We start from the raw sequence: 113,832 nt of genomic DNA, 5'->3' as shown, positions 1-113,832 counted from the left end.
GGTGCGAACCCGCCGGGACGACGTCTACCGGGCGTCGCCCGATGGACGACGCCCGAGGGAAAGGTTCACTGCGCGATGTCCACGCGCAGCGCCGCGGCGCCGCGCAGGTACACGTGCTGGATCTCCTGCCGGGGCCGGTCGGTCTGCACGTGGGCCATCAGCCGCACGACGCGAGGGAGCGCGCCGGGCACGTCGATCTCGGTCGCGCACAGCAGGGGCACGTCGTGGAAGCCGAGCTTGCGCGCGGCCAGCGCGGGGAACTCCGCGGTGAGGTCGGGGGTGCACGTGAAGATCACGCTGATGACGTCGTCGGTCGTGAGGTTGTTGCGCCCCATCACCTCGGTCACCAGCTCGGTCGTCCCGGCGAGGATCGCGTCACGATCGTTGCCGTCGACCTGAATGGCTCCCCGAATCGCTCGCACCATGTCGTTCCCCTCTCGCTGGGCCGGGCCGGTCTCCCGCGGAGACGAACCCGACCCATATACGCGCTTCATCCAATTCCGCCCGGCTTGCGGCTTTCGCCCGCCGCGCGGAAAGGCTACAGGCCGACCGCCGCGTACAGCTCACCGATCTCCTGCACGGTGAGCTGGCGTACGGTCCCCGGCTTGAGCCTGCCGAGCTTCACCGGGCCGAACTCGATGCGAGCCAGGTCGATCACCCGATGACCGACGACCTCCATCATGCGCCGGACGATGTGCTTGCGGCCCTCGTGCAGCACGATCTCGACCAGCGCCTGCTGGCCGTGCTCCTGCACCACCCGGAACTCGTCGGCCTTGGCCAGGCCGTCCTCCAGGTCCACGCCCTTGCGCAGCACCTTGTGCAGGTCGCGCGGGATGGGGCCGGGGACCTTGGCCCAGTATTTCTTCTGCACGCCGTAGCTCGGGTGGGTCAGCCGGTGGGCGAGCTCGCCGTCGTTGGTCAGCAGCAGCAGTCCCTCGGTCTCGGTGTCGAGACGCCCCACGTGGAACAGCCGGGGCGCGAGGTCCTGCACGTAGTCGTTCAGGCAGGGCCGGCCCTCGGGGTCGTCCATCGTGCTCACCACGCCGATCGGCTTGTTGATCGCGTAGTAGACGGTCTCCGAGGACGTCGGGATGCGCTTGCCGTCGACCCGGATGACCTGCTTGGCGGGATCGACCCGGGCGCCGAAGCGGCGCACGGTCTGGCCGTCCACCGTCACCCGGCCGTCGCCGATCATCTCCTCGCAGGCCCGCCTGCTGGCCACCCCGGCCTGGGCGAGGACCTTCTGCAGCCGCTCGCCGCCCGGCACCTCCGTGGTGTCGCGCTCGTCGGTGTAGTCCTCGTCGTAGAAGTCCGGGTCGCGCAGCGGCTGCCGGGACGTCTTGAACGGGTTGGCCACCGGGCCTGTCACGCCGGGCCGGCCGGCGCCCGAGGGACGGCCGGCACGGGAAGGCGCGCCGGTGCGGGAGGGTGCCCCGCGCTCCGCGCCGCGCGAGCCGGACCGGCCGCGCGGGCCGCCAAGGCGGCCGATCGTCTGTACCTCGCCGCTTCGGGCCCTGCCGCCGCCGCGCGCCGCGCGCAGCCCGCCGCCGCTGCGCCCGCCGCGATCGTCACGGCGGTCGTCGCGCCGGTCACGGTCGTCGCGGCGGTCGTCCCTGTCGTTCCGGCTCCATCCGCGATCACCGCGGGCCTCGAACCGGTCACCGCGGCCTTCATAGCGGTCGCCACGGGCCTCGCCCCTGTCACCGCGCTCGGCGAAGGACGGGCGGCCTGCGCCCCTGACGGCCTCGCGGTCCCGGCCGCCCTCGGACCTGCCGTACCGGCCACGCGAACCCGTGCCCTCGCCGCGGAACGCGGGCCGCTCGGCGGGCGAACCGCCCCGGGAGCCGCGCTCACGGTCGTCACGGCCGAAGCTGCGGCCGTCGCGGTCACCGCGGCCGAAACCGCGCTCACGGTCGAAGCCACGCTCACGCTCGAACCCACGGCCGCGGCCGGAGGCGTCGTCGCGGGCGAAGCCGCGGTCACGCCCGCCGTCACGGTCGCGGTCGCCGAAACGGCCGCCCTCGGGCTTGCCGTACCGGCCACGCGAGCCGCCCCGCTCCGCCCGGAACGCGGCCCGGTCGTCGTCGCGGCGGCCCGTGCCGCGGGGCCGGTCGTCGTATCGGTCGCCGCGGGCGTCCGGCCGGCGCTCGCCGTACCGGTCGCCGCGCGCGTCGTCGTCGCGGGAACGCCTGGAGTCGAACCCGTACCCGGACCGGGAACCAGGAACGCGGGAGCCTCCGCGCCGGTCGCCCTGGGGGCGGAAGCCGCCGCCGGACCCGCTGCGGGATCCACGCGGGCTCGCGCCCTGCCGACCGGTGTTCCGGCTCCGACCGCGTCCCTCACCGGACGGGGTTCCACGCCTGTTGTCCACTACTTCTGCTCCTCAAGAATTTCCACGTCGTCCGGGAGGAACGGGGCGAGCTCGGGAAGCTCGTCGAGGCTTCGCAGCCCCAGTCTCTCCAGGAAGTAACTCGTCGTCCGGTAGAGCACTGCCTGGCTCTCCGGGTCGGTTCCGGCCTCTTCCACGAGGCCTCGTGCGACCAGCGTCCGCATGACGCCGTCGCTGCTCACGCCGCGCACCGCCGCCACCTTGGCCCGGCTCACGGGCTGCCGGTAGGCGACCACGGCGAGGGTCTCCAGTGCGGCCTGCGTCAGCCGCGCCTGCTGGCCGTCCCTGACGAACTTCTCCACCAGGGCGGCACACTCCGCCCGCGTGTAGAAGCGCCAGCCTCCGGCCACCTCTCGAAGGTCGAAACCCCGTCCTGCGGCCGTGTATTCCTCCGACAGGGCGCGCAGGGCGGCCGTGATCTCGGCGGTGGGCCGTTCCAGCACCTGCGCGAGGGTGACCTCGGCGACCGGTTCGTCCACGACCATCAGGATCGCTTCCAGCGCCGCGGTGAGCGCGGGCCCGTCCGCCGGCACCTCCGCCTCGGGATCGCGGGCGCCGGAGACCGGATCCGGCGTTCCGGGGCCGGAGGACGCGAGGCCGGAGGACGCGAGGTCGTCCTCGTCCCGTCCGGTCACGTCGCCGGCGGGGCCGGAGAGATCGTCGCCGGAGCCGGGGGTGTCGCTCGCTTCCATCGCTCCTCGCTCGTCGTGCGGGTCACCATCTCCGCCGTGCCGTACGCCGGCGCCCGCAGGCCGGGCATGCTCGGCCGGTGTCCGCCGGTCCGGCGTTTCCGGTCCGGTGCGGCCCTTGGTCCCGGCCTCACTCGTCCCGCGTGTCCGCCGCCTCGGCGGGCCGTTCCTCACGCCTGCCCTCGTCGTAGTCGTCGCCGACCGTGACATCGCCCTCGGCGCTTCCCGTCCAGGTGACGTACAGGTCGCCGAGCGGTTCGACCTGCTCGAAGGAGACCGCGGCCTCCCTGAACAGCTCAAGGACGGCCAGGAAACGGGCGACGACCTCGAACGTCCCCGAGCAGTCGGCGGTCAGTGCCCGGAAGGTCGCCCGGTTGAGCCGCCTCAGCCGCTCGACAAGGATAGCGGCTTGTTCCCGTACGCTGGCGAGCGGTTGGTAGATGTGCGCGACCGACACCGACGGCGGCGCCTTCGGTGTGAAGGCCCTCGCCGCGATCTTCGCGAGCTGATCGGGCCCGATGCCGAGCACGAGCTCCGGCAGCAGGTCGGCGAACCGCTTCTCCATCGGCACCGCGCGCGGGAAGCGCAGCGCCTCCTCGGCCATGCGCCCGGCGAAGATCTTCGCGACCTCCTTGTACGCCCGATACTGCAGCAGCCGGGCGAACAACAGGTCGCGTGCCTCCAGCAGGGCGAGGTCCTCCTCGTCCTCCACCTCGCCGGTGGGCAGCAGCCGGGCCGCCTTGAGGTCGAGGAGGGTCGCCGCGACGAGCAGGAAGTGGCTCGTCTGGTCGAGGTCCCACTCCGGGCCCCGCGACCGGATGTACGCGATGAACTCGTCGGTGACCTTGTGCAGGGAGACCTCGGTGATGTCCAGCTTGTGCTTGGAGATCAGCCCGAGCAGCAGGTCGAACGGCCCCTCGAAGACGTCCAGGTGCACCTGGAAGCCGCTCGGGGCGCTCTCCTCGCCGCCCTGGTCGGTCTCCGGGCCGGTCGTCACACTTGCCATTGTCCCCTACCGGCCCGTTGTCCCCTTCCGGCGCGGCCCGGGGGGCTCACACGCGGGCGGGCCACCTGGCCAGCAGTTCGCGGGCCAGCTCACGGTAGGCGGTGGCACCCATCGAGCCGGGATCGAACTGGGTGATCGGCTCCCCCGCCAGCGTGGCGTCGGGGAAGCGCACCGTGCGGTTTATGACCGTGTGGAACACCTTGTCGCCGAAGCCCTGCATGATCGTCTGCAGCACCTCGCGGGCGTGCAGCGTCCGGGGGTCGTACATCGTGGCGAGCAGGCCGTCGATCTCCAGGCTCTTGTTGAGCCGCTCCTGGACCTTGCCGATCGACTCCATCAGCAGCGCCACGCCGCGCAGCGCGAAGAACTCGCACTCCAGCGGGATGATCACGCTGTGCGCGCAGGTCAGCGCGTTGACCGTCAGCAGACCGAGGGACGGCTGGCAGTCGATCAGGCAGATGTCGTAGTGCGGCAGCAGGGGCTCGAGCGCCCGCTGGAGGGCGTACTCCCTGGCCACCTCGTTGACCAGCCGGATCTCCGCGCCGGACAGGAAGATGTTGCTCGGCAGGAGCTGCATGCCGTCGACGGTGGTGTCGAGCAGCACGTCCTCGACCGTGACGTCGGGCTCCTCCATGATGAGGTCGTAGACCGTGGCCTCAAGCGGCCGGGGGTCTATTCCCAGGCCGACCGACAGCGCGCCCTGCGGGTCGAAGTCGACGAGCAGCACCCGCTGACCGACCTCGGCGAGCGCGGCGCCCAGGTTGATCGTGGTCGTCGTCTTGCCGACGCCGCCCTTCTGGTTCACCATCGCGACGATGCGCGCGGGCCCGTGCGACTCCGGCGGGGTCGGCTCGGGGAACACCGGACGGGGACGGCCGGTAGGCCCGATCGCACCGGGAGCCCCCACCCACGTCCCCTCTGTGGTCGCAGTCACCTGTTGGTCCTCCCTGACGGCCCTCGAACCTGATCGAATCTAAAGGGTAGGCACGTGGTCGGCAAGGCGGCGCGCCAGAGGCTGCCGAGATGGGTTTTCTAATGCAACGCACGGGGATGCGCCGCCGCGTAGACCTCCCGGAGCTTGTCGACCGTCACCAGGGTGTACACCTGCGTGGTGGTCACCGAGGCGTGGCCGAGCAGCTCCTGGACAACCCTAACGTCGGCGCCGCCGTCCAGGAGATGAGTTGCGAACGAATGGCGCAACATGTGCGGTGATACACCGGAAAGTCCGGCTCGTTCCGCCGCCGCCTGAAGCACCTCCCACGCGCCCTGGCGGGTGAGCCGCCCGCCCCGCGCGTTGAGGAACAGCGCGGGCGTCCCCCGGCCGTGCGCCGCCAGCCGGGGCCTGGCCCTCACGAGGTACGCGTCGAGCGCCTGGCGGGCGAAACGGCCGAGCGGCACGATCCTGGTGCGCCCGCCCTTGCCGCGCAGCCGCACCTGGTCCTGGTCGGACTCCTCGTCGTGGACCGGCCCCGTCGGCACGTCGTCCACCGCCAGCCCCACGGCCTCGGAGATCCGGGCGCCCGTGCCGTACAGGACCTCCAGCAGCGCGCGGTTGCGCAGGGCCAGCGGCGAGTCCTCCGGGCCGCAGGCGGCGATGAGCCGCTCGACCTCCGCGACGGTGATCGCCTTCGGGAGCCGCCGGAGCTGGCGCGGCGGGCGCACCTCGTGGGCGGGATCGTGGCCTGCCACGCCCTCGCGCAGGGCGAAGCGATGCAGCCCGCGTACGGCCGACACGGCGCGGGCCGCCGAGCTGGCGACCAGCGCCGGGTGATCCTCGTCGCCCTCCCGCAGCGCGGCGAGGAAGGCGACCACGTCCGACTCGGCGACCTGCGCGAACGTCTCGAGCCCGCGCGCCCGGAGATGCTCGACATATCGGCGCAGGTCACGCCGGTAGGAGGCGAGCGTGTTGGCAGACAGCCCCCGCTCCACCGCCAGGTGGGCGAGGTAGCTGGACAGCACCGCCTCGGGCTCGCTCAGAACGTCTCCCTACGGAATCATGCCTCCGGCGCGTCGGCGGGACGAAGGCCCTTGAATCCGTCGGCGGAAGCAGCGTACGCGGCGAGGATACCGGCGACCGCAGGAGAATTGTGGATCATTCCGCTCAGGGCCTTGTCGACCGCCACGCCCAGCGGAATCCAGACCGACGGCATGTCGGCCTCCTCGTGGTGGCGTACGTACGTGTTCTCCTCGTCGGGGATCGGCTCCAGGTCGCGGGCCAGGAAGACGCGGATCCGCTCATCCGTCATGCCCGGGGAGGTGCGCAGATCGACCAGCGTGTGCCACGTACGCGCCCGGTAGGCGGCCTCCTCGGCGAGCTCGCGCGCCGCGCACTCGACCAGCGGCTCGCCCGGCACGTCGCGGATGCCGGCCGGCAGCTCCCACAGCAGCCGCCGCGCCGGATGCCGATACTGGCGGATCAGCAGCACGCGGTCCTCGGTGTCGAGGGCGAGCACCGCGACCGAGCCGGGGTGGACGACGTAGTCGCGGTCGGCGGTCACCCCGCCCGGCATCTCCACCGTGTCGGTGCGCACCCTGATGATCCGCCCGCTGAAGTGCTCGACGGAGGCGACGACGTTCCAGGACTCCTCGACGTCTTCGACGTTCACCGTGTTGTCCGCGGTCACTTGGCCCGGCCCGCCTTCGCGACGTTCTCACGCCGGCCCGCGTACTCCAGGGCGGCCCCGACGAGCCCCTTGAACAGGGGGTGCGACCGGGTCGGGCGGGAGCGGAACTCCGGGTGGGCCTGCGTGCCGATGAAGAACGGGTGCTGGTCGGTGGCGAGCTCGGCGTACTCGACGAGGCGGCCGTCGGGCGACAGGCCGGAGAACACCATGCCGACCTTCTCCAGCCTCTCCCGGTAGGAGTTGTTCACCTCATAGCGGTGCCGGTGGCGCTCCTCCACCTTGGCCTTGCCGTACAGGCGGCGGGCCAGCGAGCCGTCCACGAGCTTGGCCGGATAGAGGCCGAGCCGCATGGTGCCGCCCATGTCGCGCTCACCGGCGACGACGTCCTTCTGGTCGGCCATGGTCGAGATGACCGGGTTGATCGTCTCGGGGTCGAACTCGGTGCTGTCGGCGTCCTCGATCCCGGCCAGGTTGCGGGCCGCGTCGATGACCATGCACTGCATGCCGAGGCAGATGCCGAGCAGGGGGACGCGCTGCTCGCGGGCGTGCCGTACGGCGCCGACCTTGCCCTCGATGCCGCGCACGCCGAAGCCGCCGGGGATCAGCACGCCGTCGACGCCGTCCAGCTCGCGGGCCGCGCCCTCGGGTGTCTCGCAGTCGTCGCTCTTGACCCAGCGGATGTTGACGCGCGCGTCGTTGGCGAAGCCGCCCGCGCGCAGCGCCTCGGTGACCGACAGATACGCGTCGGGCAGGTCGATGTACTTGCCGACCAGCGCGATCGTGACCTCCTTGGCGGGCCGGTGGACCCGCCGCAGGAGCTGGTCCCACTCGGTCCACTCCACGTCGCGGAACGGCAGGCCGAGCCGGCGCACCACGTACGCGTCGAGCCCCTCGGCGTGCAGCACCTTCGGGATGTCGTAGATCGAGGCCGCGTCGACGGCGGAGACCACGGCGTCCTCGTCCACGTCGCACATCAGGCTGATCTTGCGCTTGAGCGAGGTGGTGATCGGCCGGTCCGAGCGGCAGACGATCGCGTCGGGCTGGATGCCGATGCTGCGCAGCGCGGCGACCGAGTGCTGCGTGGGCTTGGTCTTCAGCTCCCCGCTCGGGCCGATGTACGGCAGCAGGGAGACGTGCAGGAAGAAGACGTTGTCACGGCCGACCTCGTGACGGACCTGCCGGACTGCCTCCAGGAACGGCAGCGACTCGATGTCGCCGACCGTGCCGCCGACCTCGGTGATGACCACGTCGACGTCCGGGCCCGCCATGCCGCGGATGCGGTCCTTGATCTCGTTGGTGATGTGCGGGATGACCTGGACGGTGTCGCCCAGATACTCGCCGCGCCGCTCCTTGGCGATCACGTTCGAGTAGACCTGGCCGGTGGTGACGTTGGCCGAGCCGTGCAGCTCGGTGTCGAGGAAGCGCTCGTAGTGGCCGATGTCGAGGTCCGTCTCGGCCCCGTCGTCGGTGACGAACACCTCACCGTGCTGGAAGGGGTTCATCGTGCCGGGGTCGACGTTCAGGTAGGGGTCGAGCTTCTGCATGGTGACGCGGAGGCCGCGAAGCTTGAGGAGACGACCGAGGCTGGAGGCCGTGAGTCCCTTGCCGAGACTGGAGGCGACGCCGCCGGTGACGAACAGATGCTTGGTTTGTGCGGCGCTGCGCAAGAAGAACTCCCGTGGTCGATGTCGATCCGGCCGTCCGGTTGGACGCCGCGATGCCCACGGGCTCTCAGAATATCAAACGTCGGGCAACATTGGGCTTACCACGTGCACTAACCCGCCATAGCGGACACGCCGACCTAGCGGTAACTTGTCGCGTTATGTCGTTCGTGAAGCGCGCCGTAGGCCGTCTGGTCCATCGGGGGTGGACCTACGTGCGGGAGGCCGCGGCGATCAGCCCGGCCGCCCCGGGCGGCTACCGGTTCCGCAGCATGGGCGAGGGAGTGTGCCTGTCCTTCCCCCAGGGCGCGATCTTCGGTGAGCAGTGGATCGAGATCGGCCCGCACACGCTCGTCGGAGAGCGGGTGTCGATCTCGGCGGGCATGGGCCCCGGCGTGGACCTCGGGCCCGACTCGATCGTGCGGATCGGCCGGGGCTGCTCGATCGGCAGGGGCAGCCACATCGTCGGCCACCAGTCCATCGACATCGGCGACGACGTCTTCACCGGCCCCTACGTCTACATCACCGACCAGAACCACGTGTACGACGATCCCGACATCCCCATCGGACGGCAGTGGCCGCGCAACAAGCCCGTCTCCATCGGCTCGGGATCGTGGATCGGGACCGGGGCGATCATCCTGCCGGGGACGCGCATCGGCCGTCAGTCGGTGGTCGCGGGCGGCGCCGTGGTGCGCGGGGAGTTCCCCGACCACTCGGTCATCGCCGGCGTCCCCGCCAAGATCGTGCGACGACACTCCCCCGACCTCGGCTGGCACAGCCCCTCGGCCGCCCGCCTCACCTCTCCCCTCCCCGCCGATCCCCGCACCCTTTCCGAGCACGAGTCCCGTACGGCCTAGCCGAACCGGCCCGGGCTTCGCACGCCTCCGCGAACGAGCCATGCACGACTACCGAACGTGACATGATCGCCATGGGTTCCTCATCATGAGGTCTCCCCAGACCAACTTCCACATGTTGATGGTCAACCTGCTGGTCGACCGTGACCGCGGCATCCGGCCTCCGAGCCATCTCGCCGTCGCCAGGGAGATGTCGATAACTCTGGGCCTACGGCAGCGGCCGGAACCGGATGTCCTTGTCGTCAAGAAGGAAGCGCTCTCCGATTTGCGGCGGACCTCTTACCGACCGGAGGAAGTCCAGCTCGTCGTCGAGGTCGTGTCACCCGACTCGGAGGAGCGGGACCGCACGACGAAGCCGATCAATTACTCGGACGCCGGGATCAGATATCTCTGGCGCATCGAATTGGAAGACCAGGAACCGGTCGCGTACACGTTCGAGCTGGAGCCGAGCGTCAGGGCGTACGTGCCGACCGGGATCCATCGCAAGCGCCTCACGACCTACGTCGGCTTCGACGTGGACATCGACCTCGACCTGAGCCCCTTCATCGGCTGAGCCGAACAGCGCCGGCCGCGAGCGAGGGTGGTGAGCCGCCGGTCAGCCGGGCGGCGCGGTGGCGCGGGCGCGGCGGGCGGCCCGCTGGCGCCGCACCCTGCGGATGAGCCGCCAGGCCACGAACGCCAGCACGGCCAGCGCCGCCACCACCAGGATGGGCAGGAAGATCGCGATCAGGCTCATGCCGAGCGAGCCCACGTCCTCGGCCACGCTGACGACCGGCGCGCCCACACCCGCCGTGGTGGCGTTCACCACCGGCCGCGCCGAAGCCTTGATCAGGTGCACGGCCAGTGCGGCGGCGATGCCCAGCAGCCAGCCGACCGCCGGGTGCTCGGCCATCCACGCCGAATTGTCGATCTCCGCCGCGGCCGCCGTGGCGCTGAAGACCACGCCGCCCGCCGCGGGCCGTACCGCCGTCTGGATCATGTCGTTGACGTGGTCGACCACGGGCACCTTGTCGAGGACGAACTCGGCGACCAGCAGCACGGCGATGATCGCGAGAACCCAGGTGTCGGACAGCCAGGCGTACTCGGCCGGCAGCCGCACGGCGTCGGTGACCCGCGCGAGCACGCCGACGAGCAGCAACGGGATGTACGCGTTGAGCCCGGCCGCGGTCGACAGTCCGAGCCCGGTGAGCGCCGCGAACATCAGCCACCTCCTCCGGCCGGCGGGGCGATCCCGCCTTCCCGTCAACGGACGGCGGTTGCGCCGTGTCCCCGGTTGCCCCCGCGAATCGACACGGGTGAGCGGGCACGGCCGCGGGCCGTGTGGCCGCGCTCGCCTTCTCGGGCGCCGCCCCGAGACGTCGTCAGCCTGGCGTGGCGGCGAGTTCGTCGATCGCCGTGGCGACGTCCTCCGCGTCGGCGCCGCGCTTCACCAGCGCGCCCAGGCGCTGGGCCTGCTTCGTCGTGGGAAGGCCCGGAGCGACCGCTGCGCTCATGGGCCGGTCCCGGCAGACGGCCGACGCTCGGCCCGGGTGTTCTTCCGAGACTTGGCGGCGGCCTGCCCGGGCACGGCGGTCGACTCCGCCGCGGCTCCCGCCGTCCCCGCCAGCGGCAGCGTCAGCACGAAACGGGCGCCTACCGGAGAGTCCTCGATTCGCAACGTGCCGTTGTGGGCGTGAGCGATGTCGCGGGAGATGGCGAGGCCGAGACCACTGCCGCCGGAATCCAGGCGATGCCCCTCGTCCAGGCGAACGAAAAGTTCGAAGACGCGCTCGCGATCCGCCGGGGGGACGCCCGCCCCGTCGTCGGTGACCGCCACGACAGCCTGGTCGCCGACGGAGTCGACCGTCACCGTGACAACGCTGACCGCATGCCGTTGCGCGTTGCTCAGGAGGTTGCCGATCACGCGGGCCAGCCGGATCCGGGAGCCGTAGACGCGCACGTCGCCGGCCGCCAGAACGTGCACCGGCACCCCGGGGGCCAGCGCCGACGCCTCCTCCGCCGCCAGCGCGCCGAGCTCTACCAACTCCGGCGCCGCCGCGGCGGTGCCGTGCAGCCGGGTCATCAGCAGCAGGTCGTCGACGATCGCCTCAAGCCGGCCGGTGGCCCGCAAGGCTCCCTGGATGGTGTCGCGCGGGTCGACGTCGTCGGGATAGAGGAGAGCCTCCTCCAAATGCGCCCGCAGACCGGCGATCGGCGTCCTGAGCTCATGGGATGTGGTGGAAGCGAACTGGCGTTCCCGCTCGACCGAGCGCAGGGTCCGCCCCATCGCCCACCACGTCATCCGGGCGACCGAGATCAGGATCAGGATGCCGCCCACAGCTATGGCGTACTCCAGATTGTGCGTGGCCAGGAGGGACGGCTGGGCCGTGCCGGCGTACACGACCGGCGAGTCCGCGGCCGGGGTGACCCGATTGGCCATGAGCATGATGCACCGGCCCTGCGCGGAACACTCCGTGCGCTTCTGGAGGCGATCGTCCGCCGGAGGGCGCAGCGTGCTGAGCGGCCGCATGCCCGCAGCTTGCATGCTCGAGTTGACGACTTCGCCGCGGGCGTTCACGAACTGGACGAGGGTGATGTCGGTGGTGGTGGGGATCGGGCGCGGCACGGCGCCGTTGCGCGCCGCCGCGCTCCATCGCGCGGCGACCTGCTCGGCCGAGAAGAAGACTTCGCTCTGGACTCTGTAGCGGATCGCCAGGTCGAGGCCGACGCCTCCCACGACCAGAGCGAGCAGCAGGAGCCCTGCCGCGGCGATCGTGGAGCGGGCTTTTATGGAATGCGGGTTCACATCCGGTTACCCCTCCCTGGTTCCGGCGATGGTCATCGTCGCGGGACGATCAGTTCTGCTCGTACCAGCGCCGGATCACCTCGCCCGCCTGGGGCGCACGCCGGTTCGCCGCGGCCTGCACGTCGGCCAGGGTCTGCGCGGCCAGCACCCGCCGCCACGCCATCTCGGCCTTGCGCATCGCGGTCGAGACCGCGCACGGAACGCGGAACTGCTCCTCCGGCCGCCCCGCGCCGGCCCCGCGCCGTCGGATCTCCGTGCACTGGAACGCCTCGGCAGGCCCTTCGATCGCCGTCACGACGTCCATGACCGAGATCTCCTCCAGGGGCCGCGCCAGCCGGAACCCGCCCCTCGCCCCCGGAGTGGACGTCATGATCCCGGCCTTGGCCAGTGCCTGAAGCTGCTTGTTGAGATACGCGGGCGGCAGCTCGAACCCTGCGGCGAGCTTCGCCGTCGAGACCGGCACCTCGTTGCCGAGCCATGCCAGCGTCAGGCAACAGTGCATCGCCCACTCGACGCCTTCGCTCATCCGCATACCTGGATACTACACATCCAGGTTTTTGATCGGCATACATTTTGCCTGGTCAGAAGTGGTGCAGCCATCATCTGTGGGTATTGGGCGCGCGCTGCGCGGGACCCATCAGACCGCGCGAGCGGGCCCGTGCGGGGGTGTCGCGGCCACCGGGCGTGGCCGGAAGTCCCGGCTCCGCAGAAGGCGCAGCGCTTGGGAGGCGGCGCGAGGAACCCGGCGATGAGAGCGGCTCGGAAGCGTGGTCACGAGCGACCGGGCCGCCCCCACCACCACGAAAATCACCGGTGAGCCAGATCGCCGTCGGCTCCGGACAGCCCCAAAGCTGTACGGAGATCACCAGTAGCCGAGCGACGAGACATCACACCGGCTCCGGCCCACCTCGGCGCCGCACGAAAATCACCGGTAGCCGGGCGACGAGACATCACACCGGCTCCGGCCGGCCCCTAGGAGCAGGGGTGCGAGTGCCTGTCGTCCTACCGGGTGACGGGCTTCAGCACCAGCACGGCGGTGTCACCGGCCACCTGGGCGAGGCGCAGCGCGACGTCGCCGATGCGGCCCGGCCTGCTCGTGGTGATCGTCACCGCTCCCCTGACCCTGCAGTCATCGTTGTTGCAGGTCCGGCTGATCGTGGTGTTCAGACCGTCGACGACCGTCGAGGTGCCGGTGAACGAGAGCCTGATGGCGTTTCCCCGCAGGCCCACGACGGTGATCTGGTCCACGCCCAGGCTCGGGTCGATCGTAATGCGGTCCTCCGCATGCACCCGCACCTCGCAGTCGCCGTCCCGGCACCCGGCGAGGTCGCCCGGCGTCGCCGACGGGCTGGGCTCCGACGACGGCGCGGGCGTAGCGGACGTGCTTGGAGAGAGCGGAGCGAACGCGACGGGCCGATGCATCGCCACCGCGGCGTACGACCGCGCCGGAGATTCGCCGCCACCGGCGAGGAGAGCGGTCACCGACCCGGCGGTGAGCACGAGGCCGGCGTAGGAAGTGAAAACGAAAGTCGTCGAACGCATTGTTTCCCCGATTTGCCACAGACGGATTCGCCCGGCGGGGGCCGCTCGAACGAGCCACCCCCATGACATATGGACGTTCATCCACACGCCGACGAATGCCTTCCCTGCATCAGACCAGGTCAATCGCATCCGGCGCCGCACCCGCCGATTTCACCTGCCGGCCATGATTTCGCCGGAATAAGAACGCCAGAAACGCGGTCAGTTTTTCACGCTTCGCCCATCAATGGCCACATCGCGCGATTCACCAGATTCGCCGACCTGGAATCTCGGCCGCATGGCCGGGCACCGGGTGACGCCACCTCGCCGCCGGGCTCGGCGGTGACACGCTGAACCTCGCGGCTCGCCCGGGCCTGCCGGCCCGGGCGGTCACGGCACGGCGGCGCTCGGTTGCCCGATCGCCAGCGCCGGGCCGGCGATCACAAGCTGGACCCCCGCCTCGCCCAGGCCCGCCTGGCCCAGGCGAGCACGGCGCGGTCGTGCCGCCCTGCCGGCGCTCGGTTGCCCAATCACCAGCGCGGCCCGGCGGGCCCGGGGCGGGGCACCGGGCAGGGGATCGCGTGGCCGCTGGGCCGTTACTTGACGCCGGCCTCGCGCATGTCGCGGACCTCCCGCTTGAGCTCCTTGATCTCGTCGCGCAGCCGGGCCGCCACCTCGAACTGCAGGTCGGCGGCGGCGTTGTGCATCTGCTCGGTCAGCGACTCGATCAGCGACTCCAGCTGGGCGCGTGGCATCTCCCCCGCGATCGCCTTCGCGTGCTGGCCCGCGCCGCGGGAGGCGAGACCCGGCACCGGCGCCTTGCCGCGCGACTGCTGCCGCCCCGCGCCGCCGAGAAGCTGCGCGGTGTCGGCGTCCTCGCGGACGAGGCTGTCCAGGATGTCGGCGATCTTCTTGCGCAGCGGCTGCGGGTCGATGCCGTGCGCCTCGTTGTAGGCGATCTGCTTGGCCCGGCGCCGGTTGGTCTCCTCGATCGCCCGCTCCATGCTGGGCGTGATCTTGTCGGCGTACATGTGGACCTGGCCGGACACGTTGCGGGCCGCGCGGCCGATCGTCTGGATGAGCGAGGTCTCCGAGCGGAGGAAGCCCTCCTTGTCGGCGTCGAGGATCGACACCAGCGACACCTCGGGCAGGTCGAGGCCCTCACGCAGCAGGTTGATGCCGACCAGCACGTCGAACTCGCCCATGCGCAGCTCGCGCAGCAGCTCGATGCGGCGCAGCGTGTCGACCTCGCTGTGCAGGTAGCGGACGCGGATGCCGTTGTCGAGCAGGTAGTCGGTGAGGTCTTCGGCCATCTTCTTGGTCAGCGTGGTGACCAGGACCCGCTCGTCCCGCTCCGCCCGGGCCCGGATCTCCTCCATGAGGTCGTCGATCTGGCCCTTGGTGGGCTTGATGATCACCTCGGGGTCGACCAGGCCGGTGGGGCGGATCACCTGCTCCACCACCTCGCCTTTGCTCCGGCCCAGCTCGTACGGCCCCGGCGTGGCGGACAGGTAGACGGTCTGGCCGATACGCTCCAGGAACTCCTCCCACTTGAGCGGGCGGTTGTCCATGGCGGACGGCAGCCGGAACCCGTGGTCGACCAGCGTCCGCTTGCGCGAGGCGTCGCCCTCGTACATCGCGCCGATCTGGGGGACGGTCTGGTGCGACTCGTCCAGGACGAGCAGGAAGTCGTCGGGGAAGAAGTCGAGCAGCGTGTGCGGCGGGCTGCCGGCCTCACGGCCGTCGATGTGCCGCGAGTAGTTCTCGATCCCGGCGCAGGTGCCGACCTGGCGCATCATCTCGATGTCGTAGGTGGTGCGCATGCGCAGCCGCTGGGCCTCCAGCAGCTTGCCCTGCCGCTCCAGGTCGGCGAGCCGCTCGGCCAGCTCCGCCTCGATGCCGGCGATGGCCCGCTCCATCCGCTCGGGACCGGCCACGTAGTGGGAGGCGGGGAAGATGTGCAGCTCGTCGTCCTCACCGACGACCTCGCCGGTGAGCGGGTGCAGCGTCGCCAGCTTCTCGATCTCGTCGCCGAACATCTCGATGCGGACGGCCAGCTCCTGGTAGACCGGGATGACCTCGACCGTGTCGCCGCGCACCCGGAAGGTGCCCCGGGTGAAGGCCAGGTCGTTGCGCGTGTACTGCATGTCGACCAGCCGCCGCAGCAGCTGGTCGCGCTCGATCTGCTGGCCGACCTTGAGCCCGACCATCCGGTCGACGTACTCCTGCGGCGTGCCCAGGCCGTAGATGCAGGAGACGGAGGCGACCACCACCACGTCGCGGCGCGACACCAGCGACCAGGTCGCCGAGTGGCGCAGCCGCTCGACCTCCTCGTTGATCGAGGAGTCCTTCTCGATGTAGGTGTCGCTCTGCGGGACGTACGCCTCGGGCTGGTAGTAGTCGTAGTAGGACACGAAGTATTCGACCGCGTTGTTCGGCAGCATCTCGCGCAGCTCGTTGGCGAACTGGGCGGCGAGCGTCTTGTTGGGCTGCATGACCAGCGTCGGGCGTTGCACCCGCTCGATCAGCCACGCCACCGTGGCGGTCTTGCCGGTGCCGGTCGCACCGAGCAGGACCGTGTCCTTCTCCCCAGCCCTGACCCGGCGCTCCAGCTCCGCGATCGCCGTGGGCTGGTCGCCGGACGGCGTCATGTCGGTGACGACCTGGAAGGGCGCGACCTTCCGATTCAGGTCCATCATGGATGTCATCGCCGTTCAGCTCCTCACTCGCCCCGTCCACCGGCGCGGGCGGCCGCACAGGGGCATTCACGCTCGCTCCGGTTCACCTCCATAACCTACGCGCGCCGACCGACAATTCCGGTCCTGATGCCGGCTCCGCCCCTCGCCTCCGCGCCGCCGCGCCCGGGCAGGCCGACCCTTTGCCGGACCATGACCCTGTCGTTACGATTCGAGTCGGGGGCCGACACTGACGGGATGGCGGGGCTGACCTATGGCGGGGTTACGGAGTGCCGTCGGCCGGTCACTCGCATGGGCGGCCAAGAACGTCGACGGGGCCATCGCACTCGTGCTGGCCGTCGTGGTGGGCGTGCTCGGCGTGCTGCCCGACGAGATGATCCCCCTCAACGTGAGGACTCAACTCGTCAGCGGCACCACCCTGGTCGTCCTGGCCCTCGTCGCGACCGCACTGCTGCGCGACCGGGTCCGGCAGGAGCCCGTCGAGGAGGCCATGCACGCGACCTCCGGCGTCCTCGCGCGGCTGCCCGAGCGCCTCGACCGCCTCGACGAGCTGGAGGACCTGGTCGCGGGCACCCGCAGGGCCCTGCAGGACATGTCGGTCATCCGCGTCCTGGTCAGTCAGCACGAGATCGCGCAGGCGCACGCGGACGCCCGCCGGGGCACCGACCGCTGGACGTTCAAGGGCGGCACCGGCACCTACATGCGCGCGGTCACGCTGCCCGAGTGCGTGGCCGCCGCGCGGCGCGAGAAGCGGCACCTCACGGTGCGTCTGGAGATCATCGACCCGACGGACGAGGCGGTGTGCGAGAGCTACGCGCACTACCGCAGGTCGCTGTCGGACCGTCCGGACGGCACCGGTGAGGTGTGGACGACCGACCGGGCCAGGAAGGAGTCGTACGCGAGCGTCCTGGCCGCGTTCTGGTATCGCCAGCGGTACGGCCTGCTCGACATCGCGGTGGGGCTCTCGCCGGTCATGACGACCTTCCGCTGGGACATGTCGGGCCGCGCCCTGATCCTGACGTCCGAGGACCCCAACCGGGCCATCATCGCCTTCAGCGGCTCGTTCTTCTACGAGAGCTGCGGCACCGAGCTGCGCACGAGCTTCGAGCAGGCCCGCCGCGTGGCGATCGACCGCTACCGGTCGGTGCCGCTGAGCGACGAGCCGACCGTCGAGGAGGTCCGCAGGCTGTTCGAACGCGTCGATCTCCCCCTGCCCAAGTCGTTCACCGACCGCGACGTGGTCGAGGTCACCCGCAAGGCCCTGCGCGCCAAGGATCCGTACGCGCCATGAGATATGGGGACGTGTTCGACGTGCTCGCCGGCGGGAGCGCCCGCGAGTGGGCCCTCGGCGTGCTCGGCGAGATCGCGGAGGGCGGCTCGGGGGTGCGGGGGGTGCGGCATCCGCTGGGATTCCTCTGCCTGCCGCTGGTCCGCGAGGGAGAGCTCGGGGCGTGCGTGCACGTGTGGACCGCGGCCGCCCGGCGCGCCCGCAGCACCACCTCACAGGTCCACTGCCACAGCTGGGACCTGACCAGCTATGTCCTGTACGGCCAGGTGCGCAACGTCCACGCCGTGGTGACCGACACCACCCGTTCCCCCACCCACCGCGTCTTCGAGGTCGTCAGCACCTCGTCGGGCGACGTCATCCGCCCCACCCCGAGGACCGTGGCGTACGCCCCGGGACGTGCCGAGCTGTTCGGCGCCGGGGACACCTACACGCTCGTCGCGGGCGCCTTCCACAGCAGTGTCATCCCCGAGGACGGCGAGGCCGCCACCGTGGCGCTCGGCCGTGGCCGTCCGGGGCTGAACGACCTGTCGCTCGGGCCGCTCGCCACGCCGCTCCACCACGTCAGTCGGGAACGCCTCGACGACGCGGAGACCGCACGTGCCGCCGAGCTGGCCAGGAGGAGCCTGTGGACCTCGAACACGCCAGGCGGGTAGCCGTCGAGGCCGCCCTGGCCGCCGGATCCGTGCTGCGCGAGAGCGCGCCGGGGGCGGTCGCCGTCCACGACAAGGGCGGGTCGGGCGACGTCGTGACCGACCTCGACGTCGCCGCCGAGAAGCTGATCCTCGACCGCATCCGGGCGGAGTTCCCCTCCCATCGGATCGTGGCCGAGGAGTCGGGCGTCCACGGCGGTGATCGCCCGCAGGGCGGATGGACCTGGCTGGTCGATCCGCTCGACGGCACGAACAACGTGGCGATCGGCCTTCCCGCGTACGTCGTGGGCCTGGCGTTGTGCGCGGACGGCCGCCCGGTGCTCGGGGTGGTCCACGAGCCGCTCTCCGGCCGCACCTGGTCGGCGGTCAGCGGCGCGGGGGCCCGTGGGCCGGCGGGGCCGCTGACCGGGCCGCCGCGGCGCGACCTCCGGCACGGGCCGGTGCTCGCCTGGACGCAGGGCCACGGGGTCTCCCGGCTGGATCCGGCGGCGCGGTCGCTGAAGATGACGATGGACGCCCGCGCCCGGCGGGTGCTCCAGCTCTGGGCGCCGCTGCTGTGCTGGGCCATGCTCGCGCGGGGCGACATCGACGGCATGATCGGCTACCGCGCGGAAGGACTCGACCTGCCCGCCGGGGCCCTGATCGCGCGGGAGGCCGGTCTGGAGATCGTGGGGCTCGACGGCGGACCTTTCGAGGCGTCCGCGGAGGGCCCGGCCGAGGACCGCAGCTTCGTGGCCGCGCCGCCCGGCCTCGTCGGAGACCTGCTCGACCTGGTCGCCGAGGCCCGCCGCCTGGCCCCCGCCCTGCCGCCGCTCTGACCACCCTGCTCTGACCGCCGTGCTCTGACCGCCGTGCTCTGACCGCCGTGCTCTGACCGCCGTGCTCTGACCGCCGTGCTCTGACCGCCGTGGTCCGACCTGCCACCGCCGTGCTCTGACCCGCCATCGCCCCGCGTGGACCCGCAGCAGGCCCGGGAAAGCCGTCGAGGCTCTTCAGTCGTCGAGACCGCGCGCGGCGAGCGCCTCCCCCAGCGCGTCGGCGTGCCGCAGGGCGCCCACCACCAGCGGTACGGCGAAGGCGCGTGGGCTGCGCTCGACCCCTCTGGCGCGCTGGGCCTCCCGCACCCGGGTGACCAGATCCGCGATCACGGGCACGCTCCGCAGCGTGAGCGACAGCAGCAGCGACAGGCGGAACGGATCGAGGCCGACGAGCCTGGCGGGGGCGAGGCAGCGCTCCAGGGCGGCCATGACTGCGCCGGTGCGCGTCGTGAGCGTGACCAGCCCGGCCAGGGCGATGGCGAGCACGACGCGGAGCGTCGAGGACGCCGCGGTGGGCAGGTCGGCGAACACGAGCTGCACGCCGAACAGGGCCACGGCGAACCAGCGGACGGGCCGCACCTGCGCCCAGGCCGCGGCGGGCCCGACCCCGGAGACGACGTACAGGAGCACGACGACGGCCGCGGCCCCCGCGAGCGCCGCGGGCCCGCGCAGCAGCAGGAGCGCCGTGCAGGACACGGCGAGCCCGGCGAGCTTGGCCCCGGCGGGCAGCCGGTGCAGGAGCGAATCGCCGTGGACGTAGGCGCCGGTGAGCCCCCTCACGCCATCATCTTCCGGTAGTGACCGATCGCGGCGGCGGGCTCGGCGTCGGCGACGATCCGCCCCTCGTCGATCACGAGCACGCGGTCGAAGTCCTCCAGCAGCGGAAGATCGTGGGTCACCACGACCACCTGCTGCGGAAGCGTCCGCAGCAGCGCGGCGACCTGCCTGGAGTGGCGCAGGTCGAGCAGCGTGGTCGGCTCGTCCATGACCAGGATCTCCGGTTCGAGCACCAGCACCGAGCAGAGGGCCAGCAGCTGCTTCTGGCCGCCGGACAGGTGATGCGCGGGGTGGTCGGCGTGCTCCCCCAGGCCGTACCTCTCCAGGATCTCCCGCACCCGGCGCTCGACCTCCTCGCGCGTCAGGCCCTTGCGGCGCAGCGAGAAGGCCACGTCCTCGGCCACCGTGGGCATCACGATCTGGGCGTCCGGGTCGGTGAACAGGAACCCCACGCCGCGCCTGATGCGGGCCGCGTGACGGCGGGTGTCGAGCCCGGACACCGTGACCGTGCCCGAGGTCGGCAGGACCAGACCGTTGACGAGGCGGGCGAGCGTGCTCTTGCCCGAGCCGTTCGCCCCGACCACGCCCACGCGGCGCTCGGTCAGCGAGGCCGTGACACCGCGCAGCACCTCGCGCTGCCCCAGGCGCACATGGACGTCCTCCAGCCGGATCACTCACACCACCTCGAACAGGGCGGCGATGCCGAGACCGCCGCCGACCGCGACCGCCGCGAGACCCAGGGTCCCCGGCGGCGCTCCCACAAGCCTGCTGAACAACCGGGTCACCACCACCGCTCCGCTCGCGCCCCAGGGGTGACCGAGGGCGAGCGCGCCGCCGTCGGCGCACACCCGCTCGGAGTCGGACCCCAGGGGATCGAGGCCGAGCGCGTCGGTGACCGCGAGCACCTGCGCCGCGAACGCCTCCACGACCTCCACCGCCGCCACCCTCTCCAGGTCCGTTCCGGTCCGCCGCAGCACTCGCCGTACGGCGGGCACGGGTCCCCACCCGGGCAGCTCGGGGTCGCAGCCGGCGACGGCGCCCGCCAGCAGCCGCAGGCCGGGCAGTCCGGCCGCGGCGCGCAGCCGCTCGGGCACGACCGCGACGGCCGCGGCGCCGTCGCTCACCGGGGAGGAGTTGCCGGCCGTCACCGTGCCCCCCGGCACGAACGCGGCGGGCAGCCGGGCCAGCGACTCCGGCCGCAGCACGCGCGGGCGCTGGTCGTCCACGCGCCCGCCGATCGGGACGATCTCGCGGGCGAAGCGCCCGGCCTCCCGCGCGGCCAGCGCCCGCGCGTGGCTCCGGCAGGCGTACGCGTCCTGGCGTTCCCTGGTGACGCCGCGCGCGGCGGCGAGCGCCTCGGCGGCCGGGCCCATGTCCGGGTCGGGGTGCCCCTCCGGGGCGAACGGCGCCCGCTCGTACGGCACGCCCGGCTCGCCCTCCCGCCGGTGAACCCGCAGCGGCGCGGTGGAGGCGCTCTCGACGCCCCCGGCGACGACCAGGTCCGCGTCGCCGCAGCGCACCGCCTGGGCGGCCAGCAGGATCGCGGCGAGGCCGCTGCCGCACTGCCGGTCGACGGTGACGCCGGGCACCTCGTGCCCCATCCCGGCGGCCAGCGCGCAGACGCGGGCGAGGTTGCCTCCGGGTCCGGTGCAGTTGCCCAGCACCACGTCGTCCACGGGGACGCCGAGGTGCGCCACGTCGCGGACGACCGTCTCGATGACGGGCGCGGCGAGCCGCTCTGCCGTCAGGCCCCGGAACGCGTGCCCGGCGGTGCCGATGGGGGTGCGGCGGGCCGCCACGACGGCCGCGTGCTCGTCCATGTCACTCGTCCACGTCAGGTGAGCCGCCTCAGGCCGGGGTCGCCGCCGGCCGCCAGACGGGTGGCGAGGAGGCCGCGGGCCGGCTTGCCCGCGGGGGTCCGGGGCAAGGACGCGGCGGCATACCAGCGCCGGGGCCGCTGCGCCGGGTCGAGCTCGGCCCGCGCCGCCGCCTCCAGTGCGTCCCTCGCCACGTCGTCGCCCTCGACGACCGCGGTGACCACGGCGCCCAAGTAAAGGTGCGGCGTGCCGACCACGACCACGTCGTCCACTCCCGGCACCTTCCTCAGCACCTCCTCGACGTCCTCCGGCACCACCGTGGCGCCGCCGGTCTGGATCGCGCCGTCGCCCCGCCCGCGCAGCCGCAGGATCTCACCGGGCCGGTGCGGCTCCGCGAGGTCGCCGACGGTCATCCAGCCGCCGTCGTCACTCCGCAGAGGGCCGGTCGCACCGGCCAGGTAACCCTCGCAGAGCCACGGGGAGCGCACCCACACCTCGCCCAGAGCCTGTCCGGGCGGCACCCTGACGTCGATCTCCACGCCGGGGAACGGCCGCAGCCCGGAGCCGTCGGCGTCCACGGCGACGAACGACAGCTCGGTCGCGCCGTAATAGGACACCACACGCACTCCGGCCTCCACCGCCCGGGTCCTGGCGGCGGCGTCGAGGGCGGCCCCTCCGACCACGGCGGTACGCAGCGGGCCTCCGGCCGCCTCCAGGGCGTCCAGTACGGCAGGCAGGCGATGGGGCACCACGTGGACCGCGGTGGCCCTCCGCATCTGCTCAGCCAGCCCGCCGGGCGCCCATCGGCCGGGCACCACGGCCGTCGCTCCCGCGGCCAGCGTGTGCACGGCGGCGAAGCCGTACAGGGAGGAGACCAGCGGGCCGGGGATCAGCACGACGTCGTCCGGGCCGATCCCGGTCAGCGCGTCCAGGTGGGCGAACGACACGGTCCACGAGGCCCGGCCGCGCACCACGGCACGGGGCCTGCCGGTGCTGCCGGAGCTGAAGCAGGCCCAGGTGAGGTCGTCCGGCGCGGGGCGGTGCTCCACGGGCGGGCCGTCCGCCTCCGGCAGGGGGTCGTCGAAGCGGGCGGCGACCGGCACCGCGGCCATGACCTGCGCCCGCCGTTCCTCGCTCCAGGCGGGGTCGCACAGCAGCGGCGTGGCTCCCACCAGGTCGGCGGCGAGCACGGCGACGAGCAGGGCCACCGGGTCGGCCTGGGCGACCGCGACGAGCGCGCCGCGCCCGACACCCTGGCCGGCCAGGGCGCGGGCGGCACGACCGGCCCGGGCGGCGAGCTCGGCGTAGCCGAGGTCGCCGCCCGGGCCGGACACCGCGATCCGGCCGGGGGTGGTGGAGGCGTGCCGCAGGACCTGGGCGGCTACCGGCACGGGCGCGTCACCGCCCGCCCGCCCGCAGCCGCTCGCGGTGCACCGCGGGAACCGCGTCGGGGTAGGCCCGCTGGGTGCCCCGCGCCACGATCGACGCGAGCACCGCCTTGGCCACGTCGCCGGGCAGGAAGACGGCGCTGAGCAGCGCCGTCTTGCCCAGGGACAGCCCGGTGACCAGGGCCTGCACGGGGATGCCGAACAGGTAGACCACGCCGACGCCGCCGGCCAGGCAGGCGGCCACCAGCCGCACCGTGGACGGCGTGCGCCCGCCGCGTTCGACGATCCAACCGGTCACGGCCGCGCCGGGAAGCCAGCCGATCAGGAAGCCGGCCGAAGGCCCGGTGAAGACGCCGAGCCCGCCGCGTCCGCCGGCCAGCAGGGGCAGCCCCGCGGCGACCAGCACGAGCAGGACCACGATGGCGAGGGCGGACCGCCACGTGCCGAGGATCGCCCCGGCGAGCATGACGCCGAGCGTCTGCAACGTGATCGGCACCGCGTCGCCGAAGATGTTCAGCGCGCCCGGCATGCCGAGCACGGCGATCAGCGCGGCGAAGACGCTGACCCTGGCGATGTCGGCCGCGGGGAAGCGCCGCCCACGCGGACTCTGTTCATCTGTCACGGATCGATCCCATACCAAGACCCTCCGTGCGGCGAATGAGGATTCCGACAACTTTTCGCCGTGTCGTTCTCAGCACCCTCCATAGCCGCCGGCCACCCGCGCCCGGAGCGCCGGGGCGGCCGTGTCACGGTTCACCGGAAGGCGTCGACGTTGCCGCGGGCCCACTCGGCGAACGAGCGGGGCGCCCGGCCCAGCACATGCTCGACGTCCGGGCTGAGCCGGAGTTCGGCCGCGTTGGGCTCGCCGAGCACGGCCAGCGAGGTCTCCACGGCCGGCTCCGGTATGAACGTGGACATCAGCGCGTGCGCCTCCGCCCGCGTCAGCTCCTCGAAACGCACGGGCTCCCCGAGGGCCGCGCCGATCGCCTCCGCCTGCTGCCGGGGTGTGACGGCCGCCGGCCCGTTCAACGTGTAGACATGGCCCACGTGTTCGTCCCCGCGCAGGGCCACGGCCGCGACCTCCGCGATGTCCGCCGGGTCGATCACGGGGATCCCGACGTCGCCGAACGGCGCGGCGACCGTCCGCTCGGCCCGTACCGACTCCGCCCAGGCGTAGGCGTTGGACGCGAAGACGCCGGGCCGCAGGATCGTCCAGGCCAGGCCCGACTCGCGCACCGCCTCCTCGGCCGCCCGCATGACACCGCCGTGCGACTGCGACTCCGGCCTGGTCACCACGCCTTGCGAGGAGAGCAGCACCACCCGCCGGACTCCGGCGGCCCCGGCCACGTCCAGGATGGCTCGCGGGTCGAGCCCGACGCCGCCCGTGCCGCCGTCGTGCAGGAACAGAGCCTCGGCACCGTCGAAGGCGGGCCGCAGGGTCTCCGGTGCGGCCAGGTCGGCCCGGACGTGCCTGGTCCCTCCCGGCAGGTTCACCGGGGCCGTCCCCCTCGACACCGCCGTCAGCCTCTCCCCTGCCTCCGCCAAGGCCCGCACCAGCGTACGACCGACGTTCCCGGTCGCACCCGTCACCACGATCATGTCGACTCCTGCGTCTTTCTCTGCGGTTTCTCGCGATGACGGCGACGCTAACACCGTCGGTATAGTAGGTACCTAGAGGAAAGTGACTACCTCAGAGGGTATGAGCCATGCCGATCGAGATGAACCGGCCCGCGGCCGATGCCACCGCCGACCCCGAACTGGCCTGCCCGATCTCCCCGGTCGTCGACATCGTGTTCAGCCGGTGGACCTCGCCCATCCTCTGGTCGCTCCAGGCCTTCGGCCGCCAGCGGTTCGTCGAGCTGGAGCGGCGGATAGAGAACATCACCCCCAAGGTGCTCACCCAGCGCCTGCGCCAGCTGGAACGCGACGGCCTGGTCGTCCGCACCTACCATCCCGAGGTGCCGCCGCGCGTGGAATACGAGATCAGCGAGCTCGGCCGCACCCTCTCGCCCCTGTTCTCCCAGATCGCCGAGTGGGGCGCGGCCAACCTCGAGCGCGTCGAACGGGCACGGCGACAGTACGACGACGCGAGGGCCTGATCCGCCGGGACCCGCCCCAGTGACGCCTCAGGCGGTGAGGATCAGGACGGTCACCGTGGCGGCGAGGCCGGTCAGGGCGAGGCCGGCACCGGTGGCGACGAACTTGGCCAGCGGCACCCGTACGTCTCCGCGACGGCACCACTCGAACCACAGCAGCGTCGCGAGCGAGCCCCAGGGCGTGATCACCGGGCCCAGGTTGGTGCCTGCGAGCAGCGACAGCAGCTGCGTGTGGTTGGCCGCGGGGATCACCTGCTCGCCCGCGACGTACGCCGGGAGGTTGTTGAGCACGTTGGACAGCGCCGCTCCGGCGGCGGCCGCGCGGTAGGCGCCGTCCCCGTCGCCGCCCAGGCCGACGAGCGCGCGCATCACGTCGGCCAGGCCGAGGCGGCTGAGCGTCGGGACCACGAGGAAGAGCCCGGTGACGAAGACCAGCAGCCGCCAGGGGATCAGGCCCCACACGAGCTTGGCCCGGTCGCGCCAGGCGAAGGCGGCGACCACCGCGACCGCCGCGACGAGGGCCGCCACGCCGATCTCCACGCCCGCGAGGATCGCGGTGATGAAGAGCAGGCATGCCACCCCCGCGACGCCGAACAGCACCCGGTCGGCCACCGGCACCGGGGGCGGCGCCACGTAACGGTCCTCGCCCCGCTCGCCGCGCCGCCAGTAGAACGCCCAAAGGAACGCCATCGTCACCACGATCGACGCCGCCTGGGGCGCCCACATGCGCGCGGCGAACTCCTGCGTGGTCAGCGCCACCCGGTTCATCGCGAGCAGGTTGGTGAGGTTGGAGACCGGCAGCAGCAGGCTCGCGGTGTTGGCCAGCCAGACCGTGGTCATCACGAGCGGCAGCGGCGCGATCTTCGCGCGCGGCGCCAGGGCCAGCATGACCGGCGTCAGCAGTACGGCCGTCGTGTCCAGGTTCAAGACGATCGTGACCAGCGAGGCGAAGGCCGTGCAGAGAAAGAAGAGAGCGGCGTAGCTCCCCCGGCCGACGATCGCGAGGCGGGTCGCGATGACGTCGAAGACCTGCGCCTCCTTGGTCAGCTCGGCCAGCACGATCACCGCGCCGAGGAACAGCAGAAGCGGGGCGATGCGTTCGACGCTGGCCCTCGCCTCCTCCGCGGGCAGCAGGCCGGTGGCCACGAAGACCAGGCCCGCGGCGAGCAGCCCGAACCTGATCCAGTCGAGAACACTCAATCGCCGCAGCCCGGTCGCCACGCGCACACCTTATATCGGCGGCCCGAGGATGATCGAACCCCCTCCAAACCGTCGGGGGCAGCGGGGATACTGGGCTCCATGACGCACACGGGGCGGGGGGACGCGCGGACCGAGATCTTCGTCAGTTACTCTCCCGCCGACGAGCGGTGGGCGACGTGGATCGCCTGGCAGCTCGAAGCCGCCGGTTACCGCACGATGCTGCAGGCGTGGGACTTCGTCCCGGGCACCAACTTCATCGACTTCATGGACCGCGGGGTCAGCGAGGCCGACCTGGTCGTCGCCGTGCTCACCCGCAACTACCTGGGTTCCCGGTACGGCAGGCTCGAATGGCAGGCGGCCCTGCGCGCCGATCCGGACAACCCGTCCAACAAGCTCGTGACGGTGCGGCTGGAGGACGTCTCGCTCGACGGCCTGCTGTCCACGATCACCTGGGTCGACCTGCTCGGCGTGACCGACCCCGGCGAGGCGCGGCGGCTGCTGCTGACCCGGATCAGGCAGGCGCTGGCCGGCCGGGCCAAGCCGGCCGAACCGCCCCGGTTCCCCGGGGGGCCGGGCGCGCGCGCCCTCCATCCGCCCGCCGAGCCCGAGCCCCCCGCCGTACGGGTGCCCCGGCCCCGGCGCGCCCCGGCGGCCGAGCCCGCGTTCCCCACGGCCGAGCGCGCGGGCGGCGCCTCCTCGGTGACCGTGCTGCACGTCGCCGGGCCCCGGTTCGGACGCGGCCTGGCCGAGGCCGACGAGCCGCTCGACGCGGGCGAGCTGCAGGCGAGCGTGTGGGCCGACCTGACCCGCCTCGCCGACGCCGGGATGCCCCGACCCGACCTGCTGATGGTCACCGGCGACCTCACCGAGTCGGGCAGCATCCGCGAGTGCGAGCAGGCCCTCGCGTTCCTCACCGGGCTGCGCGTGCTGCTGGGGCTCGAACCCGGGCGGCTGGTGGTCGTCCCCGGGCCGCGCGACGTCACCAAGGCGGCCTGCCGGGCCTACTTCGCGACCTGCGAGGCCGACGACGTGCGCCCGCAGCCGCCCTACTGGCCCAAGTGGCGGCACTTCTCCACGCTATTCGGCGAGCTCTACCAGGGCCTCGACGGCCCGGCCTTCGACAGCGCCCAGCCGTGGACGCTGTTCGAACTGCCCGAGCTGCGCACGGTCGTCGCCGGGATCAACTCCACGATCGCGATGAGCCACCGCGAAGAGGACGACTACGGTTTCGTCGGCGAGGCCCAGGCGGCGTGGTTCGCCGAGCGGCTGCGGCCGTTCGAGGGCTGGCTGCGGATCGGCGCCGTCGCCCATCCCCCGCGCCCCGGGCTGCGCGACGCGGCCACCCTGGAACGGCTGCTCGGCTCCCGGCTCGACCTGCTCGTGCACGGGCGCGACGCCCGGCGCGGCGGGCCGGATGAGGTCTGGGAGCTGGAGGGGCTGCCGTGCGTGCCCGCGCTCGCCCCCGGCCGTCACCAGATCCTCCAGATCACGCCGCAGGGGCTGCGCCGGTGGACCAGGGACCGGCCGGAGCTGGGCGACGCCGAGGCCCTGCCGTACGGCTGGCGCGGCTGGCGGCCGCAGACCCCCGCCGCGGCGGCCCCGGAGCCGCCGGCACAGGAGCCGGAGGAGCCCGCCGGACCGGCCGACCTGCTGCTCGACCGGATCGCCGAGGTCTGCGAGACCCGATTCGAACGCGCCAAGATCCGCCGCGTCGCGGGGGACCCGCCGCGCCTGCTCGTAACCCACCCCGAGGACGGGTTCGTCCGCCAGGTCCTGATCGGCGCGCACGCCGGGGAGCTGAGCCAGGACCGGGTCGAGGCGTTCCTCGGTCACGTCCACGCGGCGGGGCTGGAGCACTCAGCCGAGCTGGTCTACCAGGGGCCGCAGCCGTCGCGGGCCTTACGCGACGACGCGATGCGGCGCGGCCTGCGGCTGCGCAGCTTCACCGAGTTTCAGGGCCTGCTCGACCTGTCGTCCTACGTGGCCGGGCAGACGGCCAGGCTGCGCGGCGACCGCCGTTATCCGCCCGAGCTGTACGTGCCGCAGCGGTTCAGGGAGCTCGACCGCACCGGCGGCGAGGTGCGCGACGACCTGACCGACGAGCTGATGAACCTGCTCGCGGCCGACCACGGGCGGTTCGTGCTCGTGCTCGGCGACTTCGGCAGGGGCAAGACGTTCTCCTTGCACGAGGTGGCCAGACGCATCCCCGGTGAGCTGCCGCACCTCACGCCGATCCTCATCGAGCTGCGTGCCCTCGACAAGGCGCACTCGGTCGCCGGGCTGGTCGCGGCGCACCTCGCCAACCACGGCGAGGAGCTGATCGACCTCAAGGCGTTCCACTACATGCTGCGCCAGGGCCGCATCGTGCTGCTGTTCGACGGCTTCGACGAGCTGGTCACCCGGGTGACGTACGAACGGGCGGCCGACCACCTCGACACCCTGCTGCGCGCGGCGGAGGACAAGGCGAAGATCGTCGTGGCCGGGCGCACCCAGCACTTCAAATCCCGCAGCCAGGTGATGACCGCCCTCGGGGAGAAGGTCGGCCTGCTGCCCAACCGGCGGGTGCTCAGCATCGAGGAGTTCACCGAGGAACAGATCCGCGCCTACCTGGTCAACCGGTACGGCTCGCAGCAGGCGGCCGACGAGCGCATGGCCCTGCTCACCGGCATCGGCGACCTGCTCGGCCTCGCGCACAACCCCCGCATGCTCAGCTTCATCGCCGACCTGCCCGCGGAACGGCTGCGCGCCGTCGCCCAGGCCGGGGAGGCGATCAGCGCCGCCGGTCTCTACCAGGAGATCCTCGACACGTGGCTGGCCTTCGAGGAGGAGCGCGTGGGCGGCGTCGCCGGGGCCCCCGGCGGGCTGACCCGCGAGGAGCTGTGGCGGGCCGCGACCACGCTCGCGCTGCGGCTGTGGGAGACCGGCGAGACCTACCTGCGCCCGGCGGAGCTGGCCGAGGTCGCCGACACGCTCACCGATCTGGCCGCCGACCCGCAGGGCCGCGTGCCGTACGGACCGCAGGCGGCCCCGGCCGGCACGGACGGCGGCGCGGCCTCTGCGGGGCAGGGGATCTCGCGGCTGACGCCCGAGCAGGCCGCGCACGCCGTCGGAGCCGGCAGCCTGCTGGTCCGTACGGACGAGGGGTTGTTCGGCTTCATCCACGCCTCGGTCGTGGAGTGGCTGGTGGCCCGGCACCTGGCGGAGTCGCTCGACGGCGGCCACGCGCCGGGGCTCGGCCTGCGGCCGTTGTCGGCGCTCGCCGTCGACTTCCTGTGCGACCTGGCCGACGCCTCGCGGCTGCAGACCTGGGCCGCCCGCACGCTCGCCTCCCCCGGCGCCGGCGACGTCGCGCGGGCCAACGCCATCAAGGTGACCACCCGGCTGCGCACCTCGGCCGCCACCGACCTGCGCGGGGCCCGGCTCAGCGGCGAAGACCTGTCCTACCGCGAGCTGCAGGGCGTCGACCTCACCGGCGCCGACCTGACCGACACCCGGCTCGTCGGGGCCGACCTGTCCCACGCCGTGCTCAGGGACGCCCGGCTCGCGGGGGCGCGCCTGGACGAGGCCGTGCTGGTGGGCGCCGACCTGCGCGGCGCCGACCTCACCCGGGCCCGGTTCGCCCGCGCCGACCTGCGGGACGTCGCCGTCGAAGGCAGCCGCTGGGACCGTGCCGCGCTCATCGACGTCACCGGCGTCCCCAGGGGAGCGCCCGAGCTGCGCGGCGCGGCCGTGGCGCCCGCCGTCCCCGGCACGGACGGCGGCACGGGCGGCGGCCCGGACGGTGGCAGGGTCGGCGCCGAGCTGGCCCCCGCCGTCGTCGGCGTGCCGTACGGCTATCACTTCAACAGCAGCCGCCTGCCCGAACCGGTCGCCTATGACCCGGGCGGGGGCGTGGTCGCCCTGGGCGGAGAGGACGGCGGCGTCCTCGTCTGCGACAGCGTCACCGGGTCCGCCCTGCGCACGCTGCAGGGCCACCGGGGCCGCGTCTACAAGGTCGCCTACGGCGAGGCCGGGCTGGTGACCGGCGCGAGCGACGGCACCGTCCGGGTGTGGGACCCGGCCACGGGCGAGCCGGCGCACGTCCTGCGCGGCCATCCCGAGGGCGTGTGGCCCGTGGTCACCTCGGGCGACCTGATCGCGGCGGGCGGCGCGGACGGGATCATGCGGGTCTGGGCGTCCGGCGAGCTCGTGTGGGAGCTGCCGGGCCACACCGCCCCGATCTACACCGCCGTGTTCCTGCCGGGACTGCTGGTGACCGGCGACAGCGCGGGGGCGATCCGCGTGTGGGACCTCGCCACCGGGCGGGTGCGCCACCACCTGCACGGCCACAGCGGAGCCGTCTATCGCCTGGCCCTCAGCCCCGACGGCACCCGCCTGGCCGCCGGTGACGGCCAGGGCGTGCTGCGCGTCTGGGACCCCCGCACCGGCGCCGCGACGCACGAGCTGACCGGTCACCCCGGCCGGATCTACTCCCTCGCCTTCCACCCCCAAGGCCGGCTGCTCGCCTCCGGCGACACGGAGGGAGCCGTACGGCTGTGGGACCCGGCCACGGGCGAGGCCGCCGGCAGCCTGCCCGGGCACCGTGGCGCCGTCTACCAGGTCCTGTTCGACCCCACCGGCGAGCTGCTTGCGACCGGCGACAGCGACGGGGTCGTACGGATCTGGGACCACCGCACCGGCCAGGTGCGGGCCGAGCTGACCGGGCACCGGGGCTCGGTGTGGCCGTTCGCGTTCCGCCCCGACGGCCGGCAGCTCGCGACCTCCAGCAACGACGGCACCGCCCGCCTGTGGGACCCGCGCACCGGGCAGTGCGTCCAGACGCTGCGCGGCCACGGCCGCCGCATCACCTCGGTGCGCTTCTCCGCCGACGGCGGCATGCTCGCCGCGTGCGGCAACGACGGTTACGTACGGCTGTGGGACCCGGTCACGGGCCGCCGCCTGCGTTCGCTCACCGGGACGGCCGACCGGCTGGTGTCGGCCGTCTTCAGCCCGGCCGGTCCGCTGCTGGCGACCGCGAGCAACGACGGCGGCGTCTACCTGTGGAACCCGGTGGCGGGCACGTACGAGCGGGAGCTCAACGTGGAGACCGACCACGTGTGGGCCGAGGCGTTCAGCCCCGACGGGCAGCTGCTGGCCACCGCGAACGACGACGACAGCGTGCGGCTGTGGTATCGCCCCTCCGGGCGGCAGGTCGCCAACCTCGCCGGGCACCGGGGCAGGGTCAGGTCGATCGGCTTCAGCCCCGACGGCAGGCTCGTGGCCACGGGCTGCGACGACCGCAACGTGCGGCTGTGGGACGCGCCGACCGGCCAGTGGGCGGCGACGCTGAGCGGCCACGACGACCGGGTGTACGCGGTGGCCTTCTCTCCCTCGGGCGACCTGCTGGCGAGCGCGAGCAACGACGGCACCGCCCGGCTGTGGGACGTCGCCTCGGGCGAGTGCCTGCACGTGCTCGCCGGCGGCGGGCGGCTGTGGACGGCCGCCTTCAGCCCATCGGGCGATCTGCTGGCCACCGCCGGGGACGACCTCGGCGTCCACCTGTGGGACCCGGCCTCCGGCGCGCGCGTCGGCACCCTCTCCGGTCACGGCCGCCGGATCTGGTCGGTGGCGTTCCATCCCTCCGGGGACCTGCTCGCCAGCGCCGGCGATGACGGCGTGGTGATCCTGTGGGACGTCCCCCGGCGCGAACGCCGCGCCACCCTGCTCGGTCTGCCCGAGGGATGGGCCGCGTTCTCGCCCGGCGGGCTGTACAAGCTGGAGGGCGACGTGACGGGCCAGTTCTGGTACGTGATCGGCATGTGCCGGTTCGAGCCCGGTGAGCTTGACGAATACCTGCCCGAGGTCAGGCGGCTGGCCCTCGACGAGCCGTTCTGACGGCCTCAGGCGGGGGGCTCGGCGCTCGCGGGCGGTGCGCAGCCCGGACACGCGGCGGGCTCAGCGCTCGGCGGCGTTGGGCGGCCCGGGCACATCGCTTGCGGGCGCTGCACAGCCCGGGCAGGGCACGGGAGGGCTCAGCGCTCGTGGGCCGTCCGCAGGCCGGACACGACCATGTGGATCAGCAGGGCGTGGCTCTCGTCGAGATCCTCGGCGAGCTGGAAGGCGCCCGCCGCCTCCAGGACGGCGAAGCCGTGCATCGCGGCGCGCAGGCAGCGCACCGCGTGGATCGCGGCCGAGCCCTCGAGCCCGTACGCCCGCAGCGCGGCGACCATGATGCCGACCAGCCGGTTTCCCGTCTCGGCCGTCTCGGGCCGGGGCGCCTGGATCAGCGCGGAGTAGCGGTGCGGATGCCGGCCGGCATAGGCGCGCCACCCGTCCATCAGGGCGCGCAGCGCCTCGTCTCCCGACCGGCCGAGCACCGCCTCACTCGCGACCTCCGTCAGCTCGCCCATCACCCTCCCGGACACCAGGACGCGCAGCTCGGCGAGGTTGCGTACGTGCTTGTAGAGGGAGGGCGTGGCGACGCCCGCCCGCCCGGCGACCGCGGACAGGGTGAGCGCCTCGGGGCCCTCCTCGTCCACGACGCGCAGCGCGATGTCGACGACGGCGTCCGGGGACAGGGCGGCCCTAGCCACGGACGCGCTCCTTGAGGAACGCGAGCATCGCGGCGGCGACCTCGTCGGGGTGCTGCGCGTGCGGGTAGTGCCCGGCGCCCTCGATCATCACCACCTCGCCGAGACCCTGCGGCATCCCGGCGACGACGCCGTCCGCCTCCGCCCGGGGGTCTGCCCAGTCGGGGTCGCGGGTGCCCATGACGACCAGGGCGGGGCAGCGGATGTCGCCGAGGTGGGCGCCGGCGTCCGTGGGGGCGGACGCGCCCATCGCGCTCACGACGGCCATCCGGCCCGGCCTGCGCAGGTCGCTCTCCAGGGCGGCCAGGTAGTCCGCCCAGTCGGCGGGCTTGACGCCCGGGTAGGCGTGGTCGAGGTAGCTCTTCCACAGCCCGATGCTGCGGAAGAGCGCCACGCCCATGAGCCGCGTCATGCCCTTGCGGTAGTGACCGTTGCTCAGCAGCCCGCCCAGGTCGGGCTTCTGCGGCCGGGTGAAGGGGCCGACCTCCACGAGCGCGTCGACCAGCTCGGGCCGCTGCGCGGCCGCGATGGTGGCCGCTCCCCCGGCGAACGAGTGCCCGACGACGACGGCCGGCCCGCCCAGGTGCTCGATCAGGGCGACGATGTCGTTCGCGGTGTCGGTGCGGGTGTAGGAGTCCCAGCCGAGGCTCGACTCGCCGTGCCCGCGCAGGTCCATGGTCGCCACGCGATATCCGGCGGTGGTCAGCGCCGAGGCGAGGAAACGGTACGCGCGACGGCTGTCCCCCATGCCGGGGACCATCACGACCAGCGGGCCCCCGCCGGTCACGTCGTACGCGATCTCACCCTCGCCGATCTTCAGGAACTCGGTCATTTTCGCCCTCCAGGCTCATCATTATAGCCCAAAGGCTAATGGCATTAGCCGCTACCGTCAAGACGGGCCGTCCCCGCCGCGAGGAGCGGCCACTGACGCGCCGTTCCCACCGCCGCTAAGGTTGTGGAGGTGAGCCCGAGGCCCGTGCGCGCGATGGACGCCGACGAGAAGATCGACCGGCAGGCGCGGATCCTCGAGGCGGCACTCCGGCTGCTGTCCCTGCAGGGCATCTCGGGGGTCAGCATGCGCGCCGTCGCGCGCGAGGCCGGGGTCTCCCTGGGGCTGGTGAACTACCACTACGAGGACAAGACGAGCCTCATTCGGGCGGCCCTGCGCCGCATCGAGGAGCAGGACATCGCACTGGTCGAGCCGGACCCTGCCCTGGAACCGGAAGAGCGGCTGCGAGCCGCGCTGAAGCGGGTGGCCGATCCGGAGTTCCTGACGACCGAGTATCTGTCCCTGCGGCTGCAGCTCTGGGCGCTCGCCCAGGCCCACGAGGACTTCGAACGCATCAACACCGAGGCCCAGAAGCGCTACCGCGCCGGACTGGCCGCGCTGATCCACGCGGCCCGCCCCGAGTTGCCGGCCGACGAGTGCGGCAGGCGTGCCGCCGACATCGACGTCATCCAGAACGGCCTGTGGCTCACCGCCCTGCTGGGGCTCGATCACGCCTCGATCAGCAGGAACGTCGCCCGCTGCGAGGAGATCGCGCTCGCCGGCACACCGGCGGCACAGCGGCAGGACTGAACGAACGTCCAGGAATATATTGAACGATCGTTCAGACGCTCGTATGCTCCGGCCATGGCTTCAGTCACGATCGACGACGTACGCCGCGTCGGCACCGGATATCACGAGGACCCCGCACGATCGATGTCGCTGCGGGCCGAGACGTACACCGACCCGCGATGGCTCGACGTCGACCTCCGGGCGATCTTCGCCCGCACCTGGCAGTGGATCTGCCATGTGGAGAAGCTCGCGTCCCCCGGCAGCTACGTGTCGGCCACCGTGGCCGGCATGCCGATCGCGGTCGTGCGCGATCGCGACGGAGCGCTGCGCGCGTTCTACAACGTCTGCAAGCACCGCGCCCACGAGCTGCTCACGGGGTCCGGCACCACGCGCAACATCGTCTGCCCGTACCACGCGTGGACGTACGCCCTGGACGGCCGGCTGAAGGCGGCCCGCCGCGCCGACGCGATGGAGACCTTCGACAAGAACGAGATCTGCCTCGACCAGGTGCGGGTCGAGGAGTTCGGCGGATTCGTCTACGTGAACCTGGACGCGGACGCCGTCCCCCTGGCCGAGCAGGCCGGAGATCTGGCGGCCGACATCGCCAAATGGGCCCCCGACGTGGCCGAGCTGACCTTCGCGAAGCGGCTGACGTACGACATCGCGTCCAACTGGAAGAACGTCATCGACAACTTCCTGGAGTGCTACCACTGCCACATCGCCCACAAGGAGTTCGTCGACCTCGTCGACATGGACACCTACGAGGTGAAGACCCACGGCATCTGGTCGAGCCACTTCGCCGAGGCCGGCACGCACGACAACGCCGCGTACGACGTCGCGGGCGCGTCGGTCACGCAGCACGCGGTGTGGTGGCTGTGGCCCAACACCTGCCTGCTGCGCTACCCCGGCCGCGGCAACTTCATGGTCCTGCAGGTCATCCCGGCCGGTCCCGGCCGCACCCTGGAGACCTGGGACTTCTACCGGCCTTCGACCAGGGCCGCATCGTGTACGACCCGTCCGGCTCGGGGTTGTCCGAGCACGGCGTGCACCACTTCCACGGCCTCGTCCTCGACGCCTACCGGTCCTGGGTGGAAGGCGCCGCCGCCGGACGCCCGTGAGCGCTCCGAGCTCGACGGCTTTACGTTGTAGATTCGCTCCGCCCGGACGCCGGTGCGGCCTCCGGGCGGAGCGGCCCGGGCGATGGGAGTGCTCACTCGCCGGCGGCTCCCGGAGACCGGGTCCGCCTGATACCCGGCCAGTTCCCGGCCGGGACGGTCGTCTACAGGCCGGCCAGGCAGGGCTCGGCCAGGCGGCGCCGCCGCGCCGAGGTGATCCGGCCCTCGGGGTCGCGCCGACGGCAGACCGACCCGGTGGCTCCTGTCAGGCGTTGTGGGCGACCCGGCCGCTCAGGTCCTGCCAGACCTTGTCGACCTGAGCCTCCAGGTCGTCCAGCGACCCCTCGTTGCGGATGACGATGTCGGCGATCTTCAGCCGGTCCTCCCGGGATGCCTGGGCGGCGATCCGGGCGCGGGCGTCCTCCTCCCGCATGCCGCGGAACCGCTGCAGACGCTCCAGCCGCACGTCGTCCGGCGTGTCCACCACGATCACCACGTCGTACAGGGGGGCCAGGTTGTTCTCGGCCAGCAGCGGCACGTCATAGACGACGACCGCGTCGTCCGGGGCCTCCCGCTGGAGCCGCTCGCTGCGCTCGCCCACCTTGGGGTGGACGATGCCGTTGAGGATCTTCAGCTTCTCGGCGTCGGCGAAGACGATCGCGCCGAGCCGTTCCCGGTCGAGGCTGCCGTCGGGACGGAGCACGTCCTCGCCGAACGCCTCGACGATCTCCGCGAGCCCGGGGGTGCCCGGCTCGACGACCTCTCTGGCGATCTTGTCCGCGTCGACGACGACCGCGCCGCGGGCCGCGAGCAGCCGCGCCACCTCGCTCTTGCCCGAACCTATGCCGCCGGTGAGCCCAACTTTCAGCACGTGCCGCAGCCTATCGGGCCGGCTGATGCCGGGGCTCCCGGCGCAGGTGGACCAGGGTCAGGTGGTCCTGCACCCGCTCGCGCTGGGTCTCCCGATAGCCGAGGCGGCGGTAGAGCCGCAGGTTGCCGCCCGACAGATGGCCCGTGAACAGGTCGAAGGCCGTCGCCGTGGGCACGGCCTCGTGCATCGCGGCCAGCAGCGCGCTGCCGATCCCCTGCCCCTGCCGGTCGGGCGCGACCACGAGCCGGCCCACGAGGCAGGTCGAGCCGGACATCTGGCCCCGGACCGCGCCGACCAGCCGCCCGCCGTCCATCGCCTTGAGCACGACCGCCGTCTCGATCACCGTACGCACCTGGTCGAGCGACTCGACGAGCGGCGCGATGAACGGGTCGCCGTAGAGCTGCGCCTCGGTGACGTACGCCGCCCGCTGCAGGGTGAGGATCTCCCCCGCGTCCACGGGCAGGGCCCTCGTGATCTCCACCACGAGGGCCACCCTATCGGCACGCCCCGCTCCGCAGGGCCGGGCACCCGGACGTCACTCGCCGCGCACCGCGTATCGCAGGATCACGTTGTCCGAGCCGTCGCCGCGCCGGGTCTCCAGGAGCCGCAGCGGCGGCACCTGCCCGGCGCTCTCGATCACGGGACCCATCCTGCCGCCCATCGGGGCGAGGCGTTCCCCCCGCATGGGAAAACCGCCCGGACATGGCGAAAGGCCCCGCCGAAGCGGGGCCTTTCGTGATGCTGTGGAGGACTGGCCGTTGACCTCCGGTCAGAAGAGACCGGGTGTCAGCTCTGGCCGCCCGCCAGCTTCTCACGCAGGGCCGCGAGGGCCTCGTCGGAGGCGAGGGCGCCGCCGCCGGACTGCGTGCTGGTCTCGCCGCTGTAGGACGACGGAGCGGCCTCGCTGGCCGCCGCCTCCTCCTGGCGGGCCTTCTCGATCTGCGAGCGGTGCGCCTCGAAGCGGGCCTGGGCCTCGGCGTACTGCCGCTCCCACTCCTCACGCTGCTTGTCGAAGCCCTCGAGCCACTCGCCGGTCTCGGCGTCGAAGCCCTCGGGGTAGATGTAGTTGCCCTGCTCGTCGTAGGTCGCCGCCATGCCGTACAGCGTGGGGTCGAACTCGACCTCGGCGCCGACACCCTCGTTGGCCTGCTTGAGGGACAGCGAGATGCGGCGGCGGTCCAGGTCGATGTCGATGATCTTCACGAAGATCTCGTCGCCGACCTGCACGACCTGCTCCGGGATCTCCACGTGGCGCTCGGCCAGCTCGGAGATGTGGACCAGGCCCTCGATGCCCTCCTCGACCCGGACGAAGGCACCGAACGGCACCAGCTTGGTGACGCGGCCGGGCACGACCTGACCGATCTGGTGGGTCCGGGCGAACTGCTGCCACGGGTCCTCCTGCGTCGCCTTGAGCGACAGCGAGACCCGCTCGCGCTCCATGTCGACGTCGAGAACCTCGACCGTGACCTCCTGGCCGACCTCGACGACCTCGGACGGGTGGTCGATGTGCTTCCAGGACAGCTCGGACACGTGCACCAGGCCGTCGACGCCGCCGAGGTCCACGAACGCACCGAAGTTGACGATCGAGGAGACGACGCCCTTGCGGACCTGGCCCTTCTGCAGGGTGTTGAGGAACGTCTGGCGGACCTCGGACTGCGTCTGCTCCAGCCAGGCACGGCGGGACAGGACCACGTTGTTGCGGTTCTTGTCCAGCTCGATGATCTTGGCCTCGAGCTCGCGCCCGACGTACGGCTGAAGGTCGCGGACGCGGCGCATCTCCACCAGGGAGGCGGGGAGGAAGCCGCGCAGACCGATGTCGAGGATCAGGCCACCCTTGACGACCTCGATGACCGTGCCGGTGACGATGCCGTCCTCGTCCTTGATCTTCTCGATCGTGCCCCAGGCGCGCTCGTACTGGGCGCGCTTCTTGGACAGGATGAGGCGGCCTTCCTTGTCCTCCTTCTGGAGGACCAGGGCCTCGACGTGCTCTCCGACCTCGACGACCTCGGCCGGGTCGACATCGTGCTTGATCGAGAGCTCGCGCGACGGGATAACGCCCTCGGTCTTGTAGCCAATGTCGAGCAAGACCTCGTCTCGATCGACCTTGACAACGGTGCCTTCAACGATGTCCCCATCGTTGAAGTACTTGATGGTCTCGTCGATCGCGGCGAGGAAGGCCTCCTCGGAACCGATGTCGTTGACCGCTACCTGCGGGGTGCTCGAGGTGGCCTCAGTGCTGCTCGTCATGTGTGGAATTGCTCCGAACCGGACAGATGTCGTTGTGACAGAAGCGCGGCGGGCCGTTTTTCGTTCACCGGATGATGCTGCTTTCCTGGTAGCCACCAGATGACCGAGCGCGAGCCCGCTCCGTCCGTGACGCGCGCGAGCCCACAGCGCAGCGATCAGCATATGAGACGGAGCGAGCCGGGTCAATCCGAGGCAACCAGGCGAACGGCTAGTAGGTGATCACCGACTTCGCGCGGGACGGCGAGAGCGTTGCCCGGAGTTTACGCGGCACCGAGACTCGGGCCGGATCCCCATCCGACGTATAACGCTCTCCTGGGTGTTTGTCGAGCCAATCCAGCCAGTAGGTCGTGCACCAGCGCCGGCATTCGCCGTGTTTTCCGTTGGACTGGATCCTCGGGATCGCGTAGCGCGGGAAACTTTTCGCGTAGGGCGAAACCGTGGGCTCCGCCCCGGCGAGGAAGACGGCGTCGAAGCGGTAGCGGGTGCCGTCCCAGGTGCCGTCGTGCGCCTTGCTCCGTTTCCTCGGCATCGACCCGTACGGCAGCGCGAAGGTCGTCGAGGCCGGCACGCCGATCTTCTTCAGCAGCCGCTGCTGCCGCACGATCTGCTCGGCGACCTTCTTGTTCGAAAGCCTGCGGAGATCGGGATGGGAGTAGGTGTGGTTGGCCACCTCGAAGCCGTGGTCGAGCAGCCACTTCACCGCCTGTTTCTGCTGCTCGCGGTCCCGCAGGCCGAAGGGGTCGTGGTTGACGTAGAAGGTGGCGGCAGGCCGGAAGGTCGGAAACTTCGCCGCGACCTCGAAGATGATGCCGACGACCGTGTCGTTCTTCGGCATGCCGTTCTTGTCCAGGGCGAAGTGGCTGGGATGACCGTCGTCGAAGGTCAGGACGACGGGATGGGCCCCGGCCGGGATGTCGATCTTCCTTGCCACCAGCTCGGCCGCGGTGATCGGCACGTAGCCGTCCTTGGCCAGGCGCTCCAGCTCCTTGCGGAGCTGGGCGGGAGTCCGGTCGATGGACGCCAGCCGCTTGGGCAGGATGCGGTGATACATGATCACCGGCACCAGGCCGGCCTCGTTCGCCTTGACCTTCCTGGCCGACGCGGCGGTCGCCTTCGGCGGTGCCGCACTGGGCTTGGGCGACGGCGACCTCGGCTGCGCCGGCCGCGCCTGCGGCCGTTCCTCGCCCGTGGACCGGGGTAACAGCACGAGCACGGCAAGACCGATCACGACGACGACGACATTCACGATCGCCGTCATCCGGGCAAGGTTGCGCACAGTTATTTGACCTTACTGCCCGGCGTGTCCGCATTCGCGTGTGTTGCAATTTTCCTGTGGACTGGAGCCTGCGTGCCTGCGGACGGCACGGGCACGTCACCTACGCGCCGGACGAGGAGGCGCTGCGAAGCCGCCTGCGCGCCGACACCGCGCTGGGCGAGGCGTGGCGCTGCCTGCGCTGCGGCGACTTCACCCTGGGCCCGCCGCGCGGGGCCGGACCGGCCCGCGACGCGCCCGTCGTGCTGCGCGGCCGGGCGCTGCGGGACGCCGCCGTGCTACGGCTGATCGCCGTCTTCCGCTGGGCCAAGGCGCTGCTCGTGATCGCGGGAGCCTACGGCGTGTGGCGGTTCCGGGCCCACCACGACGCCGTACGGCGGGCGTTCGACCAGGACCTCCCGCTGGTCCAGCCGCTGGCCCGCAAACTCGGGTGGAACCTCGACCACTCGGGCGTGGTGCACACGCTGCGGACCGCGCTGGGCGCGCGGACCACGACCCTCACCTGGATCTGCCTCGCCCTGCTCGTCCTCGCGGCCCTGCTGCTGACCGAGGGCATCGGGCTGTGGCTGCTGAAGCGATGGGGCGAGTACTTCTCGGTGGTCGTCACCTCGGCGTTCATCCCGGTGGAGATCTACGAGATCGCCGAGAAGGCGAGCCCGTTCCGGATCGTGATCCTCCTGATCAACATCGCGGCCGTGCTGTACATCGCGCTGAGCAAGCGCCTGTTCGGGCTACGCGGCGGGCGGGCGGCGTACGAGACCGAGCGGCACGAGACCAGCCTGCTGGAGGTCGAGCAGGCGGGCCTGGCCCTGGCCGGGCGCGACCGCAGGCGCACCCGCCCCACCGGCCATCCCTGACCCGTCGCCCACCCTGAGCCGTCGCCCACCCTGAGCCGTCGGCCGCCCTGACCCGTCGGCCACAGGGCCGGCCCCGCTTCGACCAGCGCGCGGCGAACCCTGCCGCCCGGTAGACGGCGCAGTCCGCCCGGCCCTGCGCGCCGGGCGCGCGAGAGCGCCCGGAATGCCGTGGTCATCGCCCCTGCCCCCTGTAAGACGGCCCGGGAGGACAGCCCGGTTCGCGGGGTGCGGGAGCGCGCGGGCGCGTGCCCGGGCCGTGGGTCAGTGGCCGGCGTCCTCCCAGGTGGTGCCGACGCCCACGCTGACCTCCAGCGGCACGCTCAGGTCGTAGGCCCGGCCCATCTGCGTGCGCACGACCTCGGTCAGCTCCTCCAGCTCGCCCGGCGCGACCTCGAACACGAGCTCGTCGTGGACCTGGAGCAGCATGCGGGAGCGCATGCCCTCGATCGCCTTCTGCACGTTGAGCATGGCGACCTTGATGATGTCGGCGGCCGAGCCCTGGATGGGCGCGTTGAGCGCCATCCGCTCGGCCATCTCCCGGCGCTGCCGGTTGTCGCTGGTCAGGTCGGGCAGGTAGCGGCGGCGGCCGAGGATGGTCTCGGTGTAGCCGTCCTTGCGGGCCTGGGCGACGATCGACTCCAGGTAGTCGCGGACGCCGCCGAACTCCTCGAAGTATTCCTCCTTGAGCGCCCTGGCCTCCGCGACGGGGATGTTGAGCTGCCCCGACAGCCCGAAGTCGGACAGGCCGTAGGCCAGGCCGTAGTTCATGGCCTTGATCCGGGCGCGCAGCTCGGCGTCGACCTGCTCCGGGGGCAGGTCGAAGACGCGGGACGCGGTGGCCTGGTGGAAGTCGTGGCCCGACTCGAAGGCCGCGATCAGCGACTCGTCCCCGGACAGGTGGGCCATGATCCGCAGCTCGATCTGGCTGTAGTCGGCCGTCAGCAGCGTCTCGTAGCCCTCCCCGACCACGAAGCCCTTGCGGATGCGACGGCCCTCGACCGTGCGGATCGGGATGTTCTGCAGGTTGGGCTTCTCGCTCGACAGCCGCCCGGTGGCCGCCACGATCTGGTTGAAGGTGGTGTGGATCCGCCCGTCGTCGGCGATCTCCTTGATCAGGCCCTCGACCGTGGTGCGCAGCTTGGTCTGGTCGCGGTGGCGCAGCAGGATCACCGGCAGCTCGTTGTCGGTCTGCTGGGCCAGCCAGGCGAGCGCGTCGGCGTCGGTCGTGTAGCCCGTCTTGATCTTCTTGGTCTTGGGCAGGCCGAGCTTGCCGAACAAAATCTCCTGCAGCTGCTTGGGCGAGCCGAGGTTGAACTGCTCGCCCACCACCTGGTGGGCGGCCTCGACCGCCTGCTTGACGGCCGCGCCGAACTCGGCCTCCAGCGCCGCGAAGTATTGCCGGTCGGCGGCGATGCCTGCCCGCTCCATCTGGGCCAGCACCCGCACCAGCGGGAGCTCGACCTCGGTCACCAGCCGGGTGCCGCCGCGCTGGGACAGGTGGGCCTCCAGCGCGTCGGCCAGGTCGCGCACGGCCTGGGCGCGCAGCGCGAGGTCGCGGGCCGCGCCCTCGTCGGCGTCCTCGAACAGGGAGGTCTGCCCGCCGGGCGCGGACTCCGCCCGAAGCTCGCGGTGGAGATAGCGCAGGACCAGGTCGTCGAGCGGGAACGACCGCTGCCCCGGCATCGCCAGGTATGCGGCGAGCGCCGTGTCGCAGGTGAGCCCGCGCAGGTCGTGCCCGTGGGCCCACAGCCCGAGCAGCGGCCCCTTGGCGTCGTGCACGGCCTTCGGCCGCTTCTCGTCGGCCAGCCAGGCGTGCAGCGCCGCCTCGTCCTCCTCGGTGAGGCGCGTGGGGTCGAGGTAGGCGGCGCCGCCTGGCGAGGCGATCGCCAGGCCGTCGATCCGCCCGGTGCCGCTGCCGTACGTGCCCTGGAAGGCCAGCCCGGCGCGGTCCTCGGGGAGGGCGGCCAGCCAGCCGGCCACCTGGCCGGGTTCGAGTACGGTCACTTCGAGCTCGAAGCCCTCGCCCGCCTCCGGCTCGGTGGTGCCGAGGGTCTTGAACAGGCGCTCGCGCAGCTCTCCGCGGATCTGCACCGCGTCGAGGAGCTTGTTGACCTCCTCGCGGTCCCACAGGCCCATGGTGAGCGCGGACGGCTCCACGTCGACCGGGGCGTCGCGCCGCAGCTCGGTCAGCATCCGGTTGTGGATCACCTGGCCGAGGTGCTCGCGGAGCTTCTCGCCGACCTTGCCCTTCACCTCGTCGGCCCGCCGGACCAGCTCGTCGAGCGAGCCGTACTCCACGATCCACTTGGTGGCGGTCTTCTCCCCCACGCTCGGGATGCTCGGCAGGTTGTCGCTCGGGTCGCCGCGCAGGGCCGCGAAGTCCGGATACTGCGCCGGGGTGAGGCCGTACTTCTCCTTGACGGCCTCGGGGGTGAAGCGGGTCATGTCGCTGATGCCCCGCCGGGTCATGAGCACCGTGATGTTGTCGTTCACGAGCTGGAGCGCGTCGCGGTCGCCGGTCACGATGAGCACGTTCATGCTTTCGGCCGAGGCCCGGGTCGCCAGCGTCGCGATCAGGTCGTCCGCCTCGAAGCCGGCCACGGACAGGCGCGGGATGCGCAGCGCGTCGAGCAGCTCGAAGATGAGCTGCATCTGGCCGCGGAAGTCCTCGGGAGTCTCCGCCCTGTTGGCCTTGTAGCCGTCGTACGCCTCGTGCCTGAAGGTCGGCTCGCTCCGGTCGAAGCACACCGCGACGTGACTCGGCTGCTCGTCACGCAGGATGTTGGCCAGCATCGACGTGAAGCCGTACACCGCCTCGGTGTGCTGACCATCGGTGGTCATGAGGTTCGCGTCCTTCAACGCGTAGAACGCGCGATAAGCAAGGGAATGCCCGTCCAGGAGCAGCAGACACGGACGGGTGGGGGTCGCTTCACTCTTCGGCACATCCGCAGCCTAGTCTCCCTGTACGACAGAAAACCCGTGCTCTTCCCACAGGAGGCGTCCCCTTGACCTTGACGAATCCCGAGGAGTTCGTGGCGTTCATGAACGCGCCCGGGGACCACCTGCACCGGCGGATGGGGCTCGAGATCCTGGAGGCCAGCGCCGAGCGGGTGGTCGGCCGGATGCCCGTCAAGGGCAACACGCAGCCGTACGGGCTGCTGCACGGCGGCGCGTCCTGTGTGCTTGCCGAGACCCTCGGCTCGACCGGCGCCGCCCTGCACGCGGGCCCGGGCAGGATCGCCGTCGGCATCGAGATCAACGCCACCCACCACCGCTCCGCCACCTCGGGACACGTCACCGCCGTGGCCACCCGTGTGCACGGCGGGCGCACGCTCGCGACGTACGTCATCGAGATCACCGACGACGAGGGCCGGGCGGTGTGCACGGCCCGTCTGACCTGCATGCTCAAGGACGCCTCCTGAGGCCGCCGGGCTCGCGGGGCACGCCCGCCCGCGGGCCGGCCGGGCAAGAACCACGAAAAACCCTTACGACGCATTGGGCCTCATAACGGAACGGCTTGCGACTCTCTTTGCACGGGGGTCGCTCCGGTCGCTACCGTTGTGGCTCCAGAGCCCGTGAGAAGACCGAGTAGACAACGTGCGGAGCCGGGGAAGCTGTGTACGGTCCCAAAGGTCCTTCTCACGGGCTCATGCTTTTCTCCGGCGCCGATCCCCCGACTCCTACAGCAGTGATCCTCCAGTTGACTCCTTACATGCCCTGACCTGCGAAGCCTTTCTCACGTCAGTGACACACCATGGTCACCAATTGGTGACGAACAACCCGGAAACGGGCGTCTCAGGCTTATGCTCCGGCCACAACATCGCAGCAACCTGGACGATGTTGCGCGTCCGCAGTGGGGGCACGACCCCGCCAAGACCTGAACCAGAGGGAGCACCATTGCGCAGAGCCGTGATCGCGTTCACGGCCTTCCTGGGTGGACTCGTATTTCTCCTCTCCTCCCCCGCCTGGGCGGACGGGGAGGCGTTGAAGGGCACACTCCAAAACCAAGGCCAGCCGGTGAACGGCGTGAAGATCAGCGTGGCAGGCGAAGACGGCAAACCCGTCGGAGACGCCACCACAGGTGCGGACGGCAAGTGGGAGGTGCCGGTCCCCCAGGCGGGCACATATAAGGTCACACTCGACGAGTCGACCCTCCCGCAGGGGGTCGCGCTGAAGTTCAAGGACCGGGCCACCCTGAACGTCCAGGTCTATGAGGGAAGCGAGCGCAACGTCCTGTTCGCCCTCGCCCCCGCGGGCCAGCCGGGCGAGGCCGCCGCGGAGTCCTCGTCGGGCGCCTCCTCCTTCTGGGACCGGGTCGCGCAGCTCACCTTCGAGGGCTTCAACCTCGGGCTCATCATCGCCCTGGCGGCCATGGGCCTGTCCCTGGTGTTCGGCACCACCGGGCTCACCAACTTCGCCCACGGCGAGTTGCTCACGTTCGGCGCGATGTGCGCCTACTTCTTCAACGTCGTCCTGGGAATCCCGCTCGTCCTGGCCGCGGTGATCTCCGTGGTGATCGGCGGAGCCTTCGGATACACCCAGGACCGGTTCTTCTGGGGAGTGCTGCGCAAGCGCGGCAGCAGCCTGGTCGCGATGATGATCATCTCGATCGGCCTGGCACTGTTCCTCCGCTACGTCTTCCTGTTCTTCTTCGGCGGCGAGGGCGCTCCGTACGCGGACTACAACGCCCAGCCGGGCATCCAGGTGGGCCCGATCTCCGCCGCGCCGAAGAACTTCATCGCGATGGGCATCGAGCTCGCGGTGCTCGTGATCGTCGGGCTCGCGCTCCTCAAGACCCGCATCGGCAAGGCGGCCAGGGCCGTCGCCGACAACCCCGCGCTGGCGGCCTCCTCCGGCATCAACGTCGACGGCGTCATCCGGATCATCTGGACCGTCGGCGGCGCCATCGCGTCGCTCGCGGGCGTGATGCTCGGCCTGTCGCAGAACGTCAGCTACCAGATGGGCTTCCAGATCCTGCTGCTCGTCTTCGCGGGAGTCACCCTCGGCGGCCTCGGCACCGCCTTCGGCGCCCTCGTCGGCTCCATCGTCGTCGGTCTGTTCATCCAGCTGTCCACCGTCGTGGTGCCGACCGAGCTGAAGACCGTCGGCGCGCTGCTGGTGCTCATCCTCGTCATGCTCTTCCGGCCGCAGGGCATTCTCGGCCGGCGCGAGCGCATCGGCTGATCGGAGACCACACGTGGACTGGAACACCATTTTCGTCACCACGGTCAAGGCCTCGATCGGCCTGGAGACCGTCGTCTACGCGCTCGCCGCGATCGGCGTCAACATCCAGTTCGGCTACGCCGGGCTGCTCAACTTCGGCCAGGCGGCCTTCCTCGGCGTCGCCGCGTACGGCATGGCCGTCACCGTGGCCACCTTCCACCTGCCGTTCTGGCTCGGCATCCTGATCGGCCTGGCGGCCACCATCGTGCTGGCCTTCCTGCTGGGCATCCCCACCCTGCGGCTGCGCGCCGACTATCTCGCCATCGTCACCATCGCGGCGGCCGAGATCGTCCGGCTCGTCTTCAGATCGGTCCAGTTCAGCAGCGTCTTCGGCGGCTCGGACGGCCGGCAGAACTTCTCCGGCGACTTCTTCGCGATGAACCCCTACTCCCCCGGCACGTACGGCATCGGCCCGATCAGCTTCAACGAGCGGGTGACGTGGGTGCTGACCGTCGGCTGGGTGCTCATCGCGATCGCCTGCGGGCTGGTCTACCTGCTCATGAAGAGCCCGTGGGGCCGCGTGCTCAAGGCCATCCGCGAGGACGAGGACGCCGTGCGCAGCCTCGGCAAGAACGTCTTCTCCTACAAGATGCAGGCGCTCGTGCTCGGCGGCGTGATCGGCTGCTTCGGCGGCTTCCTGTTCGCGCTCGGCCAGGCGTCGGTGCAGCCCGACCTGTTCAGCACGGAGTTCACCTTCTACGCGTACACGATCGTGATCCTCGGCGGCGCGGCCCGCGTCTTCAGCCCCGTCGTCGGCGCCGCGATCTTCTGGGTGCTGCTGGTCTTCGTCGGCAACACCCTCAGCGAGGCCGTGAGCGCCGGGCTGCTGCCCTCGTTGTTCACCGTGAACAACATCGGCGCGGTCCGCTTCATGCTGGTCGGCCTCGGCCTGATGCTCCTGCTCATCTTCCGGCCACAGGGCATCTTCGGTGACAAGAGGGAGATCGCGCTCGATGCACGCTGACACCACCCAGAGCAGGAAAGCGGCGGCGGTGGCCGCCTTCGCGGGCCTCGACCGCGAGCCCGGCGTGCCCAAGCCCGACCCCATCCTCGTCGTCGACAAGGTCGTACGCCGGTTCGGCGGACTCACCGCCGTCGACGTCGACCACGTCGAGGTCCAGCGCGGGTCGATCACCGCGCTGATCGGGCCGAACGGCGCGGGCAAGACCACGTTCTTCAACCAGCTCACCGGCTTCGACAGCGCCGACGAGGGGTCCTGGACCTTCAACGGCAAGCAGCTCAAGGGCATGCCCGCCCACCGGGTGGCCCGTGCGGGCATGGTCCGCACGTTCCAGCTCACCAAGGCCCTGTCGAAGCTCACCGTGATGGAGAACATGCGGCTCGGCGCGCAGAACCAGCTCGGCGAGAACTTCTTCCGCGCGCTGATCCCGGGCAGCTGGCGCCGCCAGGAGGACGAGATCACCGAGCGCGCCGAGGAACTGCTCGAGCGCTTCAAGCTCGCCGCCAAGCGCGACGACTTCGCCGGCTCGCTGTCGGGCGGCCAGCGCAAGCTGCTGGAGATGGCCCGGGCCCTGATGGTCGGCCCCGAGCTGGTGATGCTCGACGAGCCCATGGCGGGCGTGAACCCGGCCCTGACCCAGTCGCTCCTCGGGCACGTGAAGGACCTCCGTGAGGAGGGCATGACCGTGCTCTTCGTGGAGCACGACATGGACATGGTGCGCGACATCAGCGACTGGGTGATCGTGATGGCCCAGGGCGCGGTGATCGCGGAGGGGCCGCCGGACACCATCATGTCGGACCCGCGCGTGGTCGACGCCTACCTGGGCGCCCACCACGACGCGCCGATGTCCGCCGAGGAGTTCGAGGAGCAGCTGCAGGAGGCCGAGGCCGAGCTGGAGTCCGAGATCGAGGAGAAGGCATGACCGCCCCCACTCCGGAAAACCCCGCGGAGCCGGACCGCGACGCCGCGGCGGGCGAGGCCGGCGAGCCCACGCCGGTCACGGCCGCGGAGGAGGACGACGCGGCCGTCTCGCGTGCGGCCGTCGTCGACCGCTCCGACCACCTCGCCGGAGCCGAGAACGCGCTGCTGCGGGCCGACGAGCTGTACGCCGGCTACATCCCCGGCGTCAACATCCTCAACGGCGCCGACCTGTACGTGAAGAAGGGCGAGCTGATCGGCATCATCGGCCCGAACGGCGCCGGCAAGTCGACCCTGCTGAAGACCCTCTTCGGGCTCGTGCCAGTGCGCAGCGGCACGGTCACCCTGAACGGCGAGGACATCACCAGCCTCAAGGCCCACTCGCTGGTGGCCCGCGGGGTCGGCTACGTCCCGCAGACGAACAACGTCTTCCCCAGCCTCACCATCGAGGAGAACCTGGAGATGGGCGCCTTCCAGGTGCCCGGCAAGTTCAAGGAGCGCTTCGAGTTCGTCTGCGAGATCTTCCCCGCCCTCCGGGAGCGCCGCAAGCAGCGGGCCGGCTCGCTGTCCGGCGGTGAGCGGCAGATGGTCGCCATGGGCCGGGCGCTCATGACCGAGCCGTCGGTGCTGCTGCTGGACGAGCCGTCCGCGGGTCTGTCGCCCAAGCTGCAGGACCTGGTCTTCATCCAGGCCCAGCAGATCAACAAGGCCGGTGTCACCGTGATCATGGTGGAGCAGAACGCGCGGCGCTGCCTGCAGATCTGCCACCGTGGCTACGTGCTCGACCAGGGCCGCAACGCCTACATGGCCAGCGGCCGCGACCTGATCAACGACCCGAAGGTCATCCAGCTCTACCTGGGCACGCTCGCCAAGGCCTGAGCCGGCTCGCCACGAGGGCCCCGGCGGATGCCGGGGCCCTCGTCGTACGCCTGTGACCTTTTTTCCACCACATCGGCAACATGCAGGGGAACAATGTTCGGTATGACCCGAATCCCCCTCCGCACCGCACTGGTCGTCTCGGCGCTCGCGGTGGGCCTCGCCGCCTGCCAGTCGGCGTCCTCCGAACCCGGAGCCTCTCCGGACTCCGTCTCGTCCCTGGGGACCGCGTCCGGGAAGACGACCGGCGCGGTCTACGTCACCGGCGCGAAGGCCGACGACGACCCCTGCGCCCGCGTGGTGTCCGCCATCGGCTACCTGGGGCTGTCGCTGCTGCCGGCCGGGCAGGAGGAGGCCCAGCACTGGGACGGGGACGTACGCGGCCGCTTCGGCTATCTGCGCGGCACGCTGGCGATGTACGGCCCCCACCTGCCGGCCTCCGCCTCGGCCTCCGTCTCGGCCATCGACGGCGTCGCCGCGACCCTGTCGCGGGCCGACACGGCCGGCTCGGAGCGTACGGACCTGCTGCGCCGGTATCGCAAGGCGTCCGCCGCCGTCCTCACCGCCTGCGGCCGTTCCTGAGCCGCCACGGCGAGACGCCCCGCGACCGGCCGGCCGTCCTTCACGGCCCGCGGGTCCCGGGCACGCGGAAAGGGCCCGCTCCAGACGGAGCGGGCCCTTCGTGTGTCCGCGATCAGCCGGCGATCTTGCCGGTGTTGAAGGCGATGTTCTTGTTGGTGTTGTCGGGGCCGTACTCGTAGATGCCGATCGTCGCCTCGGCCGGGTCACCGGCCTCGTTGAACTCGATCGGGCCGGACGCGCCGTCGTAGTCGATGTCCTTGCCCGCCGCCAGCAGGTCGTTGCAGGACTTGAAGTCCTTGCACTTCTCGCCGCCGGTGGAGACCTCCTGCAGGTGGGCCGCGATGTCCGCGGGCGCGTCGCTCTTGGCGGCGACCGCCGCGAGCGCGGTCAGGATGGTCGCGTCATACGACTCGGGACCGTAGTTGAAGTCCTTGAGGTTCGGGTCGACGCTCAGCAGCTTGGCCTTGAAGTCGTCCGAGACCTGAGCGCCCGGCTGGGTGCCCTTGGCGCCGTCGAGCGTGCCCTTGGGGAAGCCGTCCTTGCCCGTGCCGTAGTTGGACAGGTTGCCGTCGACGAAGTAGTACTTCACCTTCTTGGCGGTCAGGCCCTGCTTGACGAGCTCAGGAATGATCTTCTTGGTCTCGTCGAAGCCGATCAGCGCCACGGCCTTCGGGTTGGCTTCCTTGATCTTGGCGACGTCCGCCGAGTAGTCGGCCGCCTTCGGGTCGTAGATGACCTTCTCCACGACCTGGCCGCCGCCGCCCTCGACCGCCTTCTGCACGTTGTCGGCGAGGCCGGTGCCGTACGCGTCCTGGAGGGCCAGGATGCCGACCGTGTCGTTGCCGTCGGCGAGGATCAGGTCGCCGAGGACACGGCCCTGCAGCACGTCCGGCGGAGCCGTACGGAAGTACAGACCCTTGTCGTTGTAGGTCGTGAACTGGTCCGAGGTGTTCGCCGGCGAGATCTGGACGACGCCCGCACCGGTGATCTTGTCGATGACCGACAGCGACACCGAGGACGAGGCGGCGCCGATGACCACGTCGGCCTTCTGCTGCAGCAACTTGTCGACAGACTGGGACGCAATGTTGGTCGAGGTGTCGCCCGAGTCCGTGTCGATCTGCGTCACCGGCTTGCCGAGAACACCACCGGCGTCGTTGATCTCCTTGACCGCCAGCCCGACACCCGCGAACTCCGGCGGGCCGAGGAAGGCGAGCGAGCCGGTCTGCGGCAGCAACGTGCCGACGGTGAGAACGCCATCGCCCTGGGCGGTGGCGGCAGCGGGCGCCGAGGACTCGGCAGCCGGCGCCGAGGAAGCCGGCGCGGCGCTGTCCTCACCACCGCCACAGGCCGTCAGCGCGAGGCTGGCGGCCGCGGCGACGGCCAGCGCCCGCCCGAGGGGGGCAATGCGGATCATGAAGCATCTCCTTCATCCAGGCCCGGGAATCGTCAGCGCTGCCGACTGGTCCCGATCGAATGGCTGAAAGGTACATAGCCGCGGCAAGCCCCGACCAGGGATGCATCAGAACTGTCCGCACTTGGATGCGGAGTCGTAATAACTCCTCAACTTAGCGGGACGGCCCCTGACCAGGAGTCTTCCGAACCGCGCTCCGCAGGGCGTGATCAGGCGGGCGGCTGGGCCTCGCCGCCGTTCCCGCTGACCACGATCTGGGCCACCTGGCGCATGCTCATCCGCCGGTCCATGGACGCCTTCTGGATCCACCGGAAGGCCTGCGGCTCCGTCCACCCGTGCTGGGCCATGAGCAGGCCCTTGGCCCGCTCCACGAGCTTCCTGGTCTCCAGCCGCTCCGACAGCGTGGAGACCTCCTTCTCCAGCGCGGCGATCTCCTCGTGCCTGCTCACCGCCATCTCGATGGCCGGAACCAGGTCGCCCTTCGTGAACGGCTTGACCAGGTAGGCCATCGCGCCCGCGTCCCTGGCCCGCTCGACCAGGTCGCGCTGCGAGAACGCGGTGAGAATGAGGCACGGCGCGATGCGTTCCGAGACGATGCGCTCGGCCGCGGAGATCCCGTCCAGCACGGGCATCTTCACGTCGAGGATCACCAGGTCAGGGCGGAGCTCCACGGCGAGTTTCACCGCCGTCTCACCGTCGCCGGCCTCGCCGACCACGGCGTAACCGTCCTCTTCGAGCATCTCCTTCAGGTCGAGGCGGATCAGCGCCTCGTCTTCCGCGATCACCACTCGCCGCTGCGTACTCACGCACAAGAGGTTACCGACGTCCGCTACATTAGAACCACGTCAGGTGGAAGATGATCGACTGCCCGTCGATCACTCTAAACTTGGACATATCGGGACATAGTCCGATAAAAGCGCCGGAATGATGGAATGGCAGACATAGACGCCTCAAAAGCGTCCGCCTGAAAGGGCGTGCGGGTTCGAATCCCGCTTCCGGCACCAAGAGTCACGGCCGGAAACCGGTGGCCACGTCCGGCATCGTCGCGCGCCCGTGTAACCGGCACGTCCGATACGGGAAATCAGGTGCCGGGGAGGAGACGGACGGCGTCGAGGGCGAGGGACAGCTCGACGACGTCCAGGGGGCGGGCCAGCGACCGGCCGGTGAGCTGCTCGATGCGGCGCACGCGGTTGAAGACGGTGTTGCGGTGGCAGTAGAGTTCGGCCGCCGCCCGGACGGCCGACCCCTCGCAGCGCAGCCACGCCTCCAGCGTCGCGAGCAGCACGCCGCCGTCGGACGAGGCGATGATCGGGCCGAGGACGCCGCCCGCGAGGTGACCGGCCAGCTCCGGCTGGCAGACCACCAGGGCGGCGGGCAGCCGCTGATCCAGCCGCGCGATCTCCGGCCCGGTCCCCGAGCAGGTGCGCATGGCCACCTCCGCCAGGCGGCGGGCCGTGCCGAGGTCGGCGAGGCTCTCCACCACCGGGCTGACGCCGGCGCTCGCGAAGACGACCGGCGTGATCGCCGCCACCAGGTCGTCCAGCTCCCGGTCGCCGAGGTGCACCACCGCCATCTCCAGGTCAGGGCGCATGCGCCACAGGAACCGCAGCCCGCCGATCTCGTCGGGGCGGTGCACGCGGTCGGGCTGCGCGGGCAGCCGCGTTGTGACGACCGCATAGCGGCCGTGCTCCGGCAGGCCGAGGGCGCCCGCCGCCACGCCCGCCACGGCCGGGTCGGCGCGGCCCTCCAGGAGGGCGTCGAGCATGGCGTTGACACGCTGGTTGGTCCGGCCGAGCAGCTCGTTCTCCCGGCGGCGGTAGGCGTCGGCCGCAGCCACGGCCTGGCGGTCGATGGCGTGCCAGACGTGGGTGGCGCTGCGCAGCAGGGCGGGCAGCCGTTCCTGGCCCTGGTCGCCGATGATGTCGATGACGCCGTTCCAGGTGACCTGCGCGGCCAGGCGGTAGCTGCGCATGAGCGAGTCGAGCGGCAGCCCGAACTCGGCCCGCCTGCGCCCGACCGTCTGGGCGTACGCGACGTCGCGCCGTTCGTGCCGGGGCTGCAGGATCGCGGTGATGCCGACGCGCAGCCCCTCGTGGGTGCTCTTCCAGTGGTCCTCGAAGGGGACCGTCATGCGGTAGGCCTCGTCGCTTTCCCTGCCGCGCTTCACCAGCTCGTCGGCGAGCTCGGGCAGCCGTTCCAGCAGGCCTGCGGCGGAGGTCCGCAGCAGTTCCCGGACCTCGGCGTCCGTCCTGGACCTCATGCCCCGAATGTGCCAGCACACAGCGTCCGGAACAAGGTTCGGTTTTCGTTTCGTGATGCGGGATTGTGCTGGAGCACAGGGCGCGACGGGCGGGCATGGGCTGGGGTCCCGACTTGACGTCCGGCGCTGGACGGCCCTCGACCACGGTGGGTTGGGTGTGCCTTCATCGAAGTCACAGGAGGCGCGGATGTCTGGTGAGGCGGGCCCGGAGACCGACGGCCCGAGGATCGAGGGCCCGCGGATCGCGGACCCCGAGGAGACCGGTGGCCTCGATATCAGGGGCCTGGATGTGCGATACGGCCCCGTGCGCGCCCTGCGCGGCGTCCATCTGTCCGTGCCCGTGGGCACGGTGGCCGCGGTGCTCGGCGCGAACGGCGCGGGCAAGACGACGCTGCTGCGTGCCGTGTCGGGGACGCTGCGGTTCCACCGGGGCGCGATCACGTCGGGGACGGTCGCCTTCGGCGGATTCCGGCTCGACAGGGTGCCGGCCGCGGCGGTCGTACGGCGCGGCGTGGTCCAGGTGCCGGAGGGGCGACGGGTGTTCGCCCGCATGACGGTGGCCGAGAACCTCCGCGCCGGAGCGCTGGGCGTGCCGGGCAGGCGCGCGGCGGAGGGCCGCGAGCGGGTGTTCGAGCTCTTCCCGGTGCTGGCCGAGCGGGCCCACCAGCGGGCGGGCCTGCTGTCGGGCGGCGAGCAGCAGATGCTGGCGATCGGACGGGCGCTCATGGCCGGGCCGTCGCTGCTGCTGCTCGACGAGCCCACGCTCGGGCTGGCGCCGCTGATGGCGGCCCGGATCGCCGACACCGTGCGGCAGATCAACGCCCAGGGGACGTCGGTGCTGCTGGTGGAGCAGAACGCGGCCATGGCGCTCGCGCTGGCCGAGCGGGCGTACGTGCTGGAGGTCGGCGAGGTGGCGCTGTCGGGCCCGGCGGCGGACCTCGCGGCCAGCGACGAGGTGCGCCGCCGCTATCTCGGCGTCGGCACGCCCGAGACAGACCGACCGGTCGGTACCGGCCCCGGCCCTGCCCCAGACTCTGCGACCGGCTCCGCGACCGGCTCCGCCCGCGACTCTGCGACCGGCTCTGCCCGCGACTCTGCGACCGAGAAGCACGAGAGGACCAGGCTGGCGAGATGGACGGCATGACCCACCGCCGCGGCGAGCCGCGCGCGTACCCGGCGAGGCGGCGACGCATACCCCTGAGAAACCAACCGGTCGGTACGGTCGGCGGCGACGGCCCGGCGGAGCTCGTGGTCAGCGAGGTGACGGTGCGCTTCGCCGGGCTCACCGCCCTCGACGCGGTGAGCTTCACCGTGGCCCCCGGCAGCGTGCACGCGCTGATCGGCCCTAACGGCGCGGGCAAGTCCACCTGCTTCAACGTGCTGTCGGGCGTCTACCGCGCCACCTCGGGCAGCGTGCGCTTCGGCGGCGCCGAGCTGACGTCGCTGCGCCCGCACCAGGTGGCCGCGCTGGGCGTGGCGCGGACGTTCCAGAACATCGCCCTGTCGCCCCACCTGACGGTGCGCGACAACCTCATGCTCGGGCGGCACCGCCTGACCCGTGCCGGCTTCGTCTCGGCCGGCCTGCGGCTGCCCGCGGCCAGGCACGAGGCCGTACGGCACGGCGCGCGGGTGGCGGAGATCGCGGAGTTCGCGGGCGTCGGCGACGCGCTGTCCATCCCCGTGGGGCTGCTGCCGTACGGCGTGCAGAAGCGGGTGGAGCTGGCCCGCGCGCTGTGCATGGAGCCGCGGCTGCTCCTGCTGGACGAGCCGGTGGCGGGGATGAACGGCGGCGAGCGGCGCGAGATGGCCGGCCTCATCGAGTCGGTGCGCGAGAGCCTCGGCATCTCGATCCTGCTGGTCGAGCACGACATGGGCATGGTCATGCGGATCGCCGACGCGGTGACCGTGCTCGACTTCGGCAGGCGCATCGCCGACGGGCCACCCGAGGAGGTCCAGCGCGACCCCGAGGTGGTCCGCGCCTATCTCGGCGACTTCGGCCGCCCCTCCGATGAACGGGGGGAGGCGTGATGGCGGTCTTCCTGGAGCTGCTCGTCAACGGGATCTCGGTCGGGGCCGTGTACGCGCTGATCGCGCTCGGCTTCGTGGTGATCTTCAAGGCGACCGAGGTGGTCAACTTCACGCACGCGTCGCTGCTGCTGGCGGGCGGCTACGTGATCGCCCGGCTGCACCCGCTGATCGGGTTCTGGGCGGCGCTGGCGGCCGGGATCGCGGCGGCGGCGGTGGTCGGCGCGCTGGTGGAGTTCCTGATCCTGCGGCGGGCGCACGTCGGCTCGCGCGGTGTGCTGGCCATCGTCACGATCGGCGTGGACATCCTGCTCACGACCGAGCTCACCCGGCAGATCGGCACCGAGGTGCTCGCCCTCGGCGATCCATGGGGCGACCGGGTGCTGCACTTCGGGCCGGTCACGGTCGCCGAGACCCGTGTCGTGGCCCTCGTGGTCGCCGCCGCGCTGATCGTGGCGTTCCTGCTCGCCTTCAAGTTCACCGGCTGGGGCGTGGCGATGCGCGCCACGGCCGAGGACGCGGAGACCGCCGCGCTGATGGGCGTACGGCTCGGCCGCGTCTCGCTCAGCGCGTGGGCCGTCGCCGGGGCGCTGGCCGCGGTCGCGGCGATGTTCCTGTGCGTGTTCCCGACGCCGGGCCTCGACAGAGGGACGGCCGCGGCGGCGATGAAGGCGTTCCCCGCGGCCATCCTCGGCGGGCTCGACTCGACCACGGGCGCGCTGGCCGGCGGCCTGATCGTGGGCGTCACCGAAACGCTGATGAGCGGCTACCAGAGCGAGCTCGCCTTCCTGGGCCGCGGCATCGGCGACGCCGCGCCGTTCCTCGTGATGATCGTGATCCTGCTGCTGCGGCCCGCCGGGCTGTTCGGCACGAAGGAGCCGGCCCGTGTCTGAACCCACGCCCGACGCCGCCACGCCCGTACGCGACACGCCCCCGACGGCAGCGCCCCCGACAGCAGCGCCCCCGACAGCAGCGCCCGCACTAGAGACGCCCGCACCCGGCGCGTCCCGGTCCCGCCCGGCCGCGCCCAGGATCACCGCACGCGCCCTCCGGTCGGTGCTGCGTTCCCCGGCACGGACCCTCCGGTCCGTGCTGCGTTCCCCGGCACGGACCCTCCGGTCCGTGCTGTGGCTCGCGGTGGCCATGGTGGCCGTCGCGGTCCCCTTCTACCTGGAGGGGTTCTGGCTGCAGGCGGGGCTGTTCGCGATGTCCGCGGCGATCGGCGCGATCGGGATCAACCTGCTGACCGGGGCGACCGGGCAGCTCTCCCTGGGACACGCCTTCTTCCTCGCGGTCGGGGCGTACTCCTACGTCTCCCTGTCGACCGACCTGGGCCTCCCGACGCCGCTCGCGGCCGTGGCCGCGGTGATCGTCGCGGGCCTGTGCGGCGGCCTGTTCAGCCCGATCGCGGGCCGCCTCAAGGGCGCCTACCTGGGCATCGCCACGCTCGCCCTGATCTTCGTCGGCCAGCACATCCTGTTCAACGCCGAACCGGTGACCGGCGGCTTCAACGGACGGCCGGTGCCGCCGATGGAGCTGTTCGGCCTCGTCTTCGCCGACACTCCGGAGCTGGTGGTGCTGAACGTGCCGTTCGGTTCGCTCGAACGGCTGTGGTTCCTCGGGATCGCGCTGCTCGTGGGCGCGGCCGTGTTCGCCAGGGGCGTGCTGCGCGGCCGTCCCGGGCTGGCGATGAACACCATCAGAGACCACGAGATCGCCGCCGGGGTCATGGGCGTCCCCGTCGCCCGATACCGCGCGGGCGTGTTCGTCCTGTCGTCCATGTACGGCGGGCTCGCCGGGGTGCTGGTCGCCCTGGTCTTCCAGCAGGTCGTGCCGGACTACTTCGGCATGCTGCTGTCGCTCGACTACCTCGCGATGATCGTGATCGGCGGCCTGGGATCGGTCGCGGGAGCGGTCGCCGGGGCCGCGTTCGTCTCCCTGCTCCCCCAGCTGCTCACGCGCTACAGCGACGCCCTGCCGCTGGTGGCCGAGCCGGGTTCCGGCGGGGTCTCCCCCGCCGAGGCCGCGCGGATCCTCTACGGCGCCGCCGTCGTCGCGGTGGTGCTGTTCCTGCCCGGCGGTCTGGCCGGGCTCGCCACGCGGCTCGGCCGCGTTCGACTCAAGGAGCTCAGATGGGCAAAATCGGCACCCGCGCCGGCGTCGCGGCGTTAGCCCTGCTGTCCCTGGCCGTCTCATCGTGCGCGAGCGGCAAGGCCACGGGCGGAGGCGACGGCGCCGGGGCGGCGGCCGGCGGCGACGGGGTCAAGACCGGCCCCGGCGTCTCGGCCACCACGATCACCGTGAGCGCGCTCACCGACCTGACCGGTCCGTACGCGTCGTTCGGCAAGAGCCTGACGCAGGCACAGCAGCTGTACTTCGACCAGGTCAACGCCGCCGGCGGGGTCTGCGGCCGCAAGTACGAGCTGATCGTCCGCGACCACGGCTACGACACGCAGAAGGCCGTGGCGGCCTACACCGAGGTCGCGCCCAAGTCGGCGGCGATCCCCCAGTTCATCGGCTCCCCGATGATCACGGCGCTGAAGCAGCGCATCGACGGCGACAAGCTGCTCACGATCCCGATGGCATGGGCGACCACGCTGCTCGGCAGCCGGGCCATCCAGGTGACCGGCACGACGTACGACGTGGACATGATCAACGCCGTCGAGTTCCTCGTGAAGGAGAAGGGGATCACGTCCGGTGACAAGATCGGGCACCTCTACTTCGAGGGCGACTACGGCGAGAGCTCGCTCAACGGCTCGAAGTACGCCGCGGACAAGCTCGGCCTGCAGATCGTCGAGCAGAAGATCAAGGCGACCGACCAGGACATGAGCGCCCAGGTGGCGGCGTTCAAGGCGGCCGGGGTCAAGGCCGTGCTCGTCTCGGTGGGGCCCCGGCAGACGGCCTCGCTGGTCGGCGTGTCCCTGGCCAAGGGCATGGACGTGCCGTTCGTCGGCAGCAACTCGGCCTACTCTCCGCAGCTTCTCCCGACCCCGGCCGGGCCTGCCCTGCTGAAGGACTTCTACTACGTGTCGGCGGGGACGCCGGTCAGCGCCCAGAACCCGTCGATGCAGCGGCTGGTGGCCGACTACCAGGCGAAGTATCCCGGCGAAACCATCGACAGCGGCGTGCCCACCGGCTGGAGCGCGGCGATGATCGTGGACGAGGCGATGAAGAAGGCGTGCGAGGCCAAGGACCTCACCCGTGAGGGCGTCCTGACCGCGCACCGCACGCAGTCGGGCTTCGGCGGCGACTTCGGCACGCCGATGGACTTCACGTTCTTCGACAAGCCCGCCTCCCGGTCGTCGTACGTGCTCAAGCCCGACAAGGCGGCGCTCGGCGGCGCGGTGGTCCTCAGGGAGGCGGAGGTCTCCGAGCTGGCGAAGGACTATCCGGTGCCGGTGGGCTGACGGGCGACGGCCGCCGCGTCCGCGCCGGAGGTCAATCGCTAGCATCCCCCTACCGAACAATCGTCTGGAGAATCGATGCGACGCACCATCTACGGCGAGGACCACGAGGCATTCCGCGACTCCGTCCGGCAGTTCGTGATCCGCTCCGTCGCCCCGCGGGCCGAGGAGTTCATCGAGCGCCGGCTGATCGACCGCGAGGTGTGGCGGGAGGCCGGCCGGCAGGGGTTCCTCGGCCTGGAGGTCCCCGAGGAGTACGACGGCGCGGCGGCCGGCGACTACCGCTTCAACGCCGTGCTCATCGAGGAGCTCGCCGGGGTGGGCATGGCTCTGGCGTCCAGTTTCGGCATCCACTTCGACGTGGTCGCGCCCTACCTGGTGGAGCTGACGACGGACGAGCAGAAGAAGCGCTGGCTGCCGCCGTTCTGCTCGGGAGAGCTGATCACCGCGATCGGCATGACCGAGCCGAGCGGCGGGTCGGACCTGGCGGCGCTGCGCACGACCGCCGTAAGGGACGGCTCCGACTGGATCATCGATGGTTCCAAGACGTTCATCACGAACGGCTACCAGGCCGACCTCGTCGTGGTGGCGGCGCGCACCAGCCCGGAGAAGCGGGCCAAGGGCATCACGCTGTTCGCGGTCGAGGAGGGCATGCCCGGCTTCCACCGGGGGCGCAAGCTGGACAAGGTCGGCCAGCCTGAGGCCGACACGGCCGAGCTGTTCTTCGAAGGCGTGCGGGTGCCGGCCGCCAACGTGATCGGCGAGGTGGACCGGGGGTTCATCGCGATGATGGAGCGCCTCCCCCAGGAACGGCTCGGCAGCGCGGTCACCAACATCTCCCACGCCGCCGCCGTGCTCGCCGAGACCCTGTCGTACGTGAAGGAGCGCAAGGCGTTCGGCCAGGCGATCGGCAGCTTCCAGTACAACAAGTTCACCCTCGCCGACCTGGTGACGAAGGTGGAGGTGACCCGGGCGTACGTCGACCAGTGCGTGGCCGCCCACACCGCCCGGGAGCTGACGGCGGTCGACGCGGCCAAGGCCAAGATGTGGACCGCCGAGGTGCAGAACCAGGTGATCGACGCCTGCGTGCAGCTCTACGGCGGCTACGGCTACATGAAGGAGTATCGCGTGGCGCGGGCCTGGGCGGACGCCAGGGTGACCCGGATCTGGGCGGGGTCCAACGAGATCATGCGCGAGATCATCGGCCGGGACCTCGGACTGTGAACGAGCCCGTGATCGACCGGACGGCCTATCCCCACTGGCGTGACGTGCCCACCCGATGGAAGGACAACGACGTCTACGGGCACGTCAACAACGTCGTGCACTACTCGCTCATGGACACCGTGATCAACACCTGGCTGATCGAGGAGGCCGGGCTGGACATCCACGAGGGCCCGGCGATCGGGCTGTGCGTGGAGTCGCGCTGCTCCTACCACGCCTCCGTGTCCTTCCCGCAGGTGATCAGCGTGGGCCTGCGGATCGGGCGCCTCGGCCGCTCCAGCGTCCGCTACGAGCTCGCGCTGGTCGCCGGGGACACGCTGGTCGCCGAGGGCGACTTCACGCACGTCTTCGTGGGCCGGCGCACCCGCCGTCCCGTGGAGATCGGCCCGCCCCTGCGCCCCGCCATGGAACGCCTGCTCCTTCCCCACGCGTGACTTACGGGTGGCGGGCTCAGCGCCCGTTGACGTTGACCGCCACCCGGCTCAGGTGACCCTCCTGCGCGATGTCCAGCAGGGTGGCCGCCACGTCCGCCCTGGTCAGGGCGTGCGGCATGCCCAGCAGCTCGCGGCGGATCACGACCGCCCCGGTGGCGGGCCGGTCGGTGAGCCGGGTCAGCCTGACGATGGTCCAGTCCAGGTCGCCGGCGCTCACGGCCCGCTCCAGGTCGCGGGCGTCGGCGTACTGGGTGGCCAGCAGGCGGCGCAGCAGCCACAGGACCAGGAACGGCCTGCGGGCGACGATCGGATAGGGGGTGGTGACGATCAGCCGCCGGACCCCGGCCTCGGCCATCGCCCGCATGACGGTGCGGGTGGCCTCGGCCGCACGGTGCGGGTCGCGGCTGTCGCCGCCGTTGATGATGGAGATCACCGCGTCCGCGTCCGCCACGGCCGTGCGCATCTTCTCCAGGTCGCGGCCGTCGCCCTCGACGACAGCGTGCGGTCGCGCTTCCAGGGCGGCGGCGTTGCGGGTGAAGGCGGTGACCCGGTGGCCGCGGCGCAGCGCCTCGGCCAGGACGTATCGGCCGGTGTGGCCGGTGGAGCCGATGAGAGTGAGGTTCACGGACGTTCTCCTCAGCGGTTGGCGGGCCGGTTGACGACGGCCACGGCGACGATCAGGACGAAGGCGGCCAGCGTGGTCAGGGTGCGCAGGTCGTGGAACAGCTCCCAGCGCCGGAAGATCTCGGCGTAGCCGGCCGGCACCGGGCCCGCGGCCCATTGGAAGGTCAGGCGCACGTCCAGCGGAACGGCTCCGAACGTGGGGATCTCGTTGGCCGCGCCGTACGCGAACGCGCCCGCGAGCAGGCCGGTGGCCAGCAACGCCACCCCGTGGACATACCTCTGTGGGGTTTCCATGACCGCCAATACTCGTCCGGCCGGAGCGCGGCGGCGTCCTGCCCGTGGAGTCATCCGCCGCTACCCCACCGGGATCAGCCCGGCCGGACGGGCTAAGCCGCCGGGAGTAGCCCGCGGTGGCGGGCCTCAGGCGAGGCTGTCGAGCCAGGCGCGGTGGAGGCGGGCGAACCGGCCCGCTCCGGCGATCAGGCGGTCCGGCGGGCCGTCTTCCACGATCCGGCCGTGCTCCATGACGAGCACCCGGTCGGCGATCTCCACGGTCGACAGGCGGTGGGCGATGATCAGCGCGGTGCGGTCGGCGAGGATCGTCCGCAGCGCCCGCTGGACGAGACGCTCGCTGGGCACGTCGAGGCTGGAGGTGGCCTCATCGAGGATCAGCACGGCGGGGTCGGCGAGGAACGCCCGGGCGAACGCCACGAGCTGCCGCTGCCCGGCCGACATGCGCCCGCCGCGCTTGCCGACCTGCGTCTGGTAGCCGTCCGGCAGCATGGAGACGAACGTGTGGGCGCCGATGGCCTCGGCGGCCCGCTCGATCTCCGAATCCGGCGCGCCGGGCCGCCCGAACCGCACGTTGTCGGCGACCGTCCCGCTGAACAGGTAGTTCTCCTGGGTGACCATCACAACGTGGCGGCGCAGGGTGTCCTCGTCCAGGTCGCGCAGGTCCACGCCGTCGAGCAGCACCCGCCCGGCGACCGGGTCGTGGAACCGGGCGATGAGCTTGGCCAGCGTGGTCTTGCCCGCGCCCGTGGTGCCGACGACGGCCACGGTCTGCCCGGCGGGGATCTCCAGGTCGAGCAGTGGAAGCACCGGCGGGCCGCCGGGATAGGCGAACCGGACGGCCTCGAACCGCAACGCCCCCGCGGCGCGCGGCAGCGGCACCGGGCGGCGGGGCGGTGCCACCGAGGGCCGCTCCTCCAGCACGCCCGACAGCTTCTCCAGCGCCGCCCCGGCCGACTGCAGCGCGTTGTAGAACTGCGAGATCTCCTGCATCGGCTCGTAGAACTGGCGCAGATAGAGCAGGAACGCCGCGAGCACGCCCACCGTGACCGTGCCGTGCAGCGCCAGCAGGCCGCCGTACAGCAGGACTGCGGCGATGGTGATGTTGCCGATCAGCTTGATGCCGGGCATGAACACCGCGACCAGGCGCATGCCGCGCGTGTTGGCGGCGCGGTAGTCCGCGTTGAGCCGCGCGAAGATCTCCTGGTTGCGCGGCTCCCTCCGGAACGCCTGCACCGCCCTGATCCCGGTCATCGACTCCACGAAGTGCACGATCACCAGCGCCACCGCCTCCCGCGTACGGCGATAGGCGACGCTCGACTCGCGGCGGAACCACCGGGTGAACAGCAGCAGGACCGGCAGCGGCAGCAACGCCACCAGGCCGAGGCGCACGTCGAGCACGAGCAGCATGACCGCGGTGCCGCACAGCGTGAGCACGGCCGTGACCAGGCCGTCGAACCCGGAATCGAGCAGCTCCGCGATCGCGTCCACGTCGGAGGTGAGCCGGGAGATGACCCGCCCCGAGGTGTACTTCTCGTGGAACGACAGCGACAGGCGCTGGAAGTGGTCGAAGACCCGGCGGCGCAGCTCCAGCAGGATGTCCTGGCCGATCCGGCCCGACATCTGCAGGAACGCCTGCCGGGTGAGCGCCTGGGTGAACGTGGCGCCCAGCAGCGCGCCGACGATCGCGAGCAGCGTGCCCGCGCCCTGTCCGCGCAGCATGGGCGGGATCCCGTCGTCGATGCCCGCCTTCACGAGGTACGGCAGGGCCAGCCCGGCGGCGTTGGACACCACGATGACCGCCGTGAGCACGGCGATCGCCCTGCGGTGCGGGCGCAGCAGGTCGCCGAGCAGGCGGCGCGACCGGGTGCGCAGCAGCAGGGAGACCCGCTCGGAGATCTCGTCCCGCTCCTCCGCGGCGACCCCACGCCACGTGTCTGTCTCCGTCGCGTCGTCGGCGGGCCGCTGGGTCATCGCATCGATCCCTCGGGGTCGAGGTCGGCGTCCTGGGCGAGCAGTTCGCGATATTCCGGCACGACCGACAGCAGGTCGCCGTGGCGGCCGACGTGGGTGACGGTGCCGTCGCGCAGCAGCGCGACCCGGTCGGCGAGCAGCACGGTCGAGGCGCGGTGGGCCACGACGATGCCGGTCGCCTCGGCGAGCACCCGCCGCAGCGCCTCCTCGACCAGCGCCTCGGTCTCCACGTCGAGCGCCGACAGGGTGTCGTCGAGGACGAGCACCCGCGGCCTGCCGAGGACGGCCCTGGCCAGCGCGAGCCGCTGCCGCTGACCGCCCGACAGCGACATCCCCTGCTCGCCGATGCGGGTGTCGAGCCCCCACGGCAGGTCGTACGCGAACGTCGCCTGCGCGATCTCCAGGGCCTGCCGGATCTCGTCCTCGGTGGCGTGCCCGTGGCCTAGCGTCACGTTCTCGCGGACGCTCATGGAGAACAGCGTCGGCTCCTCGAACGCGGTGGCGACCACCGAGCGCAGTGAGGTCAGCGACAGGTCGCGCACGTCGTGCCCGTCCACGGTGACACGGCCCTCGGTGACGTCGAGCAGGCGGGGCACGAGCGCGGTGAGCGTCGTCTTGCCCGACCCGGTGGCCCCGACGAGGGCGACGGTCTCCCCCGGCCGCACCTCCAGCCACACGTCGCGCAGCACCGGCCGGTCGGCGCCGGGGAAGCGGAACCCTACGCCTTCGAAGCGCACGTGGCCGCGCGGACGCTCGATGACGGCCGGGCCGCCGCTGATCGCGGGCACCGTGTCGAGCACCTCGATCACCCGGTCGGCGGAGGTCATGGCCTCCTGGCCCATCGTGAGGATGTAGCCGAGCGAGGCGACCGGCCACACGAGCTGGAGCACCAGTGTGGTGAACGCGACCAGGGTGCCGAGCGTCAGCGCGCCGGCGCCGACCGCGATCGCGCCGAGCAGGAGGACGAGGGCGAGCGTGACGTTCGGCACGACTTCGAGGAAGGTGAAGAACCGGGAGGCCAGCCGCACCTTCGCCAGCGAGGTGCGGCGGATCTCGCGGGCGGCGGCGGCGAAGGTCCCGAACACGTGCTCGCGCCGCCCGAACGCCTTGACCGTGCGGATGCCCACGGCCGACTCCTCGACCAGCGTGGCGAGGTCGCCCTGCTGGTCCTGCACCTGCCGGGAGACGACCCTGTAGCGCCGCTCGAAACGCAGTGACAGGGCCACGATCGGGACGGCGGAGACGGCGACGAGCAGGCCGAGCGGCCAGTGCATCCGCAGCAGCACCACGGTGACCGCGGTGAGCTGCAGGATGTTCATGATCAGGAACAGCATGCCGAAGCCGAGGAACCTGCGGATCGTCGACAGGTCCGTCGTCGCCCTCGACAGCAGTTGCCCCGACTGCCATCCGTCGTGGAAGCTCATCGGCAGCCGCTGGAGATGCCGGTAGAGGTCGTCGCGGATCGCGGTCTCCAGGCCGAGGACCGGACCGGCCTGCGACCAGCGGCGTACGAACGTGAGAACGGCCTCGGCGACGCCGAGGCCGACGGCCAGCAACCCGAGCGGGACCAGCCCGCCGAGGTCCCCGTGGGCCACCGGGCCGTCGATGATCTCCTTGCTCACCAGCGGGATCACCGTGCCCGCGGCGATCCCGAGCAGCGCGGCTACCCAGCTCACCACCAGGCTGCGCACGTACGGGCGCAGGTAGGACCGCAGTCGCCACAGCGAGTGCCATGGTCTGTGACCAGTGCCGCCGCTCGCGCCGGGCCCGGGGTCCTGGGGGGAGTCCATCAACGGGCGCAGCGCTCCTCCGGCATCCGGCACGACGGCATCTGACAGGAAAGGTCGACTCGATCCTGCCATGCTCCGTCGAAGGACGCCGCGCCTTCAAGGGGTTTTCCCCCGCCGCCGGGTGCCCCAGGTCATGCGGCCCGGGCACCCGGGCGTGCGCCGGGAGGTCAGCTCGACGGGTGGGCGACCGCCGAACCGATGGTGTGGACGCGCAGGGCGTTGGTGGAGCCGTGGTTGCCGGGCGGCGACCCCGCCACGACGACGACCTTGTCGCCCTTCTCACAGACGCCGAGCGACAGCAGCGAGGCCTCGACCTGGCGGACCATGTCGTCGGTGTGGTGCACGAACGGCACCTCGAACGTCTCCACGCCCCACGTCAGCGCGAGCTGGCCGCGCACCTGCGGGTTGGAGGTGAACGCCAGCAGCGGGATCGGCGAGCGATAGCGGGCCAGCCGCCGGGCGGTCTCGCCGGACATCGTGAACGCCACCAGGGCCTTGGCCCCGACGATCGCGCCGACCTCGGCGGCGGCGCGGGCGATGGCCCCGCCTGTCGTCTCGGGCAGGCGGTCCAGCGTGTGGGTGGCCTGCAGCGTGGTGCTCTCGGCGGCTACCGCGATGCGGGCCATCGTGGAGACCGACTCGATCGGGTAGTTGCCCACCGAGGTCTCGCCGGACAGCATGACCGCGTCCGCGCCGTCCATCACGGCGTACGCGACGTCGGACGCCTCGGCGCGGGTCGGCCGGGGGGCGCTCATCATCGAGTCGAGCATCTGGGTGGCCACGATGACCGGGTGGGCCTTCTCGCGGCACAGCTCGATGATGCGGCGCTGGACGATCGGCACCTGCTCAAGCGGCAGCTCGACGCCGAGGTCGCCGCGGGCGACCATCACGCCGTCGAAGGCGTCCACGATCTCTTCGAGGCGGTCGACGGCCTGCGGCTTCTCGATCTTGGCGAGGAGCGGGAGCCTGACGCCCTCCTCCTCCATGATCCCGTGGACCAGCGCGGCGTCGTCCGGCGACCGGACGAACGACAGGGCGATCATGTCGAAGCCGGTGCGCAGGGCCCAGCGCAGGTCCTCCTCGTCCTTCTCCGTGAGCGCCGGGGCGCTGACGGCGACGCCGGGGAGGTTGAGGCCCTTGTTGTCGGAGATCATGCCGCCGATGACCACGCGGGTGACGACGCGCGGCCCCTCGACCGCGGTCACCTCGAGGTTCAGCCGTCCGTCGTCCACGAGGATCGTGTCGCCGGGCTTGACGTCGCCCGGCAGGCCCGCGTAGGTCGTGGAGACGATGTCCCGGTCTCCGGGGACGTCCTCGGTCGTGATCGTGAAGACGTCGCCGAAGCCGAGCCGTACGGGACCGGAGGCGAAACGTCCGACGCGGATCTTGGGACCCTGGAGGTCGGCGAGGACGCCCACGGCGCAGCCCAGCTCGTCGGCGGCGGCTCTGACCCGGTCGAACACCTCCTTGTGCAACTCGTGGCTGCCGTGCGAGAGGTTGAAGCGGGCGACGTTCATCCCCGCCTTGATGAGCTCGCGTAGGCGCTCCGGTGAGGAGGTGGCGGGCCCGAGGGTACAGACGATCTTTGCTCGACGACTCACAGCACTACCCTAATTGGTACAGACCACTTGCAGAGACGGGCGCACACAGCTGTCGCCAAATGTTCAGACACTTCACGCGATCACCCGCGTGCCCTAGCCTTGGCAGCCATGGGACGTACCCGGACTTGGGGGGCAATAACGGCGCTGTTCACCCTGGCCGCGTGCGCAGGACAGGCTACCGAATCGGCAGCGCCGCCGATGGGTGTTTCGGTGTCGCTCAACCAGTGGCGCAGCGACGAGACATCCCATGAGCTCGAGGTGTCCGTGCGCAACGACACCACCACGCGGGTGCGCTTCCAGGACGTCCAGCTCGTCACGGACTCGTTCGCGACGCTCCCGCCGGCCCCCGTGGACACCACCCTCGGCAAGACGCCGCGTACGGACCTGCGGATCCCGTACGGCGAGGCGCGCTGCGACCCGGAGAAGATCCCGCCGGTGCGCCCGGCCACGGTGGTGGCGCACATCCAGGTCGGCGACGGCGCCCTGCACAAGGTGGAGTTCCCGGTCCACCACCCCGATCCCACGCTGGACGGGCTGGTGAAGGCCGAGTGCGGGGCCTACATCCTGCGCCAGTCGGTGGACGTGACCTTCGGGGACACCTGGACCCGCGCGGGCCGGATCCTCCACGGGAACCTCGTCGTCACCAGGAAGGGCGGCTCCGAGCCGGTCACCATCGACGAGCTCGGCGCCACCACGCATTACACGATGCTGCCCCGCTCCGGCAAGAGCCGGCCGGTGGCGGTGCTCGCGGCGGACGCCACCCGGCTGGAGATCCCGGTGGAGATCACCCCCATGCGCTGCGACTGGCACGCCTTCGCCGAGGCCAAGAAGGCCTACCTGTTCCCGGTCTACGGCACCGTGGGCGGCGGCGAGAAGCGCTACCTCATCGCGACGCCTCCGGCTCCGGTGCAGCAGACGTTCCTGTCGTACGCGCAGGACGTGTGCGGCGTCGGCGGATCCTGATCGCGAGCCCCGCCCAGGAGGCGAGCACGACGGCGATCACCGCCAGCCGCACGTGCCACACGTACGCCTCCGGATAGACGACGCCCTCGATGTAGGTGTCGATGAAGCCGCCCGGCAGCAGCCCGCCCTCCCCCGCCCTGGCCCGCGCCCAGTTCTCCAGCGCGGTCAGCGGGCACTCCACGAGCCCGGTGAGCTGCACCAGGCCCCAGGCGGCCAGCGCGAGGTGCGGCCAGATCAGCCGGGGCCGCCACCAGGCGAGGAAGCCGCCCAGGGCGATGTAGGCGATGACGACGAAGTGCACCACCATCGTGGCCTGCCAGACCAGCCCGTAGATCATGCTCTGCCCTCCTCGCGGAGGAGGGTAGGCCCCCGTAGCCCGCCGGACATCCGGCGGGCTACTCAGACGCGTACTCAGGCGGCCCTGGAAACGGCCCAGGAGGCCGCTCAGGACGTGACGGTGGCGGCTCGGGCGGCATTGACCAGACCGTGCCCGAAGAAGCCGTTCTTCGCCGTGGGCCCCTCGCAGACCTGGCTCTCGCCCGTGCTGTAGCGGTAGGTGCGGGGCGTCGGGCAGCCCTTCGGGGTCGCCGTCGCGTACAGCAGGCGCTCCACCTGCGCGGGGTCCATCTGCAGCCCGCCCCTGCCCGGCTTGCCGAACCGGCCGATGATCAGCGCTGCCACCCCGGTGACGTGCGGCGCGGCCATGGAGGTGCCCTCCAGGTACTGGTAGTAGGCGCACTTGCCGCCCTGGCAGTCGCGGACCACCGACGACGTCTTCGGCTTGCCGTCGGCGAACAGCAGGCCCCTGGCGCGCAGCACGTGCTCGGGGGCGGCGGCCAGGATCTCCCGGCTCACGCCCTTGAGATCGGTGCCGCCGTCGAACAGGTCGCCGCCGGGCGCGGAGATGTCGGTCTGCTCGACGCCGTAGTCGGAGTACGGCGCCTTGCGCCCGCTGGGGCCGACGGAGGACACCGAGATGACGCCGTCGAGCTCGGCCGGGACGTTGAGGCAGGTGTTGTCGATGATCCGCTTCTTCTCCGAGCCCTTGGGGAAGTCGGGGCTGGAGGTGTCGGTCTTCACCTTGCCGAGGTCGAGGCTCTCGTTGCCGATCGCGCTGACGAGCGTGACGCCGCGCGTGTAGGCGTACCTGACCGCGCGGCGCATGCCCTCCAGGATCCCCCGCTGCTCAAGGCTCTCCCTGGTCGTGTCGCTCGGGTTGCTCGCGCAGTTGAACGTCCAGGGGTCGACGTAGAAGCTCATGTTTACCACGTCGACGCCGACGTCGGCGGCGTACTCCAGGGCGTCCATGGTGGGCTTGAGGAAGAAGAAGCCCGAGTCGGTGCCGGCGCGGAGGTTGACCAGCGACACGTCGGGGGCGACCCCGGCGACGCCGATGCCGTTGATCGGCGAACCGATCGTGCTCGCGACATGGGTGCCGTGGCCGTCGTCGTCGACGTCGGCCGGGTCCTTGCAGCCCGCGTGCTCGCAGGGCCCGTCGAGCGGCTTGCCGTTCTCGTCGAAGGGCTGGTCGATCACGAAGTTGCGGCTGAGCGCCCGGTTGAAGTTGGGCGCGATGTCGGGGTGATTGCCGTCGATGCCGGTGTCGATGACGCCCACCAGCACCTTGTGGCTGCCCCGGGCCTTGGCGTACGACCCGGTGGGGGTGGCGCCGATCATCTTCATGTCCCACTGGCGGTCCGAGAGCGGGTCGCCCCCCTGTGCCGCTTGCTTCGGGGCCGCTTGCTTCGGGGCCGCATGCTTCGGGGCCGCCCGGACGTGCTTCGGGGCCGGCCCGGCGTGCTTCGCGCGCGGCGCGACGGGCACGTCGGCGGTCCTGCCGATGGGACGGTCGAGCGTGACGCCGACCACGGAGGGATCGGCGCCGATCCGCTCGGGATCGGTCGTGCGCACGACGAAGTAACCGAGCTTGTCGTCCCGCGCCTGGATGGTCGCTCCGGCTGCCTCGACCGCCCGCTGCGCGGCGTCGCTGCCGCCGTCCTTGTAGAAGACCAGGTAGTTCTGCGCGGGTTCGGACGCGGTCGCCGCCCCCGGCAGTCCCGCGGCCCCCAGCCCGCCGAGCAGCGTGATGGACATGATGGCCCCGGCGAGCCGCCCCCGTGCGTGCAACGATCCTCCTCGATTGCGGGCACCCGGTGCCGGGGCCCCTCGATACGGGCTCAGCATCCTCCCGGCAGCCGTACGCGCTCGCAACCCGGCCACCGAATTGGGATATGCCCGTTTTATCCCCTAAATGCCCACACCGGCCGTGGTCCGGTCCCCTGGGACCACGGCCGGTGGATCACGTCTCAGACGAGGGGGCGCGCCGTCGGAGGGATGGGAACGGGCAGCACGGTCCGCCCGCTCAGATAGCTGTCCACCGCCGCCGCGGCCGAACGGCCCTCGGCGATCGCCCAGACGATCAGCGACTGGCCGCGGCCCATGTCGCCGGCCGCGAACACGCCCTCGACCGATGTCGCGTACGACGCGTTCCTGGCCACGTTGCCCCGGGCGTCGAAGAACGACTCCGGGTCGCCGGACAGCGCCGCGAGGTCGTTCAGCAGCGGGCCCTTCTCGGGGCCGAGGAAGCCCATGGCGAGCGTCACCAGCTCGGCCGGGATCTCCCGCTCGGTGCCGGGGATCGGCTTGAAGCCCGCCGCCGGGCCCTCGACCTCGACCAGGCGCAGCGCCCGCACGTTGCCCTCGTCGTCGCCGACGAACTCGGTGGTGGACACCGCGTAGACGCGGTCGCCCGCCCCGGCCTCCAGCTCCTCGTGCGCGCTCTCCATCTTGAACAGCATCGGGTAGGTCGGCCACGGCTGGCTGCCCGGACGCGTCGCCGGCGGCTTCGGCATGATCTCCAGCTGGGTGACCGACAAAGCCCCCTGGCGGATCGCCGTGCCGATGCAGTCGGCGCCGGTGTCGCCGCCGCCGATCACGACGACGTGCTTGCCCTTCGCGGAGATCGGCGACTCGGGGAAGTCGCCGTGCTGCGCCTTGTTGGCCGGCGGGAGATACTCCATCGCCTGGTAGACGCCCTTGAGCTCGCGGCCGGGCACCGGCAGGTCGCGCCACGCCGTGGCGCCGCCCGCCAGCACGACCGCGTCGAACTCCTCGCGGAGCTGCGCCGCCGTGACGTCCACGCCGACGTCGACGCCGGTGCGGAACTCGGTGCCCTCGGCCTCCATCTGGGCGATGCGGCGGTCGACGTGCCGCTTCTCCATCTTGAACTCGGGGATGCCGTAGCGGAGCAGCCCGCCGATCCGGTCGGCCCGCTCGAACACGACCACGTCGTGCCCGGCGCGGGTGAGCTGCTGCGCGGCGGCGAGACCGGCCGGGCCAGAGCCGACGACCGCGACCTTCCTGCCCGTCCTGGCCGCGGGCGGCTGCGGCGTGACCCAGCCCTCGGCGAAGGCGCGGTCGATGATCTCGACCTCGACCCGCTTGATCGCGACCGGGTCGGAGTTGATGCCGAGGACGCACGCCGACTCGCACGGCGCGGGGCACAGGCGGCCGGTGAACTCCGGGAAGTTGTTGGTCGCGTGCAGCCGCTCGATCGCCTCACGCCAGTCGTCGCGGTAGACGAGGTCGTTCCACTCGGGGATGAGGTTCCCCAGCGGGCAGCCGTTGTGGCAGAACGGGATGCCGCAGTCCATGCAGCGCGCGGCCTGCTTGGTGAGCGCGGGCCGGGGGAAGTCCTCGTAGACCTCGCGCCAGTCGCGGATGCGAACGTCGACCGGGCGGCGCGCCGGCAGCTCACGCCCGTGTGTCAGGAACCCCTTCGGGTCAGCCAACGGTGTAACCCCCCTCTATCCCTGTGCGGAAACGGTCGCGGAAACGGACGCGGTGATTCGCATCGGCGTCACCCGTGGGCGGCGGTCATGACCGCCTCGTCGATGTCGCGGCCCTCGGCCTCGGCGGCGGCCCGCGCCTGCAGGACCCGCTTGTAGTCCGACGGCATGACCTTGGAGAAGCGGCCGAGCGCGATGTCCCACTCGGCGAGCAGGGCCTTGGCCACCGTGGACCCGGTCTCCGCGAAGTGCTTCTCGACGATCTCGCGCAGGAATTCGGCGTCGTCGTCGTCCAGCGCCTCCAGCTCGACCATCTCGCGGTTGACCCGCTCGGACCGCAGGTCGAGCACGTAGGCGACGCCGCCCGACATGCCGGCGGCGAAGTTGCGGCCGGTCGGGCCGAGGACGACGGCCCGGCCGCCGGTCATGTACTCGCAGCCGTGGTCGCCCACACCCTCCACGACGGCGGTCGCGCCGGAGTTGCGCACGCAGAACCGCTCGCCCACGATGCCGCGGACGAAGACCTCGCCGGACGTCGCGCCGTAGAGGCCGACGTTGCCGGAGATGACCTGCGTCTCGGCCTCGAACGGCGCGTCGGGGTGCGGGCGGACGACGATGCGGCCGCCCGACAGGCCCTTGCCGAGGTAGTCGTTGGCGTCGCCGGTCAGCCGCAGCGTGATGCCGCGCGGCACGAACGCGCCGAACGAGTTGCCCGCCGAGCCGGTGAACGACACGTCGATCGTGTTGTCCGGCAGGCCGGCCCCGCCGTACCGCTTGGTCACCTCGTGGCCGAGCATCGTGCCGACCGTACGGTTGACGTTGCGGATGGGCAGCTCCAGCGTCACCGGCTCGCCGAGGTTCAGCGCGCCCTCGGCAAGCTGGATCAGCGTGTTGTCCAGCGCCTTGTCGAGCCCGTGGTCCTGCTCGACGACCTTGCGGCGCGGGGTGCCCTCGGGCAGCTCCGGCTGGTGCAGGATCGGCGACAGGTCGAGGCCGGAGGCCTTCCAGTGCTCGACCGCCTGGGTGGTGTCGAGCAGGTCGGCCCGCCCGATCACCTCGTCGAGCGAGCGGTAGCCGAGCTCGGCGAGGTACTCGCGCACCTCCTGGGCGATGAACTCGAAGAAGTTCACCACGAACTCGGGCTTGCCGGTGAACCGCTTGCGCAGCTCGGGATTCTGGGTGGCCACGCCCACCGGACAGGTGTCGAGGTGGCAGACCCGCATCATGACGCAGCCGGAGACGACCAGCGGAGCGGTGGCGAAGCCGTACTCCTCGGCGCCGAGCAGCGCCGCGATGATCACGTCGCGGCCGGTCTTGAGCTGGCCGTCGGCCTGGACGACGATGCGGTCGCGCAGCCCGTTGAGCAGCAGCGTCTGCTGGGTCTCGGCGAGGCCGAGCTCCCAGGGGGCGCCGGCGTGCTTGATCGAGGTCAGCGGTGAGGCGCCGGTGCCGCCGTCGTGGCCGGAGATCAGCACGACGTCGGCGTGTGCCTTGCTGACGCCCGCCGCCACGGTCCCGACCCCGACCTCGGCCACCAGCTTCACGTGGACGCGGGCGCGCGGGTTGGAGTTCTTCAGGTCGTGGATGAGCTGGGCCAGGTCCTCGATCGAGTAGATGTCGTGGTGCGGCGGCGGCGAGATGAGGCCGACGCCGGGCGTGGAGTGCCGGGTCCTGGCGATCCACGGATACACCTTGTGGCCTGGCAGCTGGCCGCCCTCGCCGGGCTTGGCGCCCTGCGCCATCTTGATCTGCAGGTCGTCGGCGTTGACCAGGTATTCGCTGGTCACACCGAAGCGGCCGGAGGCCACCTGCTTGATCGCGCTGCGCCGCTCGGGGTCGTACAGCCGCTCGGGGTCCTCGCCGCCCTCACCGGTGTTCGACTTGGCGCCGAGCCGGTTCATCGCGATGGCCAGCGTCTCGTGCGCCTCCATGGAGATGGAGCCGTACGACATGGCGCCGGTGGAGAACCGCTTGACGATCGACTCGACCGGCTCGACCTCCTCGATCGGCACGGGCGCGCCGGCGGGACGCAGCTTGAACAGGCCGCGCAGCGTCATGAGCTTCTCGGACTGCCCGTCCACGAGGGACGTGTACTCCTTGAAGATCTCGTAACGCCGGGTGCGGGTGGAGTGCTGCAGCTTGAAGACGGTGGTCGGGTTGAACAGGTGCGGCTCGCCCTCGCGGCGCCACTGGTATTCGCCGCCGACCTCCAGCCGCCGGTGCGGGTTCTCCGCGCGCGGGTAGGCCCGCGCGTGCCGCTCCAGCGCCTCCGTGGCGAGCACGTCGAAGCCGACGCCGCCGAGGCGGGAGGTGGTGCCGGTGAAGCACTGGTCGATGACCTCGGTGCCGAGGCCGAGGGCCTCGAAGATCTGCGCGCCGGTGTAGGAGGCGACCGTGGACACGCCCATCTTGGACATGACCTTCAGCACGCCCTTGCCGTACGCCTTGATCAGGTTGCGCACGGCCTTGCGCGGGTCGAGGTCGAGCTGACCGGTGGCGATCATGTCCTCGACCGTCTCGATCGCGAGGTAGGGGTTGATCGCGCTCGCGCCGTAGCCGATGAGCAGCGCCATGTGGTGGCACTCGCGGGCCTCGCCGGTCTCGATCACGAGCCCGACCCGGGTGCGGGACTTCTCCCGGATGAGGTGGTGGTGCACCGCGCCGGTGAGCAGCAGCGACGGGATCGGCGCCTTCTCGCGGGACGACCCGCGGTCGGACAGCACGATGATCCGCGCGCCGTCCTCGATGGCCCGGGAGACCTCCTGGCGGATCTCCTCCAGCCGCCGCACCAGCGCCTCGCCGCCGCCGGCCGCGTCGAACAGGCCGGACACGACGTACGGCTGGAAGCCGGGCAGCGCGCCCTCGTCGTTGATGTGGATGATCTTGGCGAGCTCGTCGTTGTCGATCACCGGGTAGGGCAGCACGAGCCGGCGGCACGAGGCCGGGCCGGGGTCGAGCAGGTTGCCCTCGGGGCCGATCGTCGACTGCAGCGAGGTGACGAGCTCCTCGCGGATGGCGTCCAGCGGCGGGTTGGTGACCTGCGCGAACAGTTGGCTGAAGTAGTCGAACAGCAGCCTCGGCTTCTCGCTCAGCACCGCCACCGGGGTGTCGGTGCCCATCGAGCCGATCGGCTCGGCGCCGTTCTTGGCCATCGGCCCGAGGATGACCCGCAGCTCCTCCTGCGTGTAGCCGAAGGTCTGCTGCCGCTTGACCAGCGCCTCGTGGGTCGGGTGCTCGTGCTCGCGCTCGGGCAGCTCCTCGAAGCGGACCAGGCCCGCGTGCAGCCACTCGCCGTACGGCTCGGCGGCGGCGAGCTCGGCCTTGATCTCGTCGTCCTCGATGATCCGGCCGCGCGCGGTGTCGACCAGGAACATGCGGCCCGGCTGCAGGCGGCCCTTGCGGACGACCTTCTCCTGCGGGATGTCGGACAGCACGCCCGCCTCGGAGGCGAGCACGACCAGGCCGTCGTCGGTGACCCAGAACCGGCCGGGACGCAGGCCGTTGCGGTCGAGGACCGCGCCGACCAGGGTGCCGTCGGAGAAGGTGATCGACGCGGGGCCGTCCCACGCCTCCATGAGGGTGGAGTGGAACTCGTAGAAGGCCCGGCGGGCCGGGTCCATCTCGGTGTGGTTCTCCCACGCCTCCGGGATCATCATCAGCACGGCGTGCGGCAGCGACCGGCCGCCGAGGTGCAGCAGCTCCAGCGTCTCGTCGAACGAGGCGGTGTCGGAGCCGTCGGGGTCGCAGATCGGGAACAGCCGCCGCAGGTCGCCCGGGATCAGGCCGGTGGCGAGCATGGCCTCGCGGGCCCGCATCCAGTTGCGGTTGCCGCGCACGGTGTTGATCTCGCCGTTGTGCGCGATGTAGCGGTAGGGGTGCGCCAGCGGCCAGGAGGGGAAGGTGTTGGTCGAGAAGCGCGAGTGCACCAGCGCGATGGCGCTGACGTAGCGCTCGTCGGACAGGTCGGCGAAGAACGGCTCGACCTGCAGCGAGGTCAGCATGCCCTTGTAGACGATGGTCCGCGAGGACAGCGAGGCGAAGTAGACGTCCGCCTCGTGCTCGGCCCGCTTGCGGAAGGCGAACACGATCCGGTCGAGGTCGACGCCGGTCTCGCCGCCGGGCGAGGTCACGAACAGCTGCGCGAAGTGCGGCATGACCGCACGGGCGGTGGCGCCGGGCAGGTCGCGGTCCACCGGCAGGTCGCGCCAGCCGAGGACGGTGACGCCCTCCTCGGCGGCGATCTGCTCGATGAGGCCGATCGCGGTCTGCCTGGCCTGCTCGTCCAGCGGCAGGAACGCGGTGCCCGCGGCGTACGCGCCCTCCGCGGGAAGCTCGAAGTCCACGACGCCGCGGAAGAACGCGTCGGGGATCTGGGTGAGGATGCCCGCGCCGTCGCCGGTGTCCGGCTCGCTGCCGCTCGCACCCCGGTGATCGAGGTTGCGGAGCGCGGTCAGTGCCTTGGCGACGATGTCGTAGCTGCGGCGGCCCGCGACATCGGCCACCATGGCTACGCCACAGGCGTCATGTTCGAAACCGGGGTCGTAGAGTCCCTGGGGCTCGGGGAGACCTCCGGAAAGGCCAAGGCGGGCAGCAGGCATGTAGTCACTCCCGTCGTCAACGTCTGCGTGGAACAGAGGGACGACGCTGGCCCTGCTGCGGTTGTGGTGCTTAGAGATTACAACACGCTGCCGGAATAGTGCCCCCCAGGTCCGCTTCGCGAACCTTCACAGGCCAGCGCCGTGGATATGGTTTGCGCATGGGTGGTCATGAGGCGATCGACGAACTGCTGGCGGAGGCCGGAGTGGACGGCCTGCGCCTGCGCGGAGCGCTGTCGCTCCTGTCCGACGGCCGCTGGTGGACCCTGGCAGACCTGGTCCGGGATACCGCGACGTCGCGGCGGACGATCGAGTCGCTGCTTCGAGTGCTCCCCCTTGAGCACAGCGGCGACCGTGTCCGTATTCCCAGGGATCAGGCCAACCGCTACAACGTCTGGACGGATACGGATATTTCCGGTCTCGGGAATCCGGTCGCCGGAATGGTCGCGGAGCACGCCGAGACGCTCGGCCGCCTGGAGACCCTGATCGCCAAGGCGCCCCGGGGACGGCACGCGCTCGACCACGTCTCCGCGACCGCCGAGACCGTGCTGCGCCGCGCCCTCCTGCTGGGACGGCGGTTCTGGCTCCCCGGCGCCCGCCTGCTGTGCGTCGGCGACCACGACCTGACCTCGCTGGCCGTACGGATGGTCCATCCGGAGGCCGAGGTCGCCGTGGCCGACATCGACGACCGCATCCTGGAGTACATCGACGCCCAGGACCTCGGGGTGCGCACCCGCTGGGCCGACCTGCGCCTCGGCCTGCCGCCGTCGCTGCGCGGCTGGGCCGACCTCGCGATCACCGACCCGCCGTACACGCCCGAGGGGATCGGGCTGTTCGCCGCCCGGGCCGCCGAGGGCCTGCGCGACCGCGACCAGGGGCGGATCCTCGTGGCGTACGGCGCCTCCGAGCGCACCCCGATGCTCGCGCTGAAGGTGCAGAAGGCCCTGTTCGACCTCAACCTGCTGCACGAGGCGATATTTCCGCACTTCAATCGGTATCACGGGGCGGAGGCCATCGGCAGCGCGGCGGACCTGTACGTGCTGCGGCCCACCACGAAGACGTGGCCGGCGATCGCCTCCCGGCTCGACCGCCTCGCCACCGCCATCTACACGCAGGGCCCGCAGGCCGTCGAGTCCGCCCCGGCGGCGCCGCCGGACGAGGCGGCCGTGGCGGCGTTCGGACCGGACCTGCTGGCCGGCGACTGGCCGCGCGGCCTGCTGCCGAAGGTGCCGCGCACCCGGCTCGCCACCCTGCTGGCCAAGCCGTACGCCGCCAGCCCCGAGCGGGTGGCGATCGCCGTGCCGGCCGGGCTCGAGGCGGCGCTGCCCCGCCTGATGCTCGCGACGCGCGCCCGGCACGTGCGCGTGCTCACCGCGGGTCCTGTGGCGGACGTGGTCGCCGACCTGCCCGCGCTCGCCCGCCTGCTCTCCCCCGTCTATCGCCTGGCCGCCGAGGGCCACGTCCTCGACGCCGTACGGCTCCCGCCCCCGGACGGCGGGCAGGACCGGGTGGTGCGCAGGATCATGGACAGCGCGCACGGGAAGACCGGCAACGCCTGGCGCGAGGCGTTGACCGAGACGGCCGGGCTCACCAAGCGGCAGGCCAGGGCCGCCGTCGAGGAGGCCGCGCCGTGGGCCCTCGACGCCGCCCCGCTCGAACTCCCCCTCCACCGCCTCAGCGGGCTGGCGGCACAGGTGACGGCACAGGTGACGACCGGCTGACGGTCCCATTAGGGCGCGGATCGCCGCGCCCGGCCCCAGCGGAGCACGGCCCCAGCTCAGCCGAACCGCCGTGATCCACAACCCACACGTCCTCGTCTGGCGGCCGGCCCGACATCGGCCGGCCGTCTGACGACTACATGACCGGCGCTCTAGGGTTCGAGGGACGACTGCGCCGAGGTCGCCGTCGCGGACGGGGACGCCGCGGGAGAGGAGCCGGGTTCGGAGGGCGGCTCCTCGGACGGCTGCGCGGTGTCTTCCGGGCCCGGCGGCTGCGCGGGGTCCGACGGCACTCCCGTCACCTTCACCACGCGCCGGAAGATCGCCTTCTCGGCCTCGCGCACGGCCAGCCCGAGCATGATGAAGTCGTCCTTCTCTCCCGGTTCCGCGCCGTCGGTCCGGCCGATCCAGGTCACCCCGAGGTAGTGCCCCAGGACGTAGGCGTTGCCCTCGCTGTAGGTGCCGAACTTCGCCCGCGCCGACTCCAGCGGCTGCACCCAGGCGCCCCGGTAGAGCGACGCCAGCGACTTCGCCAGCGTGTCCGCCGCCGTGACGTCCGCCAGGTTGAACAGGGTGTACTGCGCGACGTACACGCCGTCGGCCGTGCCGTACAGGCCGCGTACGGCCTGGCTGCATCCGGCCTCGGCCAGCGCGTCGGCGAGATCGACTCCCCACACGGCGCCCGCGCACGACTGGTCGAGGCGGCTGGCGAGCCTGCGCAGCGTGACCTTCCCGGAGGTGAGCGTCCGCGCGCCGAACACCTCCTGAGCGGTCAGCGGCGCGGTGTCGGCCTTCCTGTCGGCGATCGGGGCCAGTTCCTGCACCGTCGGCCAGGGCTGGAAGGTCGCGGGCAGGCCCTCCCCCGACACGTCGCCCGACGCCTCGGCCGGTTGCGACTGCCCGCCGCCGATCGCGTTGACCACCAGCGTCAGCACGAGGGCGATCGCCAGCACTCCCACGGCGCTGACCGACCACACGACCACACGCTGCTGCCGGTCGTCCAGCCCGAGGTCGGAGAGCGCGGCCCCGGTCCGCCCCTCGGCCGGCGCCGGCGACCGGCGCTTGCGCTTGGTCATAGACCGCCGGTTCCAATCAGCGAGCCCAGTCCCCAGGTCAGCGAGGCCGCCACGGCCCCCACCACGAGCTGGCGCAGGCCGCTGAACCACCAGCTGCGGGCCGTCACCCGGGATACCACGGCGCCCGCGGCGAACAGCGCCGCCATCGACACCGCGGCCGAGATCCACAAGCCCCGCACGCCCAGCAGGTAGGGCAGGAGCGGCACCAGCGCCCCGAGGCTGAACGACAGGAACGACGACACGGCGGCCACCACGGGCGAGGGCAGGTCGTCGGGGTCCACGCCCAGCTCGGCCCGCGTGTGGACCGCCAGGGCCTCCTCCGGGTTGCGGGAGATCTGCCGGGCGACCTCCCTGGCGGTCTCCGGGTCCACGCCCCGCGCCTCGTACATCCGGGCGAGCTCGACCTCCTCGGCCTCGGGGTGCCGCTCCAGCTCCCGCCGCTCGACGTCGATCTCCGCCTGGGCGAGCTCGCGCTGGCTGGCGACCGACACGTACTCTCCGCCCGCCATGGAGAACGCTCCGGCGGCCAGGCCCGCGATGCCGGCGAGGGCGATGATCCTGGTCTCCGCGGTGCCGCCGGCGACGCCCGCGATCAACGCGAAGTTGGAGACCAGCCCGTCCATCGCGCCGAAGACCGCCGGGCGTAACCAACCGCCGGTGACGTCCCGATGCTCGTGGTGGATCTCGGCCCGCGCCCCCGTCGTGGCCTTCGTCATCGTTGGCCGGCCTCCGGTTCCGCCGCCGGGCCGTCGCTCGCGGCGCCCGCTCCCGCGGTCGCCGTCTGCTTGCCGGAGCCGGTGTCGCCGTCCGGCGGCAGGTCGTCGCCGGCGCCGTCTCGCGCCTCCGCGTCCTCCCGCTCCTCGCCGGAGACGAGCTCCGGCTCGTCGGCCTGGTCGCGTCCGTGGGCGGGATCGGCGGAATCGGCGGGGTCGTCGCCGGCGTCGCCGCTCTGCACGCCCAGCGGCTCCTCGCCCGTACGGTTGCGGGCCAGCCACAGGTATGCCAGCGCGCACAGGAAGATGACGATCGAGGTCCACTGGTTCAGCCGCAGGCCGAGGATGTGGTGGGCGGGGTCCACCCGCAGCCCCTCGATCCAGAACCGGCCGAGCGTGTAGCCCGCGACGTACATCGCGAACACCCGGCCGTGCCGCAGGCTGAACCTGCGGGCGGCGAGGATCAGCACACCGGCGAGCGCGAGGTCCCACAGCGACTCGTACAGGAACGTCGGGTGATAGAGGGTCTCACCGGGGACGGTGCCCGGGCGGCCCGGCTCGATCTCCAGTGCCCACGGCAGGTCGGTCGGGCCGCCGAACAGCTCCTGGTTGAAGTAGTTGCCCCACCGGCCGATGGCCTGCGCCACGGCGACGCCGGGGGCGAGGGTGTCGGCGATGGCGGTGAAGGAGATGCCGCGCCGGCGGCAGCCGATCCATACGCCGAGCGCGCCGAGGGCGATCGCGCCCCAGATGCCGAGGCCGCCCTCCCAGATGAACAGCGCGTCGATCGGCCGTTTGGGCGCGTCCGAGCCGAAGTAGATCTGCCAGTCGGTGATGACGTGATAGAGGCGTCCGCCGACGAGGCCGAAGGGCACGGCCCAGACCGCGAGGTCGGTGATCGTTCCGGGGGCGCCGCCACGGGCGCGCCAGCGGCGTTCGCCGATCCAGACGGCGACGATGACGCCGAGCACGATGCACAGCGCGTACGCACGGATCGGGATCGGTCCGAGATTCCAGACCCCCTGTGACGGGCTGGGAATCGAGGCGAGGAGGGGCATGTAACGTGACGTTACCGCAAGAGAGGGCGGGTCCGGAGCGAGGTCGCGGGCAACCGTTCCGCGACCTGCGCCGACCGATCATCACACCTTGTTCAGCCCCCGGCGGCGGGCGTACGGCGGAGACCGGCCAGGCGCGCGACCGCCCGGCGGGCCTCCGCCACCGGCCAGGCGCCGGGCGGCCGGCACCATCTGCGTGGTCGAGCATCAGAGCTGGTCGCGGACGCCCGCCTCGCGTGCCAGGCCCTTGGTCTGGTCGCCCAGGTCGCCCCGGAGCGCCGTACGGGCCCGGCCGAGGCGGGCCACGGGAAGGAGCGCGCGCCCGTGCGTGTCCTCCAGCTCGAAGGCCAGCGCGGCGTAGTAGGCGGCGGCCGCGAGCACCAGACCTGCGACGCCCGCCGCGGTCCGCCATTCCGGGGACGCGGTGAGCTCGTAGACACCGGTGAGCGCGAACCTGGTGGCCGATATCGTCATCACGACGGCGGCCAGCAGCTTGGGCAGGCCCGCGAGGGCCGGGACGAGCATGGCCGCCGCGGCCGTGAGCAGAACGACGCCCAACGCCGGGTCGGCGGTGCCGGGCGCGGAGGTGCCGGGCGCGGAGGTGCCGGGCGCGGAGGTGCCGGGCGCGGAGGTGCCGGGCGCGGAGGTGAGCGTGACGGCGCCGACCACCGCCCACGTTCCGGAGAGGATGCCCATCGCGGCCCCGGCGACCGGATCGCGGGCGAGGAAGGCGAGCACCGAGACGAGGAACTGCAGCGGCGCGGTGAACAGCAGCACGGCCAGGGCGGCGATATGCGCCTGCGCGGCGGACACCAGTCGAAGCTCCACGACGGCGAAGGCGGTCGTGGCCATGGCGAGGCCGAGGAACCCCAGCGGCAGCGGGCTGCCCATGGGCCGCAGGACGACACGGACGGGACCGGCCTGTCCGTCGTCCCGTCCGCCGGACCGCTCTCCCGGGAGGTCGCGCCCGCTCATCGCCCCGGCCGGGGCGCCACCCCGCGGTCTCGGTGGAAGACACCGCTCTTGTGGGCCTTCTTCACCGGTGTGGGCGGGCACGGCGCCTCCTCGCTCGGCTCACCGCCGCGGATTCGCCGGGCGCGGGCGGGAAACCGGCCGGACCGGCCCCTCCCCCGCCTGTGGCGGAGCGTGTGACACCGCGCTCGATACCCCTGTCGCGGGAGCGCCACGCGGCCCTTGCCCGATTCTTGGGGAGGGCCGCGTTCTCGGCGGGGGCCGCGCTCTCAGCGGGGGGGCGCGTTCTCAGCGGGGGGCGCGTTCTCAGCGGGGGGCGCGTTCTCAGCGAGGACCTGCTCTCGGCCGGACCGCGTTCTCGGCGAGGACCGGCCCGGGACGGCCCGGGTGGGGGCCGTCCCGGCGGGAGGTCACTTGCCGGCGTTCTCCACCGCGTCACGCAGCGAGCTCGGCACGAAGGCGACCTTGCTGTCGAGTTCCTTGCCGTCGATCTTGAGGGTCGGCGTTCCCTGCAGCTTCTGCGCGGTCATGGTCTGCGACGAGAACTGCTGGTGCGCGGCCACGTTGCGCTGCTGCCGCACGCAGGTGTCGAAGTCGGGGGCGGTGACGCCGGCCTGCTTGCCCCACTTGATCAGCTCGTCGGCGGAGAAGCCGCTCACGGTCTCGCTCGGCTGGTTCTTGTAGAGCAGGTCGTGGAACGCCAGCCACTGCCGCCCGTCGGTGATGCAACGGGCCGCGGAGGCCGCGCGCAGCGAGTTGCTCTTGGTCGGGTCCTCCGTGAAGATCGTGATCGGGTGATACACGACCTTGGCCTTGCCCTCGGCGGCGAGGTTCTTCAGCGTCGAGCCGCTGGTCTCCTCGAACTGCTTGCAGGCCGGGCACTGGAAGTCCTCGAACACGTCGACCACGGGCTTGGTCACGCCGGCCTTGGCCATCACGACCGTGCCGTCCTTCTCCACGGTGACGGGTGCGACATTGCCGGTCGCCTCCTCCGAGGTTCCCTGCCGCACCGACCACACCGTGAAGGCTGCGGCGATCACGACGATCACCGCGATGGTGACGATCATCGTGATGCGCTTGCGCTGCTCCTGCTTGCGCAGGGCCTCGCGCTGGGCCGCGATCCGGGCCCTGGCCGCCTCACTCGTCCGCTTGCTCACGAAGCTTCCCCCCTGGCTGTTTTCACGGCCGCGTGCCGCCGTCGTACGCGGTCACGCGGCGTCGTCCTCGCCGTCCGAACCGTCCGCGTCCGCTGTTTCCCGCTCCCCCGTGAAGCCCAGCGCGGAGTCCAGCGACAGACGGCCGGACGGCCTGACCACGATCCACGCCGCGCAGAGCAGCAGCCCGAGGTCGCGCATCAGCTCCCAGAAGTAGTTCGGATCCTGTCCGGCGGCGAGCGTGCCGTCCCCGCCGAAGCAGCCGCAGTCGATGCGCAGCCCCCGGGCCCAGGCCGACGCGATGCCGATGACGAACGCCACCATCAGCACCCCGCCGACGACCGCCACCGCGCGCGTGAACAGGCCGACGAGCAGCAGCAGGCCCGTGATGATCTCCAGCACGGGCAGGCCGTATCCCACGACCTGCGCGACGGAGTCGGGCAGAAGTTGATAGGCCCGCACCGCCTGGACCGACAACGCGGGCGCTCCGATCTTGAGCGCCCCGGCGACGATCAGTACGCCGGCGAGCACGACCCGTGCGGCGGTCGTGACCCAGGAGAGCACGGGTTTCGCGGGCTGTAACCGTTCGGACACCGAGGCGCCGGATGCCAACTGAACCATGAGTCTCCTCGCCCGGTAGGCAACACCGACTGAACAGTACCGGGACCCAACCTCACCATGTGCTGGATAAGAGCATGGTAAGCCGCCTTATCTTGGCTGCTCACGGCGCATGTACGGGAAGGAAACCCCAGGGCGGCTCAGCGCCGGACACCCCTGGCGAGTTCGGACGCGAGCTCGCGTACCGCCGCAAGACCGGACTTCTCGTCCGGCGCGTCGAGCAGGCGCCGGATGAAGGCGGACCCGACGATGACGCCGTCGGCGTACGCCGCGACCTCGGCGGCCTGGGCGCCGTTGCCGACGCCGAGACCGACGCAGACGGGCAGCGACGTGTTCGCCCTGGTCCGCTTGACCAGGCCCTCCGCCGCCGAGCTCACGGACTCCCTGGCACCGGTCACGCCCATCAGCGAGGCCGCGTACACGAAGCCCGTGCAGCAGGCGGCGACCCGGGCGATGCGCTCGTCCGGCGAGCTGGGCGCGACGAGGAAGACCGTGTCGATGCCGGCGTCCTTGCTCGCGGCGAGCCAGGGCTCGGACTCCTCGGGCGTCAGGTCCGGCGTGATGGTCCCGACGCCGCCCGCCGAGGCGAGGTCGCGCGCGAAGCGCTCGGCGCCGTAGCGGTCGATCGGGTTCCAGTAGGTCATGACCAGCGTCGCGGCCCCCGACTTCGCCACGCCCTCGACGGTGCGCAGCACGTCGGCGATGCGGGTGCCGTTGGTCAGCGATCGGTGGACCGCGTCCTGGATGGTCGGGCCGTCCATGAGCGGATCGGAGTACGGCAGGCCGATCTCGATCACGTCGCAGCCGGCCTCGACCATCGCGGTCGCCGCGGCGACCGCGCCGTCCTTGGTCGGGAAGCCCGCCGGCAGGTAGCCGACGAGCGCGGCCCTGTCCTCGGCACGGGCCTTGTCGAACACCGCGTGGAGTGTCGTCATCGGGATGCCCTATCGATGCTGATCAGAGGTTGAAGTACTTCATCGCGGTGCCCATGTCCTTGTCACCGCGGCCCGACAGGTTCACCAGGATGAGAGCGTCGGGGCCGAGCTCGCGGCCCAGCCGCAGCGCGCCCGCGAGCGCGTGCGAGGACTCGATGGCCGGGATGATGCCCTCGGTGCGGGCGAGCAGGGCGAAGGCCTCCATGGCCTCCGCGTCGGTCACGCCCTCGTAGGTGGCCCGGCCGGTGTCCTTGAGCCACGCGTGCTCCGGGCCCACACCGGGGTAGTCGAGGCCGGCCGAGATCGAGTGGGACTCGATCGTCTGGCCCTCCTCGTCCTGCAGGACGTAGGTGCGGGCGCCGTGCAGCACGCCGACGCTGCCCTCGGTCAGGGTCAGCGCGTGCTCGCCGGTCTCCGCGCCCCGGCCGCCGGCCTCGTAGCCGTACAGCCGGACGTCCTGGTCCTCGACGAAGGCGTGGAAGACGCCGATGGCGTTCGAGCCGCCGCCGACGGCGGCGCAGACGGCGTCCGGCAGCCTGCCGGTGAGCTCCAGGACCTGACGGCGGGCCTCCACGCCGATGATCCTGGCGAAGTCGCGCACGATCTCAGGGAACGGGTGCGGACCCGCGACGGTGCCGAACAGGTAGTGGGTGTGGTCGACGTTGGTGACCCAGTCGCGGAACGCCTCGTTGATGGCGTCCTTGAGGGTCTGGCTGCCGTTGGTGACGGGCACGACCGTCGCGCCGAGGAGCTTCATCCTGGCGACGTTGAGCGCCTGGCGCTCGCAGTCGACGGCGCCCATGTAGATGACGCACTCCAGGCCCATGAGCGCCGCGGCGGTGGCGGTGGCCACGCCGTGCTGGCCCGCCCCGGTCTCCGCGATGACGCGCCGCTTGCCCAGCCGCTTGGTCAGCAGCGCCTGGCCGAGCACGTTGTTGATCTTGTGTGCGCCCGTGTGGGTGAGGTCCTCGCGCTTGAGCAGGATCCGCGCGCCGCCCGCGTGCTCGGCGAACCGCGGCACCTCGGTCAGCGTCGTGGGACGGCCGGCGTACGTGCGCAGCAGGTGGTCGAACTCGCGCAGGAAGCCCAGGTCGGTCTTGGCCTTCTCGTACTCCGCGGCGACCTCGTCGAGGGCCGGGATGAGCGCCTCCGGAACATACCTGCCGCCGAAGATGCCGAACTTGCCGTTGATGTCCGGGTCGTTGCCGTGGACGCCGTTGCCGGCCAGGTCCGCGGGGGTGAGGATCATCCCCTCCGTCGCGGTCACGTGGCCTCCTTCCGATGCGCTGTCGTTCACGAGTGCCTCTCGGAGCCGGTGTCCTGCCGGGAGGCCGGGTGGGCGCCCGCGGTCACGAGGTCGTTGACCGCCGCCTTGGGGTCCCTGCCGGTGACCAGGCTCTCGCCGACCAGGACGGCGTCCGCCCCCGCCCTCGCGTACGCGAGCAGGTCGTGCGGGCCGCGCACCCCGGACTCGGCGACCTTGATGACGCCGTCCGGCACCTTGGGCGCGAGCTTGGCGAACACCTCGCGGTCCACCTCAAGCGTCTTGAGGTTGCGGGCGTTCACCCCGATGATCTTGGCGCCGGCGTCGACCGCCCGGGCCAGCTCCTCCTCGGTGTGCACCTCGACGAGCGGGGCGAGCCCGATCGACTCGGCCCGCTCGATCAGCGAGACGAGCGCCTGCTGGTCGAGGGCCGCCACGATGAGCAGGGCGAGGTCGGCGCCGTGCGCCCTGGCCTCCCACAGCTGGTAGGAGGTGACGATGAAGTCCTTGCGCAGGACGGGGATGTCCACGGCCGCGCGCACGGCCGCGAGGTCGGCGAGCGTGCCGCCGAACCTGCGCCGCTCCGTGAGCACGCTGATGACGTGGGCGCCGCCCTCCTCGTAGTCCGCCGCGAGGGCGGCGGGGTCGGCGATCGCGGCGAGCGCGCCCTTCGAGGGGCTCGACCGCTTCACCTCCGCGATGACCGACACCCGGTCGCCGCCGAGCGCGGCGTAGGCGTCCCGGGGTTCGGGTGCGCGGGCGGCGAGCCGCTTGAGCTCTTCGATCGGCACGTCGCGCTGCCGCTCCTCGAGGTCCTCCCGGACGCCCGAGATGATGTCCTCAAGAACACTCACGCGTCCTCCTCGCCTTCGGCTCGGAGCTCACGCGATCTGCCTGTCCGCTCGCTCACGCGTAAGGGTCCCTCCGGTCGGCTGCTCTGCGTGTCCTGCCCTGCGATGGTATCGGCCCGTCTCGCGTCGAGCCGCCACCGGGTCGATTCACGGTGCGAGGAATTGCCCGAAAGGCGTATTACGCACCACCCCGAAGACGGCCGCGACGGCGAGGAGTCCCCACAGGTACGCGGGGCGCGCGCTGTCCGGGCGCATGGGCCGTCCCTGCCATGATCGTAACGCCCATCGGGCCCACAACGTGATTACGACAGGAACGCAGAAGACAAAGAGCAGGTTCATCCGCGCCGCCCCGGCGATGTCGGCGTGGGCGAGGTCGTGCACGGCGCGCAGCGCGCCGCACCCGGGGCAGTAGAGGCCGGTCAGGTAATAGAGCGGGCAGACGGGGTAGTGACCCGGTTCGTGCGGGTCGACCACCGCCAGGCATGTCACCGCCGCGGCCAGAACGACCGCGGCGCCGAACGGCGCGCACAGCGACCGCACCCGGTCGCGCACGCGCCGTCCGGTGACTTCCATGGAGGTCAGCCTAACGCGGGGCTCGCACGACCACGGTGCCGACGATCTTGTCGGCGAAGGTCTGGCGCTTGGCGTCCCAGAGCGGCCACAGGTAGCCGATGTAGCAGGGCAGGCCGTCCACGATGTGGCAGATGTACCGGACGACGGCCATGCCGAATCCGATGTACTCGCCGGTCTGCTCCTTGACCGTCTGGATGCCGACGACCTTCTTGCCGACCGTCTGGCCGGTGGTGCCCTCCTTGTGCTTCAGCCACAGGCCCAGGCCGAGGGCGACGACGATGGCCAGGAGGGAGAGCACCAGGCCGATGCCGAAGCCGGAGCCGACCTGGCCGGTCTCCTGGTCCACCGAGCCGGCGCTCAGGGCGCTGCCGATGATGCTCAGGATCCAGGTGGGGACGCCGACGATGAGGCCGTCGATCAGCGTGGCGCCGACGCGCAGGCCCCAGTGCGCGAGCTCGGGAGCCGGGTAGCCCCCGGGCTGGCCGTACGCGCCGCCGTACTGGGCGCCGTACTGACCGCCGTACTGGTCGCCGGCGGGCGCGGACGGGTAGCCCTGCGGCGGCGGGTAACCGCCACCCTGGGGGTAGCCGCCCTGGGGAGGCGGGTAGCCGCCCTGCGGCGGGGGGTAGCCGCCCTGCGGGCCGGGCTGGTTCTGCGGGTAACCACCCGGGTTGTAGCCCGGGTCGTTGCCGTACGTCATGGAATGCTCCTGCGTGAGTGGGGGAAAAGGGGTCTCGGATCTTCTCAGCGCGACAAGACCGGAGACGGCCCCGAGAATCCGCGGAGCGCCGCATGGAGACGGGCCGGGGATGCCGGAGAGAAGTGACGCGACGACCACGCCGTTGCCGCCCGCGCCGGAAGGTGGCCGGCGCTGATGCGGACCGGACGGAGGAGATGGCGACGACCGCCGGACACCGGCGGCAGGTCACCCCGGCCGGGCCGGCGGCCGTGGCCGCCTGTGCCGCCCAGCCGACTCCCGTGGCTCATTCGGTCTCCTACGCGACGATCAGAGGTCGGCGGGAAGCCTATCGGCAGCAGGGCGGCCGGCCGGGGCAAGACTTAGCTTTGTGGACAATTTGTAATCGAGGTGTAAACGGCCCAACACGCACCGGAGAGCTGCTCTCCAGCCGGTGGACGGGCTACGCGGTGGGGTCCTCACCCTCGTCGATGGCGTCCCACATCGCCCTGTCGGCGTCCTTGACCCTCGCGGTGCCGCCGCCCGTTCCGGTGTGCCCGGCCCCCCGCTCGTACCTGCTCGACATGCCGGGCCAGCGCGCGCTCAGGATCGCCGCCGCCACGCCCGCCCCGGCCAGGACGAGCCCGCCCACGACGGTGAGCAGCGGCCAGACCCAGGCGCGCGACTCCACGGAGATGTGACCGGAGGACGTCACCGCGGTCGTCATGTGCCGCGCGGCCACGGACAGGATCGTCGCCTCGCGCGTGCCGTCCCAGGCCCCGGCCGCGACCGCCACGCCGAGGAGGGCGACCACCACGCTCGTCACGCGCCGCGCGGCCCCCCGGGTCGCCGGCACGGCCAGCACGGCGGCGAGCGCGGCCAGCGCGGCGGGGGTGAGCCAGGCCACCAGGTCGTTGCCGGTGAGGGAGCCGCTGCCCGCTCCGGCGGGGCCTTCCGCCGTGCCTTTCACGGTGCCGAGCGCGACCCACACGCGGCCCGCGGCGAGCAGCGCGAGCCCGCCGCCTGCGGCGCAGGCGGCCAGCCACACCAGCAGCGAGCGCCGCGCCGTACGCGCCTGGTCGCGGGCGGGAGCGGGGGCGGTCACGGCGCGCCGCTCACGTCGAGGACGTCGGCGTCGAAGCAGGTGCGGTCGCCGGTGTGGCAGGCCGCCCCCACCTGGTCGACCTTGAGCAGGATCGTGTCGCCGTCGCAGTCGAGCGCCACGTGCTTGACCCACTGCACGTGGCCGGAGGTGTCGCCCTTCACCCAGTACTCCCCCCGGCTGCGGGACCAGTAGGTCGCCCGGCCGGTGGTGAGCGTGCGGTGCAGCGCCTCGTCGTCCATCCAGGCGAGCATGAGCACCTCTCCGGTGTCGTGCTGCTGGACGATCGCGGGCACCAGGCCGTCCGGCGTGCGCTTCAGCCGGTCGGCGATCTTGGGGTCGAGGGCCATGAGGCCAATTCTGCCGCAGCCCCCGGCCGCCCCCGCCGCCGCTATGCGGACGCGGCGGTCACCAGCGACAGCGGAAGATCGCCCACTCGGCGTACGGCGTGCTCCTCGCCGCCCCGGCCGCCCCGGTAGACCGATCCCGTGACCCAGGTCGCGGTGTTGGACGCGACGACCCGGCCCTCGTCGTTGACGAGGAACGCCGGGCCCGGGATCGCGCGCAGCGCCGGGAGCACCGCGGCCTCGAACCGCCGGACGAACACGTCGGCCGCGGCCACCCCGGCGAAGGTCCCGCCCGCCAGCACGGGCACCGACAGCGTGAGGCTGTACTCGTCGGTGCACAGATAGTCGACGTACGGCCCGCAGATCGTGCGCTCCGCGCCGGACGACGGGCCGGCGTACCAGTCCCAGTGGGTGTAGTCGTAGAAGGCGCTGCTCGCCGGGTCCATGTCCCGCAGGAGCTGCACGGGATCTCCGGAGGGGTTCTCCTGCCACCACTCCAGGTACCACGGCGCGTCGGCCAGCAGGCCGGGCGCGGCGATGAAGCCGATCCCCGCGATCAGGGCGGGCAGATGGGCGGGCATGTGCGCGGACAGCGCGCCGCCGCGCAGCCGGGCCCACAGCAGCGGGCGCAGCGCCGCGAGGTCGGCCGCCACCGGGCGGCGCGTGCCGCCGGCGGGCAGGGCGCAGGCGACGGCGGCGTCGCGGACCTCGCGCAGCGCCTCGAAGACGCCCTCGGCCGCCTCGCGCACCCGCGCCACCGCCGCGGCGGCGCGGTCGTGGCCGGCCTGCGCAAGAGACGCCACTGTGCTCATGCCTGTCACTCCCGCAGACGCAGCCGAAGCTCGATGAGGTGTCGTGTCGCGTCGAGCACGTGCCGCTCGGCGACGGCCCTGGCCTGCTCGCCGTCGCCGCGCTCGACGGCCTCGGCGATGGCGCGATGCTGTGCCGCCGTCTCATGGTGCCCGCCCGGGCCCTCGTGCGGAAGCCAGAGCAACGCTCCGATGTCAGCCTGTAACCGGATCTCCTCCTGAGTGAGGCGAGCCGACTGCGAGGCCGCCGCGACCTCGATGTGGAACCGGCCGTCGAGCCTGCGCAGCCGGGCGCACGCCTCCGCGGACCCGGCCGCCTCCGGCGCGGCGGCGACGGCGTCCATCTCGTCCAGCGTGCGCCGCAGGGGCGCGACGTCCGAGGGCAGCGAGCGCTCGGCGGCGAGCCGGGCCGCCGCCCCCGCGATGGCCGCGTAGTGGTCGCCGAAGTCGCGCAGCTCGTCGGGGGCGAACGCGCGCAGCCGCGCCAGGAGGTCGATCCCGGCGGGACGCCGCACGAAGCTGCCGCCGCCCCGCCCGCGCCGCGTCTCGACCATCCCCTGCTGGCGCAGCGCCATGAGCGCCTCCCGCAGGGTCACGGTGGAGACACCGAGCCGGCCCGCGAGCTCGGCCTCGCTGGGCAGCTGCTCCCCGTCGGCGAGCAGGCCGACCGCGATCGCGTCGGCGAGCCGCCGGACCACGGCGTCCACCCGGGCGGTGCTGTCCACGGGTGAGAAGACGGCCAGGCGGGCCATGTTCACGGTCGCACTCCTGTTCGCCCGCGCCGTCGCGAAAAATCGGGCCTCCGCGGAAGTTCACAACAGTGATACCGGATCGGGTCTTTACGCGAAACATTTAACTCCATATGTTTCAGGTCATGCCAGACCAAGCAGTCAGTCTTCGCGGCCTGCGCAAGAACTTCGGGCCGGTCGAGGCCGTGGCCGGGATCGATCTCGACGTCGCCGACGGGGAGTTCTTCGCGATGCTCGGGCCGTCCGGGTCGGGGAAGACCACCGTGCTGCGCATGATCGCCGGGTTCGAGTCGCCCACGGCGGGCACGGTCGAGCTGGGCGGGCGTGACGTCACGCGGCTCGCGCCGTTCGAGCGCGACGTGAACACGGTCTTCCAGGACTACGCGCTGTTCCCCCACATGAGCGTGCTGGACAACGTCGAGTACGGCCTGCGGGTGAAGAAGGTGCCGCGAGCGGAGCGGCGCGAGCGGGCGCTCGCCGCGCTGCGCTCGGTGCGGCTCGAGGGCTTCGAGAAGCGGCGCCCGGCCCAGTTGTCCGGCGGCCAGCGCCAGCGGGTCGCGCTGGCCCGCGCGCTGGTCAACCGGCCGCGCGTGCTGCTGCTCGACGAGCCGCTCGGCGCGCTCGACCTCAAGCTCCGCGAGGAGATGCAGGTCGAGCTGAAGGCGATCCAGCGGGAGGTCGGCATCACGTTCCTGTTCGTGACCCACGACCAGGAGGAGGCGCTGACGATGAGCGACCGGATCGCGGTGTTCGACCAGGGCAGGATCGAGCAGATCGGCACCCCCGCCGAGGTGTACGAGCGCCCGGCCACCGCCTTCGTCGCCTCGTTCGTGGGCACCTCCAACCTCGTCTCCGGCGAGGCCGCGCGGGCCGTGCTGGGCAGGGAGGGCACCTTCAGCGTCCGGCCCGAGAAGCTGCGCGTCGTGCTCGGCGAGGAGCCGCCGGCACCGGACGAGCACGAGGCCGCCGGTGTGATCCGCGAGGTCGTGTACGCCGGTCCGGCGACCCGGTTCGTCGTGGACCTCGACGCGGGCGGGCGCCTGATCGCCCTCCAGCAGAACCTGGAGGCGTCCTCCATGGACGTGACGGGCCTGCGCGGCGCCCGCGTCCGCCTCGTGTGGAACCGCCGGCACGAGTTCCCCATCGACACCCCGGCCGAGCCGGTCGCCGCCGGCTGACGCCGGCTGACTCCGCCACCGCGCCCCCGGCACCGCGCCCAGGCACCGCGCCCAGGCACCGCGCCCAGGCACCGCGCCCCCCGGCACCACTCACAGCAAGGAGAACCACGATGCGGTCCCCCCGTCCGCGTTTCGCCAGGCCGTCTCTCGTCGTCACCGCCGCGCTCGCCCTCGCGGCCGTCGCGGGCTGCGGCGGCGGCTCGTCCACCGACGGCGGCGGCTCGGCCGCGGCCCCCGGCGGCGCCTTCACCCCGCCGAAGATCGAGACCCTGAAGTCCCTCGGCCCCGGCGAGGGACAGGTCAACCTCGTCGCCTGGGCCGGCTACGCGGAGGACGGCTCCAACGACCCCAAGGTCGACTGGGTCCACCCGTTCGAGAAGGCCACCGGCTGCACGGTCAACACCAAGACCGCGGGCACGTCCGACGAGATGGTCAACCTGATGAAGACCGGCGAGTACGACGCGGTGTCGGCGTCCGGCGACGCCTCGCTGCGCCTGATCGCCTCCGGCACGGTCGCGCCGGTCAACACCGACCTCGTGCCCAACTACAAGGACGTGTTCGAGGGGCTGAAGCTCAAGCCGTGGAACTCGGTCAACGGGGTCGCGTACGGCATCCCGCACGGCCGCGGCGCGAACCTCCTCATGTGGCGCACGGACACGGTGAACCCGGCCCCCGACTCCTGGGGCGTCGTGTTCGACCCCGCCTCGCCCTACAAGGGCAAGGTGACGGCGTACGACTCCCCCATCTACATCGCCGACGCCGCGCTCTACCTCATGTCGGCCAGGCCCGAGCTGGGGATCAAGGACCCGTACGCGCTGGACGAGACGCAGCTCAAGGCCGCGGTCGACCTGCTCAAGCAGCAGAAGCAGAACATCGGCGAATACTGGTCCGACTACACCAAGGCGGTGCAGTCGTTCAAGTCCGGCGACACGGCCGTGGGCACGACCTGGCAGGTGATCGCCAACCTGGTGGAGGCCGACAAGGCGCCGGTGCAGACGACGCTGCCCAAGGAGGGCTCCACCGGCTGGTCGGACACGTGGATGGTCGCCGCGCAGGCCAAGCACCCCAACTGCGCCTACGAGTGGCTCGACTGGATCATCTCCCCCACGGCCAACGCGCAGGTGGCCGAGTGGTTCGGCGAGGCGCCGGCCAACGCCAAGGCGTGCGAGCAGACGTCCGACAAGTCCTTCTGCGACACCTACCACGCGACCGACGAGGAGTACTTCTCCAAGGTCCACTACTGGACCACGCCGATCGCGCAGTGCCTCGACGGGCGCACCGACGTCAAGTGCACCGACTACTCCGAGTGGACCCGGGCCTGGACCGAGATCAAGGGCTGAGCGCTCCCCGGGGGACGGCCGCCCGGCCGTCCCCCCTCGGCCGCATGAGCAGCCCCACGGAGAGAAGACGATGACGACCCTCACGACGACGGCCGCCTCCCCCGGGATGCGGAGGCGGGCCGCCTCATTCCTGCACCGGCACGCCGGCGTGCGGCTGTCGCTGCTGCTGTCGGCGCCCCTGGCCTGGCTGGGACTGGCCTACCTGGGCGCGCTCGCCGCCCTTCTGGTCACCGCGTTCTGGTCGACGGACGTGTTCACCGGTGACGTGGTCAAGGTGTTCACCTGGGCCAACTTCACCGATCTGGTCACCGGCGAGGTCTATCGCACGGTCGCCCTGCGCTCGATCGGCGTGGCCGCGGCGGTCACGCTGATCGACCTGGTGGTGGCCTTCCCCATGGCGTTCGCGATGGCCAAGCTGGCCTCGCCGCGTGCCCAGCGCTGGCTCGTGATCGCCGTGCTCACCCCATTGTGGGCGTCCTACCTGGTCAAGGCGTACGCGTGGCGGGTGATGCTGTCCTCGGACGGCGTGCTCGGCTGGGGTTACGGCCTGACCGCCACCGTGGTGACCCTGTCGTACCTGTGGCTGCCGTACATGATCCTGCCGATCTACGCGGGGCTCGAACGGCTGCCGAACTCGCTGCTCGACGCGGCCGGGGACCTCGGCGCGCGCCCGTGGCGGACGTTCCGCACGGTGGTCTGGCCGCTGACCTTCCCCGCCGCCGTGGCGGGGTCGATCTTCACGTTCTCCCTCTCCCTGGGCGACTACATCACCGTGAAGATCGTCGGTGGCAAGACCCAGCTCATCGGCAACGTGGTCTACGACAACATCGGCGCGGCCAACAACCTGCCCTTCGCCGCCGCCGTCGCCACCGTCCCCGTCGTGATCATGCTGGTCTACCTCGCGGCCGTACGCCGCACCGGCGCGCTGGAGAACCTGTGAGAGAGCGAAGCGAACGAACCGGCGACCGGATCCACCGGCGGGCGGAGGAGGCCCGGTGAACCTGTCTCGTACGGCCCGGACGCTGCTGCGGGCGGCGCTGGTGGCCGGCCTGGCCGTGATCTACGTGCCGCTGGCCGTGGTGCTGCTCAACTCGTTCAACTCCGACCGGACCTTCTCCTGGCCGCCCGCCGGGTTCACGCTGCGCTGGTGGGGCGCCGCCTGGGGCTCGGCCGGCCTGCGCGACGCGCTGTGGACCTCGGTCCAGGCGGGCCTCGGCGCGACCGCGATCGCGCTCGTGCTCGGCACGATGGCCGCCTTCGCGGTGCAGCGCTACCGGTTCTTCGGCCGGGAGACGGTCTCGCTGGTGATCGTGCTGCCCATCGCCCTGCCCGGCATCGTGACCGGCATCGCGCTGAGCAACACGTTCCACACGGTGCTCGGCCTGCCTCTCGGGCTGCTGACCGTGATCGTGGGCCACGCGACGTTCTGCGTGGTCACCGTCTACAACAACGTGCTGGCCCGGCTGCGCCGCATGGGCCTGAACCTGGAGGAGGCGTCGGCCGACCTCGGGGCGGACACGTTCACCACGTTCCGCCTGGTGACGTTCCCGATGATGCGCTCGGCGCTGCTCGCGGGCGGGCTGCTCGCCTTCGCGCTGTCGTTCGACGAGATCATCGTCACGACGTTCACCGCCGGGGCCGGCGTCCGCACGCTGCCGATCTGGATCTTCGAGAACCTGTTCCGGCCCAACCAGGCGCCGGTGGTCAACGTGGTCGCCGCCGCGCTGATCCTGCTGTCGGTGATCCCGATCTATCTGGCCCAGCGCCTGTCCGGCGGCGACCCGCAGACCCACTGAGGCGACCCGCCCGCCGGACTACCCGGCGTCATCCCGGCACCACCGCCGTCGAGGCGATCTCGACCAGCAGGTCCTCCCGGGCCAGCCCGGCCACCACGATCAACGAGTTGATCGGGTAGTCCCCCTCGGGGAACCACTCGGCGAGCACCTCGCCGATGCCGCGGCGCACTCCGGGAAGCGCCTCCCGGCTCGCGACCATCGTGAACAGCGAGACCAGCCCCTCCGCCGGGGTGCCTCCGGCGTCCTCGACGACCGCCGCGATGTTGCGCAACGCCTGGACGGTCTGCCCGTACGCGTCCGGGGCGACCGTTCCGTCGGGGGCGTTGCCGATCTGCCCCGCGATGTGCAGGACGGCGGCGTCCGGCGAGACCCGCGCCGCATGGCTGTACGCGCCGAGGGGCGGGGCGATCCTGTCCGTGCTGCGCCGCTCGACCAGCACCGGCTTCCCCACGATGTCCCCCATGTTCCGCTCGCTCCCGCTCCTGCCGCCGCCCTGGCGGTGATCTCCTTCATGACGGCCGTCAAGATACCCAACGCCTCGCCGGCCTCCTCGGGCCGGGCGGACAGCGGCCTCTCCGACGCCGTACGGACCTGATCAGGGACGGAAGACGTCGGCCGCGGTGATCGGCAGGACGCCCTCGCGCACGTGGGTGACCTCCTCACGGGCGCACACGGCGTAGGTGAGCGCGTCCACGTCGCCGGTGAGTTTCGCCGCCTTGCGCGACAGGCGCGCCCGCAGCCGTTCCGCGTCCACGGTGCGGCTCCACTCGGCCTCGCCGACGAGGACCGGAACGCGCGTGCGGGCGGGTTCCGCGAGCACGACGGCGTCGATCTCGTCCTGGCCGTCGTCCTTCCACCAGGGTCCGACGGCGACGACCCGGGGCCCGAGCTCCCTCGCCGCCGCGCGCCGCCGCAGGTGGTCTCGGAACGCCTCCTCGTAGACCTGCCCGAGATGCTCGCTCATCGCCTCGTACAGGGCCTGGACGACGTCCGGCCCGGCGCCCAGCTCGATGTCGGCCCGATAACGCGAGAGCGGGCCCAGGTAGAAGGCGAGGAAGGGGTTGACGAATCCCAGCCTTCATTACTGGCAGGGGACGTCGCTGACGTCCAACGTCGGTGACGTTCGACGTCAGTGACGCGGCATTCAGCGGACGGTGGTGGCGGTGGTCCAGGAGGCGTAGAGGTCGGCGTACACGCCGGGCTGCTCGACCAGGACGGCGTGCGGGCCGCGCTGGACGATCCGGCCGTGCTCGAACACGATGACCTCGTCGGCCGCCTGGGCGGTGGACAGGCGGTGGGCGATCGAGACGGCCGTACGGCCACGGGTGATGCCGTCGAGGGCGCGGGCGAGGCGCACCTCGGTGGCGGGGTCCACGGCGGAGGTGGCCTCGTCGAGCAGCAGCAGGTCGGGGTCGGCGAGGTAGGCGCGGGCGAGCGCGACGAGCTGGCGCTCGCCGGCGGAAAGGGACTCGCCCCGCTGGCCGACCGGGCTGTCGAGGCCGGCGGGCAGGCCGTCGAGCCAGTCGGCCAGGCCGAGCTCGGTCAGCGCCCGGGTGATCTCCTCCCGGGTCGCCGAGGGCCGTCCGAAGCGGATGTTGTCCTCAAGCGTCGAGTCGAACAGGAACCCGTCCTGCGGCACCATGACGATCCGCTCTCGGAGCGAGGAGAAGCTCACCGTGCGCAGGTCGGTGCCGTCCACGAGGATCCGGCCGGAGGTGGGGTCCATGAGCCGGGTGAGCAGCTTGGCGAAGGTCGTCTTGCCCGAGCCGGTCTCCCCCACCACGGCGATCCGCGTGCGCGGCGGGATCTCGACCGACACGTCGTGGAGCACCGGCGGCCCGCCGGGGTAGGCGAAGCCCACGCCGTCGAAACGGACCGAGATCGGGCCGCGCGGCAGCGTCGCACCGTTCTCGGGGTCGGCCACGTCGGCCGGGGTGTCGAGCACGCCCAGGATGCGCCGCCAGCCGGCGATCGCGTTCTGCGCCTCGTTCAGCACCTCGGTCGCGGTCTGCAGCGGGCTGATGAACAGCGTGATCAGGAACAGGAACGCGATGAGCCGCCCGGCCGTGATCGAGCCGCCGACGCCCAGCCAGACCCCGGCCACGACCACCAGCGCGACCGTGATCGAGGCGACCAGCTCGGTGACCGGGAACGTGAACCCGACGATCTTCTGGGCCCGGGTCTGCGCCGCGCGCATCCCGTCCACCGCCGTGTCGATCCGGTCGGCGGTGCGGTCCTCCGAGCCGTACGCCCGGATCACCGCGCTGCCGACGACCGACTCGCTGACGGCGGCGAGGACGTCGCCGGCGCGCTCGCGCACCTTGGTGTACGCCTTGGCCACCAGGCGCTGGAAGCGGGGCAGGGCCAGCACCAGCGGCAGGAAGCAGGCCCACACCAGCAGCGTGAGCTGCCAGGAATAGACGGCCATGAGCACGGTCGCCACCACGAGCTGGCCGGCGGACACGATGACCATCAGCCCGCCCCACTGCATGAACGTGCTGATCTGGTCGACGTCGCCGGTCACGCGGGACACCAGGCCGCCGCGCCGCTCGGTGTTCTGCGTCAGCACCGACAGGTCGTGCACGTGGCGGAAACCCTTGCCGCGCAGGGCCGCCAGGCCCGACTCGGTGGAGCGGTAGAGCCGGACGTTCATCAGGTAGCCGCACAGCGCGGTCAGCACGACGGCGAGGGCGCACAGGACGACCGCGTTCCGGATGAACGGCAGGTCGGGCTCGCCCGACCCCAGGCCGCGGTCGATCACCTGCTGTACGGCGATGGGGACGACGACCTTGCCCAGTGTCGCCAGCACGGCCAGCACGAGCGTGCCGGTGAGCCCGCGGCGGAACTCCGGCGACAGCCGCAGGCCCTGCCTGAGCGTCTCCAGGGCGCTCCGGTCGGCCGACCGCAGAGACGAGGTCTCTCCCGTGGCCGTGTCGTTCACGGCGGTCACCGCGTCACGCTCCTCGTCAGGGTCCTCGTCAGGGTCCTCGGGCCGGGCGTCATGCCACGACCTCCTCATCGGTGTCTTCGAACGCGGCGCGTTCGGCCTCCTCGCGCTCGTAGGCGGTGACGAGGTCGCGGTAGCCCGCGCAGCGGGCCAGGAGCTGCTCGTGGGTGCCGTGGTCGGCGACCACGCCCTGCTCCAGGTAGACGACCTCGTCGGCCAGCGCGATCGTCGCCATCCGGTAGGCGACCACGATCACCGTGGCCTCGGCGGCCCCGTCGCGCAGGCCGTACAGGATGCGCTTTTCGACCTGCGGGTCGACGCTGGAGGTGGCGTCGTCGAGGATGAGCAGCCGGGGCTCGCGCACGACCGCGCGGGCGAGGGCGAGACGCTGGCGCTGGCCGCCCGACAACGTCGCGCCGCGCTCGCCGATCCGGGTGTCGAGGCCGGACGGCAGGGCGCTGACGAAGCCGTCGGCCTGCGCGAGCCGCAGCGCGGCCCAGATGCGCTCGTCCGGCACCTGGCCGCCGAGCGCGATGTTGCCGCGCACGGTGTCGTCGAACAGGAACGTCTGCTGCGGCACGAGTGCCACCGAGGCGCTCACCTCGCCCCTGGCCACCTCGCGCAGATCGACGCCGTCGACGCGGACGACGCCCTCGCCGGGGTCGATCAGGCGCGCGAGCAGCTGGGTGAGCGTCGACTTGCCCGCCCCGGTCGGCCCGACGAGCGCGATCGTACGGCCCGGCGCCACGGCGAAGCTCACGTCCTTCAGCACGGGGTTGCCCGGCACGTACGCGTAGGAGACGCCCTCGGCCTCCACCCGGGCCGGGCCGGAGTCGTCCAGGCGGGCGGTGCCGTACTCCATGGAGCCGGTGGCGTCGAGGACGTCCCTGACCCGCGTCCAGCCGACGACGCTGCGCGGCAGCTCGGCCAGCACCCAGCCCAGCGCCCGGATCGGGAAGGCGAGGAGGGTGAACAGGTAGGCCACCTGGATCAGGTCGCCCGCCGCGACGCCGCCCGACTCCAGCCGCAGCGCCCCGACGAGCAGCACGGCGAGCACGCCCAGCGTGGGCAGCGCCTCCAGCATGGGGTCGAACAGCCCGCGGATCCGGCCGACGGCGACGTTGGCGTCGCGCAGCGCGTCGGCCTTGGCCTGGAAGCGCGCGGCCTCCGCGTCCTCGCGGCCGAGGGTCTTGACGACGAGCGCGCCGTCGAAGCTCTCGTGGGCGACCTCGCTCACCTCGGCCCGCAGCTGCTGGGCCCGCATCGCGAGCGGGGAGAGCCTGCGCTGGTAGACCAGGTTGAGCACGGCCACGGCCGGGAAGATCAGGAAGCCGACGACGGCGAGCACCGGGTCGACCAGCACGATCGCCACGGCGGCCGTCACCAGCATCACGACCACGCCCACCGCCATCGGCAGCGGGGCGAGCGGCGCCCAGGCCGCCTCGACATCGGAGTTGGCGTTGGACAGCAGCTGCCCGGTCGGGTGGCGGTGGTGCCAGGCGAGGGGCAGCCGCAGGTACTGCCGCGTAACGGCGCGGCGGGAGTGGGCCTGCATGCGGTATTGGTGGATCCCGGCCATGATGCGCCGGCCCATGATCCCGGCGGCCTTGAGCACCGCCACGCCCACGATCAGCAGGGCCGCCACGACCAGCGTGCCCGAGCTCGCCGCGCCGTCCCGGAACGCGGGCAGCACCGCGTTGTCGGTCGCCCAGCCGAGCGCCCAGGACGCGGCGACGGTCATCGCGCCGTAGACGGCGCTGGCGACGACCGCGCCGGTGAAGATCTTCGGCTCGGTTCTGATCGCCACACCGATGACCTTGAGACCCTGGAGCATGACTGAGCTGCCGGGCCGCGCGGGTGACTCCTTGGTCGGCACGCGGTGCGTTCCTTCCGATCGGGGGACCTGCCGGGGCCGCTCCCTGTGAGCACCCCGAAGGGGGACGTTACTCACTCGGGGACGCCGCCGGATCGGTCACCGGACCGACGCCGCCCGAGTCCTTGGTCCTAGTTACTCCCTATCATCCTGATCAACCGGTTTATTCCTCGGACACCCGCGGCCGCCGGTCCGGGCGGGACGAGGGACGCATAGGCTGATCGCGTGACACACGCCCAGACAGAGCGCGCGGCGCTCTGCGACCTGCTCGACCGCCTCGGCCCCGAGGCGCCCACGCTGTGCGAGGGATGGGCGACGGCGGACCTCACGGCCCACCTCGTCCTGCGCGAGCGCCGGCTCGACGCCGCGCCCGGCATCGCGCTGCCGTTCATGGCGGGCTACACCGCCGCGGTGCAGGAGCGCGTCAAGCGCCGCCACCCCTATCCCGAGCTGGTCGAGCTCGTCCGTCAGGGCCCGCCGCGCTGGACGCCGTACGGGCTGGTCCCCGGCCTGGACGAGATCGTCAACACGGCGGAGTTCTTCGTCCATCACGAGGACGTACGGCGGGCGCAGGCCGGCTGGGAGCCCCGCGTCGTCCCCCGGGACCTCCAGGAGACGTTCTGGAAGCGGCTGCGCGGCGGCGCCCGGCTCTTCCTGCGCAAGGCCCCCGTGGGGGTCGTGCTCCGCCGTCCCGACGGGACGAAGACCGCCGGGCGGATGGCCGAGCCCGCCGTGGTGGTCACCGGCGAGCCGTCGGAGCTGCTGCTGTTCGCGTTCGGCAGGCAGGCGCACGCCCGGGTCACGTACGACGGGGACGCGGCGGCGGTCGCCCGGCTCCAGGATGCCCGTTTGGGGCCGTGAGGATGAATCGCGGGAGTTGTCCGGAATTCTCCACGTAAACCTCGTGCAATGGGGCAGCATGTGAAACCAGCGCACGACGTGTGGGAGCGTTTGGGAGCCCCGGATGAACCTCAAAAAGGTCCTGACCTATCTGGCCATCGCGTTCGTGGTCTTCTATTTGTTCACGCAGCCGGCGAACGCGGCGGACGCGGTCAAGAACCTGTTCGGGGGGATCGGCACGGGAGCCGAACGCCTGTCGGCGTTCTTCACGTCGCTCTTCTCGGGCTGAGGCGCGTTCGTCCGGGGCGCCGCCCCCGTTCATCCGGGGCGAAGCCCCCTGCCTGTCGGGGGCGAACCCGGACAAGCTCGAACGCGCGACCGCGCAGTGGGCCGCGGCCGACGCCGGCGATACCCGGGCCTTCCCGGACACCGTATGCCCACCATCCTCGGCAGCCCCCTGCTCACCTGGGCGGCTACGCACATTTCCGACATAGACGCTCGGTTCCGGCATGGCCCCGCTCTTCTCCCGGCCGAGCCCCGCTCGCCGCCGGCCAGAACCCGGTCGGCGGGGCCAGAACCCTGCTAGAACCCGGCTCGGCGCGGGCCAGAACCGCACTCGTTCGAGGACCGATCCCGCATGTTTCAGCGGCCGGACCCCGCTCTTTCCACGCCGCGCCGGCAGGGTCCGGACAGGCCCGCAGGTCGCCGGTATCGCGCCGCGATGAGCCGCTCCGTCCCGTCGTCTCACTATGAGGGCGGAACGGCCTCATGTCCTCTCGGCTAGTTATGATCATTACTGCCGCCGGGTACAAACGACCGGGATATCGACTGCAGGAGGCCCCCCGATGAAGGCGAAGAAGGTTCTTACGTACGCGGCCATCGCGTTCGTGGTCTTCTACCTCTACAGCCAGCCGCAAGCGGCGGCAGGAGCCGTGCGAGGCGTGTTCGACACGGTCAACACCGGAGCCAGCAGATTGGCGACCTTCTTCACCTCGGTGCTGAGTTGAGACCGTGGACCACCCGCCTCCGTTCTCCCTCAGGTAACCCCGATCACCACCACAGGCAGCGACGAACCACTAACGAACCGCACTGACAGTCAGAGCCCCGAGGCTCTCCGCCCACAGGCCGGCAGGGCATCCGCCCTTGCTCCGCCGGCCTCTCCTTTCGCGTCCCCGCGTGACCGGCCGCAGTCTCATGCCGCCCGCGCCGCCCATGCCGCCCGCACCTCCCGCGCCGCCGGCGCCTCGTAAGCGCGTACTCCGCGCTCCATAGGCGCATACTCCGCGAACGCCCCGTCATCGCCCGCCGGACGGCCTCGGCGACCTCTGGGGACGGCCCCTCGCGCTCCGCGCACACCCGACCCTGCCCGAAATCACGATAAAGAACACACAATCGTGTATGCCGGTTTTCGCCCACTATCGTCCTATTTGCGGTGATTGGGATGGACGGTTGTGCGATGTCCGGCTGACCATTTGAGGAGGGCGGACTCCGGAGCGCCGCGTGATCCTTTGACGGACAGGAGACAGCTATGCGTGCCAAGCGTTTCCCGAGCCTGCTGGGCCTGGCGTTCCTCGCCGCATTCGGTCTCGCGGCGGCCCAGCCCGCTCACGAGGCGTCCGCCGCCACGACGTGCTGGGGCGACGACTGGTGCGGCCACGGCGGCGCCTTCCAGGGGCAGTGGCAGTACCAGTCGATGGCGTCGTCGTCGCTCGGGACGGGCCCGGACGCCTACCCCACGGCGATCATCGACATCGACTGAGCACCCACCGGCCGGGGGCCGGATTCCGGCCCCCGGCGGGCGGTCAGCGCACCGGGTGACCGGCCGCGCGCAGCGTGTCCTTGACCTCGTGGATCTTGAGCTGGCCGAAGTGGAAGACCGAGGCGGCCAGCACGGCGTCCGCACCGGCCTCCACGGCGGGCGGGAAGTCCTCCAGCCGCCCGGCGCCGCCGGAGGCGATCAGCGGGACGCTCACCGCCGCCCGTACGGCACGCAGCATCTCCAGGTCGTATCCCGACTTGGTGCCGTCGCCGTCCATGGAGTTGAGCAGGATCTCGCCGACGCCGAGCTCCTCCCCGCGACGCGCCCACTCCACCGCGTCGATGCCGGTCCCCCGGCGCCCGCCGTGGGTCGTCACCTCGAACCCGGAGGGCGTGGGCGGCCCGTCGACCACCCGGCGCGCGTCCACCGACAGCACGATGCACTGCGACCCGAACCGGCGCGAGGTCTCGGTCAGCAGCTCCGGCCGCGCGATGGCCGCGGTGTTGATGCCGACCTTGTCGGCGCCCGCGCGCAGCAGCCGGTCGACGTCGTCGGCCGACCGCACGCCGCCTCCGACCGTCAACGGGATGAACACCTGCTCGGCCGTACGGCGCACCACGTCGAGCATGGTCTCGCGCTCGCCCGAGGAGGCGGTGATGTCGAGGAAGGTCAGCTCGTCGGCCCCCTCGGCGTCATAGCGCGCGGCCAGCTCGACCGGATCGCCGGCGTCCCTGAGGTTCTCGAAGTTGACCCCCTTGACCACCCGGCCCGCGTCCACGTCAAGGCAGGGGATCACCCGCACCGCCACGGTCATCGCTCAGCCTCCGCAGTCGCCACGTTCCACCGGCCGGTAGGCCTCGACCTCGACCTCGACCAGCATGCGCTCGTCGACCAGCCCGGCGACCTGCACGCTTGTGCAGGCGGGCCGTACGTCGCCGAAGACCTCGCCGTGGGCCTTGCCGACGGCATCGAAGTCGTCGGCGTTCACCACGTAGAGGCGGGTCCGCACCACGTCGGCCCGGGTGATGCCGGCCTTCTCCACGGCGTCCAGCGCGATGGAGAAGGCGGTGAGCGTCTGCTGGTAGGCGTCGCCCACGTGCTGGACCTCGCCGCCCACGGTGGCGGTGCAGCCGGACACGAGCACGTGCGGCCCGGCCACGACCGCGCGGGCGTAGCCGTAGCGGTCCTCCCACGGGCCGCCGGAGGAGATCCGCCCTTCGGGCATCTCCATGCTCATGCCGCCTCCTCTCCTTCGGCCCGGAACGGCATGCGCCAGGGGTCGCGCTCGCTCATGCGGACTTCACCGCCGCGAGCGCCTCTTCCAGGGTGAACGCCTGGGCGTACAGCGCCTTGCCCACGATGGCGCCCTCGACGCCGTCCGGCACGAGCGTCGCGATCGCGCGCAGGTCGTCGAGCGACGACACCCCGCCGCTGGCGATGACCGGGCGGTCGGTCCGCGCGCACACCTCACGGAGCAGGTCGAGGTTGGGACCGCGCAGCGTGCCGTCCTTGGTCACGTCGGTGACGACATAACGCGGGCAGCCCTCCGACTCCAGCCGGTCGAGCACGTCCCACAGGTCGCCGCCCTCCTGGGTCCAGCCGCGGGCGGCCAGCGTGGTGCCGCGCACGTCGAGTCCAACCGCGATGCGGTCGCCGTGCTCGGCGATCGCCCTGGCGCACCACTCGGGGTTCTCCAGCGCGGCCGTGCCGATGTTGACCCGGCGGCAGCCGGTGCTCAGCGCGGCCTCAAGAGAGGCGTCGTCACGGATCCCGCCGGACAACTCGACGTTCACGTCCAGCGCGCCGACGACGGAGGCGAGCAGCTCGCGGTTGTTCCCCCGGCCGAACGCCGCGTCGAGGTCGACCAGGTGGATCCACTCCGCACCGGCCTTCTGCCAGGCGAGGGCGGCGGCGAGCGGATCCCCGTACGAGGTCTCCGTCCCCGCCTCGCCCTGCACGAGGCGGACGGCTTGGCCGTCGGCGACGTCGACGGCCGGGAGCAATACGAGCGACATTTATTCATGACCTCCGGTCGAAAACGATGGTGACGAGCACCGGGAGCAGCAGGATCGAGCCGAGGAACACGCCCAGGCGGGCCATCCACGAGTCGAGCAGGATCCAGGCGAGCACCTGGACGAGGAACCACAGCACGACGACGACGCCGTTCTCCGTGCGGCGGCGGCGGGCGAGATACCCGCGCTGCCGGGCCACCCGCACGGGCCTGGCCGGTCGTGGCAGCACCGCCGCCACGGCTCCGGCGAGCGGCCCCACGAGCCGCTCGCGCATCTCACGCCGCCTGGCCGCCCTCGCCTCACGCTCGGCCCGGGCCGCCGCGAGGCGTTCGCGCTCGGCTTCGCGCTCTGCCCTCCGACGGGCCCGTTCCTTGCTCATCGGGCCTCCCGCTCAGGTCCGGTCACGGCCTCGGCCTGGCCGGCCGTACGCGCCGCGGCCCCGCCGGTTCCCAGTGTCGCACCGCTGCCTCGATATTTCGCCTGCCGGACACGCTCACAACGTGCTCAGCCAGTTGGACAGCAGCACGGCCCCCGCGTCCCCCGACTTCTCCGGGTGGAACTGGGTGGCCATGAGCGGGCCGTTCTCGGCCGCGGCCACGAACGGCACGCCGTGCTCGGCCCAGGCGACCAGCGGCTGCTCAAAGCCGTCGCCGGCCTGCAGCCGCCATTCGCGCACCCCGTAGGAGTGGACGAAGTAGAAGCGCGTCCCCTCCTCCATGCCGCGGAACAGCACGCTGCCCTCGGGCGCGGTCACGGTGTTCCACCCCATGTGGGGCAGCACGGGCGCGTCGAGCCGCTCGACCGTGCCGGGCCACTCGCCGCAGCCCTCGGTGTGGACGCCGTGCTCGACGCCCTTCTCGAACAGGATCTGCATGCCGACGCAGATCCCGAGCACCGGGCGCCCGCCGGACAGGCGGCGGCCCACGATCTGGTCGCCGCGCACGCGCTTGAGCCCCTCCATGCAGGCCGCGAACGCGCCGACGCCGGGCACGACGAGCCCCTCCGCCTCGAGGGCCGCGTCGAAGTCGGCGGTGACGGTGACGTCCGCCCCGACGCGGGCCAGCGCCCGCTCGGCCGAGCGGAGGTTGCCCGACCCGTAGTCGAGGACGACGACCCGCCTGTTCACTGCCACCACATCACCCCCGCTGTGATCGCCATGACGGCCCCGACGCCGGCGAGCGCCGCCAGCAGCTTGAGGCCCTGCCGGATGCCCGAGATGACCCCGCCGATCAGGAAGAGACCGATGAAGATCATCCCCCCGGACGCGAAGGTCATCAGAGCACGCCCTTCGTGCTGGGCACGCCGGTCGCCCGGGGGTCGCGCTCCGACGCCTCGCGCAGCGCCCGCGCGAGCGCCTTGAACTGCGCCTCCACGATGTGGTGGGCGTTGCGCCCGTACGGCACGTGCACGTGGAGGCAGACCGCCGCCTGCGCGACGAACGACTCCAGGATGTGCCGGGTCATGGTGGTGTCGTAGTCGGGCCCGATCATCGGGGCCATGCCCTCGGGCTCGGTGTGCACGAGGTAGGGCCGGCCGGACAGGTCCACCGTGACCTGCGCGAGCGCCTCGTCCAGCGGGCAGGACGCGCTGCCGAACCGCCGGATGCCCGACTTGTCGCCCAGTGCCTCGCGGAACGCCGCGCCGAGCGCGATCGAGGTGTCCTCGATCGTGTGGTGGGCGTCGATGTGCAGGTCGCCCTCGGTCTTCACGGTCAGGTCGAACAGGCCGTGCTTGCCGAGCTGGGCGAGCATGTGGTCGTAGAAGCCGACACCGGTGGACACGTCGACGATCCCGGTGCCGTCGAGGCCGACCTCGACCAGCACCGACGTCTCCTTCGTGGTGCGCTCGACGCGGCCGCGGCGCTCGTTGAGCTCGGTCATGCGAGGACCCCCTCCAGCGCGGCGCGGAACGCCGCCATCTCTTCCGGCGTGCCGATCGACACGCGCAGCCAGCCAGCGGGACCGGTCTCCCGGATCAGCACCCCGCGATCGAGCAGTCCCTCCCATACGGACCGCCGATCCGCAAAGGTACCGAACAACACGAAATTGGCGTCGGAGTCGGCGACCTTCAGGCCGCGCCCGCGCAGCCAGCCGACGGTGGCGTCCCGCTCGGCGCGCAGCGCGTCGACCGTGCCGAGCAGCTCCTCGCGGTGCGCCAGCGCCACCCGGGCCGCCGCCTGGGTCAGCGTGGACAGGTGGTAGGGCAGGCGGACCAGCAGCAGGGCGTCGACCACCGCCGGGTCGGCGGCGAGGTAGCCGAGCCGGGTGCCGGCCATCGCGAACGCCTTCGACATGGTGCGGGTCACGATCAGCCGGGGGTTGCCGGGCAGCAGGGTCAGCGCCGACGGCGTGCCCGTGCGGGCGAACTCGGCGTACGCCTCGTCGACCACGACCATGCCGGGCGCGGCGGCGAGGATCCGCTGGATGACCTCCAGCGGCAGGGCCGTGCCGGTCGGGTTGTTCGGCGAGGTCAGGAACACCACGTCGGGGCGGTGCTCCTCGATCGCGGCCACGGCGGCGTCCGGGTCGATCGCGAAGTCCTCGTCGCGCAGGCCCTCGATCCAGCGGGTGTTCGTGCCGCCCGCGATGATCGGGTGCATCGAGTAGGACGGCTCGAACCCGATGGCGGAGCGGCCGGGGCCGCCGAACGCCTGGAGGATCTGCTGGATGATCTCGTTGGAGCCGTTGGCCGCCCACAGCCGGCGGGCCGTCAGCCCGTGGCCGAGATAGTCGGCGAGGTCCTTGCGCAGCTCGACGGCGTCCCTGTCGGGGTAGCGGTTGAGCGTCGCCGCGCCCTGCCGTACGGCACGGGCGAGGTCGTCGATCAGCGCGGCCGACGGCGGGTAGGGGTTCTCGTTGGTGTTGAGCTGGACGGGCACGTCGAGCTGCGGCGCGCCGTAGGGCTGCTTGCCCCGCAGGTCGTCGCGGATCGGCAGGTCGTCGAGGGTCGTCATGCGGGCACTTCCCAGTCGAAGCGGGCGCGGACGGCGGCGCCGTGGGCGGGCAGGTCCTCCGCGTCGGCGAGGGCGCACACGTACGGCGCGGCCCCGGCCAGCGCCTCGCGGGTGTAGTCCACGACGTGGATGCCGCGCAGGAACGTCTGCACCGACAGCCCCGAGGAGTGGCAGGCGCAGCCGCCGGTCGGCAGCACGTGGTTGGAGCCCGCCATGTAGTCGCCGAGCGACACCGGCGCGTACGGGCCGACGAAGATCGCACCGGCGTTGCGCACCCGGGCGGCGACAGCGCGGGCGTCGGCCGTCTGGATCTCCAGGTGCTCGGCGGCGTAGGCGTCGACGACCTTGAGGCCGTCGTCGATGCCCGAGACGAGCACGATGCCCGACTGGCGGCCGGCGAGCGCCTCGGTGATGCGCTCGCTGTGCCGGGTCGCCGCGACCTGGCCGGGCAGCTCCTTCTCCACGGCGTCGGCCAGCTCCACGCTGGTGGTGACCAGCACGGAGGCGGCGATCACGTCGTGCTCGGCCTGGCTGATCAGGTCGGCCGCGACGTGCACGGGGTCGGCGGTCTCGTCGGCGAGGATCGCGATCTCGGTGGGGCCGGCCTCGGAGTCGATGCCGATGCGGCCCTTGAGCAGGCGCTTGGCCGCGGCCACCCAGATGTTGCCGGGGCCGGTCACCATCGTGGCCGGCCGGCACTCCTCGGTGCCGTAGGCGAACATCGCGACGGCCTGGGCGCCGCCCACGGCGTACACCTCGTCGACGCCGAGCAGCGCGCACGCGGCGAGGATCGTGGGGTGCGGGAGCCCGCCGAACTCCTTCTGGGCGGGCGAGGTGACGGCCAGCGAGGGCACGCCCGCCTCCTGGGCGGGGACGACGTTCATGACCACGCTGGAGGGATAGACGGCCCGGCCGCCGGGGACGTAGAGCCCCACGCGGTCGACCGGCACCCAGCGCTCGGTTACCGTGCCGCCCGGCACGACCTGCGTCGTGGTGTCGGTGCGCCGCTGGTCGCGGTGGACCAGGCGGGCGCGGCGGATCGACTCCTCCAGCGCCGCGCGCACGGCCGGGTCGAGCTCCTCCAGGGCGCGGGCGAGCGCCTCGGCGGGCACCCGGGCCGACTCCAGCCCGACGCCGTCGAACCGCGCGGTCAGCTCCCGTACGGCTGCCGCGCCGCGATGGCGTACGTCCTCACATATGGGCCGCACCTTCTCCAGGGCGGCCTCGACGTCGAGTTCGGCGCGGGGCAGCACGTCGCGCAGGTCGGCAGGAAGGGACCCGCGCAGGTCGATACGGGAAATCACCGTCCCAGTCTACGGACGACCAGGGAGCGATCCGCGTGTGTCCAGCATTCGAAACGGGCGTTTCACCGGTCGGCACACCCCTCGGGAGCTGGGAATCTTCGCGTCCGCCTGTTTTACGCGGCCCGCGGTTGACAGCTTTCCGGGCATCCATCCACACTCTCGGGCAAGAACAGTCACACTCGGTCAGGGGTGGATCTCGTGCTTCCGGCGCAGCGTCACCAGCGGATCATCGAGACCCTCGGGCGGAAGGGAACCGTCCGCACCGAGGACCTGGCCGCGCTGCTCGGCGTCTCCCACGAGACCGTCCGGCGCGACCTGGCGATCCTGGAGCGCCGGGCGCTGCTCGTCCGCGTGCACGGCGGGGCGACCTCGGCGCCGTCCGGCACCGGCGAGGAGCTGTCCTATCTGGAGCGCTCGACCAGCCGGTCGGAGGCGAAGGCCGTGATCGGCGAGCTCGCGGCGCGGCTGCTGCGCCCGGGCCAGACCGTGATCATCGACGTCGGCACCACCGCCGTCCACGTCGCCAGGGCCGTCCCCCCGTCCTTCCGTGGCGTGGTCGCCACCTGCTCGCTGCTGGTGGCGGCCGAGCTCGCGGGCCGTCCCGGCGTGGAGGTGCTGGTGGCGGGCGGGCGCGTACGGCAGGGCGACCTCGCCGTCTCCAACGCGCACACGCTGGGGTTCTTCCGGGACCTGCGGGCGGATGTGGCGTTCCTCGGCTCGGGCGGGGTGGACGCGGAGGCCGGGCTCACCGACTACTTCCTGGACGAGGTCGCGACCAAGCGCGTGATCCTCGCCGGCTCCGCCCGGACGTACGTGCTCGCCGACGGCTCCAAGCACGGCAGGGTCGCCGCCTACCGGGTGTGCGCACTGGACGGCCTGTCGGGTCTCATCACCGACGCGGAACCCCCGGAGCCGATCACGTCCGCCCTGGTCAGCGCGGGTGCCGAAGTGATCAACCCATAGGCTGGCCGTCACGACCCCCAGCTCCCGCCAGGAGACGATCGATGTCCCATCCCCCTGCCGTGCTCGCGATCGACCAGGGCACCTCGGGCACCAAGGCGCTCGTGGTGGACGGCGACGGCGCGGTCCTCGCGCCGGCCGAGGCGCCGGTCCGTCCCGCGTACCTGCCGGGCGGGCGGGTGGAGCAGGACCCGCGGGAACTGCTCGACTCGGTGCTGGCCGCCGGGCGGGAGGCGGTCGCGGCGGCGGGCGTGCCCGTCGGCGCGGTCACGCTGGCCAACCAGGGCGAGACCGTGCTGGCCTGGGACCCGGCGACCGGCGAGCCGCTGACGACCGCCCTGGTGTGGCAGGACCGGCGGGCCGAGGAGGTCTGCGCCGATCTGGCCGGGCACGCCGGGAGGATCGCCGAGCTGACCGGGCTCGTGCTCGACCCGTATTTCTCGGCGCCGAAGATGGCGTGGATCCGCCGCAATCTCACCCGCGAGGGTGTGGTGACGACCAGCGACACCTGGCTCGTCCACCACCTGACCGGGGAGTTCGTCACCGACGCGGCGACCGCCAGCAGGTCGGCGCTGCTCGATCTCGACACGGTCGAGTGGAGCGGGGAGCTGCTCGGCCTGTTCGGCCTGGACGGCGAGCACCTGCCCGCGATCGCCGCCTGCGACGAGGTGATCGGGACGACCCGGGCCTTCGGCGGGGAGATCCCGGTCGGCGGCCTGGTCGTCGACCAGCAGGCCGCGCTGCTCGCCGAGGGCTGCCTGTCGGCCGGCGAGGCCAAGTGCACGTACGGCACGGGGGCGTTCCTGCTCGCCAACACCGGTGAGCGGGCCGTGCGCTCGGCCTCCGGCCTGACCACGTCGGTGGCGTGGCGGGCCAGGGGGGCCACGCCCTACTGCGTGGACGGCCAGGTCTACACGGCCGCCTCCGCGGTGCGGTGGCTGAACGGCCTCGGCCTCGTCGGCGACGCCGCCGACCTGGACGCGCTGGCAGAGCCGGACGCCGAGGGCGCGCTGTTCGTCCCCGGGCTGGCCGGGCTGGCCGCGCCCTGGTGGCGGCCGGACGCGACAGGGGCGTTCCTCGGCATGACGCTGTCCACCCGGCCCGGCCACCTGGTCCGCGCCGTGCTGGAGGGCATCGCCGCCCAGGTGGCCGACCTCGCGGCGGTCGTCGCGGCCGATCTCGGCCGCCCGCTGGCCCGCCTGCGGGTGGACGGCGGCCTCACCCGGTCGGCCGCGCTCATGCAGGCCCAGGCCGACCTGCTGCAGGCGCCGGTGGACGTCTATCCGTCGCCGCACGCGACCGCGCTCGGCGCCGCCGCGCTGGCCCGCCTCGCCGTGACCCCCTCGCTCACGGTGGCCGGCGCCGTGCCCGCGTGGGCCCCGGCGACGACGTACGAGCCGCGCTGGCCGGCGGACCGGGCGGAGGAGTTCATGACGCGCTGGCGGCGGGGTGTCCGCGCGGCGATCGAGACGGGGAGGGACGCGTGAGCGGATGCGCGAGCGGATGCGTCAGCAGGTCGGGGCCGCTGCCGGGCGAGACGGTCGACGTGGCGGTGGTCGGCGGCGGCGTGGTGGGCGCGGCCGTGGCCCGCGAGCTGGCGGGACGCGCACACGACGGCCGCGCGCTGTCGGTCGTGCTGGCCGAGGCGAGCCCGGACGTCGGCGACGGCACCAGCAAGGCCAACACCGCGATCCTGCACACCGGCTTCGACGCGACACCGGGCACGCTGGAGTCGCGCCTGGTGCGGCGGGGATACGAGCTGCTCGGCGGGTACGCCGAGCGCACCGGCATCCCGGTCGAGCGGACCGGCGCGCTGCTGGTCGCCTGGACCGGCGAGGAGCTGGCCGCGCTCCCCGGGCTGGCGGACAAGGCGGCGAAGAACGGATATCGGGAGTGCGAGATCGTCGGGCCTGACGAGGTCTACCGGCTGGTCCCGGCCCTCGGCCCGGGTGCGCTCGGCGGGCTGACCGTGCCCGGAGAGTCGATCGTCTGCCCGTGGACCACCACGCTCGCGTACGCCACCGAGGCGCTCTCGCGGGGGGCCCGCGTGCTGCTGAACACCCGGATCGAAGGCGTCGAGCACGACGACGGGCAGGCGACCGTGCTGCGGACGAACCGGGGCCCGCTGCGGGCCCGCTGGGTCGTCAACGCCGCCGGGCTGGGCTCCGACGCCGTCGACCGCCTGTTCGGGCACGAGCGGTTCACGGTCACGCCGCGCCGGGGCGAGCTGCTGGTCTTCGACAAGATGGCCAGGCCGCTGGCGACCCGCATCGTGCTGCCCGTGCCGAGCTCGCGCGGCAAGGGCGTGCTGATCAGCCCGACGATCTACGGCAACGTGATGCTCGGCCCCACCGCCGAGGACCTGCGCGACCGCGCCGACACCTCCACCTCCGAGGAGGGGTTCGCGTTCCTCGTGGACAAGGGCCTCGCGCTCATGCCCGCACTGATGAGCGAGGAGGTCACCGCCTCCTACGCCGGGCTGCGGGCGGCCACCGAGCACGGCGACTACCAGGTCCACCTCGACGCCGGGCGGCGCTATCTCGTGCTCGGCGGCATCCGGTCGACCGGGCTGACCGCGTCGATGGCGCTCGCCGAGCACGCCGCCGGGCTGCTGGCCGAGGCGGGCCTCGTCACCTCCGTACGCGACGGCCTGCCGGAGCCGCCCCGGATGCCCAACATCGGCGAGGCGTTCCCCCGGCCGTACCTGCGCGAGGACCTCATCGCCCGCGACCCGGCGTACGGGACCGTGGTCTGCTTCTGCGAACGGGTCACCGCCGGGGAGATCAGGGACGCCCTGGCCTCTCCCCTCCCCCCGGCGGACCTCGACGGCCTGCGCCGCCGCACCCGGGCCATGATGGGCCGCTGCCAGGGCTTCTACTGCGGAGCCGAGATCGCCGGGCGCCTCGCCCGCGTGGAGGGATCGTGATGCGCGTCACCACCGACGTCGCCGTCGTGGGCGGCGGCCCTTCCGGGCTGACCGCCGCCGCCGGTCTCGCGGCGGCCGGCCTGCGGGTGCTGGTGCTCGACCGGGAGCGGGAGGCGGGCGGCATCCCCCGGCACAGCCACCACACCGGCTTCGGCCTGCGCGACCTGCGCACGGTGATGACCGGCCCCGCGTACGCCCGCCTGCTGGCCAACCGCGCCCTGGAGGCCGGGGCGCGGGTGCGCACCTCGGCCATGGTCACCGGCTGGGCAGGGGAGCGTGCCCTCGACGTCACCACGCCGGAGGGCCGGCTGCGGGTGGAGGCCCGCGCCGTCGTCCTGGCGACCGGTGCGCGGGAACGTCCCCGTACGGCCCGGATGGTGCCGGGCGACCGCCCGCCGGGCGTGCTGACGACCGGGCAGCTCCAGAACCTGGTCCACCTGCATCGCGGCAGGGCCGGCACGCGGGCCGTCGTCGTCGGGGCCGAGCCGGTGAGCTGGTCGGCCGCGCTCACCCTGCGCGCGGCGGGCTGCCGCACCGTGCTGATGACCAGCGAGCACGCCCGCGCCGAGTCGTACGCGGCGTTCGGCGTGCCGGGGCGGGCCCTGTTGCGCGTGCCCGTCGCCACCGCCACCCGGGTCGTGCGGATCAACGGGCGCGACGCCGTGGAGTCGGTCGAGGTCGAGGACCTGCGCACGGGCGAGCGCCGCACGGTGCCCTGCGACACGGTGGTGTTCACCGGCGGCTGGATCCCGGACCACGAGCTGGCCCGGGCCGCCGGGCTGGCGATGGACCCGGGCAGCAGGAGCCCGGTCGTGGACAACACCCTGGCCACCAGCCGCCCCGGCGTGTTCGCGGTCGGCAACCTGATCCACCCCGTGGACACCGCCGACGTGGCGGCACTCGACGGCCGTCACGTGGTGCGGCACGTCCTGGACCACCTCGGCGGCACGTCGACGGACGCGGGTGCGATCCCGCTGCGGGCCGGGACGCCGTTCCGATGGGTCTCCCCCGGCCTGGTCAGGCCGGGTGCGGGCGCGCCGCCCCGGCGCCGGATCCTGCTGTGGCCGGACGAGCACCGCGCCGTCGCGAGGGTCGTGGTGACGCAGGGCGGCCGGGAGATCGCCCGCCGCACGCTGCCGTGGCCGGTCTCCCCCGGCCGGGTGTTCCGGGTGCCGTCGTCGCTGCTGTCCGGCGCGGACCCGCGCGGCGGGCCGATCACCGTCTCACTGGCATGAGACCGTCGCCGGGGAGGCGGCGGGTGCGGCGGCGGGCGCGCCGCCCGAGGCCACGGCCGCCGCGGCGATCGGGGGCGCGAGCAGCGGGAGCGTCCTGGCCAGCACCAGGGCGAACCCGAGCTGGAACGTCGCCTCGCCGTGGATGAGCAGCCCCTCGGTCTGGAGCACGTACACCGCGGCGAGGACGCCCCCGCCGAGCTGGACCAGGAAGAACGCGACGCCGACCGCGTCGCCGTGGGCCCACGCGACGAGCCGTACGGCCAGCAGGAGCTGGAGCACGAACAGGGCCGCGCCCAGCCCCCGGTGCGCCCAGTCGACCACCCCGCCCAGCGTGTAGGGCGTCAGCACGATCCCGGCCAGCAGCACGACGAACGAGCCGGCCATCCGCCGCAGGTGGGCGGGGTGCGGCG

107 protein-coding genes and 1 tRNA gene (1 of these 108 running past the window's edge) are annotated in these 113,832 nt (G+C 72.0%); 38 read left to right on the top strand and 70 right to left on the bottom strand.

Annotation, left to right across the window (positions count from 1 at the left end; translation table 11 throughout):
* Window positions 1-65: 65 nt before the first annotated feature.
* The 8 genes from aroH to OHB01_RS24895 form a co-directional block, all read right to left on the bottom strand.
* A complete protein-coding gene (aroH, locus tag OHB01_RS24930) occupies window positions 66-425 on the bottom strand; it encodes a chorismate mutase (RefSeq protein WP_142645137.1) in 360 nt (119 codons plus the stop codon).
* Window positions 426-538: 113 nt separating this feature from the next.
* Complete coding sequence (locus OHB01_RS24925; RefSeq protein ID WP_328854035.1) at window positions 539-2,371, bottom strand: pseudouridine synthase; 1,833 nt, start codon at window positions 2,369-2,371, stop codon at window positions 539-541.
* Entirely contained in the window at window positions 2,371-3,081 is a 711-nt protein-coding gene (gene scpB / locus OHB01_RS24920) for an SMC-Scp complex subunit ScpB (RefSeq protein WP_142645135.1), read from the bottom strand. Before scpB ends, OHB01_RS24925 begins: the two co-directional genes overlap by 1 nt.
* A 127-nt stretch (window positions 3,082-3,208) precedes the next feature.
* Window positions 3,209-4,084 carry a segregation and condensation protein A gene (locus OHB01_RS24915; RefSeq protein WP_419197550.1) on the bottom strand — a complete coding sequence of 292 codons (876 nt, stop codon included), beginning with the start codon at window positions 4,082-4,084 and terminating at the stop codon, window positions 3,209-3,211.
* A gap of 46 nt (window positions 4,085-4,130) precedes the next feature.
* Entirely contained in the window at window positions 4,131-5,018 is an 888-nt protein-coding gene (locus tag OHB01_RS24910) for a ParA family protein (RefSeq protein ID WP_142645133.1), read from the bottom strand.
* A gap of 98 nt (window positions 5,019-5,116) precedes the next feature.
* Window positions 5,117-6,043, bottom strand: coding sequence for a site-specific tyrosine recombinase XerD (locus OHB01_RS24905; protein WP_260617030.1), 927 nt, complete (start codon window positions 6,041-6,043; stop codon window positions 5,117-5,119).
* Window positions 6,044-6,078: 35 nt separating this feature from the next.
* The gene (locus OHB01_RS24900) at window positions 6,079-6,708 is read right to left on the bottom strand and encodes an NUDIX domain-containing protein (protein WP_142645131.1); all 630 of its coding nucleotides are present in this window, start codon (window positions 6,706-6,708) and stop codon (window positions 6,079-6,081) included.
* Window positions 6,705-8,375 (bottom strand): CTP synthase, encoded by a 1,671-nt coding sequence (locus OHB01_RS24895; protein ID WP_142645130.1) that lies wholly within the window; start codon window positions 8,373-8,375, stop codon window positions 6,705-6,707. Before OHB01_RS24895 ends, OHB01_RS24900 begins: the two co-directional genes overlap by 4 nt.
* A gap of 155 nt (window positions 8,376-8,530) precedes the next feature.
* Between OHB01_RS24895 and OHB01_RS24890 the strand changes: the two genes are divergently transcribed.
* Window positions 8,531-9,226, top strand: a complete 696-nt coding sequence (locus OHB01_RS24890) for an acyltransferase (protein ID WP_142645129.1) — start codon at window positions 8,531-8,533, stop codon at window positions 9,224-9,226.
* Window positions 9,227-9,308: 82 nt separating this feature from the next.
* Window positions 9,309-9,776 carry a Uma2 family endonuclease gene (locus OHB01_RS24885; RefSeq protein WP_260617043.1) on the top strand — a complete coding sequence of 156 codons (468 nt, stop codon included), beginning with the start codon at window positions 9,309-9,311 and terminating at the stop codon, window positions 9,774-9,776.
* Between the two features lie 42 nt (window positions 9,777-9,818).
* On the opposite strand, the gene OHB01_RS24880 is transcribed toward OHB01_RS24885, so the two are convergent.
* From OHB01_RS24880 to uvrB, 6 genes are all read right to left on the bottom strand, one after another.
* Window positions 9,819-10,424: a DUF4126 domain-containing protein gene (locus OHB01_RS24880; protein ID WP_328709698.1), complete on the bottom strand. Its 606-nt coding sequence runs from the start codon at window positions 10,422-10,424 to the stop codon at window positions 9,819-9,821.
* A 160-nt stretch (window positions 10,425-10,584) separates the two neighbouring features.
* Complete coding sequence (locus OHB01_RS24875; protein WP_260617029.1) at window positions 10,585-10,716, bottom strand: hypothetical protein; 132 nt, start codon at window positions 10,714-10,716, stop codon at window positions 10,585-10,587.
* Window positions 10,713-12,008: a sensor histidine kinase gene (locus OHB01_RS24870; protein ID WP_142645126.1), complete on the bottom strand. Its 1,296-nt coding sequence runs from the start codon at window positions 12,006-12,008 to the stop codon at window positions 10,713-10,715. Before OHB01_RS24870 ends, OHB01_RS24875 begins: the two co-directional genes overlap by 4 nt.
* Window positions 12,009-12,057: 49 nt before the next feature.
* Complete coding sequence (locus tag OHB01_RS24865) at window positions 12,058-12,540, bottom strand: RrF2 family transcriptional regulator (RefSeq protein ID WP_147942148.1); 483 nt, start codon at window positions 12,538-12,540, stop codon at window positions 12,058-12,060.
* Window positions 12,541-13,010: 470 nt separating this feature from the next.
* A complete protein-coding gene (locus OHB01_RS24860) occupies window positions 13,011-13,550 on the bottom strand; it encodes a hypothetical protein (protein ID WP_328854034.1) in 540 nt (179 codons plus the stop codon).
* A 572-nt stretch (window positions 13,551-14,122) separates the two neighbouring features.
* Entirely contained in the window at window positions 14,123-16,234 is a 2,112-nt protein-coding gene (gene uvrB, locus OHB01_RS24855) for an excinuclease ABC subunit UvrB (protein WP_147942149.1), read from the bottom strand.
* Between the two features lie 241 nt (window positions 16,235-16,475).
* On the opposite strand from uvrB, the gene OHB01_RS24850 reads away from it, so the two are divergent.
* The 3 genes from OHB01_RS24850 to OHB01_RS24840 are packed head-to-tail and all read left to right on the top strand — an operon-like array spanning window position 16,476 to window position 18,978.
* The gene (locus OHB01_RS24850) at window positions 16,476-17,513 is read left to right on the top strand and encodes a hypothetical protein (protein ID WP_328854033.1); all 1,038 of its coding nucleotides are present in this window, start codon (window positions 16,476-16,478) and stop codon (window positions 17,511-17,513) included.
* Window positions 17,510-18,163, top strand: coding sequence for a hypothetical protein (locus OHB01_RS24845; protein ID WP_142645121.1), 654 nt, complete (start codon window positions 17,510-17,512; stop codon window positions 18,161-18,163). Before OHB01_RS24850 ends, OHB01_RS24845 begins: the two co-directional genes overlap by 4 nt.
* Window positions 18,136-18,978, top strand: coding sequence for an inositol monophosphatase family protein (locus tag OHB01_RS24840; protein ID WP_147942151.1), 843 nt, complete (start codon window positions 18,136-18,138; stop codon window positions 18,976-18,978). Before OHB01_RS24845 ends, OHB01_RS24840 begins: the two co-directional genes overlap by 28 nt.
* Before the next feature lie 174 nt (window positions 18,979-19,152).
* Here OHB01_RS24840 and OHB01_RS24835 read toward each other — a convergent pair whose 3' ends face one another.
* The 6 genes from OHB01_RS24835 to OHB01_RS24810 all read right to left on the bottom strand — a co-directional run bounded on the left by OHB01_RS24835 (window position 19,153) and on the right by OHB01_RS24810 (window position 24,559).
* Window positions 19,153-19,758, bottom strand: a complete 606-nt coding sequence (locus OHB01_RS24835; RefSeq protein ID WP_142645119.1) for an energy-coupling factor transporter transmembrane component T family protein — start codon at window positions 19,756-19,758, stop codon at window positions 19,153-19,155.
* Window positions 19,755-20,429 carry an energy-coupling factor ABC transporter ATP-binding protein gene (locus OHB01_RS24830; RefSeq protein ID WP_142645118.1) on the bottom strand — a complete coding sequence of 225 codons (675 nt, stop codon included), beginning with the start codon at window positions 20,427-20,429 and terminating at the stop codon, window positions 19,755-19,757. The genes OHB01_RS24835 and OHB01_RS24830 overlap by 4 nt, the downstream gene beginning before the upstream one ends.
* Window positions 20,430-21,575 carry a thiolase family protein gene (locus OHB01_RS24825; RefSeq protein WP_142645117.1) on the bottom strand — a complete coding sequence of 382 codons (1,146 nt, stop codon included), beginning with the start codon at window positions 21,573-21,575 and terminating at the stop codon, window positions 20,430-20,432. It lies immediately after the preceding gene.
* 14 nt (window positions 21,576-21,589) lie between these two features.
* Window positions 21,590-22,963 (bottom strand): AMP-binding protein, encoded by a 1,374-nt coding sequence (locus OHB01_RS24820; RefSeq protein WP_328854032.1) that lies wholly within the window; start codon window positions 22,961-22,963, stop codon window positions 21,590-21,592.
* 7 nt (window positions 22,964-22,970) lie between these two features.
* Complete coding sequence (locus tag OHB01_RS24815; RefSeq protein ID WP_260617028.1) at window positions 22,971-23,582, bottom strand: biotin transporter BioY; 612 nt, start codon at window positions 23,580-23,582, stop codon at window positions 22,971-22,973.
* A gap of 131 nt (window positions 23,583-23,713) precedes the next feature.
* Window positions 23,714-24,559, bottom strand: a complete 846-nt coding sequence (locus OHB01_RS24810; RefSeq protein WP_147942155.1) for an NAD(P)H-binding protein — start codon at window positions 24,557-24,559, stop codon at window positions 23,714-23,716.
* 107 nt (window positions 24,560-24,666) lie between these two features.
* On the opposite strand from OHB01_RS24810, the gene OHB01_RS24805 reads away from it, so the two are divergent.
* Window positions 24,667-25,059 carry a winged helix-turn-helix transcriptional regulator gene (locus OHB01_RS24805; RefSeq protein WP_240970792.1) on the top strand — a complete coding sequence of 131 codons (393 nt, stop codon included), beginning with the start codon at window positions 24,667-24,669 and terminating at the stop codon, window positions 25,057-25,059.
* A gap of 27 nt (window positions 25,060-25,086) precedes the next feature.
* On the opposite strand, the gene OHB01_RS24800 is transcribed toward OHB01_RS24805, so the two are convergent.
* Window positions 25,087-26,277, bottom strand: coding sequence for an SLC13 family permease (locus OHB01_RS24800; RefSeq protein WP_142645113.1), 1,191 nt, complete (start codon window positions 26,275-26,277; stop codon window positions 25,087-25,089).
* Window positions 26,278-26,355: 78 nt separating this feature from the next.
* On the opposite strand from OHB01_RS24800, the gene OHB01_RS24795 reads away from it, so the two are divergent.
* On the top strand, window positions 26,356-32,130 hold the full coding sequence (locus OHB01_RS24795; RefSeq protein WP_328854031.1) for a TIR domain-containing protein: 5,775 nt from the start codon (window positions 26,356-26,358) through the stop codon (window positions 32,128-32,130).
* A gap of 137 nt (window positions 32,131-32,267) precedes the next feature.
* Here OHB01_RS24795 and OHB01_RS24790 read toward each other — a convergent pair whose 3' ends face one another.
* Window positions 32,268-32,828: a TetR/AcrR family transcriptional regulator gene (locus tag OHB01_RS24790; RefSeq protein WP_147942157.1), complete on the bottom strand. Its 561-nt coding sequence runs from the start codon at window positions 32,826-32,828 to the stop codon at window positions 32,268-32,270.
* Window positions 32,821-33,657: an alpha/beta fold hydrolase gene (locus OHB01_RS24785; protein WP_142645110.1), complete on the bottom strand. Its 837-nt coding sequence runs from the start codon at window positions 33,655-33,657 to the stop codon at window positions 32,821-32,823. The genes OHB01_RS24790 and OHB01_RS24785 overlap by 8 nt, the downstream gene beginning before the upstream one ends.
* Before the next feature lie 129 nt (window positions 33,658-33,786).
* On the opposite strand from OHB01_RS24785, the gene OHB01_RS24780 reads away from it, so the two are divergent.
* Together OHB01_RS24780 and OHB01_RS24775 are read left to right on the top strand one after the other, a co-directional pair.
* Window positions 33,787-34,404, top strand: coding sequence for a TetR/AcrR family transcriptional regulator (locus OHB01_RS24780; RefSeq protein WP_260617027.1), 618 nt, complete (start codon window positions 33,787-33,789; stop codon window positions 34,402-34,404).
* A 54-nt stretch (window positions 34,405-34,458) separates the two neighbouring features.
* Window positions 34,459-35,532 carry an aromatic ring-hydroxylating dioxygenase subunit alpha gene (locus OHB01_RS24775; RefSeq protein WP_328854030.1) on the top strand — a complete coding sequence of 358 codons (1,074 nt, stop codon included), beginning with the start codon at window positions 34,459-34,461 and terminating at the stop codon, window positions 35,530-35,532.
* A 231-nt stretch (window positions 35,533-35,763) separates the two neighbouring features.
* Here the strand turns inward: OHB01_RS24775 and coaE are convergent, their stop codons facing one another.
* The 5 genes from coaE to OHB01_RS24750 form a co-directional block, all read right to left on the bottom strand.
* Window positions 35,764-36,369: a dephospho-CoA kinase gene (gene coaE, locus OHB01_RS24770; RefSeq protein ID WP_142645109.1), complete on the bottom strand. Its 606-nt coding sequence runs from the start codon at window positions 36,367-36,369 to the stop codon at window positions 35,764-35,766.
* Window positions 36,370-36,379: 10 nt separating this feature from the next.
* Window positions 36,380-36,853, bottom strand: a complete 474-nt coding sequence (locus OHB01_RS24765) for a GNAT family N-acetyltransferase (RefSeq protein ID WP_142645108.1) — start codon at window positions 36,851-36,853, stop codon at window positions 36,380-36,382.
* Window positions 36,854-36,904: 51 nt separating this feature from the next.
* Complete coding sequence (locus tag OHB01_RS24760) at window positions 36,905-37,054, bottom strand: hypothetical protein (protein WP_328854029.1); 150 nt, start codon at window positions 37,052-37,054, stop codon at window positions 36,905-36,907.
* Between the two features lie 101 nt (window positions 37,055-37,155).
* Window positions 37,156-38,616, bottom strand: coding sequence for a 30S ribosomal protein S1 (rpsA, locus tag OHB01_RS24755; protein ID WP_142645107.1), 1,461 nt, complete (start codon window positions 38,614-38,616; stop codon window positions 37,156-37,158).
* Window positions 38,617-38,824: 208 nt separating this feature from the next.
* Window positions 38,825-39,874 (bottom strand): polysaccharide deacetylase family protein, encoded by a 1,050-nt coding sequence (locus OHB01_RS24750; RefSeq protein ID WP_142645106.1) that lies wholly within the window; start codon window positions 39,872-39,874, stop codon window positions 38,825-38,827.
* Window positions 39,875-39,948: 74 nt separating this feature from the next.
* Between OHB01_RS24750 and OHB01_RS24745 the strand changes: the two genes are divergently transcribed.
* The gene (locus OHB01_RS24745; RefSeq protein ID WP_142645105.1) at window positions 39,949-40,746 is read left to right on the top strand and encodes a DUF2127 domain-containing protein; all 798 of its coding nucleotides are present in this window, start codon (window positions 39,949-39,951) and stop codon (window positions 40,744-40,746) included.
* Window positions 40,747-41,007: 261 nt separating this feature from the next.
* On the opposite strand, the gene polA is transcribed toward OHB01_RS24745, so the two are convergent.
* Complete coding sequence (gene polA, locus OHB01_RS24740; protein ID WP_142645104.1) at window positions 41,008-43,689, bottom strand: DNA polymerase I; 2,682 nt, start codon at window positions 43,687-43,689, stop codon at window positions 41,008-41,010.
* Between the two features lie 98 nt (window positions 43,690-43,787).
* Between polA and OHB01_RS24735 the strand changes: the two genes are divergently transcribed.
* From OHB01_RS24735 to OHB01_RS24710, 6 genes are all read left to right on the top strand, one after another.
* Window positions 43,788-44,168, top strand: coding sequence for a PaaI family thioesterase (locus tag OHB01_RS24735; RefSeq protein WP_142645238.1), 381 nt, complete (start codon window positions 43,788-43,790; stop codon window positions 44,166-44,168).
* Window positions 44,169-44,763: 595 nt separating this feature from the next.
* Window positions 44,764-45,930 carry a branched-chain amino acid ABC transporter permease gene (locus tag OHB01_RS24730; protein WP_168065555.1) on the top strand — a complete coding sequence of 389 codons (1,167 nt, stop codon included), beginning with the start codon at window positions 44,764-44,766 and terminating at the stop codon, window positions 45,928-45,930.
* Between the two features lie 13 nt (window positions 45,931-45,943).
* A complete protein-coding gene (locus OHB01_RS24725) occupies window positions 45,944-46,933 on the top strand; it encodes a branched-chain amino acid ABC transporter permease (protein WP_142645102.1) in 990 nt (329 codons plus the stop codon).
* Entirely contained in the window at window positions 46,923-47,852 is a 930-nt protein-coding gene (locus tag OHB01_RS24720; RefSeq protein ID WP_142645101.1) for an ABC transporter ATP-binding protein, read from the top strand. Before OHB01_RS24725 ends, OHB01_RS24720 begins: the two co-directional genes overlap by 11 nt.
* The gene (locus tag OHB01_RS24715) at window positions 47,849-48,727 is read left to right on the top strand and encodes an ABC transporter ATP-binding protein (RefSeq protein ID WP_147942159.1); all 879 of its coding nucleotides are present in this window, start codon (window positions 47,849-47,851) and stop codon (window positions 48,725-48,727) included. Before OHB01_RS24720 ends, OHB01_RS24715 begins: the two co-directional genes overlap by 4 nt.
* 102 nt (window positions 48,728-48,829) lie before the next feature.
* A complete protein-coding gene (locus OHB01_RS24710) occupies window positions 48,830-49,306 on the top strand; it encodes a hypothetical protein (protein ID WP_142645099.1) in 477 nt (158 codons plus the stop codon).
* A gap of 112 nt (window positions 49,307-49,418) precedes the next feature.
* On the opposite strand, the gene OHB01_RS24705 is transcribed toward OHB01_RS24710, so the two are convergent.
* Window positions 49,419-50,720 carry an ABC transporter substrate-binding protein gene (locus tag OHB01_RS24705; RefSeq protein WP_142645098.1) on the bottom strand — a complete coding sequence of 434 codons (1,302 nt, stop codon included), beginning with the start codon at window positions 50,718-50,720 and terminating at the stop codon, window positions 49,419-49,421.
* A 206-nt stretch (window positions 50,721-50,926) separates the two neighbouring features.
* Window positions 50,927-51,523 carry an ANTAR domain-containing response regulator gene (locus OHB01_RS24700; protein WP_260617025.1) on the bottom strand — a complete coding sequence of 199 codons (597 nt, stop codon included), beginning with the start codon at window positions 51,521-51,523 and terminating at the stop codon, window positions 50,927-50,929.
* A gap of 112 nt (window positions 51,524-51,635) precedes the next feature.
* Between OHB01_RS24700 and OHB01_RS24695 the strand changes: the two genes are divergently transcribed.
* Window positions 51,636-51,721: transfer RNA gene (locus tag OHB01_RS24695), tRNA-Leu, on the top strand.
* 77 nt (window positions 51,722-51,798) lie between these two features.
* On the opposite strand, the gene OHB01_RS24690 is transcribed toward OHB01_RS24695, so the two are convergent.
* Complete coding sequence (locus OHB01_RS24690) at window positions 51,799-52,977, bottom strand: PucR family transcriptional regulator (protein ID WP_142645097.1); 1,179 nt, start codon at window positions 52,975-52,977, stop codon at window positions 51,799-51,801.
* Window positions 52,978-53,164: 187 nt separating this feature from the next.
* Between OHB01_RS24690 and OHB01_RS24685 the strand changes: the two genes are divergently transcribed.
* From OHB01_RS24685 to OHB01_RS24655, 7 genes are all read left to right on the top strand, one after another.
* Window positions 53,165-54,121, top strand: coding sequence for an ABC transporter ATP-binding protein (locus tag OHB01_RS24685; RefSeq protein WP_142645096.1), 957 nt, complete (start codon window positions 53,165-53,167; stop codon window positions 54,119-54,121).
* Window positions 54,109-55,005, top strand: a complete 897-nt coding sequence (locus tag OHB01_RS24680; RefSeq protein ID WP_240970791.1) for an ABC transporter ATP-binding protein — start codon at window positions 54,109-54,111, stop codon at window positions 55,003-55,005. Before OHB01_RS24685 ends, OHB01_RS24680 begins: the two co-directional genes overlap by 13 nt.
* On the top strand, window positions 55,005-55,895 hold the full coding sequence (locus tag OHB01_RS24675) for a branched-chain amino acid ABC transporter permease (protein ID WP_142645095.1): 891 nt from the start codon (window positions 55,005-55,007) through the stop codon (window positions 55,893-55,895). The genes OHB01_RS24680 and OHB01_RS24675 overlap by 1 nt, the downstream gene beginning before the upstream one ends.
* Window positions 55,896-56,145: 250 nt before the next feature.
* A complete protein-coding gene (locus OHB01_RS24670) occupies window positions 56,146-57,174 on the top strand; it encodes a branched-chain amino acid ABC transporter permease (protein ID WP_142645235.1) in 1,029 nt (342 codons plus the stop codon).
* Window positions 57,135-58,409: an ABC transporter substrate-binding protein gene (locus tag OHB01_RS24665; protein ID WP_142645094.1), complete on the top strand. Its 1,275-nt coding sequence runs from the start codon at window positions 57,135-57,137 to the stop codon at window positions 58,407-58,409. Before OHB01_RS24670 ends, OHB01_RS24665 begins: the two co-directional genes overlap by 40 nt.
* A gap of 75 nt (window positions 58,410-58,484) precedes the next feature.
* Window positions 58,485-59,630, top strand: coding sequence for an acyl-CoA dehydrogenase family protein (locus tag OHB01_RS24660; RefSeq protein WP_147942162.1), 1,146 nt, complete (start codon window positions 58,485-58,487; stop codon window positions 59,628-59,630).
* The gene (locus tag OHB01_RS24655; protein WP_168065553.1) at window positions 59,627-60,061 is read left to right on the top strand and encodes an acyl-CoA thioesterase; all 435 of its coding nucleotides are present in this window, start codon (window positions 59,627-59,629) and stop codon (window positions 60,059-60,061) included. The genes OHB01_RS24660 and OHB01_RS24655 overlap by 4 nt, the downstream gene beginning before the upstream one ends.
* Before the next feature lie 16 nt (window positions 60,062-60,077).
* On the opposite strand, the gene OHB01_RS24650 is transcribed toward OHB01_RS24655, so the two are convergent.
* From OHB01_RS24650 to pyk, 5 genes are all read right to left on the bottom strand, one after another.
* Complete coding sequence (locus OHB01_RS24650) at window positions 60,078-60,686, bottom strand: NAD(P)-dependent oxidoreductase (RefSeq protein ID WP_187280510.1); 609 nt, start codon at window positions 60,684-60,686, stop codon at window positions 60,078-60,080.
* Between the two features lie 11 nt (window positions 60,687-60,697).
* A complete protein-coding gene (locus tag OHB01_RS24645; RefSeq protein WP_142645091.1) occupies window positions 60,698-60,979 on the bottom strand; it encodes a hypothetical protein in 282 nt (93 codons plus the stop codon).
* A 126-nt stretch (window positions 60,980-61,105) separates the two neighbouring features.
* Window positions 61,106-62,950, bottom strand: coding sequence for an ABC transporter ATP-binding protein (locus tag OHB01_RS24640; RefSeq protein ID WP_142645090.1), 1,845 nt, complete (start codon window positions 62,948-62,950; stop codon window positions 61,106-61,108).
* On the bottom strand, window positions 62,947-64,740 hold the full coding sequence (locus tag OHB01_RS24635) for an ABC transporter ATP-binding protein (RefSeq protein ID WP_328854028.1): 1,794 nt from the start codon (window positions 64,738-64,740) through the stop codon (window positions 62,947-62,949). The genes OHB01_RS24640 and OHB01_RS24635 overlap by 4 nt, the downstream gene beginning before the upstream one ends.
* A 167-nt stretch (window positions 64,741-64,907) precedes the next feature.
* On the bottom strand, window positions 64,908-66,341 hold the full coding sequence (gene pyk / locus OHB01_RS24630) for a pyruvate kinase (protein ID WP_142645088.1): 1,434 nt from the start codon (window positions 66,339-66,341) through the stop codon (window positions 64,908-64,910).
* Window positions 66,342-66,539: 198 nt separating this feature from the next.
* Between pyk and OHB01_RS24625 the strand changes: the two genes are divergently transcribed.
* A complete protein-coding gene (locus OHB01_RS24625) occupies window positions 66,540-67,304 on the top strand; it encodes a hypothetical protein (RefSeq protein ID WP_147942165.1) in 765 nt (254 codons plus the stop codon).
* On the opposite strand, the gene OHB01_RS24620 is transcribed toward OHB01_RS24625, so the two are convergent.
* From OHB01_RS24620 to gltB, 4 genes are all read right to left on the bottom strand, one after another.
* On the bottom strand, window positions 67,225-67,641 hold the full coding sequence (locus OHB01_RS24620) for a DUF2784 domain-containing protein (protein ID WP_142645086.1): 417 nt from the start codon (window positions 67,639-67,641) through the stop codon (window positions 67,225-67,227). The genes OHB01_RS24625 and OHB01_RS24620 overlap by 80 nt on opposite strands.
* 107 nt (window positions 67,642-67,748) lie before the next feature.
* Window positions 67,749-69,431 (bottom strand): S8 family peptidase, encoded by a 1,683-nt coding sequence (locus tag OHB01_RS24615; protein ID WP_328854027.1) that lies wholly within the window; start codon window positions 69,429-69,431, stop codon window positions 67,749-67,751.
* A 179-nt stretch (window positions 69,432-69,610) separates the two neighbouring features.
* Entirely contained in the window at window positions 69,611-71,095 is a 1,485-nt protein-coding gene (locus OHB01_RS24610) for a glutamate synthase subunit beta (protein WP_142645085.1), read from the bottom strand.
* Between the two features lie 68 nt (window positions 71,096-71,163).
* The gene (gene gltB, locus OHB01_RS24605) at window positions 71,164-75,690 is read right to left on the bottom strand and encodes a glutamate synthase large subunit (RefSeq protein WP_147942166.1); all 4,527 of its coding nucleotides are present in this window, start codon (window positions 75,688-75,690) and stop codon (window positions 71,164-71,166) included.
* A gap of 158 nt (window positions 75,691-75,848) precedes the next feature.
* Here gltB and OHB01_RS24600 point away from each other — a divergent pair, with 158 nt between their 5' ends.
* Window positions 75,849-77,408 (top strand): bis-aminopropyl spermidine synthase family protein, encoded by a 1,560-nt coding sequence (locus tag OHB01_RS24600; protein ID WP_328709685.1) that lies wholly within the window; start codon window positions 75,849-75,851, stop codon window positions 77,406-77,408.
* Between the two features lie 149 nt (window positions 77,409-77,557).
* Here the strand turns inward: OHB01_RS24600 and OHB01_RS24595 are convergent, their stop codons facing one another.
* The 15 genes from OHB01_RS24595 to OHB01_RS24525 all read right to left on the bottom strand — a co-directional run bounded on the left by OHB01_RS24595 (window position 77,558) and on the right by OHB01_RS24525 (window position 90,302).
* Window positions 77,558-78,481, bottom strand: a complete 924-nt coding sequence (locus OHB01_RS24595) for a hypothetical protein (protein ID WP_187280511.1) — start codon at window positions 78,479-78,481, stop codon at window positions 77,558-77,560.
* Complete coding sequence (locus OHB01_RS24590; RefSeq protein ID WP_142645083.1) at window positions 78,478-79,197, bottom strand: VIT1/CCC1 transporter family protein; 720 nt, start codon at window positions 79,195-79,197, stop codon at window positions 78,478-78,480. The genes OHB01_RS24595 and OHB01_RS24590 overlap by 4 nt, the downstream gene beginning before the upstream one ends.
* A complete protein-coding gene (gene lgt, locus OHB01_RS24585) occupies window positions 79,194-80,252 on the bottom strand; it encodes a prolipoprotein diacylglyceryl transferase (RefSeq protein ID WP_328709683.1) in 1,059 nt (352 codons plus the stop codon). The genes OHB01_RS24590 and lgt overlap by 4 nt, the downstream gene beginning before the upstream one ends.
* A 204-nt stretch (window positions 80,253-80,456) precedes the next feature.
* A complete protein-coding gene (locus tag OHB01_RS24580) occupies window positions 80,457-81,224 on the bottom strand; it encodes a GPR1/FUN34/YaaH family transporter (protein ID WP_328854026.1) in 768 nt (255 codons plus the stop codon).
* A 407-nt stretch (window positions 81,225-81,631) separates the two neighbouring features.
* Window positions 81,632-82,378, bottom strand: coding sequence for a DsbA family protein (locus tag OHB01_RS24575; protein WP_328854025.1), 747 nt, complete (start codon window positions 82,376-82,378; stop codon window positions 81,632-81,634).
* Between the two features lie 51 nt (window positions 82,379-82,429).
* Entirely contained in the window at window positions 82,430-82,996 is a 567-nt protein-coding gene (locus tag OHB01_RS24570) for a DoxX family protein (protein ID WP_142645079.1), read from the bottom strand.
* A gap of 137 nt (window positions 82,997-83,133) precedes the next feature.
* Window positions 83,134-83,928 carry a tryptophan synthase subunit alpha gene (trpA, locus tag OHB01_RS24565; RefSeq protein WP_142645078.1) on the bottom strand — a complete coding sequence of 265 codons (795 nt, stop codon included), beginning with the start codon at window positions 83,926-83,928 and terminating at the stop codon, window positions 83,134-83,136.
* A 22-nt stretch (window positions 83,929-83,950) separates the two neighbouring features.
* Window positions 83,951-85,177 (bottom strand): tryptophan synthase subunit beta, encoded by a 1,227-nt coding sequence (trpB, locus tag OHB01_RS24560; RefSeq protein WP_142645231.1) that lies wholly within the window; start codon window positions 85,175-85,177, stop codon window positions 83,951-83,953.
* A 44-nt stretch (window positions 85,178-85,221) separates the two neighbouring features.
* Complete coding sequence (trpC, locus tag OHB01_RS24555; protein WP_142645077.1) at window positions 85,222-86,046, bottom strand: indole-3-glycerol phosphate synthase TrpC; 825 nt, start codon at window positions 86,044-86,046, stop codon at window positions 85,222-85,224.
* A gap of 144 nt (window positions 86,047-86,190) precedes the next feature.
* A complete protein-coding gene (locus OHB01_RS24550) occupies window positions 86,191-86,616 on the bottom strand; it encodes a DUF2752 domain-containing protein (protein WP_328709681.1) in 426 nt (141 codons plus the stop codon).
* 10 nt (window positions 86,617-86,626) lie between these two features.
* The gene (locus OHB01_RS24545; RefSeq protein ID WP_147942170.1) at window positions 86,627-87,316 is read right to left on the bottom strand and encodes an RDD family protein; all 690 of its coding nucleotides are present in this window, start codon (window positions 87,314-87,316) and stop codon (window positions 86,627-86,629) included.
* A 439-nt stretch (window positions 87,317-87,755) separates the two neighbouring features.
* A complete protein-coding gene (locus OHB01_RS24540) occupies window positions 87,756-88,397 on the bottom strand; it encodes a Trp biosynthesis-associated membrane protein (protein ID WP_168065547.1) in 642 nt (213 codons plus the stop codon).
* A complete protein-coding gene (gene hisI / locus OHB01_RS24535) occupies window positions 88,394-88,744 on the bottom strand; it encodes a phosphoribosyl-AMP cyclohydrolase (protein WP_030509961.1) in 351 nt (116 codons plus the stop codon). The genes OHB01_RS24540 and hisI overlap by 4 nt, the downstream gene beginning before the upstream one ends.
* Window positions 88,745-88,785: 41 nt before the next feature.
* On the bottom strand, window positions 88,786-89,553 hold the full coding sequence (locus tag OHB01_RS24530) for a hypothetical protein (protein WP_142645073.1): 768 nt from the start codon (window positions 89,551-89,553) through the stop codon (window positions 88,786-88,788).
* 5 nt (window positions 89,554-89,558) lie between these two features.
* Complete coding sequence (locus tag OHB01_RS24525) at window positions 89,559-90,302, bottom strand: FadR/GntR family transcriptional regulator (protein ID WP_328855865.1); 744 nt, start codon at window positions 90,300-90,302, stop codon at window positions 89,559-89,561.
* Window positions 90,303-90,424: 122 nt separating this feature from the next.
* Between OHB01_RS24525 and OHB01_RS24520 the strand changes: the two genes are divergently transcribed.
* From OHB01_RS24520 to OHB01_RS24505, 4 genes are all read left to right on the top strand, one after another.
* On the top strand, window positions 90,425-91,477 hold the full coding sequence (locus tag OHB01_RS24520) for an ABC transporter ATP-binding protein (protein WP_142645072.1): 1,053 nt from the start codon (window positions 90,425-90,427) through the stop codon (window positions 91,475-91,477).
* A gap of 110 nt (window positions 91,478-91,587) precedes the next feature.
* Window positions 91,588-92,817: an ABC transporter substrate-binding protein gene (locus OHB01_RS24515; protein ID WP_328854024.1), complete on the top strand. Its 1,230-nt coding sequence runs from the start codon at window positions 91,588-91,590 to the stop codon at window positions 92,815-92,817.
* Window positions 92,818-92,887: 70 nt separating this feature from the next.
* Window positions 92,888-93,757 carry an ABC transporter permease gene (locus tag OHB01_RS24510; protein ID WP_142645070.1) on the top strand — a complete coding sequence of 290 codons (870 nt, stop codon included), beginning with the start codon at window positions 92,888-92,890 and terminating at the stop codon, window positions 93,755-93,757.
* Between the two features lie 55 nt (window positions 93,758-93,812).
* Window positions 93,813-94,613, top strand: a complete 801-nt coding sequence (locus tag OHB01_RS24505; protein WP_142645069.1) for an ABC transporter permease — start codon at window positions 93,813-93,815, stop codon at window positions 94,611-94,613.
* Between the two features lie 28 nt (window positions 94,614-94,641).
* Here the strand turns inward: OHB01_RS24505 and OHB01_RS24500 are convergent, their stop codons facing one another.
* The 4 genes from OHB01_RS24500 to OHB01_RS24485 form a co-directional block, all read right to left on the bottom strand.
* Entirely contained in the window at window positions 94,642-95,076 is a 435-nt protein-coding gene (locus tag OHB01_RS24500; RefSeq protein ID WP_142645068.1) for a RidA family protein, read from the bottom strand.
* Between the two features lie 132 nt (window positions 95,077-95,208).
* A complete protein-coding gene (locus OHB01_RS24495) occupies window positions 95,209-95,655 on the bottom strand; it encodes a DUF234 domain-containing protein (protein WP_260617041.1) in 447 nt (148 codons plus the stop codon).
* A gap of 102 nt (window positions 95,656-95,757) precedes the next feature.
* Window positions 95,758-97,632 carry an ABC transporter ATP-binding protein gene (locus OHB01_RS24490; protein WP_328854023.1) on the bottom strand — a complete coding sequence of 625 codons (1,875 nt, stop codon included), beginning with the start codon at window positions 97,630-97,632 and terminating at the stop codon, window positions 95,758-95,760.
* Window positions 97,613-99,394, bottom strand: coding sequence for an ABC transporter ATP-binding protein (locus OHB01_RS24485; RefSeq protein WP_147942320.1), 1,782 nt, complete (start codon window positions 99,392-99,394; stop codon window positions 97,613-97,615). The genes OHB01_RS24490 and OHB01_RS24485 overlap by 20 nt, the downstream gene beginning before the upstream one ends.
* Window positions 99,395-99,658: 264 nt before the next feature.
* Here OHB01_RS24485 and OHB01_RS24480 point away from each other — a divergent pair, with 264 nt between their 5' ends.
* The 4 genes from OHB01_RS24480 to OHB01_RS24465 all read left to right on the top strand — a co-directional run bounded on the left by OHB01_RS24480 (window position 99,659) and on the right by OHB01_RS24465 (window position 102,032).
* The gene (locus OHB01_RS24480; protein WP_142645065.1) at window positions 99,659-100,294 is read left to right on the top strand and encodes a TIGR03085 family metal-binding protein; all 636 of its coding nucleotides are present in this window, start codon (window positions 99,659-99,661) and stop codon (window positions 100,292-100,294) included.
* Window positions 100,295-100,397: 103 nt separating this feature from the next.
* Window positions 100,398-100,562, top strand: a complete 165-nt coding sequence (locus OHB01_RS24475) for a hypothetical protein (protein ID WP_168065545.1) — start codon at window positions 100,398-100,400, stop codon at window positions 100,560-100,562.
* 556 nt (window positions 100,563-101,118) lie between these two features.
* Window positions 101,119-101,280, top strand: a complete 162-nt coding sequence (locus OHB01_RS24470) for a hypothetical protein (protein WP_167530286.1) — start codon at window positions 101,119-101,121, stop codon at window positions 101,278-101,280.
* A gap of 521 nt (window positions 101,281-101,801) precedes the next feature.
* Complete coding sequence (locus OHB01_RS24465) at window positions 101,802-102,032, top strand: hypothetical protein (protein WP_328854022.1); 231 nt, start codon at window positions 101,802-101,804, stop codon at window positions 102,030-102,032.
* Between the two features lie 43 nt (window positions 102,033-102,075).
* Here OHB01_RS24465 and hisF read toward each other — a convergent pair whose 3' ends face one another.
* From hisF to hisD, 9 genes are all read right to left on the bottom strand, one after another.
* Entirely contained in the window at window positions 102,076-102,846 is a 771-nt protein-coding gene (gene hisF / locus OHB01_RS24460) for an imidazole glycerol phosphate synthase subunit HisF (RefSeq protein ID WP_142617152.1), read from the bottom strand.
* 3 nt (window positions 102,847-102,849) lie between these two features.
* Window positions 102,850-103,269: a RidA family protein gene (locus tag OHB01_RS24455; protein ID WP_205829677.1), complete on the bottom strand. Its 420-nt coding sequence runs from the start codon at window positions 103,267-103,269 to the stop codon at window positions 102,850-102,852.
* A gap of 52 nt (window positions 103,270-103,321) precedes the next feature.
* Window positions 103,322-104,047 (bottom strand): bifunctional 1-(5-phosphoribosyl)-5-((5-phosphoribosylamino)methylideneamino)imidazole-4-carboxamide isomerase/phosphoribosylanthranilate isomerase PriA, encoded by a 726-nt coding sequence (priA, locus tag OHB01_RS24450; RefSeq protein WP_142645064.1) that lies wholly within the window; start codon window positions 104,045-104,047, stop codon window positions 103,322-103,324.
* A gap of 4 nt (window positions 104,048-104,051) precedes the next feature.
* A complete protein-coding gene (locus OHB01_RS24445; RefSeq protein WP_142645063.1) occupies window positions 104,052-104,423 on the bottom strand; it encodes a hypothetical protein in 372 nt (123 codons plus the stop codon).
* 114 nt (window positions 104,424-104,537) lie between these two features.
* Window positions 104,538-105,170, bottom strand: a complete 633-nt coding sequence (hisH, locus tag OHB01_RS24440) for an imidazole glycerol phosphate synthase subunit HisH (protein WP_168065573.1) — start codon at window positions 105,168-105,170, stop codon at window positions 104,538-104,540.
* Entirely contained in the window at window positions 105,167-105,319 is a 153-nt protein-coding gene (locus tag OHB01_RS24435) for a hypothetical protein (protein WP_167530285.1), read from the bottom strand. The genes hisH and OHB01_RS24435 overlap by 4 nt, the downstream gene beginning before the upstream one ends.
* The gene (gene hisB / locus OHB01_RS24430) at window positions 105,319-105,924 is read right to left on the bottom strand and encodes an imidazoleglycerol-phosphate dehydratase HisB (protein WP_030509942.1); all 606 of its coding nucleotides are present in this window, start codon (window positions 105,922-105,924) and stop codon (window positions 105,319-105,321) included. The genes OHB01_RS24435 and hisB overlap by 1 nt, the downstream gene beginning before the upstream one ends.
* Window positions 105,921-106,997, bottom strand: coding sequence for a histidinol-phosphate transaminase (locus OHB01_RS24425; RefSeq protein ID WP_142645061.1), 1,077 nt, complete (start codon window positions 106,995-106,997; stop codon window positions 105,921-105,923). Before OHB01_RS24425 ends, hisB begins: the two co-directional genes overlap by 4 nt.
* On the bottom strand, window positions 106,994-108,301 hold the full coding sequence (gene hisD / locus OHB01_RS24420; RefSeq protein WP_142645060.1) for a histidinol dehydrogenase: 1,308 nt from the start codon (window positions 108,299-108,301) through the stop codon (window positions 106,994-106,996). Before hisD ends, OHB01_RS24425 begins: the two co-directional genes overlap by 4 nt.
* A gap of 189 nt (window positions 108,302-108,490) precedes the next feature.
* On the opposite strand from hisD, the gene OHB01_RS24415 reads away from it, so the two are divergent.
* The 4 genes from OHB01_RS24415 to OHB01_RS24400 are packed head-to-tail and all read left to right on the top strand — an operon-like array spanning window position 108,491 to window position 113,422.
* On the top strand, window positions 108,491-109,264 hold the full coding sequence (locus OHB01_RS24415; RefSeq protein WP_261985609.1) for a DeoR/GlpR family DNA-binding transcription regulator: 774 nt from the start codon (window positions 108,491-108,493) through the stop codon (window positions 109,262-109,264).
* Between the two features lie 41 nt (window positions 109,265-109,305).
* Complete coding sequence (locus OHB01_RS24410; RefSeq protein ID WP_142645059.1) at window positions 109,306-110,748, top strand: FGGY family carbohydrate kinase; 1,443 nt, start codon at window positions 109,306-109,308, stop codon at window positions 110,746-110,748.
* On the top strand, window positions 110,745-112,187 hold the full coding sequence (locus OHB01_RS24405; RefSeq protein WP_221889845.1) for an NAD(P)/FAD-dependent oxidoreductase: 1,443 nt from the start codon (window positions 110,745-110,747) through the stop codon (window positions 112,185-112,187). Before OHB01_RS24410 ends, OHB01_RS24405 begins: the two co-directional genes overlap by 4 nt.
* Entirely contained in the window at window positions 112,187-113,422 is a 1,236-nt protein-coding gene (locus tag OHB01_RS24400) for an NAD(P)/FAD-dependent oxidoreductase (RefSeq protein WP_328709671.1), read from the top strand. Before OHB01_RS24405 ends, OHB01_RS24400 begins: the two co-directional genes overlap by 1 nt.
* Here OHB01_RS24400 and OHB01_RS24395 read toward each other — a convergent pair.
* A protein-coding gene (locus tag OHB01_RS24395; RefSeq protein ID WP_328709670.1) for a hypothetical protein crosses the window boundary here: on the bottom strand, window positions 113,411-113,832 show its 3' portion. The gene runs 220 nt beyond the window's last position; 422 of the gene's 642 nt are visible here — the last part of the coding sequence; its start codon lies off the right edge, out of view; the stop codon is at window positions 113,411-113,413. The genes OHB01_RS24400 and OHB01_RS24395 overlap by 12 nt on opposite strands.

The sequence above is a fragment of the Microbispora hainanensis genome, from assembly GCF_036186745.1.
GTDB lineage: Bacteria > Actinomycetota > Actinomycetes > Streptosporangiales > Streptosporangiaceae > Microbispora.
Note: the sequence above shows the minus strand (reverse complement) of the source record. Positions and strands in the feature narration are given on the sequence as shown.

Bases quoted from the DNA above. Each gene is read 5' to 3' on its own strand.
- OHB01_RS24785 (WP_142645110.1), bottom strand. From the start codon at position 33,657: ATGACCGAGTTCCTGAAGATCGGCGAGGGTGAGATCGCGTACGACGTG.
- OHB01_RS24810 (WP_147942155.1), bottom strand. From the start codon at position 24,559: ATGATCGTGGTGACGGGTGCGACCGGGAACGTCGGTCGTACGCTGGTG.
- gltB (WP_147942166.1), bottom strand. From the start codon at position 75,690: ATGCCTGCTGCCCGCCTTGGCCTTTCCGGAGGTCTCCCCGAGCCCCAG.
- OHB01_RS24645 (WP_142645091.1), bottom strand. From the start codon at position 60,979: ATGGAAACCCCACAGAGGTATGTCCACGGGGTGGCGTTGCTGGCCACC.
- OHB01_RS24670 (WP_142645235.1), top strand. From the start codon at position 56,146: ATGGTGGCCGTCGCGGTCCCCTTCTACCTGGAGGGGTTCTGGCTGCAG.
- OHB01_RS24530 (WP_142645073.1), bottom strand. From the start codon at position 89,553: ATGAGCACAGTGGCGTCTCTTGCGCAGGCCGGCCACGACCGCGCCGCC.
- OHB01_RS24475 (WP_168065545.1), top strand. From the start codon at position 100,398: ATGAACCTCAAAAAGGTCCTGACCTATCTGGCCATCGCGTTCGTGGTC.
- aroH (WP_142645137.1), bottom strand. From the start codon at position 425: ATGGTGCGAGCGATTCGGGGAGCCATTCAGGTCGACGGCAACGATCGT.
- OHB01_RS24465 (WP_328854022.1), top strand. From the start codon at position 101,802: ATGCGTGCCAAGCGTTTCCCGAGCCTGCTGGGCCTGGCGTTCCTCGCC.
- OHB01_RS24545 (WP_147942170.1), bottom strand. From the start codon at position 87,316: ATGACGTACGGCAACGACCCGGGCTACAACCCGGGTGGTTACCCGCAG.
- OHB01_RS24875 (WP_260617029.1), bottom strand. From the start codon at position 10,716: ATGAGCGCAGCGGTCGCTCCGGGCCTTCCCACGACGAAGCAGGCCCAG.
- OHB01_RS24685 (WP_142645096.1), top strand. From the start codon at position 53,165: ATGTCTGGTGAGGCGGGCCCGGAGACCGACGGCCCGAGGATCGAGGGC.
- OHB01_RS24620 (WP_142645086.1), bottom strand. From the start codon at position 67,641: ATGATCTACGGGCTGGTCTGGCAGGCCACGATGGTGGTGCACTTCGTC.
- OHB01_RS24425 (WP_142645061.1), bottom strand. From the start codon at position 106,997: ATGACGACCCTCGACGACCTGCCGATCCGCGACGACCTGCGGGGCAAG.
- OHB01_RS24485 (WP_147942320.1), bottom strand. From the start codon at position 99,394: ATGCTCCAGGGTCTCAAGGTCATCGGTGTGGCGATCAGAACCGAGCCG.
- lgt (WP_328709683.1), bottom strand. From the start codon at position 80,252: ATGCCCCTCCTCGCCTCGATTCCCAGCCCGTCACAGGGGGTCTGGAAT.
- OHB01_RS24660 (WP_147942162.1), top strand. From the start codon at position 58,485: ATGCGACGCACCATCTACGGCGAGGACCACGAGGCATTCCGCGACTCC.
- OHB01_RS24600 (WP_328709685.1), top strand. From the start codon at position 75,849: ATGGGTGGTCATGAGGCGATCGACGAACTGCTGGCGGAGGCCGGAGTG.
- OHB01_RS24580 (WP_328854026.1), bottom strand. From the start codon at position 81,224: ATGAGCGGGCGCGACCTCCCGGGAGAGCGGTCCGGCGGACGGGACGAC.
- uvrB (WP_147942149.1), bottom strand. From the start codon at position 16,234: ATGACATCCATGATGGACCTGAATCGGAAGGTCGCGCCCTTCCAGGTC.
- OHB01_RS24515 (WP_328854024.1), top strand. From the start codon at position 91,588: ATGCGGTCCCCCCGTCCGCGTTTCGCCAGGCCGTCTCTCGTCGTCACC.
- OHB01_RS24720 (WP_142645101.1), top strand. From the start codon at position 46,923: ATGCACGCTGACACCACCCAGAGCAGGAAAGCGGCGGCGGTGGCCGCC.
- OHB01_RS24850 (WP_328854033.1), top strand. From the start codon at position 16,476: ATGGCGGGGTTACGGAGTGCCGTCGGCCGGTCACTCGCATGGGCGGCC.
- OHB01_RS24635 (WP_328854028.1), bottom strand. From the start codon at position 64,740: ATGGACTCCCCCCAGGACCCCGGGCCCGGCGCGAGCGGCGGCACTGGT.
- OHB01_RS24445 (WP_142645063.1), bottom strand. From the start codon at position 104,423: ATGAGCAAGGAACGGGCCCGTCGGAGGGCAGAGCGCGAAGCCGAGCGC.
- OHB01_RS24880 (WP_328709698.1), bottom strand. From the start codon at position 10,424: ATGTTCGCGGCGCTCACCGGGCTCGGACTGTCGACCGCGGCCGGGCTC.
- OHB01_RS24410 (WP_142645059.1), top strand. From the start codon at position 109,306: ATGTCCCATCCCCCTGCCGTGCTCGCGATCGACCAGGGCACCTCGGGC.
- OHB01_RS24690 (WP_142645097.1), bottom strand. From the start codon at position 52,977: ATGAGGTCCAGGACGGACGCCGAGGTCCGGGAACTGCTGCGGACCTCC.
- OHB01_RS24760 (WP_328854029.1), bottom strand. From the start codon at position 37,054: ATGCGGGGGGAACGCCTCGCCCCGATGGGCGGCAGGATGGGTCCCGTG.
- OHB01_RS24775 (WP_328854030.1), top strand. From the start codon at position 34,459: ATGGCTTCAGTCACGATCGACGACGTACGCCGCGTCGGCACCGGATAT.
- rpsA (WP_142645107.1), bottom strand. From the start codon at position 38,616: ATGACGAGCAGCACTGAGGCCACCTCGAGCACCCCGCAGGTAGCGGTC.
- OHB01_RS24915 (WP_419197550.1), bottom strand. From the start codon at position 4,084: ATGGCAAGTGTGACGACCGGCCCGGAGACCGACCAGGGCGGCGAGGAG.
- OHB01_RS24490 (WP_328854023.1), bottom strand. From the start codon at position 97,632: ATGAGGAGGTCGTGGCATGACGCCCGGCCCGAGGACCCTGACGAGGAC.
- OHB01_RS24520 (WP_142645072.1), top strand. From the start codon at position 90,425: ATGCCAGACCAAGCAGTCAGTCTTCGCGGCCTGCGCAAGAACTTCGGG.
- OHB01_RS24795 (WP_328854031.1), top strand. From the start codon at position 26,356: ATGACGCACACGGGGCGGGGGGACGCGCGGACCGAGATCTTCGTCAGT.
- OHB01_RS24400 (WP_328709671.1), top strand. From the start codon at position 112,187: ATGCGCGTCACCACCGACGTCGCCGTCGTGGGCGGCGGCCCTTCCGGG.
- OHB01_RS24525 (WP_328855865.1), bottom strand. From the start codon at position 90,302: ATGGCCCGCCTGGCCGTCTTCTCACCCGTGGACAGCACCGCCCGGGTG.
- hisI (WP_030509961.1), bottom strand. From the start codon at position 88,744: ATGGCCCTCGACCCCAAGATCGCCGACCGGCTGAAGCGCACGCCGGAC.
- OHB01_RS24455 (WP_205829677.1), bottom strand. From the start codon at position 103,269: ATGAGCATGGAGATGCCCGAAGGGCGGATCTCCTCCGGCGGCCCGTGG.
- trpB (WP_142645231.1), bottom strand. From the start codon at position 85,177: ATGATCCTCACCCCCGCGGACCTGGCCGGCAACGGCGTCCACGGCAAC.
- trpA (WP_142645078.1), bottom strand. From the start codon at position 83,928: ATGACGACACTCCACGCGGTGTTCGACAAGGCCCGTGCCGAGGACAGG.
- OHB01_RS24595 (WP_187280511.1), bottom strand. From the start codon at position 78,481: ATGACCAAGCGCAAGCGCCGGTCGCCGGCGCCGGCCGAGGGGCGGACC.
- OHB01_RS24710 (WP_142645099.1), top strand. From the start codon at position 48,830: ATGACCCGAATCCCCCTCCGCACCGCACTGGTCGTCTCGGCGCTCGCG.
- OHB01_RS24890 (WP_142645129.1), top strand. From the start codon at position 8,531: ATGTCGTTCGTGAAGCGCGCCGTAGGCCGTCTGGTCCATCGGGGGTGG.
- OHB01_RS24675 (WP_142645095.1), top strand. From the start codon at position 55,005: ATGGCGGTCTTCCTGGAGCTGCTCGTCAACGGGATCTCGGTCGGGGCC.
- OHB01_RS24735 (WP_142645238.1), top strand. From the start codon at position 43,788: ATGAACGCGCCCGGGGACCACCTGCACCGGCGGATGGGGCTCGAGATC.
- OHB01_RS24750 (WP_142645106.1), bottom strand. From the start codon at position 39,874: ATGACGGCGATCGTGAATGTCGTCGTCGTCGTGATCGGTCTTGCCGTG.
- OHB01_RS24500 (WP_142645068.1), bottom strand. From the start codon at position 95,076: ATGGGGGACATCGTGGGGAAGCCGGTGCTGGTCGAGCGGCGCAGCACG.
- OHB01_RS24510 (WP_142645070.1), top strand. From the start codon at position 92,888: ATGACGACCCTCACGACGACGGCCGCCTCCCCCGGGATGCGGAGGCGG.
- hisB (WP_030509942.1), bottom strand. From the start codon at position 105,924: ATGACCGAGCTCAACGAGCGCCGCGGCCGCGTCGAGCGCACCACGAAG.
- OHB01_RS24805 (WP_240970792.1), top strand. From the start codon at position 24,667: ATGCCGATCGAGATGAACCGGCCCGCGGCCGATGCCACCGCCGACCCC.
- OHB01_RS24705 (WP_142645098.1), bottom strand. From the start codon at position 50,720: ATGATCCGCATTGCCCCCCTCGGGCGGGCGCTGGCCGTCGCCGCGGCC.
- OHB01_RS24715 (WP_147942159.1), top strand. From the start codon at position 47,849: ATGACCGCCCCCACTCCGGAAAACCCCGCGGAGCCGGACCGCGACGCC.
- OHB01_RS24665 (WP_142645094.1), top strand. From the start codon at position 57,135: ATGGGCAAAATCGGCACCCGCGCCGGCGTCGCGGCGTTAGCCCTGCTG.
- OHB01_RS24570 (WP_142645079.1), bottom strand. From the start codon at position 82,996: ATGGTTCAGTTGGCATCCGGCGCCTCGGTGTCCGAACGGTTACAGCCC.
- OHB01_RS24590 (WP_142645083.1), bottom strand. From the start codon at position 79,197: ATGACGAAGGCCACGACGGGGGCGCGGGCCGAGATCCACCACGAGCAT.
- OHB01_RS24640 (WP_142645090.1), bottom strand. From the start codon at position 62,950: ATGACCCAGCGGCCCGCCGACGACGCGACGGAGACAGACACGTGGCGT.
- OHB01_RS24625 (WP_147942165.1), top strand. From the start codon at position 66,540: ATGGGTGTTTCGGTGTCGCTCAACCAGTGGCGCAGCGACGAGACATCC.
- priA (WP_142645064.1), bottom strand. From the start codon at position 104,047: ATGTCGCTCGTATTGCTCCCGGCCGTCGACGTCGCCGACGGCCAAGCC.
- OHB01_RS24860 (WP_328854034.1), bottom strand. From the start codon at position 13,550: ATGCGTTCGACGACTTTCGTTTTCACTTCCTACGCCGGCCTCGTGCTC.
- OHB01_RS24435 (WP_167530285.1), bottom strand. From the start codon at position 105,319: ATGACCTTCGCGTCCGGGGGGATGATCTTCATCGGTCTCTTCCTGATC.
- hisF (WP_142617152.1), bottom strand. From the start codon at position 102,846: ATGACCGTGGCGGTGCGGGTGATCCCCTGCCTTGACGTGGACGCGGGC.
- scpB (WP_142645135.1), bottom strand. From the start codon at position 3,081: ATGGAAGCGAGCGACACCCCCGGCTCCGGCGACGATCTCTCCGGCCCC.
- OHB01_RS24865 (WP_147942148.1), bottom strand. From the start codon at position 12,540: ATGCGGATGAGCGAAGGCGTCGAGTGGGCGATGCACTGTTGCCTGACG.
- OHB01_RS24825 (WP_142645117.1), bottom strand. From the start codon at position 21,575: ATGGACGAGCACGCGGCCGTCGTGGCGGCCCGCCGCACCCCCATCGGC.
- OHB01_RS24470 (WP_167530286.1), top strand. From the start codon at position 101,119: ATGAAGGCGAAGAAGGTTCTTACGTACGCGGCCATCGCGTTCGTGGTC.
- OHB01_RS24680 (WP_240970791.1), top strand. From the start codon at position 54,109: ATGGACGGCATGACCCACCGCCGCGGCGAGCCGCGCGCGTACCCGGCG.
- OHB01_RS24845 (WP_142645121.1), top strand. From the start codon at position 17,510: ATGAGATATGGGGACGTGTTCGACGTGCTCGCCGGCGGGAGCGCCCGC.
- OHB01_RS24550 (WP_328709681.1), bottom strand. From the start codon at position 86,616: ATGGAAGTCACCGGACGGCGCGTGCGCGACCGGGTGCGGTCGCTGTGC.